General features: G+C 67.5%; 109 protein-coding genes and 1 pseudogene (1 of these 110 running past the window's edge). 55 read left to right on the top strand and 55 right to left on the bottom strand.

What is annotated here, in order from left to right; all coding sequences use genetic code 11:
- The 4 genes from AC1RSI_RS12610 to AC1RSI_RS12595 all read left to right on the top strand — a co-directional run.
- Positions 1–2038, top strand: the 3' portion of a protein-coding gene (locus AC1RSI_RS12610; RefSeq protein WP_008258795.1) for a 2-oxoglutarate dehydrogenase E1 component. 977 nt of this gene lie to the left of the window's left edge; only the last 2038 of its 3015 coding nucleotides appear in the window; its start codon lies beyond the left edge, outside the window; it ends in the stop codon at positions 2036–2038.
- A gap of 42 nt (positions 2039–2080) precedes the next feature.
- A complete protein-coding gene (gene odhB, locus AC1RSI_RS12605) occupies positions 2081–3604 on the top strand; it encodes a 2-oxoglutarate dehydrogenase complex dihydrolipoyllysine-residue succinyltransferase (RefSeq protein WP_447941233.1) in 1524 nt (507 codons plus the stop codon).
- Between the two features lie 56 nt (positions 3605–3660).
- A complete protein-coding gene (locus AC1RSI_RS12600) occupies positions 3661–4296 on the top strand; it encodes a glutathione S-transferase family protein (protein ID WP_154726052.1) in 636 nt (211 codons plus the stop codon).
- 154 nt (positions 4297–4450) lie between these two features.
- Positions 4451–4795: a hypothetical protein gene (locus AC1RSI_RS12595; RefSeq protein ID WP_197019800.1), complete on the top strand. Its 345-nt coding sequence runs from the start codon at positions 4451–4453 to the stop codon at positions 4793–4795.
- Here AC1RSI_RS12595 and prfA read toward each other — a convergent pair whose 3' ends face one another.
- Positions 4796–5863 carry a peptide chain release factor 1 gene (gene prfA / locus AC1RSI_RS12590; protein WP_154726053.1) on the bottom strand — a complete coding sequence of 356 codons (1068 nt, stop codon included), beginning with the start codon at positions 5861–5863 and terminating at the stop codon, positions 4796–4798. It lies immediately after the preceding gene.
- Positions 5864–6044: 181 nt separating this feature from the next.
- Between prfA and AC1RSI_RS12585 the strand changes: the two genes are divergently transcribed.
- Genes AC1RSI_RS12585 through AC1RSI_RS12575 form a run of 3 tightly spaced genes read left to right on the top strand, consistent with a single transcriptional unit; the run spans position 6045 to position 8021 of the window.
- Positions 6045–6710, top strand: a complete 666-nt coding sequence (locus tag AC1RSI_RS12585) for a response regulator (RefSeq protein WP_154726054.1) — start codon at positions 6045–6047, stop codon at positions 6708–6710.
- Positions 6711–6770: 60 nt separating this feature from the next.
- Complete coding sequence (locus AC1RSI_RS12580) at positions 6771–7211, top strand: RrF2 family transcriptional regulator (protein WP_154726055.1); 441 nt, start codon at positions 6771–6773, stop codon at positions 7209–7211.
- Positions 7212–7244: 33 nt separating this feature from the next.
- Complete coding sequence (locus tag AC1RSI_RS12575) at positions 7245–8021, top strand: sulfite exporter TauE/SafE family protein (protein ID WP_154726056.1); 777 nt, start codon at positions 7245–7247, stop codon at positions 8019–8021.
- Positions 8022–8078: 57 nt separating this feature from the next.
- Here the strand turns inward: AC1RSI_RS12575 and AC1RSI_RS12570 are convergent, their stop codons facing one another.
- The 6 genes from AC1RSI_RS12570 to AC1RSI_RS12545 all read right to left on the bottom strand — a co-directional run bounded on the left by AC1RSI_RS12570 (position 8079) and on the right by AC1RSI_RS12545 (position 15281).
- The gene (locus AC1RSI_RS12570; RefSeq protein ID WP_008263699.1) at positions 8079–8609 is read right to left on the bottom strand and encodes a hypothetical protein; all 531 of its coding nucleotides are present in this window, start codon (positions 8607–8609) and stop codon (positions 8079–8081) included.
- The gene (locus AC1RSI_RS12565; RefSeq protein WP_196066362.1) at positions 8609–9085 is read right to left on the bottom strand and encodes a PEGA domain-containing protein; all 477 of its coding nucleotides are present in this window, start codon (positions 9083–9085) and stop codon (positions 8609–8611) included. Before AC1RSI_RS12565 ends, AC1RSI_RS12570 begins: the two co-directional genes overlap by 1 nt.
- A gap of 129 nt (positions 9086–9214) precedes the next feature.
- Entirely contained in the window at positions 9215–10354 is a 1140-nt protein-coding gene (gene ispG, locus AC1RSI_RS12560) for a flavodoxin-dependent (E)-4-hydroxy-3-methylbut-2-enyl-diphosphate synthase (RefSeq protein WP_154726057.1), read from the bottom strand.
- A 46-nt stretch (positions 10355–10400) separates the two neighbouring features.
- A complete protein-coding gene (locus tag AC1RSI_RS12555; protein WP_008259738.1) occupies positions 10401–11486 on the bottom strand; it encodes a helix-turn-helix domain-containing protein in 1086 nt (361 codons plus the stop codon).
- Between the two features lie 184 nt (positions 11487–11670).
- Positions 11671–13929 (bottom strand): phosphoenolpyruvate--protein phosphotransferase, encoded by a 2259-nt coding sequence (gene ptsP, locus AC1RSI_RS12550; RefSeq protein ID WP_369732953.1) that lies wholly within the window; start codon positions 13927–13929, stop codon positions 11671–11673.
- A 62-nt stretch (positions 13930–13991) separates the two neighbouring features.
- Positions 13992–15281, bottom strand: a complete 1290-nt coding sequence (locus AC1RSI_RS12545) for an aspartate kinase (RefSeq protein WP_154726059.1) — start codon at positions 15279–15281, stop codon at positions 13992–13994.
- Between the two features lie 56 nt (positions 15282–15337).
- Between AC1RSI_RS12545 and ubiG the strand changes: the two genes are divergently transcribed.
- Positions 15338–16156: a bifunctional 2-polyprenyl-6-hydroxyphenol methylase/3-demethylubiquinol 3-O-methyltransferase UbiG gene (gene ubiG / locus AC1RSI_RS12540; RefSeq protein ID WP_008262621.1), complete on the top strand. Its 819-nt coding sequence runs from the start codon at positions 15338–15340 to the stop codon at positions 16154–16156.
- 177 nt (positions 16157–16333) lie between these two features.
- Here ubiG and AC1RSI_RS12535 read toward each other — a convergent pair whose 3' ends face one another.
- Positions 16334–18400, bottom strand: coding sequence for an OPT family oligopeptide transporter (locus AC1RSI_RS12535; RefSeq protein ID WP_154726060.1), 2067 nt, complete (start codon positions 18398–18400; stop codon positions 16334–16336).
- A gap of 77 nt (positions 18401–18477) precedes the next feature.
- On the bottom strand, positions 18478–19260 hold the full coding sequence (locus tag AC1RSI_RS12530) for a phosphatase PAP2 family protein (protein WP_154726061.1): 783 nt from the start codon (positions 19258–19260) through the stop codon (positions 18478–18480).
- 139 nt (positions 19261–19399) lie between these two features.
- On the opposite strand from AC1RSI_RS12530, the gene mutM reads away from it, so the two are divergent.
- The 5 genes from mutM (at position 19400) to AC1RSI_RS12505 (ending at position 23894) form a co-directional block, all read left to right on the top strand.
- Positions 19400–20263: a bifunctional DNA-formamidopyrimidine glycosylase/DNA-(apurinic or apyrimidinic site) lyase gene (gene mutM, locus AC1RSI_RS12525; RefSeq protein WP_154726062.1), complete on the top strand. Its 864-nt coding sequence runs from the start codon at positions 19400–19402 to the stop codon at positions 20261–20263.
- A gap of 19 nt (positions 20264–20282) precedes the next feature.
- Positions 20283–20726 carry a hypothetical protein gene (locus AC1RSI_RS12520; RefSeq protein WP_154726063.1) on the top strand — a complete coding sequence of 148 codons (444 nt, stop codon included), beginning with the start codon at positions 20283–20285 and terminating at the stop codon, positions 20724–20726.
- 47 nt (positions 20727–20773) lie between these two features.
- On the top strand, positions 20774–21559 hold the full coding sequence (locus AC1RSI_RS12515) for an enoyl-CoA hydratase (RefSeq protein WP_035308791.1): 786 nt from the start codon (positions 20774–20776) through the stop codon (positions 21557–21559).
- A 53-nt stretch (positions 21560–21612) separates the two neighbouring features.
- A complete protein-coding gene (locus AC1RSI_RS12510) occupies positions 21613–22515 on the top strand; it encodes an alpha/beta fold hydrolase (protein WP_040349184.1) in 903 nt (300 codons plus the stop codon).
- A gap of 71 nt (positions 22516–22586) precedes the next feature.
- The gene (locus tag AC1RSI_RS12505) at positions 22587–23894 is read left to right on the top strand and encodes a hypothetical protein (protein WP_291756921.1); all 1308 of its coding nucleotides are present in this window, start codon (positions 22587–22589) and stop codon (positions 23892–23894) included.
- On the opposite strand, the gene recQ is transcribed toward AC1RSI_RS12505, so the two are convergent.
- Together recQ and AC1RSI_RS12495 are read right to left on the bottom strand one after the other, a co-directional pair.
- On the bottom strand, positions 23852–25750 hold the full coding sequence (gene recQ / locus AC1RSI_RS12500; RefSeq protein WP_492322679.1) for a DNA helicase RecQ: 1899 nt from the start codon (positions 25748–25750) through the stop codon (positions 23852–23854). The two genes, AC1RSI_RS12505 and recQ, sit on opposite strands and share 43 nt — an antisense overlap.
- 118 nt (positions 25751–25868) lie before the next feature.
- Positions 25869–26846, bottom strand: coding sequence for a complex I NDUFA9 subunit family protein (locus AC1RSI_RS12495; protein WP_154726066.1), 978 nt, complete (start codon positions 26844–26846; stop codon positions 25869–25871).
- A gap of 115 nt (positions 26847–26961) precedes the next feature.
- Between AC1RSI_RS12495 and AC1RSI_RS12490 the strand changes: the two genes are divergently transcribed.
- On the top strand, positions 26962–27393 hold the full coding sequence (locus AC1RSI_RS12490; protein WP_035308780.1) for a DUF488 domain-containing protein: 432 nt from the start codon (positions 26962–26964) through the stop codon (positions 27391–27393).
- A gap of 272 nt (positions 27394–27665) precedes the next feature.
- Here AC1RSI_RS12490 and AC1RSI_RS12485 read toward each other — a convergent pair whose 3' ends face one another.
- Positions 27666–29621, bottom strand: coding sequence for a M1 family metallopeptidase (locus AC1RSI_RS12485; protein WP_154726067.1), 1956 nt, complete (start codon positions 29619–29621; stop codon positions 27666–27668).
- 84 nt (positions 29622–29705) lie between these two features.
- Positions 29706–30965 (bottom strand): multidrug effflux MFS transporter, encoded by a 1260-nt coding sequence (locus tag AC1RSI_RS12480; protein ID WP_035308777.1) that lies wholly within the window; start codon positions 30963–30965, stop codon positions 29706–29708.
- A 128-nt stretch (positions 30966–31093) separates the two neighbouring features.
- On the opposite strand from AC1RSI_RS12480, the gene AC1RSI_RS12475 reads away from it, so the two are divergent.
- From AC1RSI_RS12475 to AC1RSI_RS12460, 4 genes are all read left to right on the top strand, one after another.
- Positions 31094–32539, top strand: a complete 1446-nt coding sequence (locus AC1RSI_RS12475) for an AMP nucleosidase (protein WP_035308775.1) — start codon at positions 31094–31096, stop codon at positions 32537–32539.
- 99 nt (positions 32540–32638) lie between these two features.
- Entirely contained in the window at positions 32639–33103 is a 465-nt protein-coding gene (locus tag AC1RSI_RS12470; protein ID WP_154726068.1) for a hypothetical protein, read from the top strand.
- Positions 33104–33184: 81 nt separating this feature from the next.
- Positions 33185–33808 (top strand): hypothetical protein, encoded by a 624-nt coding sequence (locus AC1RSI_RS12465; protein WP_230307612.1) that lies wholly within the window; start codon positions 33185–33187, stop codon positions 33806–33808.
- The gene (locus AC1RSI_RS12460) at positions 33808–34110 is read left to right on the top strand and encodes a winged helix-turn-helix domain-containing protein (RefSeq protein WP_154726070.1); all 303 of its coding nucleotides are present in this window, start codon (positions 33808–33810) and stop codon (positions 34108–34110) included. The genes AC1RSI_RS12465 and AC1RSI_RS12460 overlap by 1 nt, the downstream gene beginning before the upstream one ends.
- Here the strand turns inward: AC1RSI_RS12460 and AC1RSI_RS12455 are convergent.
- Complete coding sequence (locus AC1RSI_RS12455) at positions 34107–34940, bottom strand: ABC transporter permease (protein ID WP_154726071.1); 834 nt, start codon at positions 34938–34940, stop codon at positions 34107–34109. The genes AC1RSI_RS12460 and AC1RSI_RS12455 overlap by 4 nt on opposite strands.
- A 265-nt stretch (positions 34941–35205) precedes the next feature.
- Here AC1RSI_RS12455 and gcrA point away from each other — a divergent pair, with 265 nt between their 5' ends.
- On the top strand, positions 35206–35748 hold the full coding sequence (gene gcrA, locus AC1RSI_RS12450; RefSeq protein WP_008264310.1) for a cell cycle sigma 70 cofactor GcrA: 543 nt from the start codon (positions 35206–35208) through the stop codon (positions 35746–35748).
- A 533-nt stretch (positions 35749–36281) separates the two neighbouring features.
- Here gcrA and apaG read toward each other — a convergent pair.
- Complete coding sequence (gene apaG / locus AC1RSI_RS12445) at positions 36282–36689, bottom strand: Co2+/Mg2+ efflux protein ApaG (RefSeq protein ID WP_154726072.1); 408 nt, start codon at positions 36687–36689, stop codon at positions 36282–36284.
- A gap of 81 nt (positions 36690–36770) precedes the next feature.
- On the opposite strand from apaG, the gene AC1RSI_RS12440 reads away from it, so the two are divergent.
- The gene (locus AC1RSI_RS12440; RefSeq protein ID WP_154726073.1) at positions 36771–37796 is read left to right on the top strand and encodes a 2'-deoxycytidine 5'-triphosphate deaminase; all 1026 of its coding nucleotides are present in this window, start codon (positions 36771–36773) and stop codon (positions 37794–37796) included.
- Between the two features lie 183 nt (positions 37797–37979).
- Here the strand turns inward: AC1RSI_RS12440 and AC1RSI_RS12435 are convergent, their stop codons facing one another.
- A complete protein-coding gene (locus AC1RSI_RS12435; protein WP_291757236.1) occupies positions 37980–39245 on the bottom strand; it encodes an MFS transporter in 1266 nt (421 codons plus the stop codon).
- Positions 39242–39718, bottom strand: a complete 477-nt coding sequence (locus tag AC1RSI_RS12430) for a cupin domain-containing protein (protein WP_447941231.1) — start codon at positions 39716–39718, stop codon at positions 39242–39244. Before AC1RSI_RS12430 ends, AC1RSI_RS12435 begins: the two co-directional genes overlap by 4 nt.
- 42 nt (positions 39719–39760) lie before the next feature.
- Between AC1RSI_RS12430 and dapE the strand changes: the two genes are divergently transcribed.
- Positions 39761–40948, top strand: a complete 1188-nt coding sequence (gene dapE / locus AC1RSI_RS12425; protein WP_291757232.1) for a succinyl-diaminopimelate desuccinylase — start codon at positions 39761–39763, stop codon at positions 40946–40948.
- Between the two features lie 74 nt (positions 40949–41022).
- Here dapE and AC1RSI_RS12420 read toward each other — a convergent pair whose 3' ends face one another.
- The 5 genes from AC1RSI_RS12420 to AC1RSI_RS12400 all read right to left on the bottom strand — a co-directional run bounded on the left by AC1RSI_RS12420 (position 41023) and on the right by AC1RSI_RS12400 (position 46142).
- Complete coding sequence (locus AC1RSI_RS12420) at positions 41023–42837, bottom strand: flotillin family protein (protein WP_008262613.1); 1815 nt, start codon at positions 42835–42837, stop codon at positions 41023–41025.
- 28 nt (positions 42838–42865) lie between these two features.
- A complete protein-coding gene (locus tag AC1RSI_RS12415) occupies positions 42866–43501 on the bottom strand; it encodes a YqiJ family protein (RefSeq protein ID WP_035309639.1) in 636 nt (211 codons plus the stop codon).
- Positions 43502–43509: 8 nt separating this feature from the next.
- Positions 43510–44202 (bottom strand): PspA/IM30 family protein, encoded by a 693-nt coding sequence (locus AC1RSI_RS12410; RefSeq protein ID WP_008260647.1) that lies wholly within the window; start codon positions 44200–44202, stop codon positions 43510–43512.
- A 16-nt stretch (positions 44203–44218) separates the two neighbouring features.
- Complete coding sequence (locus tag AC1RSI_RS12405) at positions 44219–44728, bottom strand: hypothetical protein (RefSeq protein WP_008261859.1); 510 nt, start codon at positions 44726–44728, stop codon at positions 44219–44221.
- A gap of 109 nt (positions 44729–44837) precedes the next feature.
- Positions 44838–46142, bottom strand: coding sequence for an amidohydrolase (locus AC1RSI_RS12400; RefSeq protein WP_291757227.1), 1305 nt, complete (start codon positions 46140–46142; stop codon positions 44838–44840).
- A gap of 87 nt (positions 46143–46229) precedes the next feature.
- On the opposite strand from AC1RSI_RS12400, the gene AC1RSI_RS12395 reads away from it, so the two are divergent.
- Complete coding sequence (locus AC1RSI_RS12395; RefSeq protein WP_035309635.1) at positions 46230–46580, top strand: hypothetical protein; 351 nt, start codon at positions 46230–46232, stop codon at positions 46578–46580.
- Positions 46581–46621: 41 nt separating this feature from the next.
- Entirely contained in the window at positions 46622–47053 is a 432-nt protein-coding gene (locus AC1RSI_RS12390; RefSeq protein ID WP_008261741.1) for an SRPBCC domain-containing protein, read from the top strand.
- A 12-nt stretch (positions 47054–47065) separates the two neighbouring features.
- Here AC1RSI_RS12390 and AC1RSI_RS12385 read toward each other — a convergent pair whose 3' ends face one another.
- From AC1RSI_RS12385 to AC1RSI_RS12345, 9 genes are all read right to left on the bottom strand, one after another.
- Positions 47066–48046, bottom strand: coding sequence for a type II secretion system F family protein (locus AC1RSI_RS12385; protein ID WP_008262351.1), 981 nt, complete (start codon positions 48044–48046; stop codon positions 47066–47068).
- A gap of 10 nt (positions 48047–48056) precedes the next feature.
- On the bottom strand, positions 48057–49037 hold the full coding sequence (locus AC1RSI_RS12380; RefSeq protein ID WP_008263819.1) for a type II secretion system F family protein: 981 nt from the start codon (positions 49035–49037) through the stop codon (positions 48057–48059).
- Positions 49038–49041: 4 nt separating this feature from the next.
- Positions 49042–50688, bottom strand: coding sequence for a TadA family conjugal transfer-associated ATPase (locus AC1RSI_RS12375; protein ID WP_008261233.1), 1647 nt, complete (start codon positions 50686–50688; stop codon positions 49042–49044).
- A gap of 3 nt (positions 50689–50691) precedes the next feature.
- Positions 50692–52254, bottom strand: a complete 1563-nt coding sequence (locus tag AC1RSI_RS12370) for a CpaE/TadZ family protein (protein ID WP_008263382.1) — start codon at positions 52252–52254, stop codon at positions 50692–50694.
- A gap of 10 nt (positions 52255–52264) precedes the next feature.
- Positions 52265–52954 carry a CpaD family pilus assembly protein gene (locus AC1RSI_RS12365; RefSeq protein WP_040349189.1) on the bottom strand — a complete coding sequence of 230 codons (690 nt, stop codon included), beginning with the start codon at positions 52952–52954 and terminating at the stop codon, positions 52265–52267.
- A gap of 4 nt (positions 52955–52958) precedes the next feature.
- Complete coding sequence (locus AC1RSI_RS12360; RefSeq protein WP_008259868.1) at positions 52959–54512, bottom strand: type II and III secretion system protein family protein; 1554 nt, start codon at positions 54510–54512, stop codon at positions 52959–52961.
- Positions 54509–55426, bottom strand: coding sequence for a Flp pilus assembly protein CpaB (gene cpaB, locus AC1RSI_RS12355; RefSeq protein WP_426025610.1), 918 nt, complete (start codon positions 55424–55426; stop codon positions 54509–54511). The genes AC1RSI_RS12360 and cpaB overlap by 4 nt, the downstream gene beginning before the upstream one ends.
- A 119-nt stretch (positions 55427–55545) precedes the next feature.
- Complete coding sequence (locus tag AC1RSI_RS12350) at positions 55546–56067, bottom strand: A24 family peptidase (protein WP_447941230.1); 522 nt, start codon at positions 56065–56067, stop codon at positions 55546–55548.
- A gap of 114 nt (positions 56068–56181) precedes the next feature.
- A complete protein-coding gene (locus AC1RSI_RS12345) occupies positions 56182–56352 on the bottom strand; it encodes a Flp family type IVb pilin (protein WP_008262563.1) in 171 nt (56 codons plus the stop codon).
- A gap of 238 nt (positions 56353–56590) precedes the next feature.
- Here AC1RSI_RS12345 and AC1RSI_RS12340 point away from each other — a divergent pair, with 238 nt between their 5' ends.
- From AC1RSI_RS12340 to AC1RSI_RS12330, 3 genes are read left to right on the top strand one after another with little or no spacing between them, the layout of a single operon-like run.
- Positions 56591–57007 (top strand): pilus assembly protein N-terminal domain-containing protein, encoded by a 417-nt coding sequence (locus AC1RSI_RS12340; RefSeq protein ID WP_008259318.1) that lies wholly within the window; start codon positions 56591–56593, stop codon positions 57005–57007.
- Between the two features lie 11 nt (positions 57008–57018).
- On the top strand, positions 57019–57549 hold the full coding sequence (locus AC1RSI_RS12335; protein ID WP_035310216.1) for a TadE/TadG family type IV pilus assembly protein: 531 nt from the start codon (positions 57019–57021) through the stop codon (positions 57547–57549).
- Entirely contained in the window at positions 57549–58109 is a 561-nt protein-coding gene (locus tag AC1RSI_RS12330; RefSeq protein WP_008260630.1) for a TadE/TadG family type IV pilus assembly protein, read from the top strand. The genes AC1RSI_RS12335 and AC1RSI_RS12330 overlap by 1 nt, the downstream gene beginning before the upstream one ends.
- Here the strand turns inward: AC1RSI_RS12330 and AC1RSI_RS12325 are convergent.
- Both AC1RSI_RS12325 and AC1RSI_RS12320 read right to left on the bottom strand, forming a co-directional pair.
- Positions 58061–59407: an anthranilate synthase component I family protein gene (locus AC1RSI_RS12325; protein ID WP_008262238.1), complete on the bottom strand. Its 1347-nt coding sequence runs from the start codon at positions 59405–59407 to the stop codon at positions 58061–58063. The genes AC1RSI_RS12330 and AC1RSI_RS12325 overlap by 49 nt on opposite strands.
- Complete coding sequence (locus AC1RSI_RS12320) at positions 59404–60183, bottom strand: tyrosine-protein phosphatase (protein ID WP_008261769.1); 780 nt, start codon at positions 60181–60183, stop codon at positions 59404–59406. The genes AC1RSI_RS12325 and AC1RSI_RS12320 overlap by 4 nt, the downstream gene beginning before the upstream one ends.
- Before the next feature lie 193 nt (positions 60184–60376).
- Between AC1RSI_RS12320 and AC1RSI_RS12315 the strand changes: the two genes are divergently transcribed.
- From AC1RSI_RS12315 to AC1RSI_RS12300, 4 genes are all read left to right on the top strand, one after another.
- Positions 60377–61387 carry a M28 family metallopeptidase gene (locus AC1RSI_RS12315; protein ID WP_035308737.1) on the top strand — a complete coding sequence of 337 codons (1011 nt, stop codon included), beginning with the start codon at positions 60377–60379 and terminating at the stop codon, positions 61385–61387.
- 119 nt (positions 61388–61506) lie between these two features.
- Entirely contained in the window at positions 61507–62700 is a 1194-nt protein-coding gene (locus tag AC1RSI_RS12310) for an aspartate aminotransferase family protein (protein ID WP_255347089.1), read from the top strand.
- Between the two features lie 145 nt (positions 62701–62845).
- On the top strand, positions 62846–63760 hold the full coding sequence (gene argF / locus AC1RSI_RS12305) for an ornithine carbamoyltransferase (protein ID WP_154726085.1): 915 nt from the start codon (positions 62846–62848) through the stop codon (positions 63758–63760).
- 92 nt (positions 63761–63852) lie between these two features.
- Positions 63853–64683, top strand: a complete 831-nt coding sequence (locus AC1RSI_RS12300; RefSeq protein WP_154726084.1) for an EF-hand domain-containing protein — start codon at positions 63853–63855, stop codon at positions 64681–64683.
- A 25-nt stretch (positions 64684–64708) separates the two neighbouring features.
- Here AC1RSI_RS12300 and AC1RSI_RS12295 read toward each other — a convergent pair whose 3' ends face one another.
- Positions 64709–65209: a pyridoxamine 5'-phosphate oxidase family protein gene (locus AC1RSI_RS12295; RefSeq protein ID WP_154726083.1), complete on the bottom strand. Its 501-nt coding sequence runs from the start codon at positions 65207–65209 to the stop codon at positions 64709–64711.
- A gap of 55 nt (positions 65210–65264) precedes the next feature.
- Positions 65265–65480, bottom strand: coding sequence for a hypothetical protein (locus tag AC1RSI_RS12290; protein ID WP_008261388.1), 216 nt, complete (start codon positions 65478–65480; stop codon positions 65265–65267).
- Positions 65481–65698: 218 nt separating this feature from the next.
- On the opposite strand from AC1RSI_RS12290, the gene AC1RSI_RS12285 reads away from it, so the two are divergent.
- The 3 genes from AC1RSI_RS12285 (at position 65699) to AC1RSI_RS12275 (ending at position 70493) form a co-directional block, all read left to right on the top strand.
- Positions 65699–68623, top strand: coding sequence for a hypothetical protein (locus AC1RSI_RS12285; protein WP_230307613.1), 2925 nt, complete (start codon positions 65699–65701; stop codon positions 68621–68623).
- A gap of 107 nt (positions 68624–68730) precedes the next feature.
- A complete protein-coding gene (locus AC1RSI_RS12280) occupies positions 68731–69654 on the top strand; it encodes a sulfite exporter TauE/SafE family protein (protein WP_008263337.1) in 924 nt (307 codons plus the stop codon).
- Positions 69654–70493, top strand: coding sequence for a TIGR02186 family protein (locus AC1RSI_RS12275; RefSeq protein ID WP_008258693.1), 840 nt, complete (start codon positions 69654–69656; stop codon positions 70491–70493). The genes AC1RSI_RS12280 and AC1RSI_RS12275 overlap by 1 nt, the downstream gene beginning before the upstream one ends.
- Here the strand turns inward: AC1RSI_RS12275 and gluQRS are convergent.
- From gluQRS to AC1RSI_RS12260, 3 genes are read right to left on the bottom strand one after another with little or no spacing between them, the layout of a single operon-like run.
- The gene (gluQRS, locus tag AC1RSI_RS12270) at positions 70477–71337 is read right to left on the bottom strand and encodes a tRNA glutamyl-Q(34) synthetase GluQRS (protein ID WP_291756231.1); all 861 of its coding nucleotides are present in this window, start codon (positions 71335–71337) and stop codon (positions 70477–70479) included. The two genes, AC1RSI_RS12275 and gluQRS, sit on opposite strands and share 17 nt — an antisense overlap.
- Position 71338: 1 nt before the next feature.
- Positions 71339–71629, bottom strand: a complete 291-nt coding sequence (locus tag AC1RSI_RS12265) for a type II toxin-antitoxin system RelE/ParE family toxin (protein ID WP_154726081.1) — start codon at positions 71627–71629, stop codon at positions 71339–71341.
- The gene (locus tag AC1RSI_RS12260; RefSeq protein ID WP_008263619.1) at positions 71626–71874 is read right to left on the bottom strand and encodes a type II toxin-antitoxin system ParD family antitoxin; all 249 of its coding nucleotides are present in this window, start codon (positions 71872–71874) and stop codon (positions 71626–71628) included. The genes AC1RSI_RS12265 and AC1RSI_RS12260 overlap by 4 nt, the downstream gene beginning before the upstream one ends.
- Positions 71875–71981: 107 nt before the next feature.
- On the opposite strand from AC1RSI_RS12260, the gene AC1RSI_RS12255 reads away from it, so the two are divergent.
- The 4 genes from AC1RSI_RS12255 to AC1RSI_RS12240 all read left to right on the top strand — a co-directional run bounded on the left by AC1RSI_RS12255 (position 71982) and on the right by AC1RSI_RS12240 (position 75386).
- Positions 71982–72638, top strand: a complete 657-nt coding sequence (locus AC1RSI_RS12255) for a DNA-3-methyladenine glycosylase family protein (protein WP_035308715.1) — start codon at positions 71982–71984, stop codon at positions 72636–72638.
- Positions 72635–73285, top strand: coding sequence for a trimeric intracellular cation channel family protein (locus AC1RSI_RS12250; protein ID WP_035308714.1), 651 nt, complete (start codon positions 72635–72637; stop codon positions 73283–73285). Before AC1RSI_RS12255 ends, AC1RSI_RS12250 begins: the two co-directional genes overlap by 4 nt.
- A gap of 129 nt (positions 73286–73414) precedes the next feature.
- On the top strand, positions 73415–73975 hold the full coding sequence (locus AC1RSI_RS12245; RefSeq protein WP_008264308.1) for an HNH endonuclease: 561 nt from the start codon (positions 73415–73417) through the stop codon (positions 73973–73975).
- Between the two features lie 175 nt (positions 73976–74150).
- A complete protein-coding gene (locus AC1RSI_RS12240; protein WP_291756224.1) occupies positions 74151–75386 on the top strand; it encodes a tyrosine-type recombinase/integrase in 1236 nt (411 codons plus the stop codon).
- A gap of 57 nt (positions 75387–75443) precedes the next feature.
- Here the strand turns inward: AC1RSI_RS12240 and AC1RSI_RS12235 are convergent, their stop codons facing one another.
- Positions 75444–75728, bottom strand: coding sequence for a hypothetical protein (locus tag AC1RSI_RS12235; RefSeq protein WP_291756221.1), 285 nt, complete (start codon positions 75726–75728; stop codon positions 75444–75446).
- Positions 75729–76135: 407 nt separating this feature from the next.
- Here AC1RSI_RS12235 and AC1RSI_RS12230 point away from each other — a divergent pair, with 407 nt between their 5' ends.
- The 13 genes from AC1RSI_RS12230 (at position 76136) to AC1RSI_RS12170 (ending at position 89697) form a co-directional block, all read left to right on the top strand.
- Positions 76136–76492: a hypothetical protein gene (locus AC1RSI_RS12230; protein WP_291756219.1), complete on the top strand. Its 357-nt coding sequence runs from the start codon at positions 76136–76138 to the stop codon at positions 76490–76492.
- Between the two features lie 56 nt (positions 76493–76548).
- Positions 76549–77802 carry a TolC family protein gene (locus AC1RSI_RS12225; RefSeq protein ID WP_291756218.1) on the top strand — a complete coding sequence of 418 codons (1254 nt, stop codon included), beginning with the start codon at positions 76549–76551 and terminating at the stop codon, positions 77800–77802.
- Positions 77802–79004, top strand: a complete 1203-nt coding sequence (locus AC1RSI_RS12220) for an efflux RND transporter periplasmic adaptor subunit (protein ID WP_293826832.1) — start codon at positions 77802–77804, stop codon at positions 79002–79004. Before AC1RSI_RS12225 ends, AC1RSI_RS12220 begins: the two co-directional genes overlap by 1 nt.
- A gap of 8 nt (positions 79005–79012) precedes the next feature.
- On the top strand, positions 79013–82237 hold the full coding sequence (locus AC1RSI_RS12215; protein ID WP_035307833.1) for an efflux RND transporter permease subunit: 3225 nt from the start codon (positions 79013–79015) through the stop codon (positions 82235–82237).
- On the top strand, positions 82234–82839 hold the full coding sequence (locus tag AC1RSI_RS12210) for a cation efflux transmembrane domain-containing protein (RefSeq protein WP_035307831.1): 606 nt from the start codon (positions 82234–82236) through the stop codon (positions 82837–82839). Before AC1RSI_RS12215 ends, AC1RSI_RS12210 begins: the two co-directional genes overlap by 4 nt.
- An 8-nt stretch (positions 82840–82847) precedes the next feature.
- On the top strand, positions 82848–83447 hold the full coding sequence (locus tag AC1RSI_RS12205; RefSeq protein WP_447941229.1) for a methyltransferase family protein: 600 nt from the start codon (positions 82848–82850) through the stop codon (positions 83445–83447).
- Positions 83448–83457: 10 nt separating this feature from the next.
- A complete protein-coding gene (locus tag AC1RSI_RS12200) occupies positions 83458–83589 on the top strand; it encodes a hypothetical protein (RefSeq protein ID WP_291753750.1) in 132 nt (43 codons plus the stop codon).
- A gap of 11 nt (positions 83590–83600) precedes the next feature.
- On the top strand, positions 83601–86162 hold the full coding sequence (locus AC1RSI_RS12195; RefSeq protein ID WP_447941228.1) for a heavy metal translocating P-type ATPase: 2562 nt from the start codon (positions 83601–83603) through the stop codon (positions 86160–86162).
- A 30-nt stretch (positions 86163–86192) separates the two neighbouring features.
- Entirely contained in the window at positions 86193–86630 is a 438-nt protein-coding gene (copM, locus tag AC1RSI_RS12190) for a CopM family metallochaperone (RefSeq protein ID WP_035307825.1), read from the top strand.
- A 115-nt stretch (positions 86631–86745) separates the two neighbouring features.
- Complete coding sequence (locus tag AC1RSI_RS12185; RefSeq protein ID WP_291753741.1) at positions 86746–87051, top strand: hypothetical protein; 306 nt, start codon at positions 86746–86748, stop codon at positions 87049–87051.
- Complete coding sequence (locus AC1RSI_RS12180; protein ID WP_291753755.1) at positions 87051–88175, top strand: acyltransferase family protein; 1125 nt, start codon at positions 87051–87053, stop codon at positions 88173–88175. The genes AC1RSI_RS12185 and AC1RSI_RS12180 overlap by 1 nt, the downstream gene beginning before the upstream one ends.
- 311 nt (positions 88176–88486) lie before the next feature.
- Complete coding sequence (locus tag AC1RSI_RS12175) at positions 88487–89113, top strand: manganese efflux pump MntP (protein WP_291753739.1); 627 nt, start codon at positions 88487–88489, stop codon at positions 89111–89113.
- A 14-nt stretch (positions 89114–89127) separates the two neighbouring features.
- On the top strand, positions 89128–89697 hold the full coding sequence (locus AC1RSI_RS12170) for a cytochrome b (protein ID WP_291753736.1): 570 nt from the start codon (positions 89128–89130) through the stop codon (positions 89695–89697).
- A gap of 207 nt (positions 89698–89904) precedes the next feature.
- On the opposite strand, the gene AC1RSI_RS12165 is transcribed toward AC1RSI_RS12170, so the two are convergent.
- Together AC1RSI_RS12165 and AC1RSI_RS12160 are read right to left on the bottom strand one after the other, a co-directional pair.
- Complete coding sequence (locus AC1RSI_RS12165; RefSeq protein WP_447941226.1) at positions 89905–91152, bottom strand: DUF3363 domain-containing protein; 1248 nt, start codon at positions 91150–91152, stop codon at positions 89905–89907.
- Positions 91086–91538: a hypothetical protein gene (locus tag AC1RSI_RS12160; protein WP_492322680.1), complete on the bottom strand. Its 453-nt coding sequence runs from the start codon at positions 91536–91538 to the stop codon at positions 91086–91088. Before AC1RSI_RS12160 ends, AC1RSI_RS12165 begins: the two co-directional genes overlap by 67 nt.
- A gap of 204 nt (positions 91539–91742) precedes the next feature.
- Here AC1RSI_RS12160 and AC1RSI_RS12155 point away from each other — a divergent pair, with 204 nt between their 5' ends.
- Together AC1RSI_RS12155 and AC1RSI_RS12150 are read left to right on the top strand one after the other, a co-directional pair.
- Complete coding sequence (locus tag AC1RSI_RS12155) at positions 91743–93866, top strand: hypothetical protein (protein WP_447941225.1); 2124 nt, start codon at positions 91743–91745, stop codon at positions 93864–93866.
- Positions 93867–94114: 248 nt separating this feature from the next.
- A complete protein-coding gene (locus AC1RSI_RS12150; protein ID WP_201463313.1) occupies positions 94115–94936 on the top strand; it encodes a hypothetical protein in 822 nt (273 codons plus the stop codon).
- A gap of 529 nt (positions 94937–95465) precedes the next feature.
- Here AC1RSI_RS12150 and AC1RSI_RS12145 read toward each other — a convergent pair.
- The 8 genes and pseudogenes from AC1RSI_RS12145 to AC1RSI_RS12110 all read right to left on the bottom strand — a co-directional run bounded on the left by AC1RSI_RS12145 (position 95466) and on the right by AC1RSI_RS12110 (position 101333).
- On the bottom strand, positions 95466–96485 hold the full coding sequence (locus AC1RSI_RS12145) for an HAD-IC family P-type ATPase (protein ID WP_447941224.1): 1020 nt from the start codon (positions 96483–96485) through the stop codon (positions 95466–95468).
- Between the two features lie 79 nt (positions 96486–96564).
- A pseudogene (locus AC1RSI_RS12140) lies at positions 96565–97815 on the bottom strand (transposase domain-containing protein); the annotation flags it as partial.
- Positions 97812–98360 (bottom strand): GcrA family cell cycle regulator, encoded by a 549-nt coding sequence (locus AC1RSI_RS12135; protein ID WP_447941223.1) that lies wholly within the window; start codon positions 98358–98360, stop codon positions 97812–97814. The pseudogene AC1RSI_RS12140 and the gene AC1RSI_RS12135, both read right to left, overlap by 4 nt.
- Positions 98357–98842 carry a hypothetical protein gene (locus tag AC1RSI_RS12130; RefSeq protein ID WP_447941222.1) on the bottom strand — a complete coding sequence of 162 codons (486 nt, stop codon included), beginning with the start codon at positions 98840–98842 and terminating at the stop codon, positions 98357–98359. The genes AC1RSI_RS12135 and AC1RSI_RS12130 overlap by 4 nt, the downstream gene beginning before the upstream one ends.
- On the bottom strand, positions 98835–99080 hold the full coding sequence (locus tag AC1RSI_RS12125; protein WP_447941221.1) for a hypothetical protein: 246 nt from the start codon (positions 99078–99080) through the stop codon (positions 98835–98837). Before AC1RSI_RS12125 ends, AC1RSI_RS12130 begins: the two co-directional genes overlap by 8 nt.
- On the bottom strand, positions 99077–100036 hold the full coding sequence (locus tag AC1RSI_RS12120; RefSeq protein ID WP_447941220.1) for a hypothetical protein: 960 nt from the start codon (positions 100034–100036) through the stop codon (positions 99077–99079). The genes AC1RSI_RS12125 and AC1RSI_RS12120 overlap by 4 nt, the downstream gene beginning before the upstream one ends.
- Positions 100036–101016 carry a ParB/RepB/Spo0J family partition protein gene (locus AC1RSI_RS12115; protein WP_447941219.1) on the bottom strand — a complete coding sequence of 327 codons (981 nt, stop codon included), beginning with the start codon at positions 101014–101016 and terminating at the stop codon, positions 100036–100038. The genes AC1RSI_RS12120 and AC1RSI_RS12115 overlap by 1 nt, the downstream gene beginning before the upstream one ends.
- Positions 101017–101018: 2 nt before the next feature.
- Positions 101019–101333, bottom strand: coding sequence for a helix-turn-helix domain-containing protein (locus AC1RSI_RS12110; protein WP_291753587.1), 315 nt, complete (start codon positions 101331–101333; stop codon positions 101019–101021).
- 82 nt (positions 101334–101415) lie between these two features.
- Between AC1RSI_RS12110 and AC1RSI_RS12105 the strand changes: the two genes are divergently transcribed.
- The 3 genes from AC1RSI_RS12105 (at position 101416) to AC1RSI_RS12095 (ending at position 103030) form a co-directional block, all read left to right on the top strand.
- Positions 101416–102087, top strand: a complete 672-nt coding sequence (locus AC1RSI_RS12105; protein ID WP_291753584.1) for a LexA family transcriptional regulator — start codon at positions 101416–101418, stop codon at positions 102085–102087.
- Positions 102084–102560: a hypothetical protein gene (locus AC1RSI_RS12100; RefSeq protein WP_291753582.1), complete on the top strand. Its 477-nt coding sequence runs from the start codon at positions 102084–102086 to the stop codon at positions 102558–102560. The genes AC1RSI_RS12105 and AC1RSI_RS12100 overlap by 4 nt, the downstream gene beginning before the upstream one ends.
- A 98-nt stretch (positions 102561–102658) precedes the next feature.
- Positions 102659–103030 (top strand): hypothetical protein, encoded by a 372-nt coding sequence (locus AC1RSI_RS12095; protein ID WP_447941218.1) that lies wholly within the window; start codon positions 102659–102661, stop codon positions 103028–103030.
- A 405-nt stretch (positions 103031–103435) separates the two neighbouring features.
- On the opposite strand, the gene AC1RSI_RS12090 is transcribed toward AC1RSI_RS12095, so the two are convergent.
- Genes AC1RSI_RS12090 through AC1RSI_RS12065 form a run of 6 tightly spaced genes read right to left on the bottom strand, consistent with a single transcriptional unit; the run spans position 103436 to position 109722 of the window.
- Positions 103436–104134 carry a cation transporter gene (locus tag AC1RSI_RS12090; protein WP_291753578.1) on the bottom strand — a complete coding sequence of 233 codons (699 nt, stop codon included), beginning with the start codon at positions 104132–104134 and terminating at the stop codon, positions 103436–103438.
- The gene (locus tag AC1RSI_RS12085; protein ID WP_052004688.1) at positions 104131–105156 is read right to left on the bottom strand and encodes a c-type cytochrome; all 1026 of its coding nucleotides are present in this window, start codon (positions 105154–105156) and stop codon (positions 104131–104133) included. Before AC1RSI_RS12085 ends, AC1RSI_RS12090 begins: the two co-directional genes overlap by 4 nt.
- A gap of 2 nt (positions 105157–105158) precedes the next feature.
- Positions 105159–106391, bottom strand: a complete 1233-nt coding sequence (locus tag AC1RSI_RS12080) for a c-type cytochrome (RefSeq protein WP_052004686.1) — start codon at positions 106389–106391, stop codon at positions 105159–105161.
- Positions 106388–107008 carry a cbb3-type cytochrome c oxidase subunit II gene (locus tag AC1RSI_RS12075; RefSeq protein ID WP_035305693.1) on the bottom strand — a complete coding sequence of 207 codons (621 nt, stop codon included), beginning with the start codon at positions 107006–107008 and terminating at the stop codon, positions 106388–106390. The genes AC1RSI_RS12080 and AC1RSI_RS12075 overlap by 4 nt, the downstream gene beginning before the upstream one ends.
- A complete protein-coding gene (locus tag AC1RSI_RS12070; protein WP_291753575.1) occupies positions 107005–108609 on the bottom strand; it encodes a cbb3-type cytochrome c oxidase subunit I in 1605 nt (534 codons plus the stop codon). The genes AC1RSI_RS12075 and AC1RSI_RS12070 overlap by 4 nt, the downstream gene beginning before the upstream one ends.
- 15 nt (positions 108610–108624) lie before the next feature.
- A complete protein-coding gene (locus tag AC1RSI_RS12065) occupies positions 108625–109722 on the bottom strand; it encodes an alginate export family protein (RefSeq protein WP_291753573.1) in 1098 nt (365 codons plus the stop codon).
- Between the last annotated feature and the right edge of the window lie 479 nt (positions 109723–110201).

Below are 110201 nucleotides of genomic sequence, written 5' to 3'. Positions count from 1 at the left end.
GCCCAGCGACATCGAGGGCTCGGGCGACGTCAAATATCACATGGGCGCCAGTTCGAACCGCGAGTTCGACGGCAACCACGTCCACCTGTCGCTGACCGCCAATCCGTCGCACCTCGAGATCGTCAATCCGGTGGTGCTGGGCAAGGCGCGCGCCAAACAGGCGTTCGACATCCGTGAGGCCAACGCCGGCAAGCCCGAGGCCGAATGGGCGCTGGACCGGTCCAAGGTCGTGCCCCTGCTGATCCACGGCGACGCCGCCTTCGCCGGCCAGGGCGTGGTGGCCGAGTGTTTCGCCCTGATGGGGCTGAAGGGCTACCGCACCGGCGGCACCCTGCATTTCGTCATCAACAACCAGATCGGCTTCACCACCAGCCCGCGCAACTCGCGCTCGTCGCCCTATCCGTCGGATGTGGCGCTGATGGTCCAGGCCCCGATCTTCCACGTGAACGGCGATGATCCCGAAGCGGTCGTCTTCGCCGCCAAGGTGGCCACCGAATATCGTCAGAAATTCCACAAGGACGCGGTGGTGGACATGTTCTGCTATCGCCGCTTCGGCCACAACGAAGGCGACGATCCCACCTTCACCCAGCCGCTGATGTATTCGAAGATCCGCGCCCAGCCCTCGACCCGCGAACTGTATTCGCAGCGTCTGGTCGCCGAGGGCGTGCTGACGCAGGCCGAGGTGGACGCCGAGATTGCGCGGTTCGACACCTTCCTTGACGACCAGTTCGAGGCCGGCAAGACCTGGTCCGCCGAGAAGGCCGACTGGCTGGACGGCCAGTGGCAGGGCTTCCAGTCGCCCAAGGACGAACTGCGCGGCGAGACCGCGGTGCCCCTGGCCAAGCTGACCGACCTGGGCCACCGCCTGACGACCATCCCCAACAGCGTCGACATGCACAAGACGCTGAAACGGGTCATCGACGGCCGGCGCGAGGCCATCACCTCGGGCGAGGGCCTGGACTGGGCCACGGCCGAGAGCCTGGCCTTCGCCTCGCTGGTGGACGAAGGCTTCCCGGTGCGTCTGTCGGGCCAGGACTCGGTGCGCGGCACCTTCTCGCAGCGCCATTCGGGCATCATCGATCAGACGACCGAAGAGCGTTACATCCCGCTGAACAACCTCCGCGAAGGCCAGGCCAACTACGAGGTCATCGACTCGGCCCTGTCGGAAGAGGCGGTGCTGGGCTTCGAGTACGGCTATTCGCTGGCCGACCCCAACACCATGGTGATGTGGGAAGCCCAGTTCGGCGACTTCGTGAACGGCGCCCAGGTGGTGATCGACCAGTTCATCAGCTCGGGCGAACGCAAGTGGCTGCGGATGAGCGGCCTGACCATGCTGTTGCCGCATGGCTATGAAGGCCAGGGACCGGAACACTCGTCGGCCCGTCTGGAGCGCTTCCTGCAACAGTGCGCCGAAGACAATATGCAGGTCGCCAACTGCACCACCCCGGCCAACTATTTCCACATCCTGCGTCGCCAGATGCACCGGCCGTTCCGCAAGCCGCTGATCCTGATGACGCCCAAGAGCCTGCTGCGTCACAAGAAGGCGGTCTCGTCGATGAAGGATCTGGCGGAGGGTTCGTCCTTCCACCGCGTCCTGCACGACGACGCCCAGACCCGCCCCGACGTCGCCGGGATCAAGATCAAGGCCGACAAGGCGATCCGCCGCGTCATCCTGTGTTCGGGCAAGGTCTATTACGACCTGCTGGACGCCCGCGAGAAGAAGGCCAAGGACGGCCAGGCGGTGGACGACGTCTATATCCTGCGCCTGGAGCAGTTCTATCCGTGGCCGATCCAGTCCTTGCGCAAGGAACTGGCCCGCTTCCCGAAGGCGGAAGTGGTCTGGTGCCAGGAAGAACCCAAGAACATGGGCGGCTGGACCTTCGTCGATCCGTGGCTGGAGCTGACGCTGGACAAGCTGGACGTCGCCTCCAAGCGCGCCCGCTACGTCGGCCGTCCCGGTTCCGCCTCGACGGCGGCCGGCCTGATGAGCCGCCACCTGAAGGAACTCGAGACCTTCACCAACGAAGCCTTCGCCTGATACACCTCACCGAATACTCCCAAAGAGACAGCTGGACCCGACATGGCCGACATCCTGACCCCCGCCCTCGGTGAATCCGTCACCGAGGCCACCATCGCGAAATGGACCAAGAAGGTCGGCGACGCGGTCAAGAAGGACGAACTGCTCGTCGAACTGGAGACCGACAAGGTCTCGCTGGAAGTCGCGGCGCCGGCCGACGGCGTCCTGGGCGCCATCAACGCCGCCGAGGGCGACACCGTCGTGCCGGGCACGGTCCTGGGTTCGGTGACCGAAGGCGGCGCGGCCGCCGCTGCGGCTCCGGCCTCGGCCCCAGCCAAGGCCGCCAAGGCCGAGGCCAAGGCGGCGCCCGCCGCCGCTGCGTCCAGCATCGACATCACCGTGCCGGTGATGGGCGAAAGCGTCGCCGAGGGCTCTATGGGCAAGTGGCTCAAGAAGAGCGGCGACGCCGTCAAGAAGGACGAACTGCTGGTCGAGATCGAGACCGACAAGGTCGCGGTCGAGGTTTCGGCGCCGGCTGACGGCGTGCTGACCATCGCCGCCGACGAGGGCGCGACCGTCACCCCCGGCCAGAAGATCGGTTCGGTTTCGGGTTCGGGCGCAGCCGCTTCGGCTCCGGCCGCCGCTGCCCCGGCGCCTGCCGCCGCTCCGGCCAACACCGGCTCGGCCCAGGTCTCGGGCGGCAAGAACGACACCCTGTCGCCGGCCGTCCAGCGCGTCGTCGCCGAAAACAATCTGGATCCGAAGGCCATCGCCGCCACGGGGCCCAAGGGCAATATCACCAAGGCTGACGCCATCGCCGCCATCGGTCAGGCCGCCCCGGCTCCGGCCGCCGCCGCCGCCGCGCCTTCGGCCCCGCGCGCCGTCGGCCCGCGCGAAGAGCGGGTGAAGATGACGCGCCTGCGTCAGACCATCGCCCGTCGCCTGAAGGAATCGCAGAACACGGCCGCCCAGCTGACCACCTTCAACGAGGTGGACATGACCAATGTCATGGCCCTGCGCGCCCAGTACAAAGAGGTGTTCGAGAAGCGCCACGGCGTGAAGCTGGGCTTCATGTCCTTCTTCACCAAGGCCGTGGTTGCGGCCCTGCACGAGATTCCGGCCGTCAACGCCGAGATCGACGGCACGGACATCATCTACAAGAACCACTATGACATCGGCGTCGCCGTCGGCACCGAAAAGGGTCTGGTGGTTCCGGTGCTGCGCGACGCCGACACCCTGAGCCTGGCGGGCATCGAAAAGGGCATCGGCGCCCTGGGCAAGGCCGCCCGCGACGGCGCCCTGACCATGGACCAGCTGCAGGGCGGCACCTTCACCATCACCAACGGCGGCACCTATGGGTCGCTGATGTCGACGCCGATCCTGAACGCCCCGCAGTCGGGCATCCTGGGCATGCACAACATCGTCCAGCGCCCGATGGCCATCAACGGCGAGGTCAAGATCCGTCCGATGATGTACCTGGCCCTCAGCTATGATCACCGCATTGTCGACGGCAAGGAAGCCGTGACCTTCCTGGTCCGCATCAAGGAACTGCTGGAAGACCCGCAGCGGGCCCTGCTGGACCTGTAAGAGACGGAAAGGCGGCGAGGTTCTCGTCGCCTTTTTCTTTCCCGACGAGGCCGATCATGCTGACCCTCTATACCGCCCCCGGATCCTGCAGCCGGGCCAGCCATATCGCGCTGGAAGAGTCCGGCCTGGCGTTCGAAGCCCGCCTGGTCGACTTCGCCCAGGGGGACCAGCGCCGGCCCGAGTTTCTGGCGATCAACCCCAAGGGGCGGGTTCCGGCTCTGGTGACCGATCAGGGCGTCCTGACCGAAAGCCCGGCCATTCTGGCCTATATCGCCGCCCTCGCTCCGCAGGGTCTGCTGGCGCCCGTCGAGCCCTTCGCTCTTGCGCGGATGCAGGCCTTCAACCTCTATCTGGCCTCGACTGTCCACGTCGCCCACGCCCATGGCCGCCGGGCCTCGCGCTGGAGCGACGACGCTGCGGCCCAGGCCTCGATGGCGGCCAAGGTGGCGCAGAACATGCGGGACTGTTTCACCCTGATCGAGGCGGATCTGGCCCGGAACGGAGACAGCGACTGGGTGATGGGCGACGCCTATTCCGTCGCAGACCCCTATCTGTTCACCTTCACCGGCTGGCTGGAAGGCGACGGCGTGGATGTGGCCGAGTTTCCGTATGTACGCGCCCATTACGACCGGATGGGCCGTCGTCCGGCGGTCGTCCGGGCGCTCCAGGCCGAGCAGACGCGCGCAGCCTGAGATATCATCGGTTGTGTCTCGTTTGCGCCGGTTGGACCTTTTCAGCCGACTAAGGGGTTTTCCGCACTTACGGCCCGGGCGGGAATGACGCCTTATTCCCGCCATGGAGTGGGCCGCGCGCGCGATAGGGGTGTTCTACGTCTTGGGCGGGCTGATGCTTCTGTATCAAGCCTGGCTCAACTGGCGTTTGCAGCGTGCATTGTCGGGGCTGATCCCGGTGTCCGTCACCGACCAGGTCGGGGACGGGGTGATTGCGCTGGGCGCCATGCTGGTCCTGGCCTCCGGCGCGGCCCTGGCGGCGCTCAGCGGCTGGGCGGTCGCGGCCTTCCTGGCCGGGTGGACGATCCAGGCCCTGTATCTGCTGTGGAATGATCGCGCCGTCCGCATCGCCGAGCCCACGGCCCTGAGCGGCCGTCGCCGGTCGGTCCACGCCTTCGCCGGCTATACAGCCGTCACGGCCCTGGTGCTGTGCCTGCCCATGCTGGGCGTGCTGGGCTGATCAGCCGAACTCGGCCTCGAGATCCGCCAGGCGTGCGGCCTGATCCTCGGCGATCAGGGCGTTCAGCATGGGGTCCAGGTCGCCTTCCAGGATCTGGGGCAGGCTGTGCAGGGTCAGGCCGATGCGGTGGTCGGTCACGCGTCCCTGCGGGAAGTTGTAGGTGCGAATCCGCTCGGACCGGTCGCCCGAGCCGACCTGGGACTTGCGCGAGTCGGCGCGGGCCAGATCCTTGGCCTGGCGCTGCATGTCGTACAGGCGGACCCGCAGGTTCTTCATCGCCTTGTCGCGGTTTACGTGCTGCGACTTTTCGGAGCTGGTGGCCACGATCCCGGTTGGAAGGTGGGTGATCCGCACGGCCGAATCCGTCTTGTTGACGTGCTGACCGCCCGAGCCGGAGGCGCGGAAGGTGTCGATGCGGATGTCCTTTTCCAGGATCTCGATCTCGACGTCCTCGACCTCGGGCAGGACGGCGACGGTGGCGGCCGAGGTGTGGATGCGGCCCCCGGCCTCGGTCGTCGGCACGCGCTGGACGCGGTGGACGCCGCTCTCGAACTTCAGTCGGCCGAAGACGCCGTCGCCGGTGACGGTGGCGATGATCTCCTTGTAGCCGCCGGCGTCGCCCTCGGTCGCCGAATCCAGCTCGATCCGCCAGCCGCGCGTCGAGGCGTAGCGCGAATACATTCGGAACAGGTCGCCGGCGAACAGGGCCGCCTCGTCGCCGCCGGTGCCGGCGCGGACTTCCAGCACGGCCGAGGCGTTCTCGTCGGCGTCGCGCGGGGCCAGCAGCAGGGCGACGTCGCGCTCCATCTGCGGCAGGCGTTCGGTCAGGTCGCGCAACTCGTCCTGGGCCATGGCGGCCATTTCGGGATCGGCGGCCATGACCTCCAGATCGGCCATCTCGGCGCGGAGTCGGGCCAGACCCTGGACCGCGTCGGCGACGGGCTTGAGCTCGGCGTGCTCCTTGGACAGGCGGACGATCTCGACGCCGTCCGTCGCCGCACCCATGCGGGCCTCCACCTCGTGGAAACGGTCGAGCACCTGATCGAGACGGGCCTGGGGCAGACGCAAGGGGGCAATCCTGGAGAAAGGGAGGGCCGTCCTTAGCGCGCCGAGGGGCGCGATGTCGATTGTCGGCGGGGACCACGGTCGGCGCCGGGATTGTGATTTTGGATAACGATGGCGTCAGAGGCGCTTACGCCGAGGGTTCCAAACGACTAGCTGACGGCCGATCAGCCGTGAGGAGGACGTCATGTTCGATCGCCCGCCGCCGTCGAAGCCTGTCGCCCAGGCCGTCGACGCGACTCCGGACGGCGCCGACAGCGTGGAACGGCTGTGCCGCCTGTATGACGCGCGTCTCACCGCGGCGGGCGGCCGTCTGTCGCCGGACGATGCGCGCGACCTGAAGACCATGGCGGGCCTCTATGGCCTGGATAGCGACCGACCGGCGGTCGAGGTCTGGCGCGATCTGCGTCGGGTCATCGTGGCCCAGACATCCGGTTCCGCTGAAGGGGGCGCGCCCCGGCCGGCCGAGATCGCCGTCGTGGGGGGCGATCTGGAGCCCCTGACCCTGCTGGTGGTCGAGGATGACGCCGAGGTGGCCGCCGACCTGACCGAGCTGTTGACTGAGGCCGGGCACAGGGTGGTGGGCCCGTTCCACAGCGCGGCGGCGGCCGAGGCTGCGGCCGCCCTGCACGCCATCGACGGCGCCCTGCTGGACATCAATCTGTCCGGCGCCACGACCGGGGGCGAACTGGCCGAGGTTCTGACGCGACGCTGGGACATTCGGGTGATCTTCATTTCCGGCGACGCTGAGGCCGCAACCCGTTACGCCCCCCTCGCCGAGGCCCTGGTGCTGAAACCCTATACCGGTCCGCAAATCCTGGCGGCGGCGGCCCGGCTGGCCCGACCGGGATGAGGTCGGGCCGGACGGCGAACGGCGTCTTGCGTCCGGCGCGCGGTCGCGCGATCACGGACCATGCTGTCGAACCGGTCCCGCTACGCCCTGCGCGCCATGATCCATCTGGCCGGCCTGCCGGGCGGCGGCCCCGCCACCATCGGCGAGATCGCCGAGGCCGCCACGGCGCCGCGCAAATTCCTAGAAGCCATACTTCTGGATCTGCGTCGTCAGAATCTGCTGGTGTCCAAGCGGGGGCGGACCGGAGGCTACGCCCTGGCGGCGCCGGCCGGGACCATCAGTTTCGCCGATGTGATCCGGGCGCTGGAAGGCCCCCTGGCCCTGGCGCCCTGCGCGTCGCGCACCGCCCACGGGCCTTGCGAGACCTGTCCGGACGTCGAGACCTGCCCGTTGCAGCCGGTCCTGCAGGATGGGCGCGACGCCGTCGCCGCGGTGTTCGAGGCGCGAAGCCTTCTGCAAGCCGCGTCGAATCCTTCTCCTATTGACCCAGTAGGAAAATAACACGCACCGTCGGGCGGATTTTCAGGGGCGGCCATGCAAGATTTCCTCGTCTTTCTCCTCGTCGGTTTTCTGGCCCAGTCCGTCGATGGGGCCCTGGGCATGGCTTACGGCGTCATCTCCTCGACGGTCCTGCTGTCGTTCGGCGTGCCCCCAGCGACAGCCTCGGCCAGCGTCCATGCCGCAGAGGTCTTCACCACGGCGGCGTCGGCCGGATCTCACACGGTCAACAAGAATGTGAACTGGAAACTGTTCGTGCCCCTGGCCATGGGCGGGGTGGTGGGCGGTTGCCTGGGCGCCTTCGTCCTGACCAGCATCGACGGCGACCTGGTCAAGCCCTGGATCACCGCCTACCTGGCGATCATGGGGGGCGTGATCATCTGGCGCGCGACCCGTCAGACTCGCGCGCGGATCTTCCCGGTCAGGTTCGCGGGACCGCTGGGCGTCGTCGGCGGGTTCTTCGACGCCATCGGCGGCGGCGGCTGGGGGCCAACGGTCACGACGACCCTGGTGGGGTCGGGGGGCGACCCGCGCGCCGCGATCGGCACCACCAATACGGCGGAGTTCTTCGTCACCTCGGCCATTTCGGCGACCTTCCTGGCCGCCCTGCTGACCGGTCACTGGGCGGACGCCAAAGGCGTCGCCACCCACGCCGCCTCCATCCTGGGCCTCATCCTGGGCGGTCTGATCGCCGCGCCCTTCGCCGGGGTGATCGCGCGGATCGCGCCCCGTCGGATCCTGACCTATGGCGTCGGGGCCGTTGTGTTGCTGTCCGCCGGCTATCAGGCCCTGCGGCTGTTCAGGGTGATCTGAGACGAAAGACGACGGCGGGTCGGGACCCGCCGTCGCCGTGGTCGTCCTTTGATCCGATCAGCGCGCGCGGGCGCGGAAGCGGGTCAGGAATTCCTTGATGTTTTCGCGGATCGAGGCTTCGTTGGCCATCCGCAGACGTTCCACGCCCATGAAGGCCTGACCCATGGTCGCTGTGCCGGTCGCCGCCACCGTTTCGTCGAAGACGGAACGGTCGGCTCGCATCACGGTATAGCGAACCTGGCTGGTCACAGACATGTCAAAGCCGGCCATAGGCTGTTTCAGGTCGATCAAGGATGCGGAGACCGTCATGGGCTGACCTTCGGTCCCCATATAGCCGGCGGCCGTCAACGAGCCTTCCAGTGCGGTCTTGAAGTCCGCATTCGAAACCTCGGAGGTCCACATCGGATTGGTGTTCTGGCCGCCGGAAACCGTCACCGTCGTCACCGACCGATAGCCGAGATCGCCGGGCGCCGCCGTGAGGCCCGATGTCGCCGGCAAGGTCATGAGCGCGGGGTTGGACGGGCTGGCGCAGGCCGCGACGCCCATCAGGGCGCCCAGAGCGGCGGCGGCGGCGAGACGACGGATCATTATTCGCCTCCGGCTGCGGCTGCGGCGGGCGGCGTCGCGACGGGGGCCTGGGCTGCGGCCGCTTCTTCGGCCGGGGTGCGAAGGGTCACGATCAGCGGATTGGGCTTCAGATCATTCATGGCGCCGGAGGTGGCGTCGATCGCCCCGCCGATGATGCCGCCGATCAGGATGTTGCCGGCCATGGCCGTACCGCCCGCGCCGGAGACGCTGCTGGTGATGTCATGGGTCTGGGCGACGTAGCCGTCCTTGGACACGGTGATGCGGAAGGCGTCCTTGCGCGGCATGCGGAAGGTGCAGGGCGTCGCCTGGCATTCAAAGCCGTTCGATGTGCTGACCTGCGCGCCAGGCGGCGTGCTCTGGACGGAAAACTGCTGGCTCGAACCACGCGTTACGGTGGCGCAGGCAGGCAGAGACAACGCCACGCCGGCAAGCGCGAGCGCACGCACGCCGAAGCGCGCGGGATTACGGAATATCATGAAGCCCCTCAATGGATTACCGTTCACCCTCCCCAGGTGAACTTACGGCATAGGTTGCATCTGGGGTGTGGGTCGTCAATCGATACGCGTGCAATTTATCAAAACTGACACAACTCGCGGACGCGGAGCCTATTCCGCCGCCTGAAGCTCCGCCGCCCGTGCGGCGTCTAGCTCAGCGGCCTTCTGTTCGACCAGGTCGACGATGTGGTCGATCATGCCGTCATTGGCCTGTTTGTGGGCGATCTTGCCGTTCAGATAGATCATGCCGGCGCCCTTGCCGCCGCCGGTGAAGCCGATGTCGGTATAGAGGGCCTCGCCCGGGCCGTTCACGACGCAGCCGATGACCGACAGGCTCATCGGCGTCGAGATGTGGGCCAGTTTCTCTTCCAGCAGGGTCACGGTCTCGATGACGTTGAAGCCCTGACGCGCGCACGACGGACAGGCGATGATGTTGACGCCCCGATGGCGCAGGCCCAGCGACTTCAGGATGTCGAAGCCGACCTTGATCTCCTCGACCGGATCGGCGGCCAGCGACACGCGGATGGTGTCGCCGATGCCGGCCCACAGCATCGAGCCCATGCCGATGGCCGATTTGATCGTGCCGGTGCGCAACGGCCCCGCCTCGGTCACGCCCAGGTGCAGGGGGCAGTCGATGGCCTCGGCCAGCTGCTGATAGGCGGCGACGGTCAGGAAGGGGTCGGACGCCTTCACCGAGATCTTGAACTCGTGGAAGTCGTGGTCCTGCAGGATGCGGGCGTGGTTCAGGGCGCTCTCGACCATGGCGTCGGGGCAGGGCTCGCCGTACTTCTCCAGCAGCTCCTTTTCCAGCGAGCCGGCGTTGACGCCGATCCGCATCGAACAGCCGTGGTCCTTGGCGGCCTGGATCACGTCGCGGACGCGGTCGGGACTGCCGATATTGCCCGGATTGATCCGCAGGCAGGCGGCGCCCGCCTGGGCCGCCTCGATGCCGCGCTTGTAGTGGAAATGAATGTCGGCGACCAAGGGGACCTTGGCCTCGCGGGCGATGACCTTGAACGCCTCTGTCGATTCCACGTCGGGGCAGGAGACGCGGACGATGTCGGCGCCGGCCTCTTCCAACTGGCGGATCTGGTCGATCGTCGCCGCCGCGTCGGACGTCGGCGTATTGGTCATCGACTGCACGCTGATCGGGGCGTCGCCGCCCACGAGGACGGAGCCCACGCGGATCTGGCGGCTCTTGCGGCGCTCGATATGGCGCCAGGGTCGGACGTGGGTATGGTCGCTCATCACGGGCTCATATAGGCCGAAGACGGCGTCAGGGCCACGGGGACGACGATCAGTTTGTCGCCGCGACGGGGGGAGGGGCGGGTTGGGCGGCTTGTTGGGCCGCCCGCACGGCCTGAGCCTGCGCCACGCGACGGGCCTGGTCCTCCGCCACCTGGCGGGCGGCCTGTTCTGCGCGGCTGTTCAACTGGGCCAGGGGCGTCAGGACAGCCGGCAGGATGCCGCCGTGTTCGCCGTTCAGATAGACGTCAAAGGCCGCCGGATCCGATACATCGATGGTGGCGCTGACGCCCATCGGCGCGCGCCAGGCCTCGCCGGCGGCCATCTGGCGGGCGAACAGGGCCTGACCGTCCCCCAGCCGAACGACCAGGGCGCCGGCCTTCTTGGCCTGGATCACCACCTGGGAGGCGGTGGCGGGGGCGCCATAGACGGCGCCGCGTGGGTTGAAGGCCTTTTGCACGGGGGCGTTGTTGGCCGCCGCCGTCGCCGCCAGCACCGCAGGATCATTGGGATCGATCCCGGTTAGTTGGGCCTCCAGGCCGGGCGTGATGTAGAGGGCCGGCGTGGTCTGGTCCAGCGGTGCGGCGCGGGGCGCGCTGAGGTCGATCAGACCGTTCTGACCGGGCACGTCCCCCAGGGTCCAGCTCTCGGGCACGGCGGCGATGTCGGAGGCGCGCGGCGCCTTCATCAGATTGATGCGCTGGAAGACATTCCATCCGACGATGGCCAGGGCGGCCACGGCGACGACCGCGATGATGCGCGGCGAATAGCGTTTCACATCCTCAAAGGCGATGCCGATGGGCGCCTTCAACGGGGCCGAGGTGTCGGGACTGTCGCGCTTGAACCGTTCGACGGCCAATTGCTCGTCGAGGCCCAGGGCGGCCGCATAGCCACGCACATAGCCGATGGCGAAAACCCGAGAGGGCAGGGAGGACCAGTCGTTCTGCTCCAGAGCGGTCAGGAACCGCGAATGGACCTTGGTTTCGGCGGACAGATCCGCCAGGGACTTGCCGGACGACTCGCGCGCCCGGCGCAGGCCGTCGCCCAGAGTCACGGACTCTGCGATGGAGGGCGCAATGTCCTTCCAATCAGGATGAGCCTTGAACTCGTCGGGGGCTTGCCCCGCATCCAGCGCCATGACGCCTGACCCCACACTCGGAACGGCTTGAAGCCGCTCCGTACTCGAAACGGACCCGTCCGGTAGCATGTCTTCGTGACTGGACTCGCCTCCCCCCGGAGGCAGTCCTGATGCGTCCTGTGGATAAACCATAATGCCCGCCCCATCAACGGCGATTCCCAAAACGGAACGCGCGCGAAGACTCTCAGACGGCGATGTTCAACTTCCGCGCCAGGGATTCGATCTCGTTGCGCACCGAGCCGGTCGAGAGATTCAGCAGATTGTTCAGGCCCCGGCGCGCCGCCGTCAGGTCCGCGGACAGGATCATCCGCTTGACGGGGCCGACGCCGCCGGCCGGGGCTGACAGGCGGGTGAAGCCCAGGGTAATCAGGGCGAAGGCCTCCAGCGGCCGGCCCGCCAGTTCGCCGCAGATCGAGACCGGGGTGCCGGTGTCGGCGCAGGCCTTCTGGATCGTCTGCAGGGCGCGCAGGGTGGGCGGCGACAGGGGATCGTAGCGGTCCGAGACCAGGGGATTGGTCCGGTCGGCGGCGTACATGTACTGGAACAGGTCGTTGGTCCCGATCGAGACGAAGTCGGTCAGGGGCAGAAGCGCGTCGAGGTGCCACAGCAGCGACGGGCATTCGACCATGGCCCCGACGCGCAACAGGGCGGGCAGGGCGCGGCCGCGCCGTTTGGCCCAGGCGCATTCGACGTCGACCAGTTCGCGCGCGGCGCGGAACTCGTCCACCGTGGCGATCATCGGGAACATGACGCGCAGCTCTCGACCCGCCGCCGCCGTCAGCAGGGCCCGAAGTTGCATCCGTAACAAAGACGGCCGGTCCAGGCCCAGGCGGATGGCGCGGCGGCCCAGGGCGGGGTTCTCCTCCCGCTCGGCCTCCAGATAGGGCAGGACCTTGTCGCCGCCGATGTCCAGGGTGCGGAAGGTGACGGGCCGGTCGCCGGCGGCGTCCAGCACCAGCTTGTACAGGGCCGTCTGGGCGTTCAGCCGGGGCAGCTCGTCCGAGACCATGAACTGGAATTCGGTGCGGAACAGGCCGATGCCCTCCGCCCCCGTCTCGTTCAGATTCTCCAGGTCCACCGCCAGGCCGGCGTTGGTCAGCAGGGTGATGCGCTGGCCGTCCAGGGTCACGGCGGGGGTGTCGCGCAATTGGGCGAACTGGGCCTGGCGCTGGTCGCGCACGGCCATACGCGACTGGACCGCCTCAATCATATCGGGGCGGGGCCGCAGATAGGCCTCGCCGGTCTCGCCATCGGCGATGACGACGTCGCCTTCCGACAGCCGGTCGCGCAGGCCCATCAGGCGGCCGACGCACGGGATCTGCAGCGCGCGGGCGACGATGGCGGCGTGGCTGGCGGCCGAGCCTTCTTCCAGCAACAGGCCCTTCAGCTTGTCGCGCGGATATTCCAGCAGGTCCGCCGGACCCAGGTTGCGCGCCACGAGAATGGCGTCGTCCGGCAGTTCGCGCTCACCCGGCTTGTCGCCCGCCAACACCCGCAGCAGCCGGTTGGCCAGGTCCTCGAAATCGTGCAGCCGTTCGCGGATATAGGGGTCGCGCGCCTGGGCGAAGCGGGCGCGGTGCTCGTTCCGGACCCGGTCCACCGCCGCCTCGGCGGTCAGGCCGTTGCGCACGGCCTCTTCCAGCGACCGGTTCCAGCCCCGGTCGTCGGCGAACATCCGATAGGTCTCCAGCACCTCGAACGAGGGTCCGGCCAGGCCCTGGCCCTTGTCCAGCATGGCGTCCAGGCCGGTTTTCAGCGAGGCCAGGGCCAGCTTCAGCCGGGCCTCCTCCATCGCCGGGTCTTCGGACAGCAGTTTCTCGGGCGGCAGGGGCGCTTCGTGCAGGACGACCCGGCCGACCGCCAGGCCGTCGCCGAACTTCTGGCCCTTCAGCCGTTCGGGCCGGTGGGGCGCCAGTTCGACGTCGCGCAGTTCGTCCTGTTCCAGCAGTTCGCCGGAGGACACCGTCTCGGACAGGACCATGGCGATGGTCTGGATGTCCTCGACCTCCTCCTCGTCATAGCGCCGCTCGGTGCGGTTCTGGACGACCAGGACGCCGATGGCCCGGCCGCCACGCAGCAGGGGGGCGCCGAGGAAGGCGTGATAGGGGTCTTCGCCCGTTTCCGGCCGGTAGGAGAAGGACGGATGCGACGGCGCGTCCGACAGGCTGATCGGCTGGGCCATCCGGGCCACCTCGCCGACCAGACCCTCGCCGGGACGCAGGCGGGTGTTGTGGACGGCGTCGGGGTTCAGGCCCTCGGTGGCGAACAGCTCCAGCTCGCCCGAGGCGCGGCGCAGATAGATGGAGCAGACCTCGGCGACCATGGACCGGGCGATGATCCGCACCACCATGTTCAGGCGGTCCTGCGCCGGGGTCGCGCCCGCGCCGGCCCCGCCCAGAGCCTCGCGGATCTGGCGCAGGAGGATCCGAGGTCCTCTGGTCATCGCGCCGCCTGCCGGCATCATGGCTCCCGCGCTCCGGCGCCGAGGCGCCTGTTCAAATCATCCTATATCGCGTCCAGCCCGTAAGCCGAATGCAATGCGCGCACGGCCAGTTCGGCGTACGCCGCGTCGATCAGGACGCTGATCTTGATTTCTGAGGTCGAGATGGCCTGGAACTTGACGCCCTTGTCGGCCAGGGCCTTGAACATGGTCTGGGCCACACCGGCGTGGCTGCGCATGCCGACCCCGACGACGGACACCTTGGCGACATCCTCGTCGACGCGGATTTCCTCGAAGCCCAGATGATCCTGGCCGGCCGTCATCAGCTCGGCGGCGCGCACGGCGTCGCGGCGGCCGGTCGTGAAGGTCAGGTTGACCGTATTGGCGGTGCGGGCCTGGCTCTGGACGATCATGTCCACATTGACGTTGGCCTCGGCCAGGCGGGTGAAGACGTCGGCGGGGGCGTCCACGCGGTCGGACAGGCCCAGCAGGGTGATGCGGGCCTCGTCACGGCTCATGGTCACACCGGACACGATGCGCTTTTCCAAGATCTCCTCCTCGTCGCAGATCAGGGTTCCGCCCTTGTCGGGCATTTGGCCGGACGCGTCCGGTTCGATAAAGCTGGACAGGACGCGCACTGGCACCTGTTTGGCCATGGCGAGTTCGACCGAGCGGGTCTGGAGCACCTTGGCCCCCAATGAGGCCATTTCCAGCATCTCCTCATAGGAGACCTTGGCCAGGCGCCGGGCGCGGCTCTCGATGCGCGGGTCGGTCGTATAGACCCCGTCCACGTCGGTATAGATGTCGCAGGGGCAGGACAGGGCCGCCGCAACGGCCACGGCCGAGGTGTCGGAACCGCCCCGGCCCAGGGTGGTGATCTTGCCGTCGGGGGTGACGCCCTGGAAGCCGGGGACAATAGCGATCTCGCCCGCGTCGAGGGCGGCGCCCAGTTTCTCGCCGGGGATGTCGATGATGCGGGCGCGGGCGTGGGCGTCGTCGGTGATGATCGGCACCTGCCAGCCCATCCACGACCGGGCGTTCAGCCCCATGTTGCGCAGGGTCAGAGCCAGAAGCCCGGCCGTCACCTGTTCGCCCGAGGCGACCACCACGTCATATTCGTCGTCGCTGAGCGGCAGGCCCGCCGCGGCCGGGCCGGCGCCGTCGGTCCAGGCGACCAGTTCATTGGTCTTGCCGGCCATGGCGGAGACGACGACGGCGACCTTCTTGCCCGAGGCGGCCTCGGCGGCGACGATTCGCGCCGCGCGCCGAATCCGTTCGAGGTCGCCCATCGAGGTGCCGCCGAACTTCATCACCAGTCGCGTGGTGTCGGATCGTGAAGAATCGGGCCGCGTCATCGTGGCGTTTCGCCCCCTGCTTGCGTGAAAGGGCGCGAAGGTTCATCCCTCGCGTCATGACCGCTTCTAGCGACGCCGCACCGTCTCGCCTACCCCGCGAAGGGCATGGTTTTCCGCAAAATTCGTCCGAGGGCGCATTTGGCGCATCGATCGACCCGGCCGACGTCGCCCGGTTTTCGGCCCAGGCGGCCGAGTGGTGGGATGCGCACGGGCCGTTCGCGCCGTTGCACCGGTTCAATCCGGCCCGGCTGGCCCTGATCCGCGAACAGCTGTGCGCCCGGCTGGGCCGCGATCCCAAGGCGCGTCGCCCCTTCGAGGGACTGACCCTGCTGGACGTCGGCTGCGGCGGCGGGCTGATCGCCGAGCCGATGCGGCGGATGGGTTTTTCCGTCACCGCCATCGACGCCTCGTCCGAGAATATCGGCACGGCCCGCGCCCACGCCGGGATGGTCGGCCTGGACATCGCCTATCGCGCCGCCACGGTCGAACAGATCGAGGCCGAGGGGGCGGGGCCGTTCGACGTGGTCCTGACCATGGAGGTGATCGAACATGTCGCCGATCCGGAAGCCTTCGTGCGCGCCTGTTCGCGCCTGGTGCGGCCGGGCGGGGTGATGATGGTCGCCACCCTGAACCGCACGCTGAAGTCGCTGGCCCTGGGCAAGGTGGCGGCGGAATATATTCTGCGCTGGGTGCCGGCGGGCACGCACGACTGGCGACAGTTCCTGAAGCCCGACGAGATCCGGACGATGCTGGCGCAGGAGGCTGTGACGGTCGAGGGGCCGTACGGCCTGAACTACGACCCGCTGACCGACCGCTGGAGCCAGAGCGACGATGCGGGCATCAACTATATGATGGTGGCGACGCGGACGGCCTAGCGGTTCTCCCTCCCCCTGCGGGGGAGGGGCGTCGCGCAGCGACGGGGTGGGGGCGGCCAGGCACGGACGCACCGATCTGAATCAGGTCAGGTCTGTGATGTGTCGCCCTGCCGCTCCCACCCGGCTCCGGCTACGCCTCCGCCCCCCTCCCCCGCAGGGGGAGGGAGAATGTCAGAGTCACACCGCCTGGGCGCGGCTGCGGGTCCAGGCGTAGAGGCCGAAGACCGCGACGGCGAAGCCGATGATCCCCGCCAGCATGGCCGGCCAGGTCGAACCCTCGGGCAGCATGGCGAACGGCGCGTCGTCGCGCGTGGCCACGATCACCCCGGCGGTGAAGACGCCGAACAGGCTCTCGCCGACGATCAGGCCCGAGGCCAGCAGCACCCCCATGCGGCGCGCCACGTCGGCGTAACGGGTGCTGGACACGGCCTTGTCGTAGATCCAGCCGCAGACGGCGCCAATGACCAGCATGGTGGTGACGGCGGCGGGCAGATAGAAGCCGATGCCGACGGCGAGCGGCGGCAGTTTGACCCTGCCCTTGGTGGCCCTGGACACGACGGCGTCCAGCACGATGATGATCACGCCGATCACCGCGCCCAGGCCGATCAGGTCCCAGCGCAGATCGCCGCCGATGACGCCGCGCGCCAGGGCCGAGATCAGGGTGGCCTGGGGCGCCGCCAGGGTCTTGGCGCCCTCGACGATGGCGGGCGGCCCGCCCTCGAAGCCGAAGGCCTGGTTCAACAGGTTCAGGATCAGGGGAATGACGATGGCGCCGGCGCCGACGCCGACGATCAGGGCGACCTGCTGGCGCCAGGGCGTGGCCTCGACCAGTTGGCCGGTCTTCAGGTCCTGAAGATTGTCATTGGCGATGACCGCGACGGCGAAGACCACGGCGGTGACGATCAGGGCGAAGGCGATGATCGACGGATCGGCCGGCACGCCCGCGATGGCCATGACGCCCAGCATCAGCAGCGAGGCGATCACGACCGCCAGGATGCCGACGCCCGAGACCGGGCTGTTCGACGAGCCGATCAGGCCGGCCATATAGCCGCAGATGGCGGCGACGGCGAAACCGATCAGGACGACATAGACCAGGCCGCCGATGACCAGCAGCGGGGTCGATCCCGCCAGGGCGGGGGCGCTCTGGGCGAACCAGGCCAGCAGGCCGGCGATGCCGATCAGGCAGACCACCGAAATCGCGCCGACCAGCTTGATGGGCAGGTCCTGTTCGGTCCGTTCCAGCACCTCGCCGTGGGCGCGTTTGGCGTTGGCGGCCAGGGCCGAGGTCAGGCCGCCGATCAGCGGGCCGGCCAGTTTGACCAGGGTCCAGATGGCGGCGACGCCGATGACGCCGGCGCCCATGAAGCGGACTTCACGGCTCCAGACGGTCGCCGCCAGTTCCTCGGCCGGCGCGCCGGCGGGCAGGGTGGAGGCGATGGAGGGGATCCCGTGCGCCGTCAGCCAGGCCACGGTGTCGGGGCTGGTCAGGATCGGCACGGCGATGGCCCAGGCCAAAATCAGACCAAACAGCTGGGCCAGACCCACCGTCAGGCCGATCAGATGGCCGGCGCCCAGAAGCGCGAACTGCATGCCGAAACCCATGCCGGTGGCCCCGCCGCCCAGGGCGGCCGGCAGCTTGAAGAATTTCGCCGCCTCGCCGGCGAAGACGCGACCCGCGACCAGCAGGGCGTAGCCGGCCGAGACGACAGCGCCGGCGACGACGATCCACAGACCGGATTTGTTCTCGCGCACCGCGCTCTCGGTCTGTTCGGCCCCGCGCGAGCCGACCTTCAGCACCTCGGCGGCGGCGACGCCTTCGGGGTAGGGCAGGCCGCCGTTGGTCACCAGGGCGCGGCGCAGCGGGATGGAGAAGGTCACCCCCAGCACGCCGCCCAGGATACAGATGGCCACCGACTGCCAGAAGGGAAACTCCAGCCACCAGCCGATCATCACCAGGCCGGGCAGGACGAAGATGATCGAACTCATGGCCCCGCCGACCGAGGCCACGGTCTGGACGGTCATGTTCTCCCAGATGGTCGAGGTGCGGAAGGCGCGCAGCACCGCCATCGATATGACCGCCGCCGGAATGGCAGAGGCGAAGGTCAGGCCGACCAGCAGGCCCAGATAGGTGTTGGCGGCGGTGAAGATCACCGCCAGCAGGCAGCCCAGCACAAGGGCGCGAAGGGTCAGTTCAAGCCGGCCCTTTTGGGCAGGGCTTTGGGGCGCAGCGGCGGCGTCAGTCATCGAGATCGGTTCCCACGTTCGACGCGGACGTAAGCCCATAACGCCGCCTGCGGCAACCGGTCACGCCCAGACAACGCTCAGGCGGGGAGGGGCTGAAGCCCTCGGAACCGCCGCCGCGCCCGACGAACCAGGCCGGGCGAGGCCACCGTCACCCGATAGACCCCCGTCATGACCAGGGCGGTCAGGGCCCAGGACAGCAGGATGTCCGACAGGAAATGCCCCCCGAAGGCCAGCCGGTTCATCGACAGGGCGAAGGCGTAGACGACGGCGAGGGGCAGGACGACCGGCCGCCATTTCGCCGGCGTCACTACCAGCAGGACCCCGACCATCCAGGCCGCGCTGGAGCCCTCGCCCGAGACGAAGGAGCAGTTGGACTGGCAGGCGTCGCTGACCATCCAGACGGGGGTAAAGGCCGCGTCGCCGCCGAACTGGTCGATCTGAACCGGACGGGCGCGGCCCCACAGCCCCTTCAGCACCAGATTGACCACCAGGCCCGGCCCGACCGCGAGGGCGGCCAGGACGAAGACCGCGCGGCGCGCGGCGGCGCCGAGGGGCCGGCGACGCAGGGCGCGCCACGCCAGTCGGCCGATCACGCCCAGAAGCATAAGGGCCAGAACGAGGGAGGAGCTTTTGCGCAACGCCTTCAGCAGGGGATTGTCGGCCAGGAAGAAGCCGGCTTCGGGCCGGTAGAACAGACGGCTGACCGCAATATCGACGCCGGGAAAGGCCAGGAAATAGACGCTGACCGCCAAAACGGCCGCCGCCGCCAGGATCGCGGCGTCGTCGCGCGTCAGACCGACCGAACGAATCAGGTTCGAGACGCGGACGCCGGGCCGGCGGATGATGATCGATTGAGACACGTTCCCCCCGGAGTGCGCCTAAAACGGATGACAGACCAGGGTGTCGGCTGAACGTCGGTTCGAACAAGGTTTTCTGAAGATCGCAGCGGGGGCGGACGATCCGCTTGGCCCGCGATCACCGAGGGGCTAGGACCGACCCATGCCAGAACTCCCCGAGGTCGAAACCGTCCGACGCGGCCTGACGCCCGTACTGGCGGGCGCGCGCCTGTCCCGGGTCAGGATCAACCGGCCCGATCTGCGTTTTCCCTTTCCCGACCGGTTCGTCGAGCGGCTGGAGGGGGCGACGGTCCAACGGATCGACCGACGGGCCAAATATCTGTTGATGCCTTTGTCTAGCGGCGAGACCTGGATCACCCATCTGGGCATGACCGGCCGGTTCACCCTGGACGGAACCCAACTGGGCGAGTTCGAGGAGGCTGCGCCCACCGCCGGCAAGCACGAGCATTTCAGCGGCTGCGCCGTCCGTGACGGCGCCTCGACCCGGATCGGCTACGCCGACGCCCGCCGGTTCGGCTTCATGGGTCTGATCCCGACCGACCAGGTCGAGGTCCACCCGTGGTTCGCCGGCCTGGGGCCCGAACCCCTGGGCAATGGTTTTTCCGGCGCGCACCTGGTCGAGGCCTTCGTCGGCAAGACACAGAACATCAAGGTCTCGCTGCTGGACCAGCGGATCGTCGCCGGACTGGGCAACATCTATGTCTGCGAGGCGCTTTATCGCGCCCGCATCTCGCCCCTGGTCGCGGCCGGATCGGTCTCGAAGGCGCGGCTGGAGCGGCTGGCCGCCGTCGTCCGCGACGTGCTGAACGACGCCATCGCCGCCGGTGGATCGACCCTGAAGGATTTCGCCAACGCCGAGGGCGGCCAGGGCTATTTCCAGCACCGGTTCGACGTCTACGGCCGCGAGGGCGAAGCCTGTCGGGGCGAGAGCTGCACGGGAACGGTCGCGCGCATCGTCCAGGGCGGACGTTCGACCTTCTACTGCCCGTCCTGCCAGAAGACGTAATCCCGAGGAGGTCCGCCCCATGCGCAAAATCCATCTGTGGATCAGTCTGGTGGTCGGCGTCCTGGTCTGGGGCGCCTATTTCCTTCATTTCGCTCAAGGTCTGCGCACCGGCGATCTCGGGGGACTGATCTGGTGGTTTCTCGCCGCCCTGATCGTCGCCGTCGTCGCAGAAGGGGCCGCCACCGGGCTGATCGCCCGTCTGCTTCGACGGCGCACCCGTGCGCTGGACGACGGGCCGACGCTTCAGGCGGCGCTGAAGGCGGGGCATGTCGCCCTGATGCTGCTGGTCGGCTTGATCCTGCTCTCGGCCCTGGTCCTGGCGCTTTCATCCGTCTTCGGCTGGACGCTGGATCTGTCGGGCGCGCGCGGCCAGGTGATCGCCGCCAATCTGCTGCTCGGCATGGCGGTCGTCGCCGAACTGGTGCGCGCCGGCCTGACGCTGGCCTTGACGCCGCGCCGGTAGCAAGCCCGCCTGCGTCACTGTATGACCGCGCTCAAAGGAGACCGCCCATGGCCGACGCCTATTCCACCCTGCTGATCGAACGCTGCGCCGACGGCTATGCCGTCGTGACCCTGAACCGGCCGGAGGCGCTGAACGCCCTGAACTCGACCCTGTTCGGCGAGCTGGCGGCCTTCCTCGATGCGGTCGAGACCGACGACAGCGTGCGCTGCCTGATCCTGACCGGCTCGGCCAAGGCCTTCGCCGCCGGGGCCGACATCAAGGAGATGGCGGACCAGTCCTACGCCGACATGTTCAAGGGCAATTTCTTCGCCCTGGGCCATGACCGGATCATGCGCTTCCGCAAGCCGATCATCGCGGCCGTGTCGGGCTACGCCCTGGGCGGCGGCTGCGAACTGGCGATGTTGTGCGATTTCATCATCGCGTCCGAGACGGCGAAGTTCGGCCAGCCCGAGATCAATCTGGGCGTGGCGCCCGGCATCGGCGGCTCGCAGCGGCTGACCCGCCTGGTCGGCAAGTCCAAGGCCATGGACATGATCCTGACTGCCCGGATGATGGATGCGGCCGAGGCCGAGCGCGCCGGCCTTGTCAGCCGCGTCGTCGCCCCCGACGCCCTGCTGGACGAAGCCCGTGCCGCCGCCGCCAAGATCGCGGCCCAGAGCCCGCTGGCGGTGATGATGAACAAGGAACTGGTCAATGTCGCCCTTGAGACGACCCTGACCGAGGGCGTGCGGTTCGAGCGCCGCCTGTTCCACTCTCTCTTCGCCTTCGAGGACCAGAAGGAGGGCATGTCCGCCTTCGTCGACAAGCGCAAGCCGGACTTCAAGGGGCGATGACTAACGGTCGCGGCCGTCAACCGATCGCCGTGATCGTGCGTTAGGTGCGGGTCATGCGCCGTCTTCTTGCTCCGCTTTTCGCGATCCTGCTTTTCGTCCTGCCCGGCGTCTCCGCCGCCCGGACAACAGTATCGGCGTCTCTGGCCCCCGCCTTCCGTTCCGACAGGATCATCGTCGAGACGCGGGGCGCGGGGCCGGATATCGTCTTCATTCCGGGCCTGGGCTCGACCGGGGCGGCGTGGCGGTCGACGGCGGACAAGCTGGAGGGCCGGTATCGGGTCCATCTGGTCACCATCCGGGGCTTCGGCCAGACGGACATCGGCGCCAACGCCGGCGGCGCCTTGGCCGCGCCCGCCGCCCTGGAGATCGAACGCTACATCCGCGAACAGCGGCTTTCGCGCCCTGCCTTGATCGGACATTCGCTGGGCGGCCAGATCGCGCTGCGGGTCGCGGCGGACATGCGGGACCGGATCGGCCGGGTGATGGTGGTCGATTCCGCCCCCTTCTTTCCGGCCCTGGTCGATTCCCGCGTCACCGCCCGCGAGGTCGAGCCCCTGGCGCGGCTGGGCTATCAGGCCCTGATGCTGTTCGGGGACCAGGCGCTGAAGGGCCAGGTTTCGGCCCTGGGCGGCGACCTCGGCCTGGCGGGCGACATGGTGTTCGACGGCCTGGGTCTGCAGGGCGGGGACCGGCGGGTGCTGGCCCAGGGCCTGTACGAAGCCCTGACGGTCGATCTGCGCCAACGGCTGCGCGACGTCACCGCTCCGGTCACGGTGGTCTATGGCTGGACGCGGGACACGAACAACCCGCGCAACCGGCTGGAGGGCCTGTACCGCTACGGCTTCTCCACCCTGCGCCGGCCCGCACAATTCGTCCGCATCGAGGGCGCCGACCACCAGGTCATGATCGACCAGCCCGCACGCTTTCAGGCGGCGGTGGAACGGTTCATGGGCTGACGTCTCTCTGACAATCTGGACGGGTCGTGGCGATCTTGGCATGATGACGCATCATTCGGGGGAATGTCGTCATGATCCGCAAATTCTTCGGCCTGGCCATGGTTGCGGCCGCCTTGTCCGCCTGCGCCACGACGGTCGATCCGCTGGTCGCCAACGCCCCGTTGAAGCTGGCCTTCACCGAACCCGTGCCCTCGCTGGAGACGCGGGCCGCGACAGGTGATCGCCAGGCGCAATACGCCCTGTCCTTCCTCAAGAAGCACGGCCTGCGCGGCGTGGCCAAGGATCCGGTCGCAGTCGAAACCCTCAGAGCGACGGCCGGCGCGCCCCACACCCGCACCATGCCCATCTATCAACCGGGCGTAAACGGCAATCCCGGCACGCTGATCAATGTGCAGATCACGGATCCAGGCGTCAGCGACGCGGACGCGGCCCGCATGGACCTGTGCGGCTTGACCCTGCTGACCGCCATGCCTGGCCTGGGCGGTCAGTTGTGCGGCTCCCCCGCCGCCTATGCCGATCTCGTGCCGTCGGCGATTCTGGCGCGACAGGACCTGATGCTGAACCTGACGGCGGTCGATCCGGCCAGCGTCTCCGACTGCGGCGCGACAGGACCCTTGTGGACATCGGCGGGTATGCGGTTCGAGGCTGGCGCCCTGGATGAGGCGGCTGCGGCGGCGGATCGGATCATCGCCCTGTGTGGCGAGGGCGAGCCGTCGTGGCATGCGCGGGTCATGCGGGCGGTTCTGGCGACCCATGCGGGCGAGGCCGACAAGGCGACGGTCCTTCTGGCCCCGGTCCCCCGACCCGCGCCCGCGCCCATCGGCGCCTACGCCAGTTTCGCGATGATGGACGCGCAGGCCCGTCTGGAGGATTGGACGGCCTATGCCGCCGAGCGTGACCGGTTGATCTCCGCGTCTGTTCAGGCGCTGTCGGCAGAGCCGGGGACGAAGGCCCTGGATCGGTTCGAGGCGGCGGGGGCGAGCGTCGATCTGTTCGAGCGAGAAAGCGTGATCCGTCCCGGCCTGACGGGGCTGATCGTCGGCGTCGTGCATGCGTCGGATCCCAAGGCCTCGCCTCGCGCCTTCTGGCTGACGACCTCGCCCGATATGATGGGCGGGACGGTCCCCAGCTATTTCCTGGACGAGTATCGGTGCGACGGCCGCTCGGCCTTCAAATATTTCGACCCCGGTTCGAAACAGCCGTCCGTCGAGGAGATCAAGGCCCTGATCGGCGAGGTGCTGCGGGGCGAGCTGACGGCGACCTCAGGTCTGTCGTTCAACGGACCGCCGTCTGCCTGCGCCTTCCCGGTGCAGGTCGCGCCGGGACTGGGCGATGATCAGTCGAGACCGCCCAGCGTCTCCAGCACCCCCTTGCCGTAGCGGTCCAGCTTCGACTGGCCGACGCCGGGCAGGGCGGCGAGGGCGGCGAGGTCGCCGGGCTCGGCGTGGGCGATTTCCAGCAGGGTCTTGTCCTGGAAGATGACATAGGGCGGGACGTGCTGTTCCGAGGCGCGGTCGCGGCGCCAGGCCCGCAGGGCCTCGAAACGGGCGCGGACGTCGGCGTCCATCGTCTCTAGCGCCGCATTGCGGCCCTCGCCGGTGCGGTCGCGGCGATTGCGCGGATTGCCCGAGCGCGTGCCGGCGTCGTAGCCGGCGGGCACGCGGCGCACCTCGATCTTGCGTTCGGCCTTGTAGACGGCGCGCACCGCCTCGCCGTCGCCCAGACCGACTAGGGGCTTGCCGTCGTTCGGATCCTCGACCAGCAGGCCCTCGAACAGCAGGTGGTCGACGATGTCGCGCCAGCCGTTGGGCGAGATGTCGGCGCCTATGCCCCAGGTGGACAACTGCTGCTCCCACGGCTGGGCCGCCTTGGTCCGGCCGGTCAGGTGGTCGACGATCCGGCCCCGGCCGAACCGGCCGCCCAGCCGCTGGACCGCCGCCAGGGCCTTTTGTGCGGGGACGGTCGCGTCATAGAGAAGCGGCGGGTCGCCGCAGATGTCGCAGACGCCGCAAGGCTCCGCGTCGGTCTCGCCGAAATAGCGGCGCACGGCCTGGGCGCGGCAGACGGCGCCGTCCAGCATGGCGAACAGCTGACGGGCCTTGCGCACCTGAACCTGTTTGACCTCCTCGGCCATCGGGCGGCTGTCCAGCCGGCGCAGGGTCCAGGCGATGTCGGAGGGGCCGTACAGGGTGATGCCCTCGGCCTGTTCGCCGTCGCGGCCGCCCCGGCCGATCTCCTGCCAATAGGCCTCTAGCGACCCCGGCGGATCGGCGTGGATGACGAAGCGGACGTCGGCCTTGTCCACCCCCATGCCGAAGGCGATGGTGGCGACCATGACGGCGCCGTCCTCGGCCAGGAACCGCTCCAGCCGGCGGTCCCGCTCCTTCGTGTCCATGCCGGCGTGATAGGCGATGGCGTTGGTTCCGGCGTCGCGCAGCGCCTGGGCCACGCGGTCGCAGCCGTCGCGGCTGCCGCAATAGACCACGCCCGACTTGCCGCGCCGCTCGCGCACCAGTTCGATGACCCGGGCGTCGGTCTTGGCGCGCGAGGCGCTTTCCTTGCGCTCGGCCGACAGTTGCAGGTTCGGGCGGGCGAAACTGTCGACGAAGACCTTGGCTTCTTCGAGCCGCAGCGAGCGCAGGATGTCGTCGCGGGTGCGGGCGTCGGCGGTGGCTGTGACGGCGATGCGCGGGACGTTCGGGAACCGCTCGGCCAGCAGACCCAGGTTGCGATAGTCGGGACGGAAATCGTGCCCCCACTGGCTGACGCAGTGGGCCTCGTCGATGGCGATCAGGCTCAGGGGCAGTTCGGCCAGCCGGTCCATCATGGCCCCCGCCGCCAGGCCTTCGGGCGAGACATACAGCAGGTCCAGATCGCCGGACCGGGCCGCGGCCCAGATCGCCGACCGCTCGTCCAGCGAGACGCCGGAATCCAGGCGGGCGGCGGCGACGCCCTGCTGCTTCAGGGCCTCGACCTGGTCGGTCATCAGGGCGATCAGGGGCGAGACCACGAGGCCCAGGCCGGGGCGCAGGATGGCCGGGATCTGATAGCAGACGCTCTTGCCGCCGCCGGTCGGCAGGACGGCCAGGGCGTCGCGCCCGGCCAGGATCTCGGTCACGACCTGGCTTTGCAGCCCGCGAAAATCCCCGTGGCCCCAGACGCGCGACAGCAGGGACCGGGCGTCGTCCAGCGTCGGGTCCTGGTCGGGGCGGAACTGGGTTTGCGTGGCGGGCATCCGAGAGTTGTGCACTATTTGTTCCGCCGTGCGAAGATCGCCCGGCCGTTTTCACGGCCGGGTCTTAAGTTAGAATGGGCCGTTTTCACGGCCGGGCGTCAGGCCGGCGAAGGGGGCGTCAGTGGGCGGGCGAGACGGCGAACTGGCCGCCGTCGCGATAGCGCCACAGATAGGAGGGGGCGATGGAGCCCATGCTGGTCGGATGAACCATGCCCAGGTCGGTCAGGCCGGCGGCGTCCGGCGAGACGATGTTGTCGGACTGAAGCATGACGACCTGATCGCGGGTCAGGGGCGGGGTCAGGCCCAGAAGGGCGACGGTCTGGAACACCGAACCCATCAGACGGGCGACGGGGAAGGGGATGGGCAGAAGCGGCCGATTGCGACCGGTCTCGCGGCACACTAGTTCCAGCACCTCGCGGAAGGTGTAGACGTCCGGTCCGCCCAGTTCGAAGGTGCGGCCGGCCGCGTCGCCGCGGATCACGGCGCGGGCGACGGCCTCGGCCACGTCGCCGACATAGACCGGCTGGAACTGCGTCTTGCCGCCGCCGATCAGCGGCAGGGCGGGGGCCATGGTCGCCATGGCGGCGAACCGGTTCAGGAAGCCGTCGCTGGCGCCGAACACCAGCGACGGACGCAGGATGACGGCGTCGGGATAGACGGCGCGGATCTCGTTTTCGGCCTCGCCCTTGGTGTGGGCATAGGCGGAGCGGCTGTTGGCGTCGGCGCCGATGGCCGAGATCTGGACGACGCGCTCCACCCCGGCGGCCTTGGCCGCCTGGGCGATGTTCTTGGCGGCCTCGACATGGGCGCTCTTGAAGCCGCGCTTGCCGCCGCCGTCGTGCAGGACGCCGACCAGATTGACCACGGCGTGCGAGCCGCGCACCGCCGCCGCCACATCCTCGGCATTGGTCACGTCGCAGCGCATGAACTGGATCTGGCCCGGATCGCCCAGGGGCTGGACCTCGATGGCCAGAACCGGGTTGCGCACCGCCACGCGGATGCGCCAGCCGCGACGGGCCAGGGCGCGCACCGCCTGCGATCCGATGAAGCCGGATCCTCCGAAGAGGGTCACGACGCCGGGGGCGAGGTCAGCCATGGGGAAAGCTCCAGTCGAAATCCGTGTCGGCGGGATAAACGATAGGGCGCCGCACCGCAACGCGGCGTTGGACTGTCAAGCTGGCGATCGTGGCCGCCGCCCCTATCTGCGACCCATGAAAGTCTTCACAATCGGCTACGAGGGCGCGACCCAGGCCCAGGTGATCGACCGGCTGAAGGCGGCCGGGGTCGATCTTCTGGTCGATGTCCGCGCCGTCGCCGCCTCGCGCCGCGCCGGGTTTTCCAAGACGATTCTGGGCGAGAGCCTGAAAGCCGAGGGGATCGACTATCTGCATCTGCGCGGCCTCGGCACGCCCAAGGCGGGGCGGGATGCGGCCCGCAAGGGTCATGTCGCCGAAATGCGCGCCATCTTCGCCGACCATCTGGCCGAGCCCCAGGCCCAGATGGAATATGAGCGGCTGAAGGCGCTGGCGGGCGAGAAGCGCGTGGCCCTGCTGTGCTTCGAGGCCGACCACGCCGGGTGCCACCGCGCCGTCCTGGCGGAGCGGCTGTCGGATGAGGCCGGCGCGAGCGTGATCAACCTTTAGGGGCGCCCGTATCTTCTTTCGTCATTCTCCGGCGAGCGTAGCGAGACCGGGGAACCCAGCGGCGCGCGAGAGCGCGAACCTGTCGCCGACCCGATTTTCAAAAATCCCGAGGCGGACACATCGCCTTCGGCGCCGCTGGGTTCCCCGGACTGCGCCGCGAAGGCGCGGCTTGCCGGAGAATGACGAAAGAACAAGGGAGGGCTGTGCGCCTTCGATCCCGCCATCGCTTCGCGTTCCTCCTCCCCGCAACGCGGGGAGGAGGCGCGGACAGGTTACGGTCGGCCGACCAGTTGATCGACCGAACCGCTGGTAACGGGATGATACAACGGCCGGGCCTCGGCGTAGATACGGCGAGCGATGGGGCGGCCCCAGTCGCCCTCGTTCCACAGGGTCTGGAACAGGGGCAGGACGAACTTGCGCCGGCCCTGGCTGGTCAGGAATTTCTCCGCCGTGGCGACCGCAGGCTGATAGCGGTGGGCCAGGGCGATCTGCAGCCAGGCGAAGGTCAGTTCGCTGTTGCCTTCGTTCGCCAGGTTCAGGGTGCGCTCCAGATCCGCCAGTTGGGCGGCGGTCAGCCAGTCGGCGTTGGCGGCCAGGCCTTCGGGACGCCAGCCGAGGAAACGCTGGCGCTGCTGGGTGTTCCACTCCGCCCACGGAATGGCGGAGGCCGGCCCCTTGTCCTTGAAGAAGGCCACGGCGGCCGCATCGACCGGGGTGAAGGCGTTCGAGACCGGGGCCACGGCGTTGGACGGCAGGCCGGGCTGATAGACCCAGGCGTCCAGCTGCAGTTCGGATTCCAGAGCTGCGTCGCCCTTCACCAGATGGGTGCGGATGTCCTCCAGGAACATGGCCGTGGTCATGGGCCGATAGGCGTTGCGGTCGAAATAGCCGCGCAGCCAGGCGTCGAACTTCTCGCGCCCGGCGATCCGCTCGATGGTGCGCAGGAAGGCCGAACCCTTGTCATAGGCGATGGTGTTCATGCCGTCGTCGGGATCGCGGTCGGTCAGGTCCAGATGCAGGCGGGTGTCGGCGGCGGGCAGGGATTTCAGCTCGTCCTGCAGCCCGTCCCAGCTCAGCACCTGTTCCTGCACCGCGCGGTCATGGCCGTAGATCGACTCCATGATCCGGTTCTCGAAATAGGTGGTGAAACCCTCGTTCAGCCAGAAGTCGTTCCAGGTGGCGTTGGTGACCAGATTGCCCGACCAGGAGTGGGCCAGTTCGTGCGCCACCAGGGAGACCAGCGACTGGTCGCCGGCGATGATGGTCGGGGTGGCGAAGGTCAGTTTTGGGTTCTCCATCCCGCCGAACGGGAAGGAAGGCGGCAGGACCAGCAGGTCATACCGGCCCCAGCGATAGGGGCCGTACAGTTTCTCGGCCGCGTCCACCATTTCGGCGGTCGGCTCCAGTTCTGCGGCGGCGGCGCGCAGGCGGCTGGGCTCGGTCCAGACGCCGGTCCGCTCGTCGAACGGGGCGAAGGCGATGTCGCCGACGCCGATGGCGATCAGATAGGGCGGGATCGGATTGTCCATCCGGAAGCGCCAGGTCTTCATGCCATTCGCCGCCGCTTCGCCCTTGGGCGTCAGCTGGTCGGCGCTCATGACCACGGTCAGGTCGGCCGGGGCGGTGATGCGGGCCGAATAGGTCTGGCGGATGCCGGGGCTGTCCTGGGTCGGAACCCAGGTGCGGGTCAGGATGGCCTGGCCCTGGCTGAACAGATAGGGCTTCTGGCCGCCCGCCGTCTGGGTCGGGCTCAGCCATTGCAGGGCCGCCGCGTCGGGACGGGTCGAATAGCGGACGGTGATTTTGCGCCGTTCATTGGGCGCGAAGGCCGGGAAATAGACGGTCAGGGGCTGGCCCTTGATGGCGTCATTGTCGCCGACGACATAGCGCAGCGATTGCCCTGAGGCGTCGCGCACGTCCTGGATGTCCAGGTTGCGGATGTCCAGGATCACCTCATTGGCGCCGGGGACGGCCAGGATGTCCAGGGTCGCCGTCCCCGACAGGGTCTTGGCGTTGAAGTCGGCGGTCAGGTCCAGGGCGACGTCGACGACGCGGGCGATCTCGGGCCGGGCGTAGGTGTGGCTGTCGACCGCGTCGGGGCCGGGCGCGGGGGCGATGGCGGGCGGCGTCATCGACGCGGTTCCTCCGGTCGGGGTGGAACAGGCGCCGAGGCCGAGAACCGAAGCAAGGGCGAGGGCGGAGACGAGACCGAAGGCTTTGCGCTTCATCGAGGCTTTCCGGGGCTGACTAGAGGGGTTGGCCGGAGAACGCGCGGAAACGTCGAAAAGATCAAGCCTGCGGTCGGTAAAGCCTCAGTGCGCCGTCGCGCCGGGCGCGTGATGCGACCGGAACAGCCGGCCGCGCTCGGCGAACAGGACCCAGGCCAGGGCGATCAGGCCGAAGACGGTGAAGCCCAGGACCATGGGCACGGTGGTGCCGTTGAACTGTTGACCCACCGCAAAACCCAGCAGCGAGCCGAAGATGGTGGAGACGAAGCCCTGGATCGAGGCGGCGGTGCCGGCGATATGGCCCATGGTCTCCATGGCCATGGCGCCGAAGTTGCCGGCGATCAGGCCGAAGCAGAACATGGTCAGTGTCTGCAGCACGGCGAAGGTCCAGATCGATTCATGCCCGCTGATCGCCACGGCGGCGTGGATGGCCGAAATGGCGGTGAAGCCGATCAGGGCCGTGTGCGAGATCTTGCGCGATCCCAGCCGGACCACCAGCCGCGCATTGACGATCGAGGCCACGGCGATGCCGCCGGCGATCAGGGCGAAGACGGCCGGGAAGGCCGCCTCGGCGTCGAAGACGTCGGAGAAGATCTGCTGCGACGAGTTGATGAAGCCGAACAGCGCCCCGGTGATGGCCGTCATGGCCAGGGTGTAGCCGACGGCGGTGCGGTCGGTCAGGGCGGTCCTGTAGGCCGAGGTCAGGCGTTTCACCCGGATCGGCAGCCGATCCTCGGGCTTCAGCGTCTCGGGCAGACGAAGCGACGCCCAGACGATCAGGCCCACGCCGATCAGGCCCAGGCCCGCGAAGATCCAGCGCCACGGTCCGACCAGCATGATCAACTGCCCCAGCGACGGCGCCAGGATGGGCACGCCTAGGAAGACCAGGAAGCTGAAGGACATGACCCGGGCCATGGTGCGGCCTTCGTAGCGGTCGCGCACGATGGAGACGGCCAGCACGCGGGTGCAGGCGCTGCCCAGGCCCTGGCCGATCCGCGCCAGGATCAGCATGTCGAAGGTGGGCGCCAGGGTCGCCAGCAGGCTGAACACCACATAGACGCCGACGCCGAACAGCAGGACAGGCTTGCGCCCGAACCGGTCCGCCAGCGGGCCGTAGAACAGCTGGGCCCCGCCGAAACCGAGCAGATAGGCCGTCACCACCCACTGGCGGTCGTTGTCGGTCGCCACGTTCAGGTCGGCGCCGATGTGCGGCAGGGCCGGCAGCATCGAGTCGATCGCCAGGGCGTTCAGCGCCATCATCAGGGCGATCAGGCAGACGAACTCGACGAAGCCGGGCTCCTTCCTGGCGGGCTGGGCGGGCGGCGAGGCAGGTGCGGCGGACATGCCCGGCAGATGCCCGGCAATCGCCCGAACCGCAACCGCGCAGGCGTCATAAATTGCTGCAATGCAGCGAAATCGAGATTGAAGCCGCAACGCCTCGCCATTGTCACGAAGCTTCGCTAGAGGAAGTCATGACAGAACAGATGACAGCACAGGCGGCGCTGGACCGCCTCGAAACCCTCTACACCCAATCCGTGACCAACCTGCGCGACGCCGTGCGGGATTTCGTCGAGACCGGCGCGCGGCCCGATCCGCTGAAACGCGCCGAAGGGGTGTTCGCCTATCCCGAACTTCGCATCCGCTGGGACGGGGATCGTCCCCAGGACCTGGAGCCGCGCGCCTACGCCCGGCTGTCGAAACAGGGAACCTACGCCACCACGATCACGCGGCCGGACCTGTTCCGCCCCTATCTGACCGAACAGCTGGGCCTGCTGGAGCAGGAGTACGCCGCGACCTTCGAGGTCGGGATCTCGAAGCAGGAAATCCCCTTCCCCTATGTGACCGACGGTCTCGAGGTGGCGCTGGACCGGTCGATGACGGCGGCCCTGGCGCGCTGGTTCCCGACCACGGACCTGGCCCATATCGGCGACGAGATCGCCGACGGCCTGTTCGACATGGGCGGCGACTTCCCCCTGTCTCATTTCGACGGGTTGAGGACCGACTTCTCGCTGGCGCGGCTGCGGCACTACACCGGCACGGCGGTGGACGATGTCCAGTCCTATGTCCTGTTCACCAACTATAATCGCTACGTCGACGAGTTCGTGCGCTGGGCCATCGAGCAGCTTCAGACGCCGGGCACGCCGTATGAGACCCTGTCCTGCGCCGGCGGGGTGGTGATCACGCGCGACACGCCCAATCCCGAGGCCTCGATCAGCGACACGGCCTGGAAGAAGCACCAGATGCCGGCCTATCACCTGACCGCGCCGGGCCATAAGGGCGTGACCCTGGTCAATATCGGCGTCGGCCCGTCCAACGCCAAGACCATCACCGACCACCTCGCCGTCACCCGCCCGCATGTCTGGCTGATGATCGGGCATTGCGGCGGCCTGCGCGCCAGCCAGACCATCGGCGACTATGTGCTGGCCCACGCCTATCTGCGCGACGACCATGTGCTGGACGCGGTCCTTCCGCCGGACATTCCGATCCCCTCGATCGCCGAGGTCCAGCGCGCCCTGTACGATGCGACCAAGTCGGTCAGCGGCATGCCCGGCGACGAGGTCAAGCTGCGCCTGCGCACCGGCACGGTAGTCACCACCGACGACCGGAACTGGGAGCTGCGCTATTCCAAGTCGGCCCTGCGCTTCAACCAGAGCCGCGCCGTCGCCATCGATATGGAAAGCGCCACCATCGCCGCCCAGGGCTACCGGTTCCGCGTCCCCTACGGCACCCTGCTGTGCGTCTCGGACAAGCCGCTGCACGGAGAGATCAAACTGCCGGGCCAGGCCAACCGCTTCTACGAAGGCTCGATCTCGGAACACCTCCAGATCGGCATTCAGGCGGTGGACCTGATGCGCAACGAGGGTTCGCGCCTGCATTCGCGCAAACTCCGTGCCTTCGACGAGCCGCCGTTCCGGTGATCGCCGCCTGCCTCCTCCCCGCCTTTGCGGGGAGGAGGCAGGCTATGACGGCCGTTCAGCGCGGGTCACGGCACGCCTTGGAGATCGGGAGGAAAGTTCATGATCTTCGACTTTCTCTGGCGACTCCGGGGGACCGTGTCGGTGGCTCCAACGACGGCTAATGAGGCCGTGCTTGCGGAGGTCGAGCGTCTGTTGATCCGTCAAGGCATGTTCATTGCGCGGCGCGGCCCTGAAAATCTGTCGTTCACGGCGCCGGGCGCCGGCTTAATCGGCAGGAACTGGCGAGCGATGATCATGCTGGATCGGGGGCGCTTCTGGATCAGCCAGAGCGCGAAGGGGCGGCGCCTCCATTATAACCTGCGCAGCTTCAATGCGATGATGTTCTGCCTGTTGGGCGCTCTGATGTTCTTGGCGGTCGGCGCGGCGGCTGAAGGGATTGCGCGCGGTTTGGCGTTTGCCGCACTGGCGTTCTGCTGGCTCTACGGAATGAACATGCTTCTTGCGGTTATTCGCGTTTCGATCGCGATCCGCCTGGCGGTGCGAAAGGCTCGTCGCCGATCCTGAAAACGCTAGACCGAAAAAGAACTTTACAAGTCAAAGTGCATTGTGCATCCTGTGATCATCGGATTTCAGGAGGAGGGCTCCATGACGCGAGACACACAAGCTATCCAGGACGACATCGCCTATATGCGGGCCCTGGCCCAGGAGGGGCGGCACGCGCCGTTGCTGGCGGGGCCGGTGCTGGTGACGGCCGCGGTTATTTTCGGGGCGGCCAATCTGGCTCAGTGGGCTCTGCTCACCGACGTGATCGACGTCTCGCCCTGGGCGCCGGTCTGGCTCTGGATCGGATCCGGCCTCGTGTTCGGCGCGGCCCTGGCGGTTCTGATCGGTCGGATGAAGGGCAAGCCGGGCTTCAACTCGTCGGGCAATCGCGCGGTCGGCTCTGCCTGGTCGGCGGTTGGATATGGGATCTTCGCCACCTGGATGGGGTTTATGGCCATGGGGCTTAAGTCTGGCGATTGGTCGGTGATGATGGCCATGCCGACCATCGTCTTCGTGGCCTATGGCTCGGCCTGGATAATCGCGGGCGCCATGACGTGCGTGCGCTGGATGACGATGACGGGGATCCTGTCCTACATCGGCGCTGTGGTGATGGGGTGGTTCGCCGGCGACATGGCCATGTACCTGGTCTTCACCGTGGTGATCTTCGCCGTCGCCTTTGTTCCCGGCCTGATCCTGATGCGGCAGGAACCGTCGGAGATCGTCTGATGGCGGATGATTTCGATATCAGCCGGATCGACGAGGTGATCCACGGGCGGATCCGGCTGGGGATCATGGCCTATCTGTCCGGGGCCGAGGCGGCGGATTTCAACACGCTGAAGGCCCGGTTGCAGACGACCGACGGCAATCTGTCGGTCCATCTGCGAAAGCTGGAGGAGGCGGGCTTCGTCGCCGTGACCAAGAGCTTTGTCGGCCGCAAGCCCCTGACCGAGGCCCGGCTGACCGAAGAGGGCCGGACCGCCTTCGTCGCCTATCTGGACGCCATGGCGGGGCTGCTTCCGGCGCGCTAGCTCTTCAGACGCCAGCCCGAGCGGAACACCAGCCAGCAGACGACTCCCATGACGACCATCAGCACGGCCGAACCGATCACGCCGACCGTCAGGTTGCTCTCGGCATGGCCGATGAAGCCGTAGCGGAAGCCGTCGATCAGATAGAAGAAGGGATTGTAGCGGCTGAACGAGCGGAACGGCTCGGGCAGGTTGTCGACCAGATAGAAGGTGCCCGACAGGAAGGTCATGGGCATGACGATGAAGTTCTGGACCGCCGACAGATGGTCGAACTTCTCGCTCCAAAGGCCCGCCAGAATCCCGGTCATGCCCATGATGAAACTGGCGGCCAGGGCGAACCAGACGATGGCGAAGATATTGGCCACGCCGAGCGGCGCGAATGGCAGGACGCACAGGGCCGTGACCAGACCGACCACCGCCCCGCGCGTCGCGGCGCCCAGGGTGAAGCCCATCGTCAGTTCCAGCGGGCTGAGCGGCGGGGTCAGGAAGTCGGTGGCCGTGCCCATGATCTTGGCCTGGATCAGGCTGGACGAGGCGTTGGCGAAGGCGTTGTTCAGCACCGCCATCATGATCAGGCCGGGCGCCACGAACAGGGCGAAGGGCGTGCCGTGCAGCGGCGGCCGGGCGCCCTGAAGCGCGACCACGAAGACCAGCATATAGAGCAGGGTCGTCACCACCGGCGCCGCCACCGTCTGGGCCCCCACCTTCCAGAACCGCCGCACCTCGCGCAGATACAGGGTCTGCACCCCGATCCAGTTGACCCCCGGATAACGCCGCGGCTGCGGCAGGCCGGCGGGGCGGGTGGAGATCAGGTTCGGCGCGGTCTCGGTCATGGCCGCCAGATGCGCTCTGAGGCCTGGCTTCGCAAGGTCGGGGTGACTCGTGACTGGTGAATCGTGACCTTCGCTGACTCACGATTCACGCGTCACGCCTGACGAACCCGTCTTAACCTTAACGAAGATTCAATATCTGGTTTCTGTGGACGGTTGATTCGCACATCTTGCGTCTCTTAATGGCTGGTTTACGATTAGTGGTAGGTCAAGACCCCGGAGGGGGAGCCTGGACCTAGATATTGAATCCAAACTCGCTGAGGGTGGCATGACCGCAGGCTGGACCGACGACCGCGTAGGCGCGCTGAAGAAGCTCTGGCTCGAGGGCCAGTCCGCGAGCCAGATCGCCAAACAATTGGGCGGCGGGGTCACCCGCAACGCCGTGATCGGCAAGGTGCACCGTCTGGGCCTGTCGGGCCGGGCCGCCCCGTCGCAGCCGGCGCGCACCGCGACCAGCTTCCGCACCACCCGCCCGCGTCCGGCCGCTCCGGCCGCGACCCCGGCCCAGGCGCCCCAGGCTTCGGCTCCGCGCCGCCTGGAAGCCGTCTCGTCCAAGCCGGTCCCGCCGACGCCCCCGGCCGCCCCGATCCCGGACCTGCCGGGCACGGCCACGGTCATGACCCTGGGCGCGCATATGTGCAAATGGCCGATCGGCGACCCGTCCTCGCGCGAGTTCAGCTTCTGCGGCCGCCGCGCCTCGGAAGGCGTCTATTGCGTCGAACACGCCCGCGTCGCCTACCAGCCGCAAGTCCGTCGCGGCGCCAAGGAAAGCGGTTCGGACCTGGCCCGCAGCCTGCGGCGCTACATCTAAGGGCGCTATCGCGCTTCGCGCTACTTGAGCGCGGCGCTTCGCGCGGGAGCACACGAATGCGCTCAAGCCGTGGGCGACCGCGTCGCGAACATAGCGCCACAAAGAGATGCTCTTTAGGGAGCCGACTTCCCCCTCGCCGGCCTGCGCAAGCGGCCGGCGAGACTTCAGGGGGCGGGGCTGCGGTTCATCCGGGTTGACGCAGCCCCATCCGCCTTGGTTGCGGTGCTTCCATCAGAAACGTCCCAACTGGTTGTAGAGAGCCACAGGCGGACGTTAGCGAGTTCTTCAGCGGACGACGGCAGGTTGGCGTCATGAGCATACCGGACCGCGTCATCGTCGTTGCAGCCGCCCTTCCGGCCGCGCTTGGATTTCCCGCCGCGCTTGGCTTGACGCACGACCTTATGGTCTCAGGATTTGTCGGGCTGGCCGCCAGTCTCGTCGGCGTCGCCATCTCCCTGGCGCCGCCCGTTCGCAGAGCGAGAGTGCGCCTGCTGCGGCGGAAATATCCCGCTGAATCGTAAACTATATAGACCTCAGTTCAACACCCGTCGCGCATCCGGCGTATCCAGCGAAAAGGCCGGGATCTCGGCCTCGAAGCTGCGGCCGTCCGCGTCCGTCATATAATAGGCGCCGACCATCGACCCGCTGTCAGTCGGCAGCGGGCAGCCCGAGGCGTAGGCGTAGCTGGCGCCCGGCTCGATCACCGGCTGTTCGCCCACCACGCCGGGGCCGCGCACCTCTTCGACATGGCCGTGACCGTCGGTGATGGTCCAGCGGCGCGCCATCAGCTGCACCGTCGATCCGCTCAGATTCACGATCTCGACCTGATAGGCCCAGACCCAGCGGCCCTCGTCGGGGTCCGACTGGCCCGCCAGATAGCTGGGCCGGACCCGGATCAGGATGCCGTTCGTTTCGGCGGTATAGGCAGGACCATCGTGCATGGGCTATATGCTCGCCCCGCCGCGCGCGGGCTGCAAGCGCGACTTGGAGACAAGCCGCGAAAACCGTGTGAGACAGACGCCATGAGCTCCTTCCAAGCGCCCCGTCCCGGCATCCTGCCCGCCCAGTCCATCGAGACGCTGATCGCCACGGGCGCCATCACGTCGGACACCCCGTTCGATCCCGATCAGGTCCAGCCGGCCAGCCTGGACCTGCGGCTGTCGGACCAAGCCTGGCGCGTGCGCGCCTCCTTCCTGCCCGGCCGGCGCAAGGTCGAGGAACGGATCGCCGATGTGGCCATGCACGCCATCGAGATCACCGACGCCGGCGTCGTGCTGGAGAAGGGCTGCGTCTATATCGTGCGCCTTCAAGAGCGGCTCAAACTGCCCAAGGGTCTGATCGCGCGCGCCAATCCCAAGTCCTCAACCGGCCGCGTCGATGTCTTCGTGCGCCTGCTGACCGATCAGGGCGCCAGTTTCGACGATGTGGCCGAGGGCTATGACGGCCCCCTCTATATGGAGGTCGCGCCCCAGACCTTCTCCATCCTGGTGCGGCCCGGCACCCGGCTGAACCAGCTGCGGCTCAAGGCCGGCGATCCGCCCAAGCTGGAGACCCGCAGCGTCGGCGTCGATCTGCAAGGCGGCGACATCGTCGGCTTCCGCGGCCGTCGCCATGCGGGGGTGGTCGATCTGGACCATATCGACGGCCACGACCCGCGCGATTTCTGGGAGCCGCTGACGCTGCGGCGTGGCGAACTGCTGCTCGATCCCGGCGAGTTCTACATCCTGGCCTCGTCCGACGACGTCGAGATCCCGGTCGACCAGGCCGCCGAAATGACCCCCATCGACCCGTCGGTCGGCGAGTTCCGCGTCCACTACGCCGGCTTCTTCGACCCCGGCTTCGGCACGGACGAGGCGCACGGCGCGGGGTCCAAGGGGGTGCTGGAGGTCCGCACCCACGATACGCCCTTCCTGCTGGAACACGGCCAGATCGTCGCCCGCCTGGTCTACGAACCCCTGACCGAACGTCCCAGCCGCCTGTATGGCGAGAGCGGCAGCCACTATCAGAACCAGGGCCTGAAACTGTCGAAGCATTTCAGGGCGTGGTGAGCCACAGGCCTCTCCCTCCCCCTGCGGGGGAGGGGGGCTGAGCCGCAGGCGAAGCCGGGCGGGGCGGGCCGGGCGACGCGTCGCAGACCTCGCCCGATCAAGTCCGTGCGTCGTCGCCTGGCCGCCCCCACCCCGTCACTACGCGACGCCCCTCCCCCGCAGGGGGAGGGAGAGACGGAGACCTCACGTCAGCTTGTTCGCCTTCCTCAGCCCCGGGAACATCGCCGACCACGCCCCCGTCGCCGCCAGCGCTCCGACGCCGCCGAACACCGCCGCCCCGACCGCGCCCAGGATGCGGACCATGACGCCGGAATAGGCCTCGCCCAGTTCGTTCGAGGCGCCGATGAACAGCATCGACACGGACGAGACCCGACCGCGCATATGATCGGGCGTGGCCAGCTGGATCAGGGTCTGGCGGACGTTGACGCTGATCATGTCCGCCGCCCCGCCGATCAGCAGGGCCAGGCCGGACAGCCAGACGATCCTGGACAGGCCGAAGGTCAGGGTGCAGATGCCGAACACCGCCACGGCCGAGAACATCCAGCGCCCGCCGTTCCGCCGGATCGGGAAGCGGCTCAGATAGATGGCCATGCCCATGGCCCCCACCCCGAAGGCCGCGCGTAGCAGGCCGAAGCCTTGCGGACCGACATGAAGGATGTCGCGGGCGAAGATCGGCGTCAGAAGCGCGACGCCCGCCAGCAGGACCACGACCAGGTCCAGGGAGATGGCGCCCAGGACGATCTTGGTCTTCCACACATAGGCCAGCCCCTCCTTGACCGAGTCGATCGGCGACAGGGGATTGGCCTGGGGCGCGGGCTTGCCGCTGGTGCGGATCAGGATGAAGGCCGCCACCGCCAGCAGGAACATGCCCAGGGACACGGCATAGGCCAGGGGCACATTGACGCCCACGATCACCCCGCCCAGGGCCGGACCGGCGATGGCCCCGGTCTGGAAGGCGATGGACTGGGCCGCGATGGCGGGCGGCAGGGCCTTACGCCCCACCACCATCGGCAGGAAGGCCTGGCTGGCCGGCGCCAGGAAGGCCCGCGCCGCGCCGAACAGGGCCGCCACCGCCAGCAGACCCCACAGGGGCGGGTTTCCGTGAAGCGCCATGGCCAGGAACGACCCGGCGCAGGCCGCCTCGACCAGGATGGAGATCCAGACGGTGCGCTTCCTGTCGCGGCGGTCGGCCATGGCTCCCGCCGGCAGGGTGAAGGCCAGCAGCGGCAGGAACTGACACAGGCCGACCAGGCCCAGATACAGGCTGGCCTCCTCGATCGGATGGTCGCGCCGGGCGATCTCATAGACCTGCCACAACAGGGCCGAGGACTGGATCTGGATCGCCAGCACGGCGACCACGCGGCCGAACCACAACAGGCGGAAATCGCGGATGCCCCACGGACTGTCGGGGCCTTCGGCAGGGGCGGTGTCGGTAGAGTCTGTGGTCACGTGCGTCTGGGCTGTTTCGGATAGGGCGAACCGTCGCGGTGGAAGTATCGGTCCGCGCCCGCAGGCAGGACCATGTCGATATCGGGGTAGTCGCAAGGGGTGACGGTCGGGCTGCGCGTGCCGACCTCCAGCAGAACCGCCTCATGGCCGGATCGGTTCTCGATCCTGTGGCCGTTCGGAACGCCGGCCTTGAAGCCGGCGCAGTCGCCGGCGCGAAGCACCGTCTCGCCGTCGTCCTCGATCAGGACGACCTCGCCCTCCACCACCATGACGAACTCGTCCTCGGCTTCGTGCCAGTGGCGCTGGCTGGACCAGGCGCCGTCGGGCAGGCGCAACAGGTTGACGCCGAACTGGCTGAGGCCCGCCGCATCGCCCAGCTTCCAGCGGCGGCGCGACAGACAGGGGCCGGCGAATTCATCCGGATAGGTCGTGCCGTCGCCCCGGGGCGCGGCGTCGATGTCGATCTTGGGCATGGGCCTTCTCGCCGTGACGCGATGTCCGTAAAGCATAGGCGCATGAGCCGCGCATCAACTCCTGTGATCGATCCTGTCGAACTGACCCGCGACCTGATCCGTATTCCCTCGGTCACCCCCGCCGACGAGGGGGCCATGGATGTGCTGGAACGCCATCTGACGGCCCTCGGCTTCCACTGCCGCCGCCTGGCCTTCGAGGGGCCGGGGGGCGAAGGGGTCCATGCGCGGATCGAGAACCTGTACGCCCGGCGCGGAACCGCCTCGCCCAACCTGTGCTTCGCCGGCCATACGGACGTGGTGCCGACCGGGCCGTCGGAACAGTGGTCGTCGCAACCCTTCACCGCCGAGGTCAGGGACGGCGTCCTGTACGGCCGGGGCGCGGTGGACATGAAGGGCGGGATCGCCGCCTGGGTCGCCGCCGTGTCCCAGGTGCTGGCCGAGGGGGAGGTCGAAGGCTCCCTCTCCTTCCTGATCACCGGGGACGAGGAAGGCCCGGCGCTGCACGGCACCAAACGGGTGGTCGAGACCCTGGCGGCCGAGGGCGAGGTGATCGACGCCTGTATCGTGGGCGAACCCTCGTCGTCGCAGCACCTGGGCGACATGATCAAGGTCGGGCGGCGCGGCTCGCTGAACACCTGGATCACGGTCACGGGCAAACAGGGCCACGTCGCCTATCCGGAACGGGCGGCCAATCCGGCCCCGGTCATCGCCCGGCTGATGAGCCGGCTGAACGACCATGTGCTGGACGACGGATACGAAGGTTTCCCCCCGTCGAACCTGGAGATCACTACGATCGACATCGGCAATCCGGCCACCAACATCATCCCGGCCGAGGCGAAGGCGCGGCTGAACATCCGCTTCAACCCCAGCCATACCGGCGACGGCCTGATCGACTGGCTGAACCGCGAGGCCGGGGCCATGCAGGCCGAGACCGGGCTGCAGATCAGCCTGGACCACCTGTGTTCGGGCGAGGCCTTCCTGACCGAACCCGGCGTCTTCGTCGCGGCGGTGCAGGACGCGGTCGAGGCCGTGCTGGGGCACCGCCCCGAAGCCTCGACCACCGGCGGCACCTCCGACGCCCGCTTCATCCGCGCCCTGTGCCCGGTGCTGGAGCTGGGCCTGGTCGGCCAGACCATGCACCAGATCGACGAACGGGTGCCGACGGCGGAGCTGGAGACCCTGACGGCGGTCTATCGGCGGGTGATCGAGACGGTGTTCGAACGGCTGTGAGGCTGGGGAAATAGACTCAATCCCCTGCTACAGCCAAGGGACGAACAGGCCAAGCCTGCTCGTCCCGCCGAGACCTAGTCCGCCTGGGCGGCGTCCGGTCGCTTCTTCTTCGCCGGCGCGGGGGCGCCTTCGTCTGCGTGGGTGTCGCTTTGCGGCGCCGGAGCCTCCGGCGTCCGTAGTGCGCCTGTCAATCCCTTCAGATCAGCTCCAGACAGGCCCACCTCGGCCATTAGCTGATCGACCAGCGGGGCCTGGGCGCGATAGCGCAGGGCGCTGCTGACGACCTGCTCCGACAGGTTGCCGTCGTGCGAGCCGCCGGCGCCCGCGCCGGCCGAAGCGCCGCCGCCGTTCAGGCCTTCGACCTGGACGATCTTGATGGAGTCGATGCTCTCCATCGGCTTGACGGACTCGGCGATGATACGGTCCAGGTTCTCGATCAGCTTGATGCGTATCTGCATCGCGACCTGTTCGGCAGACAGCAGATTCGCCGCCGTATTCAAGGCTTGCTGGCCGGCGGCCTCGACCTCGTAGTGGACCCGCGCCGCCTCGGCGGCCGCGCGCACGGCCTTGGCCTGGGCCTCTGCCTCGATCGTGGTCTTGTCGGCCTGACCGCGCGCCTGTTCACGCAGGGCTTCGGCCTGGTCGGCGGCGGCGATCTTCTCGGCCTCGGCGGCGACGCGGACGGTGATGGCTTCGCGCTCGGCCTCCTTGGTCGCCTCGATCAGTTCGATGATCTTCTGACGATCGGCGGCCTCACGGTCTCGCATCGTCTTGACCTGCTCTTCGGCCTGGACGGCGAGCGCCAGCGCCTTGTCGGCCTCGGCCTTGGCTTCGGACTGGGCGCGGGACTTCTCGGCGACGGCGATGTCGCGATCCTGCTCGGACAGTTCGATCGCCTTGGCCTTCTCGATGTCCTGGGTCTCGACGGCGCGGGCCTTGGAGATTTCGCGCTCGGCCACTTCCTGTTCCATGGCGATGCGTTGCTGGGCGACGAGACGCTCGGCCTCGATCCTCGCCTGCTCGATCTGCTGCTGGGAAGTGATCTTGGCGGCCTCGGCCTCGCGCGCCTTCTCGGCCTCCTGGCGGGCCACGTCCGCGCCCTGCTCGGCCCGACGGTTGGCGAGCTCGCGCTCCTGTTCCAGCTGAGCGTATTCTTCGTCGCGCTGGATCTCCAGCGTACGGCGCTGGGCCTCAAGGTTCTTGGTGCGGATCTGGACCTGGGTGTCCTGTTCGATATCGTTGCGCAGCTTCTTGCGCAGTTCGATCTCTTCGGTCAGCCGCGTCAGGCCCTCGGCGTCGAAGGCGTTGGATGGATTGAAATGCTCCATCGCGGTCTGGTCGAGGCCGGTCAGCGAGACAGTCTCAAGCTCGAGACCGTTCTTCAGCAGGTCCTCGGACGAGACCTGCTGCACCTTCTGGACGAAGTGGGTGCGCTGCTCGTGCAGCTCCGTCATCGTCAGCTCGGCCGCGACCGAGCGTAGGGCGTCGACGAACTTGCCCTCGACCAGGTCCTTCAATTGTTCGGGGTGCATCGTCCGCAGGCCCAGGGTCTGGGCGGCCGAGGCGATGGCGTCGGCGCTGGGTTGAACCCGGACATAGAACTCGGCCAGCACATCGACACGCATGCGGTCCTTGGTGATCAGCGCCTGTTCATTGCTGCGCTGAACCGCCAGACGCAGGGTGTTCATATTGACCTGAATGGTCTCGTGCAGGACCGGCAAAACCAGAGCGCCGCCGTTCATGACGACCTTCTCGCCGCCGAAGCCGGTGCGAACGAAGGCTGTCTCCTTGGACGCACGCTTGTACAGGCGAGCGAAGATCAGGCCCAGGATCAACAGGGCGACAAGCCCTGCACCGGACAGAATGGCGATCTCTATGAGCGAGTTCATTTGAAGGGCCCCTAAACTTGAAAAGTCGTCAGACAGACGCGTCGAGCAGCGACGCGCTGGTGTTGTGAATGGCGAAGTATTTGGCCCCCGCATGCCGGACCAACAGCACGCTGCTACCCTGGGCGAAGACGTCTGTAGCGTTGTCGGGCTCGACCATGACGTAGTGGACCTGGCCGTGCTCGTCGCGGACCCGGGCCTGGGCCGCACTGGCGTGGCGCGACTCGCCGGTGACAATGACCGCCACCCGCCCGACGAGACTGTCGCGCGAAACCGCCGAGGTCTCGTCACGCGGCATGATCTTGGCGACGCCGCGACCGAAGACTCGCGTCACCGGCAGGCCGACCGCGAAGGCCAGCGGGGCCGCGAGAAACCAAGGGGCGGGTTGGCCGACGATTGCGGCGACGATCCTCTGGCCGATCAGCCCCGTCATGCCAAAGGCGAACAGGAAGACGACGATCAACATCAGCAGCGGCAGCCGCCCGACATTCAGCCAGGACAGAAGCGAGGGGGTCTCGACATTGACGTCCGCGTCCACCCCGTCGAGCCCATCGCCGGCCGCCAGGCCGCCGCCGAAACCGAGGGCCTCGACCACGCCGATGAGCATCATCAGAACGAGGGCCGCGACAAAGGGCACATTGTCCGGCGAAAAAAGAAACCCCCACATCGGCGGCGTCAGCCCTTGTCGCCGGTGCGCGCCTTGATGGCGGCCAGACGTTCCTCGACGCGGTTCCGGCGCGCCAGACCGTCCAGTTCCGCCAGCTTGGCGCCCTGCTCGCGGTCAACGCCCCCCAGGGGCGGCGCCCCTTCGCGAGCCATCAGCCGGTCGAAGGCGCCGGTCGCGTTCTCGACGCGGCGGATCACGCTGGGCTTGCCGTCGGAGCCCACCCCGCCCGTGGCCGCACCTGCGTCCTCGGCGCCGCGCGCCCTGGCCAGAAGCATGGACTGGAAGGCTTCCTCCATCTCTCGGCGCTTGGCGAGAAGGGCGGCGACATAGCCTTCCAGCTCGATCTCGCGCTTGCCGGCGTCAGCCACCGTGGCCTCCAGGACGGGGACCTGGGCTTCGACGTCGAGTTGATGCTCGACCGCCGCGCGGGCCAGGTCCTCGCGGCTTTCACGCAGCGCCAGTTCGATCTGGCCCGCCAACTCCTCGTGACGGCTGCTCTGTTCAGTCAGCCGTTTGTTGGCCAGATGTTTGCCGGCGATGGTGCGGCCTAGTTCGGCGCGAACATCGTCCACCGCCTTGTCGATTTCACGCAGGGTCTGCTGGACGATAGCGTCCGGCATGGCGCCCTCGATCGTATCGATCAGCGCGTGCGCACTGCCCGAGACGATTCGGCCGACGCGAGCGCTAAGTGTATCCGCCATGCTCTTGATCCTTCCGTTAGCGCGCGGCCAGGGCCGCAGAAACAAGCCGCATCAGTTCGGCCGACTCGGCGAGTCGGCGAGAGATGACGGCAGGGTCATAGGCCGGAGCAGTGGGCGTCAGGGCCCAGCGCAACAGCTGATCGGTCATCCGGGTCGCGCAGTCCACCAGACGCGCCTCGTGCCGGACAAGCTCGTCCGAAACGCCCGTTGAGCCGGGGCGCGGGGCGGTCAGGGCCAGGGCGAGGAATTCCTCGGCGATGTTCACCAACCCCGCCGCGACGTCTGAGTGACGGTCCAAATCCTGCTCGATGATGCGGACCGCACGGACCGTCGCGGCCATGTGATCGTGACTGACCGCCAGGGCCGCGGGAAAGGAATCGAGCGGCTCGGCTCTTTGTCGCGCCTGCCGGATCAGACCGCGAATCTTGTCGCTGGCCGTCACCGCGCCGTCGATCTCCAGCTTCGAAAGAAAGCTGGTGTCGTCCTCAGAAAGCCGGACGCTGAGAGGGGTGGTCAGGGAAGCCATGCGAAGTTTGTATTACATCGTATTTCGTTTGTAAACATTCTCACTCAACAGTCACGCTTGGGCCGCCAGATTTGGTCTCTGCAAGGGCATCTCGGCCAGCACCCAGTCTTTACCTGCGCTCCAAAAACCGCAGCGCCGTCAGTACGTGCGTCTTCACCCCCAGCGGCAGGACCTTCTCGTTCGGTGAGAACTCCGGCGAATGGTTCGGCGCGGACTGGGCGGGGTCCACGCCGTCGGGACTGGCTCCCAGGTGGTAGAAGACGCCGGGGATGGCCTGCTGGAAATAGCTGAAGTCCTCGGCCACCGTGGTCGGGGGCGTGGCGGGGTTGACGTTGCCAGCGCCGGCCGCCTCGGTCAGGACCGGGGCCAGCCAGGCGGACAGGCCGGGGTCGTTGAAGACCAGGGCGGCGTTCTGTCTGACGCCGAACTCGGCGGTGGCGCCATAGGCGGCGGCGACGTGGTCGATGGCGGTCTCGGCGCGGGCGACCAGGGCGTCGCGCTGGGCGACGTCGAAGGTGCGCAGGGTGCCCGACAGGGTCGCGCTGTCGGGGATGATATTATAGCGGACGCCGGCGTCCACGGTGGCGATGGTGAAGACCGTCGGGGTGGTGGTCGGATCGACCGTGCGGGCGGTCAGGATGTTGACCGTCTCGATCACCTGACCGGCCACCGCGATCACGTCCACGCCGCGCCAGGGCCAGGCGCCGTGGGTCTGTTTGCCCCTCAGCACGATATCGACCCGGTCGGAGGCGGCCATGAAGCCCTCGGGGCGGTAGAAGACGCTGCCCGGACGGCCGGGCACGACGTGCAGGCCGAAGATGGCCTCGGGCTTGGGATCGTTCAGCGCGCCCTCGGCGATCATCAGGGCGGCGCCGCCCTTGGGCTCGCCGGGAGGGGCGCCTTCTTCCGCCGGCTGGAAGACGAAGACCACCGTGCCGGCGATCTGGTCCTTCATTCCGGCCAGGACTTCGGCCGCGCCCATCAACATCGCCATGTGCATGTCGTGGCCGCAGGCGTGGGCCACGGGAACCGTATTGCCCATGTATGTGCCGGTGGCGGTGGAGGCGAAGGCCAGGCCCGTCGCCTCCTGCACCGGCAGGGCGTCCATGTCGGCGCGCAGGGCCACGACCCGGCCGGGACGGGCGCCGTGCAGGACGCCGACCACCCCGGTCTTGCCGACCCCGGTGCGGACCTCCAGCCCCAGGGACCGGAGATGATCGGCGATGACGGCGGCCGAGCGGGTCTCGGCGAAGCCCAGTTCGGGATGCTGGTGGAAGTCGCGGCGCCAGTCGACCACCCGGGGCGTCACGCGCTGGACGGCGTCGTCCACGCTGGCCGCATCGACGGCCTGGGCCTGGGTGGAACCGGCCGCGAGCAGCAGCGCCAGGGTGGAGACGGCGAACAGGCGACGCATGTGGATATCCCGTAAAATCGGAGAAGCCGCAGGATGAGGGCGCCGGGGCCGCTTGTGCAACGACCATCGCTCGGCGAAACTCGAATCATGGCCAAGCCGATCAAGAGCACGACGACCGAGTGGCGCGACGTCGTGCTGGTGTGCCGCAAATGCTCCAAGAAGCTGGACGGCGGCTTCGGGCCGGACGGCGATCTGACGCTGAAGAAGGCCCTGCGGAAATATCTGCACCTGAAGAAGGGCAAGAAGGGGCGCAAGGGCGAACTGACCGTGGCGGGGACCGACTGTTTCGACATCTGCCCCAAGGACGGGGTGGTGGCGGTCAACGCCGCCCATCCCAAGAAACTGCTGATCATCCCGGCCGGCGCCGACCTGTTCGAGGTCAAGACGCGGCTGGGGCTGGACGACGGGCGGCGGCTGAAGGTGGTCACGCCCGACTGAGACGTCTTTCTTCCGCCGCCCAGTCGTGCCAGATCGGCGGCATGGACGACACCAAGATCGAGAAACGCGCCGGCGTGCGGGCGACCTCCGACCGGATCTGGGAGCTGGTCTCCGACCTGTCGCGCTGGAACGAATGGAATCCGCACGAGACCGAGGTCTCGGGCGCCATCGCCTTCGGCGGCCAGTTGACCCTGACCGAGGCCTTTCCCGGTCAGCCGGAGCGCGCGGTCGTGGCCCGCATCGCCGACTGGCGGCCCTATGTGCGGCTGGTCTGGACCGAGAACCGGGGCTTCCTGTTCCGCACCCTGCGCTACATCGACATCGAGGAGCTGGAAAAGGGCAGCTGCATCGTCTCGTCGGCGCACAAGTTCGCGGGCCTGAGGGGCGAGCTGTTCCACGACAAGCACCGGATCGCCCTGCGCGACGCGCATCAGGCCATCGTCGACAATCTCAAGGCCGCAGCCGAGGCCTGAAACGCCGCCGGATCAGCCCTTGGCCATCGTGTCCATGATGTTCAGGATCGCCGGACCCAGGATGACGATGAACAGGACCGGCAGGAAGAACAGGATCATCGGCACGGTCAGCTGAGCCGGCAGGGCGGCCGCCTTCTTCTCCGCCGCCGACAGCCGCAGGTCACGGTTTTCCTTGGCCATCACCCGCAGGGCCGAGGACAGGGGCGTGCCGTAGGTCTCGGCCTGGGTCATGGCGACGGCGACGGATTTGACGCCGGGATGGTTGGTCCGCTTGCCGAGGTTCTCGTAAGCCATGCGCCGGTCCGGCAGATAGCTGAGTTCGGCGGACAGCAGGGACAGCTCCTCGGCCAGTTCGATGGACGATGTGCCGATCTCCTGGCTGACCTTGGCGATCGCCGCCTCGATCGACATCCCTGCCTCGACGCAGATCAGCAACAGGTCGAGGGCGTCGGGGAAGGCCTGCATGATCGAGGTGCGGCGCTTGGTGATCCGATTGGTCAGAAACAGGTTGGGCGCATAGAAGCCCGCGACGGCGGCGGCCACGCAGGCGGTGATCTTCTGCATCGTGGGCCAGTCCACGACCTTGATCACGAACATGTAGAAGGCGACCACCATCAGGAAGATGAAGGGCGAGGCGAAGCGGAAGAAGTAGAAGGTGGTCAGGGGGCGCGGGCCGCGATAGCCGGCCTGGGCCATCTGGTCGGCGACCTTGGGATCCTCCAGCAGCTTGGTCAGGTTCAGCCGGTCCACGACCCGCTTCTTGAACCCCTCATCGTCCGTGTGGCGCAATCCGCCCGGCCCCGTGTGGATGGCGGCCCGGGAGCGGCGCTTGAGTTCGTCGCGGCGTTCCGACACCGCCTTCATCCGCTGGTCCAGCTTCACCCCGCCCGTCATCGACGACAGCAGGGTCAGGACGGTGGCGAAGACGAGCACGCCCACGCCGAGGCTGAGCAGGTTCTGCGGGTCGGTGATGAAGCGAATGAAGGCGTCCACGGTCCCGACCTCAGATCTTGAACGAGATCATGCGCTTCATGACGAAGATCCCCGTCCCCATCAGTGCGCCCGCCAGGAGCAGCAGCGCGTTGCCGCGGATGTCGGTGAACAGGGCCATCATGTAGCCGGGGCTGGTGAACATCACCATCGTCATGACGGCCGGCGGCAGGGAGGCGATGATGCCTGCGGACGCCAGGGCTTCCGAAGACAGGGCCTTGACCTTCTCGCGCATCATCCGGCGCGCGCGCAACACGGTCGACAGATTGCTGAGCGCCTCGGCCAGATTGCCGCCCGTCTTCTGCTGGATGGCGATGACGATGGTGAAGAACCTCAGTTCCGGGGTCGGCATCTGTTCGAACATCTTGTCCAGCGCCTGTTCCAGGGTCATGCCGACGCCCAGGGCCTCCACGAGCTTCTTGAACGCCGGGCCGAGGGGAGCGGGGCTTTCGCGGGCGATGATCTTGAAACATTCGTGGACCGGCAGGCCCGACTTGATGCCGCGAACGATGACGTCCACCGCATTGGGAAACTCCAGCGAGAATTTCTTCATCCGCGCCTTGGCCAGGAAGCCGACGATCCAGCGCGGCAGGCCCAGGCCGACGACGATCGCGAGGCCGAGAACGATCAGGACATGCAGGCCGAAGGCCAGGGCGGCGACGGCGGCGATCAGGCCCACCCCGCCGCTGACGATGTAGAAGGTGCGGACGCTGATCGTCAGTCCGGCCTGTTTCAGCTTGGCCGCCATATTGGCGCGCGCCTTGCGCTCGCGGCGCTCGGCTTCCTGGAGCTGGACCATGATCTGCTTGCGGCGCGCCTCGGGCGTATTGGCGGCGGCCGCAGCCTTGCGCGCCTTGGCGGCGTTGCGCTTTCCCTCGCCCAGGTTCTGCGCCCGTTTGACCGCCTGGCCGGACGAATCGTCGCCGCCGACGAAGACCCAGCCCAGGCCGCCGATGGTGATGAAGGCCAGAACGGCGGCGAGGATCGGCAACATGTCCCTACTCCGCCGCGTCCAGGGCGTCCGCCAGTTCGCGCTCCAGGCCGTAATAGCGGGCGCGGTCCCAGAAGCGGGGACGGGCGATGCCGGTCGACCGGTGACGGCCGATGATCTTGCCGTTCTCGTCCTCGCCGGTGATGTCGTAGACGAACAGGTCCTGGGTGACGATCACATCGCCTTCCAGGCCGACGACCTCGGTGATGTGGGTGATGCGGCGCGAGCCGTCGCGCAGACGCGCCGCCTGGATGATGACGTCGACCGAGCCGACGATCATCTCGCGGATGGTCCTGGACGGCAGGCCGTAGCCGCCCATGGTGATCATCGATTCCATCCGGCTGATGGCCTCGCGCGGGGAGTTGGCGTGCAGCGTGCCCATGGAGCCGTCGTGGCCGGTGTTCATGGCCTGGAGCAGGTCGAAGGCCTCGGGTCCGCGCACCTCGCCGACGATGATCCGTTCGGGACGCATCCGCAGGCAGTTCTTCACCAGGTCGCGCATGGTGATCATGCCCTGGCCTTCGAGGTTCGGCGGGCGCGTCTCCAGACGCACCACATGCGGCTGCTGCAGCTGCAGTTCGGCCGCGTCCTCGCAGGTGATGACCCGTTCGGTGGGGTCGATGAAGGCCGTCAGGGTGTTCAGCAAGGTCGTCTTGCCCGAGCCCGTGCCGCCCGAAATGACCAGATTGCATCGCGAGGCCCCGATGACGCCCAGGACGCGTGCGCCCTCGGGGCTGATGGAGGCGTACTCCACCAGATTCTTCATCGTCAGCTTGTCCTTCTTGAACTTCCGGATCGTCAGCGTCGGCCCGTCCAGCGCCAGGGGCGGGGCGATGACGTTGACGCGCGAACCGTCCGGCAGGCGGGCGTCGCAGATCGGGCTCGACTCGTCCACGCGGCGGCCGACCTGGGACACGATCCGCTGGCAGATGTTCATCAGCTGGGCGTTGTCGCGGAAGCGCACATTGGTCAGCTGGACCTTGCCCCCGACCTCGATGAAGACCCGGCCGGCGCCGTTGACCATGATGTCGGCGATGTCGTCGCGGGCCAGCAGCGGCTCCAGCGGGCCGTAGCCCAGGACGTCGTTGACGATGTCCTGGACCAGATGCTCCTGCTCGGCGACCGACATGGAGACGTTCTTGATCGCCACCAGTTCGGCGACGATGTCGCGGATCTCTTCCGACGCCGCCTTGGTGTCCAGCTGGGCCAGCTGGGCCAGGTCGATGGTGTTCATCAACGCATTGAAGATGGTGGTCTTCGTGGCGTGATAATAGTCGCTCTGTTCCCGGACGATCTCGGCGACCGCCTGGGCCTTCTTCAGTTGTTCGAACCCGGCCGTGGCCTTGGGACCGGGCGCGGGCTTGCCGCCCGGCGCGGCGGGGGCCGCGGCCTCGGGGGTCGGGCGGGACGCGAGGGCGTCAAGGCGGTCAGCCTTGGCGGCCGGCTGGGCCTGGGCCTGCCCCGAAGCGGCCGGGGCGAGGGCCTCGACAGCGGGCTCGAGGTCGGCCGCGCCGCCGAAGGCGAAGGCCTCGGTCTGGACGCCCGGCGCGGGCTGTCGCGGGGCGAACTCGGGCGCGGCGCCGGCGACGCCCGCAGGGGCGGGACGCATCGGAGCCGGAACGACGCCGGGCTGACCTGTGCGCTTGCCGAACACCCGTCAGCGCTTCTTGAACATGGAGGCGAACAGGGATTTCGACTCGGTCGAAGCCGCCTTTCCGGGCTTGGCCTTGGGTCCGGCGATGACGGGGATTTCCCGACGCGACACGATCTGGGCCAGGGTCTGGAAGGCCTCGGCCGCCTTGGTCTTGGCGCCGGCGTCCAGGATCATCTGGCCGTTGTTGGCGGCGGCGCCGAAGGTCTTGGCGTCGAAGGGGATGATCAGGCTGGGATGAACGCCCAGGGCGGCGCCGAAATCCTTGGCCGGGATCTCGGGACGACCGGGCACCCCGACCTGATTCAGCACCAGGCGCGGCGGGGCGTCGTTCGGGCGGCCCGAACGGATCAGGTCCATCATGTTCTTGGCGTTGCGCAGGGCCGCCAGGTCCGGCGTCGCCACGATCACCACCTCGTCGGCGCTGATCAGGGTGCGGCGCATCCACGGCGACCAAAGGTGCGGCAGGTCCAGGACCACGAAGGGCGCGGTCGAGCGGATGCGCGTCGTCACCTCCTCGAAGGCCTCGGTCGAGATGTCCCAGTCGGTGTCCAGGGTGGCGGGCGCCGCGAACAGGCTGAGCTTGTCGGTGCAGCGGACCATCATCCGGTCCAGCAGGGTCGAATCCAGCCGGTCCGGCTGGCCCAGGGCGTCGGCGACGCCGCTCAGCGGATCCTGGTTGAAGTCCAGGCCGGCGGTGCCGAACGGCAGGTCATAGTCGACGATGACCGTATTGGCCCCGATCCGCTCCGAGATCGCATAGGCGGTGTTGTGCGCCACGGCCGAGGCTCCGGCCCCGCCCCGCGCGCCGACAAAGGCGATGGACCGGCCGACAAACGGTTGCGCCGGATCGTTGAACAGGCCGCCGATGGCCGCGATCAGTTGCAGGGGCTGGAGCGGGCCCACCAGATATTCGCTGACCCCGCGACGCATCAGTTCGCGGAACAGCAGGATGTCGTTGGTCGGCCCCACGACGACGACCTTGGTGCCGGCGTCGCAGACCTCGGCCAGCTGATCCACTTCCCACAGCAGGGTCTGAGGGTCCTTCAGACATTCGACGATGATCAGCGGCGGGGTCGGTTCGTGCTGATAGGTCTCGACGGCGGCCATGATCCCGCCGATGCGGATCTGGGTGGTGGCGCGCGACAGGCGTCGGTCCTGGGCGGCGCGCTCGGCCGCCGCCAGGGTGTCCTGGCGTTCGGCGAAGACATGGATGGCGATCCGCGGCACCGACACTTCGCCGATGGATCCGACGGCGGCGAGACCGGCGGGAGCCAGGCCAGAAGGCGCCAGGGCGGACGGGACCGCACTGGACGGGGCAGGACCCGCGTCCGTCGTCGGCGCCAGAGTCGATTGCGCCTGTGCCAGCAGGTCGCCGACAGGATTGAAGCCGGGGGCGCTCGTGTTCTGGGTCGGCGCCTGCATCACGGGCTGAGCCGCAGAGGCCGGCGGGGTGAACTGCAAGGGGGAGCGCCCGGAGTCGCCCGGAAAAGCGGCGGCTGCCTCGGAGAAGTCCATATCGACGTCGAAGCCGTCGTCGAAAGGTTCGAGAGGGTGAGGGGCGGACATGGTCAACGGCCTATTCCACAGCCGTCGAGACACGTGAACGCTGCACCATTTGTTCCTGCGGGGCGGCGGTCGGCAGACCTTGGCGATAGCGATCGAAGACCACCGAACGCCGGCCCGCCTCGGGGGGCGTCAGGGCGCGGGGCGCCGCGATGTCGCGCGGATCGGCGATCTGGGCGGCCAGATTGGCAGTGACGGCGCAGCCGAAGTTCGAACCGGACATATTGTCTCCGGTCCGGCTCAGATTACCCCACGCCGCGCCGCAGCGCGGCACGGCGGCCTGGACCGTTTCGAACCCGACCAGAACCGGCGCGCGGGGGTCAGGCCCCGCATAGCTGACGACGCGAAGACGGTTCGGATCCAGGCCGATCTGCGCCAGGGCGGCGCGCGTGTCGAAGGCTGTCTTGGCGGCCACCGAGTCTTCTCCGGCCGGGGCCTCGATCACGATGACGCCCGCCCCGGCGGCGGCGAACCGCTGGGCCAGGTCGCGCAGAGCCGCGTGCTGATTGGCCGACAGTCCCTGTTCGTGGACGGCCAGGGCGATACGGTCCAGACCGGTCTCGACCTGAAGCGAATAGCGCGAGGTCGGGGTCAGAGGCGGCGGGCCGCCCAGACTGGCCGGGCCGCCCACACAGCTAGCCAGCCCCAGGACCGATCCGGAAAGGATTAGGGACAGAACGCGCGTTCTTGAGGTTCGGATCATGCGCCTACTCGATCACATAGCCGGCCGCCCCTTGCCACACGGCGCCCGATTGGGCGGTTGGGCTGGGCGATCCATAGATCTGGTTCAACTGACCAAACAGGATGGTCTGCGAGTCGCTGGCGATACGCAGGCCGTCGGCCGGCGTCTGCATCCGGTCGGGCGAGGTCGGGCTGACGATATAGGGCTCGACGATCACGACCAACTCAGTCTCGCCATTAAGGTAATCGCGTGAGCGGAACAACTGTCCCAGCACCGGCAGATTGGTCATGCCGGGCAAGGCGTCGATGGCTTGACGGGTGTTTTCCTGGAGCAGGCCGGCGATCATCATGGAACCGCCCGACGAGAGTTCGACCGTGTTCTCGCTGCGGCGAACCGACAGCCCCGGCAGGCTGACGGACGAGGTGGTGCCTGCCCCGATTGTCAGGCCGCCTTGAGACGTCAACTCCGACACCTCGACCTTGACCTGAAGACTGATACGCCCCGCGTCCAAGACTACCGGCCGGAAGCTGAGCGCCACCCCGTAAGGTTTGTAGACGACCGTGATGTTGCCGTCGCGGTCTCGACCGGACGGAATCGGGAACTCGCCCCCGGCCAGGAAACTGGCGGCTTCGCCGTTAACCGAGGTCAGGTTCGGCTCGGCCAGCGTCCTAAGCAGACCGACACGCTCGAACGCCTTAACCGTGGCGCTGCCCTTGTTAAGATCATTCGAACCTGGCCCCGTGCCGGGTTGGGCCGTATCCCAGTTTGATGCGTCGTCTGGCCCTCTGACCGTGACGGGGCAAAGCGCGCCTGGGGTCCAGCCGGGGCCGACGCAAGGCCTTTGCATCTGATAATTCTTGGTCGTATCGCGCGACAAGCCCGCGCTGATGCCGCCGATCAGCCCGCCGTTGACTCCCCAGGTGGCGGAGTTTCCAAGCAGCCACTGAGTGCTGCCCAGTTGGCCGACCACAGCCGAGGTGTCGAACCCCAACTGTTTGATGGCGCTGCGCTGGACCTCGACCACCCGGACCTTCAGGGTCACCTGATCGGATCCGGCGATGCTGATCATGTTCAGCACCTTTTCCGGCGCGGACACGAAGGCGCGGGCCACCTGAGCGGCCTGGACGGCCTGGGCCGGAGAATCGGCGACCCCGCTCAGGATCACGCTGTCGTTGACCGCCTCGGCGCGGATCTGGCTGCCCGGAACCAGCCGGCTGAGCGTGTCCTGCAGCGCGCTGGTTCCCGCATCGACCCGTACCCGCAGGCTCAGGATGGTGCGGCCGGCGGCGTCCAGAAAGACGGCGTCGGTCTCGCCGGGCGCAATCCCGATCACGGTGATGCGGCGCGGCGAATGCAGCATGGCCTCGGCCACCTGCGGATTGGCGACGATCACGTCGCGGGCGTCGGCCGGCAGATCGACCGCGAAGGACGTCCCGCGCGGCAGATTGATCAGTTGCGGCGCGGCGCCCATGGACACGGCGGCGCGCGTCTGGGCCAGGCCGGCGACCGGGGCGGCCCCCAGGCCGGCCAGCAGGACGCAGGCCAGGGCGACGGTCTTGCGCACGGGCGTCTTCCTCATGGGGTGGTCACCACTTCCGGTTCGCCGCCGCGATAGACGCGGACGCTGCGGGACGCGCTGGCGACGGCCCGGGGCGCACGGGTCGCGCCCGAGGGCCCGGCGGTGTCCGCATAGGAGCGCAGCGACAGCGACAGTTCGCCCTCGGACTTGGCCTGGGCCAGGAGCACGGCGTCCTGGGGGCGGACCTCCAGGGTGGCGGTCGCGCCGACCACGGCCTGGGCGTCGTCGCCGGCCCGCGTGGACTGGTCGATGGCCAGAACCTTGACGTTCTGCATCACCGTGGCTGAGGAATATTTGGCCGTTGCGCCGCCGCCCTCGACGGCCGAGCCGCCGCGTTCGTTCTGCACCGTCAGGACCACATCGACCCGGTCGCCGGGCAGGATGAAGCCGCCGGCGGCGGATTCCACCGTCACGGCGATGGCCATGGCCCGCATACCGGGCTCCAGATAGGCGGCCAGATAGCCGCTGTCGCCGGCGCGCACGATCTTGCGGCCGACAATGGGCTCGCCGGCCAGGATGGGTTCGCGCACCACCGAGCCGATATAGTCGGACTTGGCGCCGGGACCGGCCATCTGGCCGGCGGCCTCGGCCACGCGCTCGACGGCGGCGCCGGCCTTTTCGCCGGCGCCTTCGGGGGCGGGCTTGGCGGGAATGGGCGTGGAGCCGTCGGTGATGAAGGCGGGATTGACCTCGTCGACCGGCCAGTCCTTCCAGGCCAGGTCCGCCTCGGCCAGGCGTTTGCCCGGCTCCAGATTCTTGGCCGCGACCAGGATCTTGGCCATCGGCCGGGTCTCGACGGGCGCGGCGGCGGCGGGGGCGGCGGGTTCGCCGTTCCCCATGGCGCGGACAACCAGCGCCAGGCCCAGGGCCGACACGGCGGCGATACAGATGACGGCGATGCGGGCGGGCTTCATCCAGAGGTCTCCAGCAGGCGTGACGACCCGGAGTCGATCCTCGACGCCCTACCGTTAACGATCATGAGGCCGGCGGGTTAATGCTTCCTAAGCGCCGACGAGGCCGCGCGCCGGCGCGTCTATCGCGCCGTCAGAAAGCGAACCGCCAGATCCCCCTCGGGAAAGGCGATCAGGGCGCCGATGGCGATGGCGACGCCATAGGGAATGTCGCCCTTCGGCTCCATCAGCCGGGCGAGCCACCCGATGCGGAACGCGGCAGGCGCGACCATCGGATAATATTGGCGGACGAGCAGCAGCAGCAGACAGAAACCGCCGCCCACGATCGCGGTCCATAGCAACAGGGGGGCCAGACCCGTAAGGCCCATCCACAGACAGGCGGCCGCCAGGGCCTTCGCGTCGCCGCCGCCGATCCAGCGCAGGGCGAACATGATCATGCCCACGATCAGGGCGGCGAAGCCGACGCCGACATGGATCGCGACCTCGACCGGCGACAGACCGACCAGCAGCACCGCCGGAAAGAAGGTCGCCAGCAGGACCAGGGAGATCCAGTTCGGAATCCGCATCGTCGTCAGATCGTGCAGGCCGGTCGCGATCATCAGGATCGGAAAGACGGCGAGGCAGAGAAGGCTCAGAAGGTCCATGCGGGAATCTGTGGCACGTCGCCTGTTAAGGCCGCGTTGCCGTCAGACAAACAAAAGGGCCGGAGCGTGCGCTCCGGCCCTTCCAGGTTTCAAGATGCCCTTGCAGGCGTCTTATTACGCAGCGCCGAGACCCTTGGCGACTTCCTTCAACTTGATATCAAGTTGCGTACCGATAGTGCCCAGCACGGTGATGATCACGACGGCGATCAGGGCGGCGATCAGGCCGTATTCGATGGCGGTGGCGCCCGATTCGTCTTTGGCGAAACGCGAGATGAACTTGGTCATGGAGTGTTCCCTTTGATAAAATGTCTAGCGAGCAACTTGGCGGGGGGAGCCGGTAGCCCGCTTGACCCCCAAACGCAGGATGAAGATGCCTGACGCTCGTTAAGGCTGAGTCACGAGTTTTGGTTACCCTCGGATTTACCAAAGAAAATTCGGATCGAACCGCTTCAGCCTTTGTTGAGACTCCGTGGGACATCATGCGCGTGTCCGCGTTCATGCGCGTTATTGTTCAGAGCCGCCGATGTCCCGCCTTTCCATCGCCGTATTGGCCGCCGCCCTGATGGCCGCGCCGCTCGCCGCCGCTCCGGCCCTGGCCCAGAGCGGCGCCCTTAATGTCGAGATCGATCGCTCGGCCCGCGTTCAGCTCAACGGCGCGGCCTCGTCCGTCATCGTCGGCAATCCGCAGATCGCCGACGTCACCGTGGTCGACGCCAACACCCTGTTCATCGTCGGCAAGGGCTACGGCGTCACCGAAGTGGTGGCGGTGGACGGCGTGGGCCGCACCCTGTTCCAGCGCGAGATCGTCGTCACGGGCGGCTCGACCGGTTCGGTTCGCGTCTGGCGCGGCGGTCAGGCGACGGAAATGGCCTGCAGCGCCTCCTGCGCCCCCAGCGTCCGCGCCACCGCCTCGACGGCCGGCGCCACGCCCACGCCCTGACCTTCGTGGACATGCCTCATCGTCGTCGGTTCAAGGCGGGCCAGGCCCGCGGGTCGCGCGAAGGCGCGGCGGCGGTCGAGTTCGCCCTGGTGGCCACGCCCTTCTTTCTGCTCCTGTTCTCGATCTTCCAGCTGGGCCTGGTCTTCATGATCGACGCGGTGGCGGAAAACGCCGTGCTGGAAGCCAGCCGCCTGGTGCGGACGGGCGAGGCCCAGACGAAGAAATTCGACAAGATCGCCTTCAAACAGGCCGTTTGCGATCAGATGAGCGTTTTCAAGAGCGACTGCGCGGATCGGGCGACGATCGACGTGCGCGTCGTCACCAGCTTTTCCGACGACATTGATCCGCCCAGGGACAAAGACGGCGTGCTGGACCTGTCCCAGATGGACTTCAAGGGCGGGGTCGGCCAGGACCTGATCATCGTTCGGCTCTGGTACAAGCAGCCCATGATCGTTCCAGCCCTGACCCAGGCGGTCAGCAGCGCGGGACCCGGACAGATCATGATCTCCTCGACTACGGCCTTCCGCAACGAGCCCTTCTGATGTCCCGATCCTTGATCCGGCGCTTGGCCGGCGATGAAAGCGGCGTATCGGCGGTGGAGTTCGCCCTGATCGCACCCGTCATGCTCCTGTTCTACGCCGGCATGGTGGACCTGTGCCAAGGCTATATGGCCCTGAAGCGCACCAGCCACGCCGCCTCGGCCGTGGCGGACCTGGTCTCCCAGTCGCGAACCATCACCAAGGCTGACATAAACAGCATCTTCGAGGTCGGGCCGGCGATCATGGCGCCGTTCGCCTCAACCTCCATGGAACAGCGCATCAGCAGCGTGACCCGTGTTTCCGCCAACAAATATACGTTGAACTGGAGCCGAAGCTGGACTCCCGACGGCGGCGCCGGCACGAAGATGAACAAGCCTCTGGTCATCGCCGACGCCGGTATTCCGGCCGACATGTTCCCGGCCGACGGGGACTCGATCATCGTCGCCGAGGCCTATTACAAATATTCTTCGCCCTTCCAGCAGTTCCTGCCGGCGGCGGAGTTCACCCGTCGAGCCTATCTGAACCCGCGCGAGGCGACCGTCATCACCTGTTCGGATTGCTGACCGACCAGGGCGCGCTTCAGCGCTGAAATCTTCACCTCGGTTTCGGCCAGTTCCGCCTGCGGGTCGCTGTCGGCCACGATCCCCGCCCCCGCAAGGGTGCGGAAGCTCCAGCGCCCGCCCCGGCGTTCGAAGGCGGCCGTGCGGATCAGGACCGAGGCGGTCAGGCCCCTGTCTTCTTCCAGAATAAACAGGGACCCGCACCAGGCGCCGCGCGGGGGCTCCAGGTCGGCGATCACCTTCATGGCCTGATGCTTGGGCGCGCCGGTGATCGAACCGGGCGGGAAGGTCGCCGCCAGCAGATCGGCCGGCGTCACCCCCGGCTCGGCCCGGCCGACCACGGTCGAGACCAGATGATGGACGGTCGGATGGCTCTCGATCGCGAACAGCCGCTCGACCGCCACCGAGCCGACGCGCGACGCGCGGGCCAGGTCGTTGCGCATCAGGTCGACGATCATCAGGTTCTCGGCCCGGTCCTTGGCGCTGGCCTGAAGCTCGGCGGCCAGGGCCGCGTCTTCGACAGGGTCGGCCGACCGGGCGCGGGTGCCCTTGATCGGCCGCGCCTCGATGCGCCGGTCCTCGCCGTCGAAGGCCAGGAAGAGTTCGGGCGAGTTGGACACCAGGGCCCGGTCGCCGATCCGCCAGAAGGCGCCATAGGGCGAGGCCCGCCCTTGTTGCAGCCGCAGGAAGACGTCGAACGGATCGGCCTGGGGCTTGAGTTCCCCGCCCCAGGCGCGGGCGATATTGGCCTGGAACAGCTCGCCGGCGGCGATGCGGGCCACGACCGCGGCGACGGCGTCGCGATAGGCCTGGTCATCCGCCTCGGCCACGAAGGCTTCGGCCGGGGCGGCGGGGGTTTCTGGCGTGATCGCCGCCGCCAGCCACCCGGCGGCGCGGACGGCGGCGGCCTCGGCTTGTGACGCCGTCGCCCCCCGGCCGATGGCGCAAACCCGGCGCTGAAGATGGTCGAAGCTGAGCATCGCCGGATAGCGGGCCAGGATCAGGTCGGGCCAGACCTGAGGCCGGTCGCCCGTCGCCGCCCGCGCCCCGGCGTCATAGGCGGCCAGCCCCACCGTCCCCGCGCCCCAGGCCGGATCGCGCAAGGGGGCGAACAGATCGGCCTCGACCGCGCCCACGTGAATACGGTCCGGCGCCGTCGCCACATGGGACCAGCGTCCACCCGGCCCGCCGTCGGACAGCAGGGCCAGGCCGCCGTCGGCCGCGCCGATCCCGGCCGCCACATCCAGAGGATCCGTCCACGGATGATCTCGGACGACGACATGGGTCAGACCATCGCTCACGCCGACAGCCGCGCCTCGATCCGCGCCCGCAGGGCGGCGTCGACGCCCAGGGCCTGGGCCAGATAGGCGTCCAGCGATCCGTGCCGCGCCTCGACCTCGGCGAAGGCGGCCTCCAGATAGGCGGGCTCGACACCCAGGAAGGCCACGACGGCGTCATCGGAGGCGACGCGGCCGGTCATCTTGTGCAGTTGCCGCGCGATGGACGGGGCGCGGCCGACCAGATCGACGGCGGTGTTGGTCAGCAGATAGTCCTCGACCATGTCGTCGCGATGCACGCCCAGCAGATGATGGGTCAGGGCGGCCAGGAACCCCGTCCGGTCCTTGCCCGCCGCGCAATGGACCAGGACCGGCCGGTCCTGGTCGCCCAGGCTATGGAAGTATCGACTGAAGACGTCGATGTGCGAGGCGTCGAAGGGCAGGGACCGATAGGTCCGCTCCATGAAGCGGCGGCCGGAGGCGGGCGTCAGATCCTCGGTCTTAAGGAAGGCGATGTGCGGCGCGTCGGCCCCGTCGTCGATCCCGCCCTCGATCACCAGGGCGTCGAAGCCGTCGGGCCGCCGCGACGGCTGGTCCCGCCGCTCGCCCGGCCGTCGCAGATCGATCACCGCCCCCAGGTCGAACCCCTTCAGCCGCTCCAGATCCGCGTCGCTGGCGCGGGCGTGATGGCCCGAACGCAGCAGACGGCCCGCGCGCACGCGTCGCCCGGCCGCCGTGGCGTAGTCGCCATAGTCCCGGAAGTTGTCGATGGCCTCGAAGGCGTGGAGACGGTCGTTCATGCCCGTTTCCTAGGACGAATCGACATTCAGCGCATCCAGATCATGGCGGTGACGGTGCGGGTCCGTCACAGGGCGGGCGCCGATCATCGATCCGCTGTCGTCGCCCAGGGGCCGGTCTGGCGGCGCAGGCGTCGCTGGCGCCCGGCCCGATCAGCGGCTAACTCTGGAGGATCGCTCCCCTGAGAGGTCCGCCATGCTGTTCCGTTCGCTCGTCGCCGCTGCGGCGCTGTTCGCCGCCGTTCCAGGCCTTGCGCCGGCCTGGGCCCAGGAAGCCACGCCCCAGGCCGGCGACCGCCCCGACATCGCCGCCGGCGCCGCCCAGTTCATCAAGCCCACCAACGCCGAACGGACCCAGGTCCTGGTCGGCATGCTGACCCGCCTGGGCTTCACGCCCGAGATCCAGGTCTTCGCCGGCGGCAATCGGGCCACCGGTCCGATGGAGGGCGCGAACCTCGTCGTGACGGTGGGCGAGGGCGCGAAGGACATCGTCCTGACCGCCCACTATGATGCGGTGAAGCTGCGCGACGGAACCCTGTCTCAGGGCGTCGTCGACAATATCGGCTCGGTCATGGCCATGATGGAGGCGGCCAAGACCTTGGAGATGGGGCTGGAGGGGCAGCCGGTCGCCCACCGCTTCGTCTTCGTCTTCACCGATCAGGAGGAACTGGGCCTGCTGGGGGCCAAGGCCTTCCTGGAAAAGCACGGCAAGGACCGGATCGCCGCCGTCATCAACGCCGACGTCGCCGCCTATGGCGAGACGGTCATGTACGGCGAGAACAACGGCGACCAGTCCGGCTTCGTGCTGGAGACCCTGCGCAGCCTGTGCGCCGAGCGCGGCTTCGACTGCATGCCCTATCCGATCTATCCGCCCAGCGACGACCGCGTCTTCTCGGCGGCCGGCGTGCCGGTGGTCTCGCTGGGGACGCAGGACGCGGTGGGCGCCCATCAGATGTGGCTGGCCTTCAACGGCGGCAAGGATAACGGCCTGAAGGAGGGTTTCGTCCCGCCGGTCTTCCAGCGCATCCATTCGACCGAAGACAGGCTGTCCTACATCAACGGCGTCGATGTGGCCCGCTTCGGCCTGTTCCTCGCGGACCTGGGGCTCGCGTTGGACAAGCGACTGGTCGAAATCCAGGCCAAGCAAGACGCCGTGGCCGCAGAAAACGCCCCCGCCGCCGCCATGCCGGACGCCAGCAACCCGTAGCCTCGCCTCGGCGCCGGTGTTGACTAACACCGTCGCCCGTCCGACAACGCCTGTCCCTATGAAACCGGCTCCGTCGCGCCTCGCGTCGGGGCCGTATCGCTTTTGGAGGTCTTAGTCCCGTGTCCACGAACCATCTGATGGGTGTCTACAATCGCGCGCCGCTGGAAGTGGAACGCGGCCGAGGCGCTCGCCTGTGGTCGACCGACGGGACCGAGTATCTGGACTGCGTCGCCGGCATCTCGACCAACGGCCTGGGCCACGCCCATCCCGAACTGGTCCAGGCGGTCAAGGACCAGGCCGAGAAGCTGTGGCACGTCTCCAACATCTTCCGCATTCCGGGCCAGGAAGCCCTGGCCGACGCCCTGTGCGAGTCGAGCTTCGCCGACGTGGTCTTCTTCACCAACTCGGGCACGGAAGCCGTCGAGTGCGCGTTGAAGACGGCGCGTAAATATCATTCGGCCAATGGCGCGCCCGAGCGGATCGACATCTACGGCTTCGACGGCTCGTTCCACGGCCGCACCTATGGCGCGATCAACGCCGCCGCCAACCCCAGCTATACCGAGGGTTTCGGCCCGGCGATGCAGGGCTTCCACCAGTTGAAGTGGGGCGACCACGACGCCATCAAGGCCGCCATCGCCAACCCCACGACCGCCGCCATCATCGTCGAGCCTGTCCAGGGCGAGGGCGGCTGCCGCGCCATGCCGGAGCAGTGCCTGCGCGGCCTGCGTGAGCTGTGCGACGAACACGGCGTCCTGATCATCTTCGACGAGGTCCAGTGCGGCATGGGCCGGACCGGCAAGCTGTGGGCCCACGAATGGGCCGGCATGTCGCCCGACATCATGGCGGTGGCCAAGGCCCTGGGCGGCGGCTTCCCGATCGGCGCCTGCCTGGCCACGGCCCGCGCGGCCTCGGGCATGACGGTCGGCGTCCATGGCTCGACCTTCGGCGGCAATCCCCTGGCCATGGCCGTGGGTCTGAAGGCGCTGTCCCTGATCAACACGCCCGAGACCCTGAACAACGTCAACGAGATCGCCGGCTATCTGAAGCAGCAGCTGGCGGGGCTTCAGTCCCGCTTCCCGGACGTCATCGTCGATGTGCGCGGCAAGGGGCTGCTGATCGGGGTCAAGCTGGTCCCGAACAATCGCGAGTTCATGGCCCTGGCGCGCGATACGCAACAGCTGCTGATCGCCGGGGGGGGCGACAACTGCGTGCGTCTGCTGCCGCCGCTGAACCTGACCCTGGACGAGGCTCGCGAACTGATCGTCCGGTTCGAAGCCGCTTGCGAGGTCGCCCGCGAGAAGTGGGCGGCCTGATCCTCAAAACCGCTCATCCCCGCGAAAGCGGGGGACCCAGGCCTTTCACGCGAAAGGCCCGGGACCGGCGGACGTGACAGACATCGGGCGCCCGTCGCCCAAAGCATCAGGTCCCCGCCTTCGCGGGGATGAGCGGAGTTAGGCAATGGTCCGGCACTTCCTCGACATCCACCAGCTGGACGCCGCCGATCTGCGGTCCATTCTCGACGACGCCCACGCCCGAAAGGCCGCCCGCAAGGGCTGGCCCCAGGGCCGTCCCGACGCCGATGCGCCGGGCAAGGATCGCGTCCTGGCCATGATCTTCGAGAAGAACTCGACCCGCACCCGCTTCAGCTTCGACGCCGCCATCCGCCAGCTGGGCGGCGCCGCCATCATCGCCACGGCTTCCGATATGCAGTTGGGCCGGGGCGAGCCGGTCGAGGACACGGCCCGTGTCCTGTCGCGCATGGTCGACGCCGTCATGATCCGCGCCAACAGCCACGAGGACGTCGAACGCTTCGCCCGCGTCTCGACCGTGCCGGTGATCAACGGCCTGACCGACCGGTCGCATCCGTGCCAGATCCTGGCCGACCTGCAGACGATCGAGGAACATTCCGGCCCGGTCTCGGGCAAGACCATCGCCTGGATCGGCGACGGCAACAATGTCTGCCACAGCTTCATGCACGCGGCGCCCAGGTTCGGCTTCCACCTGAACGTCGCCTGTCCGGCGGCGTATCACCCCGACCTGCGCGACCTGGCCAAGGGCGGCGGCGCCGTCACCCTGACCAGCGACCCGCGCGAGGCGGTCAAGGGCGCCGACGTCGTCGTCACCGACACCTGGGTGTCGATGGGCGACCAGGACTATGAGGCGCGTCTGGCCGCGTTTGAGGATTACACCGTCGATGAGGCCCTGATGGGCCTAGCCGATCCGGATGCGGTCTTCCTGCACTGCCTGCCGGCCCACCGGGGCGAGGAAGTCACCGACGCCGTCATCGACGGCCCCCGCTCCCTGGTCTGGGACGAGGCCGAAAACCGCATCCACGCCCAGAAGGCGGTTCTGGCCTGGTGTTTCGCGGGCTGACGCCGATCTGACGATCGCCAGGCCGCGCGTCGCGCGGTCTGGCCTTTGCTTCCTTAAGGTCACGCTTGTCGCGCCCTGGGGAGGCTGAGGCCATGACCACCATATCCGCTGCGGGTTCCACCCTCACGCAACAGCTCTATCAGAAGCTGTTCGACCGTCTGAACACCGACGGCGACGACGCCCTCACCCTCGACGAAATCAGCGCTGTAGACGCTGGAAACACCAAGGTTTCAAAGGCTTTCGAAACCTTCGACGCCGATGCGGACGGTCGCGTCACCCGCGCCGAAATGACCCCCGCCGACACCTTCGGCGCCGACACCCTAAACGCCCTGATCCAGGCCCAGTCCGGGTCGGAATCCCTTTCCGACGCGGAATATCTTGCCGACTGGTTCGCCCAGACCGACACGGACGGCGACGGTTTGGTGTCGAAGTCGGAACGCGAGGCTTCGGCGGATCTACGCCGCGCGGCCGCCTATGACGCCGGCTATATGAGCGACCGCGTCGTCATGGCCCGGTTGGGTTCGGATCGCGATCAGCCGCTGTCCATCGACGATTTTGTCGCTGGCCGAATGCGAACGCTTCAGCGGACCCAGGTCTCCAGCCTGTCCCCCGAGCGCCAGGCCGAGATCCGACAGTTGATGGAAAGCCTCCGCTCTGACCCCGTCCAGGCGCCCCCCGCAGACGATGAACCCCTGGTCTCCCCGGAACAGGCCGCGGCCGACTGGGCCGAGCGCGCCTCCGGACCCGCTGGAACCGCTCGCTTCCTCAGCCGCGAGATCGAAGGCATGAGAGCGGCCGAAGCGGCCCGCATCGCCGCCGCCCCGATGAGCGACGCCCTGGCCGCCCGGCTGTTCCAGCAGGCGCTGAACAGCTGGACGCCGTCGAGGGACGGACAACAGGCTGTCGCCGAAACGCGCGCATAAATGCGCGCGCCGGCGGGGCGCCCGCCTAATTCAGGTTCACGTCCGAAACGCCGCCGACGTCGGGCGTCGTTTTGGTCAGATTGGCCTTCATCACCTGATAGCCGAAGCCCAGCGCGCCCTTGTCCGAAACCCAGACCCGGCCGTCCTCGGCGTTGAAGCGGATCAGGGTCAGGTGCGGGTCGTCCTTGCCGTCCGGGTACCAGGCGGCGACGACGGGGTTCCAGTATTTTTCAATCCGGGCGCGGTCCTGGTCGATCGACAGGTCGCCGTGGATACAGGCCTGAACCTTCTGGTCCTTGGCCTGATAGCAGAACATGCCCTGCTGACCGCCGACCGCCACGTTGCGGGCGAAGTCGGTGTCATTGCGGCTGAAGAACCAGATGGTCCCGGTCTCCGGCTCGCCGAAACCGGTCATGGGCTGATGGTGATAGCCGGCCTGGTCCAGGCCCAGCATGCCGGTGTTGGACTCCTTCAGGCTGTTCCAGAATTCCTTTTCCGCCTCGGCGGGGGTCAGTTTGTCGGCCATGATGCGTCTCCTGTCTGGGGTTCGCAGGATCAACCGTCGGGCCTCGTTCGGGTTCCTAAACTGAAACCCAGGGCGGCCGTTCGGCGCCGAACAGGGTGGCCAGGTGGATCAGCAGCAGCATGGCCAGGGCCGCGGCGCCCAGCATGATGAAGCGCCAGGGGACCATGCGCGGCCCCTTGAACGGGTCGGGCGGCCGCGCGCCGCGCCAGCCGGCGAAGACCATGACGGCCAGGGCCGCGCCCAGCAGGATCAGAGTGGTTGTCAGGCTCATGGGCCGCAGTTGGCGCAGCCGGAGCAGGGACGCAAGCCGAACCGGTTACCAGGTCCTTAATCTTAATCGGTCATTAACCACGTCGCGCCCAAAAGCCTCCCCATCCGACGAGATGTCCACAGGCTGACGAGTCGGCGCAACATCTTGCGGTTAACCACACGTTTACACCCTCGATATTGGCGTTATAGCCTCCATCCCATGGGTCGGGAGCCGAATCAGTGAGCGCAGCGGCGCCTTGGAGCGTGAAGGGTATTGATCCGAAGGCCCGCGAGGTCGCCAAGGATCTTGCGCGGCGCTCGGGCATGACCCTGGGCGAATGGCTGAACTCCATGATCATGGAAGACGAGGACGAGGGTTACGCCACCCTGCCGCGTCGCTCCGCCGGCCCCGAGATGTTCGAACGTCGCGGTCGCAGCCGCCGTCTCGACGACGCCTATGACGCTTCCGACGAAGGCTGGCAGCGGATCAGCGCCTCCATCGACGCCATCGCCGCCCGGCTGGAGGCCGCCGAGCGGCGCTCGACCGTCGCCATCCAGGGCGTGGACCAGGCCGTGTCCGGCCTGGTGCGCCGGCTGGACGGTCAGGACGCCCAGACCAAGGGGCAGGCTCGCCGCATCGACGACATCGCCGAGGAACTGCGCGAGGGGCATCGTCGCCTGCGCGCCTTCGAACGCGACACCGGCCCTCAGACCCAGGAGACCTTCGGCAAGGTCGAGCAGTCGCTGGGCGCCCTGGCCGGCCGCCTGTACGACATCGAGGAACGCCAGAGGTCGGGCGTCTCGGAACTGCGTCAGCGCATGGAGGCGGTCGAGAAGGCCGCAGGTCCCGGCGTCGGCACGGACCTGCTGGCCCAGGTCGGCGCGCGTCTGGACCAGGCCCAGAGCCGCACCACCGAGGCGCTGAAGACCCTCGAGCGCTCTTTCGCCGAGTTGGACCAGCGCATGCGCGCGGCCGAGGGGCGGGTCGAGCCCGAGGGGGCGCGTGACGCCGCCCGGTTCGAGAAGCTGGCCGAGACCCTGTCGCGTCAGATCGAGTTCAACCGCGCCGAGATGATGCAGCGGCTCGACGCCGCCGAGACCGGCGCGCGCATCGACCGGATCGAACAGGCGGTCCGCAGCGTCGGCGACCAGCTGAACGCCTCCGAGCGCAAGGGCGCCCAGGGGCTGGAGGCCATGGGCCGCGAGGTCCTGAAGATCGCCCAGAACCTGAACGCCCGGGTCCAGACGGTCGAACGCGAGGCCATCGGCCGCGCCGAGGCCGTCACCCGCAGCGTCACCGACCTGGTCGGCCGCAAGGTCGAGGCCGATCTGTCGCGTCACGCGGCCAGAATGGACCAGGAGTTCGCGCGCCACGTCGATCGCGTCGATCAACGCCTGACCGCCAGCGACGACCGTCACGCCCTGGCGCTCGAGAAGCTGGGCGGCGAGATCACCCGGATTTCGGATCAGCTGAGCGACCGCATCGCCCAGTCCGAACGCCGCTCGCAGCAGGCGCTGGACGACATCGCGCGGCGCCTGTCGGAAAGCTCGGACAAGATCGAACAGCGCTACGACCGCGCCTCGGGCGAACTGGCCGAGCGGATGCGGATGAGCGAGGAGCGCACCGCCCGCCTGCTGGCCGAGGCCCGCGAGAGCATGGATACGCGCAAGCCGGCCGCGACCCGCGATCTGCAGCTGGACATCCCCGAGGCCGAGCCTTCGCCCGCGCCCCGCGCCGTCGCCGAGCGCGCAGCGGTCGCCGCCGTCTCGGCGCCGGTCGAGCCGGACTGGCGCGCGGCCGTCTTCCCCGAAGAATCCTTCGACGTCGAGGATGACTGGTCGATCGACCCCGTGTCGCCGGACGCGGCCATGGCGACGCCCTTCCCGTCGATGCCGACGGCGTCGACGCCCGCTGCACTGGCGTCGGAGCCGCTCCGGCCCGAGCCTGATCCGGCTCCGGTTTCTGCGGCGTCGGTCGAAAGCGAACCCCGAATCCAGCCCTTCGGCGGTTTCGGCGGCGCCGATGTCGACGACGCGCTGGAGGCCACCGCATCCGGTTTCTCGACCCGGTCGGAGCCGCGTCCGAACGGACAGGCCCCGGATCAGGACGCCGTTCAAGGCCCAGTTCAAGGCCGGAGCGACGCCTTGCTGGACGGCGACGACGACTTCGCCGACGACACCGAATTCGTCGATCCCCGCCGTCTGCGCGCCAGCATGGGCGCAGCCGCCGCGGCCGGTCGCGCGGCATCGACCCGCAGCACCATCGACGCCGCCCGTGCGGCCATGACGACGCCGGCGGCGCCCGAGGAAGCGCCCCGCCAGGGCTTCGGCCTGATGCCCAAGCGCGGCGGCAAGTCCAAGCTGCAGGAGCGGCTGGACAAGCAGGCGGCCAAGGACGGATCGACGGTCAAGAAGGCCTTCCTGGCCTCGGTCACGGCTGTGGCCCTGACCGGCGGGGCCTATGCGTCTCTGACCCTGGCCGACGGGTCGGGATTGCCCGATCTCGAACTGCCGGGGCTGCCGGGTTCGACCCGGACGCCCGCCTCCGCCGCCAGCGAAACCCCGATCGCCATGGCGATCACGCCGACGGACGCCGTACCCACGGTCGACGCCGGCGCGGCCGAGTTCGAACGGGCCGTGAACCGGATCGAGAGCGGCGACCTGGAAGGCGTGGACGAACTGAAGCGCGCCGCCGACCTGGGGTACGGCCCGGCCCAGACCTATCTGGGTCAGCTCTATCTCATGGGTGGAAACGGCGTGTCCGCCAATCCGGCCGAGAGCCGTCGGTGGGGCCGCCGTGCGGCCGAGTCCGGGGATCCCGGCGGCATGCATCTGTACGGCATGCAGTTGTACGAAGGCGACGGCGGCGCGGCCAATCAGGCCGAGGGTCTGATCTGGCTGCTCAGGGCGGCCGAGCGGGGCCTGACCGACAGCCAGTACAATGTCGCCCGCATCTATGAGACCGGCGCCGAGGGCGTGGCGAAGAACCCGACCGAAGCCCTGAAATGGTACATGATCGCCGCGCGCGGCGGCGACAGCGAGGCCCAGGCGGCCGTCACCCGACTTCGTCCCGCCGCCACCGCCACCGCCCAGCGCGCCGCCCGCACCGCCGCCGACGCATTTGTGCAGCAGCAGGTCCAAAGCCCGGCTCAGGGCCGAGGCTAGGCCGCCAAACCTTTCGCGCACGGGTGGCGGCGCGCCGTCCCCGTCGCTAAAGAACACCCTGTCGCCGTTCGGCGTCTCCCGTTCCGCTCCAGCCGAAGGCGCGTCCTTTGGACATCTATCTGCCGATCGCCGAGGTTTCGGTGAACTGGCCGACCCTGGTGATTCTGGGGGCGGTGGTCGGGTTCGTCTCGGGCCTGTTCGGCATCGGCGGCGGCTTCCTGATGGCGCCGATCCTGGTCTTCATGGGAATTCCGCCGACCGTGGCCGTCGCCAGCCAGGCCAGCCACGTCGTCGCCTCCTCCACATCCGGCGTGATCCGCTATGCGGGCCAGGGCGCGGTGGATTTCAAGATGGGCGGCGTCATGGCCGCGGGCGGGGCCGCCGGGGCGATCGCGGGCGTCGAACTGTTCCGCTATCTGCGCCTGCTGGGCCAGGCCGATCTGGTGGTGGCCCTGTCCTATCTGGTCTTCCTGGGCGCCATCGGCCTGTTGATGCTGCACGAGAGCCTGACCGAGATCCTGCGTCGGCGTCGTGGCCTGCCCCCGCCGCGCAAGGACCGCCGCCGTCCCCTGTGGCTGTATGGTCTGCCGCTCAAGATGAAGTTCCCCAAGTCGGGCCTCTATATCAGCGCCCTGCCGCCGTTCGGCCTGGGCGTCTTCGCCGGGATCCTGTCGGCCATCATGGGGGTCGGCGGCGGCTTCATCCTGGTGCCGGCCATGCTCTATGTGCTGCGGATGCGAGCCGGGGCGGTGGTGGGCACCAGCCTGTTCCAGATCATCATCACCACGGCCATCACCACCATTCTCCAGGCCGGCCGCAACCAGACGGTCGACATCCTGCTGTCCACCATCCTGCTGCTGGGCGGGGTGGTCGGCGCCCAGATCGGCGCCCGGTTCGCGGGTCGGTTCCGGGCCGAGGAGCTGCGCGCGGCCCTGGGCCTGATCGTGCTGCTGGTCGGCATCCAGATGGGGCTGGAGCTGTTCGTGCGGCCCAGCGACATCTTCCTGCTCGCGCCGGGGGTGTCGGACTGATGCAGGCGCTTCCTCCACCCCCTCCGGCCATTGAGGCGCCCCCCATCGAGGCGGCCCCCGTCGCGGCGCCGGCCCCCGACCGGTCCGAGGCCACGACGGGCGAACTGCGCGTCGCCGCCGCCCTGACCGACGCCCAGGTCCACGTCGATTCCGGTTTCACCGGCGCCTCCATCGTCCTGTATGGCGCGGTGTTCAACCCGACCCCCGACCCGGTCGATGTGGTCGTGGTGGTGCGCGGCCCCGACGCCCCGGTCCGCCTGGTCAAGAAGACTCGCAACATGGGGGTCTGGCTGAACAGCCGCCCGGTCCTGTTCGAAGGGGCCCCCGGCTTCTACATGACCGCCTCGACCCGGCCCCTGTCGGACATCGCCGACTTCGGCCAGCTGCGTCGACTGGGCGTCGGGGTGGACCATCTGCGCATCGACGCGCCGGAGGAGGCCGGCACCGTGACCCGCTACGGGGTGCGCGACGTGGTCGTCAGCCGTCTGGGCGACGACTATCTGGATTGGAGGCGCGCCGTGATCCGGCTGAAGGAGGCGGCGGCCCTCTATGACACCGATCCGGACGGGGTGGAGTTCGTGGATCGCGGCCTGTTCCGGGCCGAGGTCAAGCTGCCGACCGTCGCCCCGACCGGCAAATACTATGCCGAGGTCTGGCTGTTCCAGGGCGGCGAGCCCCGGTCGGTCTCCAATCTGACCCTGACCGTCGAAAAGGTCGGCATCGAGCGCGACATCTACGAGTTCGCCCATCGCCGGCCGTGGCTGTACGGCGTCCTCTGCGTGATTCTGGCCGCCCTGACCGGCTATGGCGCCTCGCGCATCTTCAGCCGTCGGGACTGAAGCCCAGTTCGGCGCGCAGGGCCTGGGCCGTCATGCCGCCCGCCCTCAGTTCCGCCAGGGTCACCGACTGGTCCCGCTTGGCGTAGCGGCGCCCGTCCGGCCCGGCCAGCAGGCGGTGGTGGCGATAGACAGGGGCGGGCCAGCCCATCAGGGCCTGGATCAGGCGCTGCACATGGGCGGCCTCGAACAGGTCCTGCCCCCGGATGACATGGTCGATCCCCTGCAGGGCGTCGTCGTGGATCACGGCCAGATGATAGGCGACGCCCGCATCCTTGCGCGCCAGCACCACATCCCCGGCCGTCTCGGGCCGAACGGGCACAACGCCGGTTTCTCCGTCGGGGCCGGCGCCCTGCTCGATGAAGACCAGCCCGGTCCACGTCGCCTCGCCCAGGGTTTCACGCGCCCGGTCCAGCGACAGCCGCCAGGCGAAAGGCCGCCCCTGGGCCAGGAAACGGGCCTCCTCCTCGGCCGGATGCGGCCCCGGCCGCACCGTTTCGCTCGCCCCGTGCGGCGCATCGCCGATCCGGTCCAGGATCTCTTTCCGTGTACGGAAACACCGGTACAACAGATCCCGCGCCTTCAGGGCCTCGATCGCCGCGGCATAGTCGGACAGATGATCCGACTGGCGTCGGACCGGCGTCTCCCAGTCCAGTCCCAGCCAGGCCAGGTCTTCCAGAATGGCGGCCTCATGTTCCGGTCGGCAGCGCGTGGGATCGATGTCCTCGATCCGCAGCAGAAACCGCCCGCCCGCCGCCTTCGCCGCCGACCAGGCGGTCAGGGCCGAAAAGGCGTGGCCCTTGTGCAGGCGGCCGGTGGGAGAGGGGGCGAAACGGGTGGTGAACATCTCAGTCCGTCGCGGGATCCAGCAGGCGGACCCAGTCACGCGCGGCGTGGAGAATACGCACGATCTCCACCGTTTCGGACAGGCGGTAGAAGATCAGATAGTCGTCGAATGGGCGTTTTCGAAGGTTCTGCACGCCGACTTCCGCATAGGCGCGCGGTTGATCAACCAAGCCCTCGCACGCGTCGAGCAGCTTCAGCACGAACCGCCGGGCCGCGCTCGCGCTGTCTCGGGCGATGAAGGCCTCGATCTCTGCGAGGTCGCGGGTCGCAGCGCGCGTGATGACCAGTCTCATTCGCCGTCAACAGCCCAGCGCGCCCGCATTTGAGCCCGCACCTCGTCGATCGAGTGAACCCGCCCGGCGTCAGCGTCGTCGATGCCTTCCTGGAGCTTCCCCAACAAGGCCGCCAAACGGGCCTCATGCTCCTGCACCAGCCGCACGCCGGTGCGCAGCACTTCGCTCTTGGAGCCGTAGCGGCCTTCCTTGACCAGGCGATCGACCACCTGCTCCAGGGCGCCCAGTTCGACGGTCATGGTCATGCGGCTTCTCCGTGCTTGTTGAATAATAGTTATTGGTGCGCCGCTTTGACAGCCGTTTTACGCGAGGCCCGCATTCCCCAGGCGGCGAACCCGCGTCATACAGGGCCATGCCCGTCGCGCCCACATCCCAGGATATCGCCGCCGCGCGCGAGGCCCTGGCCGTCGCCGATCCCGCCCTGGCGCGCGCCCACGCCCAGACGCCGGCCTTCGAATGGCGGCTGCGGCCCGGCGGTTACGAGGGCCTGTTCCGCATGATCGTGGAGCAGCAGGTGTCCGTGGCCGCCGCCGCCTCCATCTGGGCGCGCACGGTCGAGGGGCTGGGCGGAGCGGTGACGCCCGACGCGGTGTTGGCCCACGACATCGACGCCCTGCGCGCCTTCGGCCTGTCGGGACAGAAGGCCAAATACGGTCGCGAGATCGCCCTGGCCCAGGTCGAGGGGCGCGTCGATCTGGACCATATGCAGACCCTGTCGGACGACGACGCCATCGCCGCCCTGACCGCGATCAAGGGCGTCGGCAAATGGACGGCCGAGACCTATCTGATGTTCTGCGAGGGGCGGCTGAACGTCTTTCCCGGCGGGGACGTGGCCCTGCAGGAGGCGATGCGCTGGGCCGACCGGGCCGAACTGCGCCCGAACGAGAAACAGGCCTATGCCCGCGCCGAGCTGTGGCGGCCCCATCGCGGGGTGGCGGCGCATCTGCTGTGGGGGTGGTATGGCGGCGTTCGGCGCGGCGACATCGTGCTGGAGGATATGAGCGCGTGACCCCCATCGATCCCGCCCTGACCGAGCCGCTGCGCAATCCGCAGACGGTGCTTGCGGCGCTCGATTTCGCCGGGGTGGCCGTGTTTGCGGCCACCGGCGCCCTGGCCGCCGCGCGCGAGAAGCATGACGTGGTCACCTTCGCCTTCTTCGCGGCCATAACCGGCGTGGGCGGGGGGACGTTGCGCGACCTGCTGCTGGGCCTGCCGGTCTTCTGGGTTCAGGACTGGCGCTATATGGCGGTCTGCCTGCTGACGGCGGTGGTCGTCTGGTTGATCGGACAGCGCGACTGGCGGTTCCGGGCCCTGCTGTGGCTCGACGCCATCGGCCTGGGCGCCTATGGCGTCATGGGGGCGGCCAAGGCGGAGGCGGCGGGCGCCCCCCCGTTGATCTGCATCGTCATGGGCACCCTGACCGCCTGTTTCGGCGGGGTGGTGCGCGACACCCTGGCGGGGCAGCCGTCGATCCTGCTGCGGCGCGAGATCAATGTGACGGCGGCCATACTGGCGGCGACCCTCTATATCGCCCTGCGCATCCCCGAGGCGCCGATCTGGCCCGCCGCCATCGTCGCCGCCGTGGCCGGTTTCATGCTGCGGGCGGGGGCGCTGCGCTGGGGCTGGACCCTGCCGGGCTTCCCTGAGCGAAATTGAACGGTTCGTCGCCTGTTCGTCATGGCGGCGTCTTCGAATCGGGACTAGGCTGAACGCCTCGGACTAGGGAAGGAGACGCGTCTTCAATCCTGTAGCTTCCATACCCCCCGCGTCGACCGGGAGGGCCTGATGCAGGTCCTCCACCGACCGCCGTCGGGCTTTCCCGCCCTCGTTCTGAACGCGGACTTCCGGCCGCTGTCCTATTACCCGCTGTCGCTCTGGCCGTGGGAAGAGGCGGTCAAGGCGGTCTATCAGGACCGGGTGGACGTGGTGTCGCTGTACGACAAGGTGGTCCGCTCTCCGTCGATGGAGATGCAACTGCCCAGCGTCATCGCGCTGAAGAACTATGTCGATCAGGATCGCAGCCCCGCCTTCACCCGGTTCAACGTCTTCCTGCGCGACGGCTTCGCCTGTCAGTACTGCGGGGAATCGACCGAGCTGACCTTCGACCACGTCATTCCACGTTCGCACGGCGGGCGCACGACCTGGGAGAACATCGTGGCCGCCTGCGGCCCCTGCAACCTGACCAAGGGCGGCCGCACCCCGCGCCAGGCCATGATGCCGATCCGCCGCGAGCCCTATCGCCCGAACGCCTGGCAGCTGCAGGAGGCGGGCCGGCGTTTCCCGCCGCATTATCTGCACCAGAGCTGGCTGGATTATCTCTATTGGGACATAGAGCTCGAACCTTAGGGTTCTTTTCAGTTGCTCGAAATGGCTCAAACACCCTTGTGGTGGGCAGGTTCAGGGTTCGTTCTTTTACCGCTGATTTCTCGATTATCCTCCGAAATCCTCCCGGCTGGTGACCATGTGGTGACCAAAACCGGGACCAGAAACGGGCCTCTTGGTGGGTCCGAGGAGAGATCGAATGACGCAGAACCCCAGGTCCGGAAAGATCACCAAACGCCTCGTCGACGCCCTGACGTCCGAAGGGGTGCGATTCACCCTCTGGGACACGCAGCTCAAGGGTTTCGGGGTGCGCGTCGCCGTCAGCGACACCAAAACCTACGTCGTCCGGTACAGGACGATCGGTGGCGCTGACCGCCTCCTTCACATCGCTCGCCATGGTGTTGTGACCGCCGAGGAAGCCCGCGAACGAGCGGCCGCTGTGCTGGCCGAAGTCGCGTTAGGTGGTGACCCTCAGGGGACCAAGGTCGAACGACGTGAAGAACTGACGATGTCGGAGCTCTGCGACCTCTACATGAAGGAGGGCGTGACGATGAAGAAGGCGACGACGCTGCGGATCGACCGCATCCGCATCGCCCGCCACATCAAACCCCGTCTGGGCAGGATGAAGGTCACCGATATCGGCCGAGCGGACATCGAGCGACTGATGGTCGACGTCGGGTCGGGACGCATTCGTGGGGAGGCGACGCCGCACACCCGCGGCGGCATTCACGCGGCTTCGCGCACGGTCGGCCTGCTCGGCGGGATCTTCACGTTCGCCGTCGAGCGGGAATTTGTGAAGACCAATCCCACGCGCGGCGTGAAACGCTACAAGGACAACCGCCGGGATCGCTTCCTCTCCCCAGCCGAACTGGCCCGGCTCGGTGACGTCCTGGCGGAACTCGAGAAGCACGGCGGAGACCCGCGCCACATCAACATCATCCGCCTCCTAGCGCTGACCGGCGCCCGCAAGAACGAGATCGCCAAACTCAAATGGTCGGAGATCGACCGCGCCATGGGGATGCTGCGGCTGGAGGATTCCAAGACGGGGGCTAAGGTCATCCGACTGGGGAGCGCGGCCCTGAAGCTGATCGAAGGCCTGCTCTCGAACGGTAGCATCTATGTCTTCCCGGATCGCAGGGATCCCAAACGTCCGATCGCCAATCTGGACTGGGCCTGGGTCGGCATACGCAAACGCGCCGGGATGGAAGATCTCCGCATCCATGACCTTCGACATAGCTTCGCGAGCGCAGGCCTGGCCGGCGGCGAAGGACTTCAGCTCATCGGCAAGCTGCTCGGCCACAGCCACGTCAGCACCACCAGCCGGTACGCTCACCTGGCGGACGACCCGGTCCGTGCGGCGGCCGACAGGATCAGCGAGAGCGTCGCCGCCTCCCTCGCGGGCTGGCCGGTGGAAAAAGGACAGACGGCCCATTGAAAGACGACCGCCCGGCGCGTCGCCGGGCGGCCGAAGCTGTCGGGATGGACTAGGGAGCTAGGTGCCCTCGTGGGCGGCCTCGCCCCAATGTCCGGCCTGGCGCGGCTGGCTCGACGAAGACCGGAGGCCCGAGAGCTGGCTGCGCGCCCACTCGTGCAGCAGGCTCTTGGGGTAGTAGGGCGTGCGCCCGAGGTGGGTGCAAGGCGGTCCGTCAGACCGGGTGCAGAAGACCTTAGCCAGTGTCGATGGCGACCGGCGGATGCCCATCCGCAAAAGCTCGGTAGATGCTTCCTTACGGGTCAGCAGCATTTCCTCAGTTCCGTGAAGATGTAGACCGGCCATGTGGCGCTCCTTTCCGTCTGAACCAGAACTGTAATCAGGCAAGCACTGGCGGGAATGAACTGCAACCGGCGAACATTTGGAGATTATTGAGGAAAATATCGGCGCCTTGTCCGATCTGTTCCGCTCGGTTTCTATTGGGTCGACCCCCCTCGCTTTTCTCACGCGCTTGTGATGATAAGCGCCCAGCGTCAAGGCACTGCTTCGCTTCTACGAACCGGGAGAGGGCTGTTGGCGTCGATGTGGAGGCGTGCTGCTCGTTCAGCGTGGGTCTGCAGTTGGAATGACCTCATTGATAGCCTCGGCGTTGCCGCAGTCAGCGGATCAGTGTGGGTGACCGGCATCGTTGGCCACATCGGCAGCCTCGGAGCGGACTCTGTAACGCATTGCCTGACTTCAAGAACGAAAGTATGCAGCGCGCGATGACCTGGTCGATGACGACATGGGCGAAGCTGATCGTGGCGATGACTCTTGTCTTCGCCGCCTTCTTCCTTGCGCCCGCTGTCGACGCGGCGACCTGCCTGCCGGAACCGCCCGCCGCTCACGCGATCGTCGATCATGACCAGAGCGACGGCGACCACAGCGGCAAGAGCGGCGGGCACGGGATCTGCTCTCATGGCCATTGCCATCACACCTCAACGGCGCGCGGTCCTGCCGTGGACGCCTTTGCTCCGTCGTTCGGCGAGCCTCCTCTGCAAAGCGGCCGACAGGATGACTTCCGGGCGTCCATCACGCCTGACGGCCTGAAGCGTCCTCCCAGAGTCTGACCGAAGACCTGCGCCTTCGCGCGCCTCTTCGTCCTCAGAAACTCTGGAAATGAATCATGTCTCCCACATCTCGCAGGCGGCCGCGTTACGCGGTCGGCTGCGCCCTCGCTGCGATCGCGGCGACCCTGGCCAGCCCCGTATGGGCTGACCCAGCTCCGACCTATGCCCAACTCCTCGCTCAACTCGGGAATGCGCCTGCGACCCTTGAGGCGGGCGCCAACTACGACGCAGCGGAAGCCCGTGTCCGTCAGGCACGGGTGCGTCCCAACCCTGTCCTCGGCTTCGATGTCGAGAACGCCTATGGCTCAGGCCCCTATTCGGGTCTGAACAACGCGGACATGACCCTGGCGATCAGTCAGGATCTCGAGCTGTGGGGACGTCGTTCGACGCGCATCGCAGCCGCTCGCGCCGAGGCCGGCGCAGTGGGCCTTCAGCGAGACCTTGCGGTCATCGACGCCGCAGGCCGCCTGGCCCTGGTCTATGCCGAGGCGGAGGCCGCGCAGAGGCGAGCCACGCTCGCGGAAGAAACCCTCACGCTGACCGTCGCGGATGCCCGCGCGGCCCTGACCCTCGTGGAGGAAGGTCGCGAACCTCTCCTCCGCGGCATTCAGGGGGAGGCCGAGGCTGCCTCGGCGCGCGCGACGCGGGATGAAGCTGTCGCGGAACGCGACGCGGCCTATGCCCGTCTCACGGCTGTCGCCATGATCCCGGTTCCGGTCACGCAGATCGAAGACAGCCTTCTCGACGAGGCGCCGACGACGATCGGATCCGTGATCGAGGATGCGCCGACGGTCCGCGTCGCCGAAGCCCAACGGTCCGCCGCCGAACGACGCATCGATGTTCAACGGGTTCAGGCCCGCCCCGACATCAACGCCAGTATCGGCATCCGCCGCTTCGAGGCGGAAGATGCGACGGCGCTGACTTTCGGCGTCAGCATGCCGCTGCCGTTGTTCGACCGGAACCGGGGAAACATCGAAGCGGCGCAAGCCGAGTTTCGCGCTGCCGACGCCCGGCTGATGAGTGCGCGGCAGGAAGCCCAGGCGGACCGCGCTGCCGCGGTCGCTCGCCTTTCGGCCTCGGTCAGTCGCGTCAACGCTGCTGACGGCGGCGTCACCGCCGCAGAGGAAGCCTATCGCCTGTCCCGCATCGGCTTTGAGTCCGGCCGCATTTCCCAGGTCGAACTGCGGGTGACCCGCACCGCCCTCGTCAACGCCCGGTCTGCAGCGGTCGACGCGCGTCTCGCGCGCGTCCGAGCCGAGATCGATCTCGCGCGCCTTGATGGCCGCGCCCCCTTCGAAGGAGCCCAGTGATGCGCAAGCGCACATCGAACAAGACCCTGCTGATCGGCGGCGTCGCCGCCCTGGTCATTCTCGGAGGCGGCGGCCTCTGGTTGGCCACCCGGTCCTCCGAACCAGCCGCGCCGGCTGCCGCCGAAGGCGAAGCCGGCCATGCCGAGGAAGAGGGGGGACACGCCGAGGGGGAGGCCGCCGGGGCAGAGACCGAAGGTCGGATTGAACTCACCGCAGCAGAGATCCAGGCAGCGGGCATCACGGTCGTCGGCGTCGGCGGCGGAGGAGGAGGGGAGACCCGGCTCGCCGGCCGCGTAGAGCCGATGGTCGATTCTCGCGCTGCCGTGGGCGCTGCCGTCGGAGGTCGCGTCGAGCGCGTTCTCGTCGCGCCGGGTCAGTCGGTCCGCGCCGGTCAGCCGCTTGTGAGCCTTGTCAGCGGCGAGGCGGCGACCTTCCGCGCGGACGCCGACGCGGCCGGGGCATCCGCTGAAGCGGCGCGCCAGGCCTATGAGCGAAATCGCAGTCTGGCGGATCAGGGCATCGTCGCGCGGCAGGAGGTCGAAGCGTCACGCGCCCAGTTCCTGAGCGCCGAGGCGGCGACCCGCGCCGCTCGCGCCCGCTCGGCGGCCGCTGGCTCTCCGAACGCTTCGGGCAGGCTCAGCGTGACCAGTCCGATCTCGGGCGTGGTCAGCAGCGTCCAGGTCGGTCCGGGCGGGTTCGTCGCCCAGGGCGGCGTGGTGGCGGAAGTCAGCAATCCTGCTCGTGTCGAGATGGTCTTCAACGCACCGCCTGCCCTTGCGGCCAATGTGCGTGCCGGTGCGCCGATGCGCGTGACCGGGCCGAACGGCGAGTTCGACGCCGTCGTCACCGGCGTCGCCGCCGACGCCGGTCTCAGCGAAAGCGGCGCGACCGTGATCCGGGCCCGACCCTCTGGCGCGTCTCTGCCGCCAGCCGGTTCGGCCGTCACTGGCGCCATCGTGACCGGCGAGGCGACTGGCGGGATGACCGTGCCCACCGAGGCGGTCCAGACCGTCGATGGAAACACCGTGGTCTTCGTGCAGGTCGAGGGCGGCTTCCAAGCCGTGCAAGTGCTCGCAGGCCGCCAGGCCGCGGGCCGCACCGAGATCCTGCGCGGGCTCACCGGATCTGAACGCGTGGCGTCCGCCAACGCCTTCCTGCTCAAGGCCGAAATGGCCAAGGGCGAAGCCGAGCACGGGCACTAGGGGGCGTCATGTTCAAAGCACTTATCGAAGCCTCGGTCCGCTTCCGATGGTTCGTGGTCCTGGCGACGGCGATCGTCGCCGCCTTCGGCCTCTACAACCTGACGCAGCTACCCATCGACGCCGTGCCGGACATCACCAACCGGCAGGTTCAGATCAACACCATCGCGCCAGCGCTCGCGCCCGAGCAGATGGAACGTCAGGTCACCTATCCGCTCGAAACCGCGATGGCGGGTATTCCTGGCATCCAGACCACGCGGTCGCTGAGCCGAAACGGCTTCAGCCAGGTCACGGTCATCTTCTCCGACAACACGGACATCTACTTCGCCCGCCAGCAGGTGGCCGAACGGATGGCCCAGGCGCGCGAACGGTTGCCCGAAGGCGTGGAGCCGGCGCTTGCGCCCATCACCACGGGACTGGGCGAGGTGCTGATGTGGACGGTCGACTTCAAGCCGTTCAACAGCGCCAACCTCGCCAAACCGGGTGAGCCCGGCTGGCAGGCGGGCGGCGCCTATCTGACGCCCGAAGGCGAACTCCTGACCACGCCCCAGGCCCGCGCAACCTATCTCCGCACGGTTCAGGACTGGATCATCGCCCCGCGCATGCGGACCGCGAAGGGACTGGCCGGCGTTGATGTGAACGGCGGCTATGTGAAGGAGTATGCGGTCCGACCCGACGCCGCGCGTCTGGCGGGTTACGGTCTGAGCCTGAACGATCTCGTCGTCGCGCTGGAACGGGCTAACACCCAGGCTGGCGCTGGCTATGTCCAGCGGTCCGGCGAAGCCTTGACCGTGCGGACCGACGCCTTGGCGCAGACCATCCCGGATCTCGCCCAGGCCCCCGTCGTCAACCGCAACGGACTGGTCGTCCGGGTCGCCGACGTCGCCACCGTCGAGATTGGCCAGGCGCCGCGTCTCGGCGGCGCCAGCCGCGACGGCCACGAGGCCGTGGTTGGTACGGCGCTGATGCTGGCCGGCGGCAACAGCCGGACGGTGGCCCAAGCCGCAGCCGAACGTCTCGAGGAGGTTTCCGCGAGCCTGCCGCCGAGCGTTGTCGCCGAACCGGTCCTGAACCGCAGCTCGCTGGTCAACAAGACCATCTCAACCGTCGCCAAGAACCTGATCGAAGGCGCTCTGCTGGTGATCGTGGTGCTGTTCCTGCTGCTCGGCAACATCCGTGCGGCCTCGATCACCGCCCTGATGATCCCGATCAGCTTCCTGTTCGCGGTCATCGGCATGAACCGCTTTGGCATCAGCGGAAACCTGATGAGCCTCGGCGCGCTGGACTTCGGCCTTTTGGTCGACGGCGCGGTCGTGGTGGTCGAGAATACCCTGCTGATGCTCAGCCAGCGGCGGGCCGAAGCCGGTCGAATGCTGACACGTCGGGAGCGGCTCGAGGTTGCTGGAGCCGCGGCGCGTCAGATGGTCAAACCGGCTGCTTTTGGCCAGCTGATCATCCTCCTGGTCTTCACGCCGCTGCTGATGCTTGAGGGCGTGGAGGGCAAGACCTTCATCCCCATGGGCGCAACGGTGATGCTGGCCCTCGTCGGCGCCTTCATCTTCTCCTTCACCTTCGTGCCGGCGATGACGGCCCTGCTGGTCCGGGATCCGAAGAAGGTCGAGGTCGATGAGCACGGCCACGCCCACGAGCACGAGACCTTCATCCTCCGATACGCGCGGCGCTGGATCGAACCGGCGATCCGCGCCGCCGTCGACCGGCCCAAAGTCGTCCTGGCGTCCGCGCTCGGCGCCCTCGTCATTGGCGGCATCGCCTTCAGTTCTTTGGGGCGGGAGTTCATTCCGACCCTGGATGAAGGCGATATCGCCATGCAGGCGTTGCGCGTGCCGTCCGCCTCGCTGGAACAATCGCTGGCGATGCAGATGGCCCTCGAACGCGTCATCAAGGCCCAGCCCGAGGTGAAGACTGTCTTCGCCCGGACCGGGACGGCGGAGGCGGCGGTGGACCCGATGCCGCCGAACATTTCGGACGCGGTCATCGTCCTGAAAGACCGCAAGGAGTGGCCCGATCCGAACCTTCCGAAAGAGGAGCTGATCGAACGGTTCGAAGAGCTCGCCGCCGGACAACTCGGCAACAGCTTCGAGTTCAGCCAGCCCATCGAGCTGCGCTTCAACGAGCTGATCTCGGGGGTTCGGACCGACCTCGCCGTGATGGTCTATGGCGACGACTTCACCCAGCTGCAGGCCACTGCGGACCGGGTCGCCGCCGCCCTTCGTGCAACGCCCGGATCGGCCGACGTTCGCGTCGAGCAGGCGTCGGGTCTGCCCACCCTGACCGTCAGCGTGGATCGTTTCGCGGCCGCCAACTACGGCTTGTCGGCCGCCGATGTCTCCGAGGCGGTTTCGGCCGCGGTCGGCGGCGCCGAGGCCGGGCAAATCTTCGAAGGCGATCGTCGCTTCAGCGTCGTCGTCCGTCTCGCGGATGATGCACGGAATGATCCGGCGGCCCTTGCGGCTCTGCCGGTAACGACCGCCACAGGCGTGACCGTGCCGCTCTCCTCCGTCGCCCGGATTCAGGTCGCGGAAGGACAGAACCAGATCAGCCGCAATGACGGCAGCCGGCGGATGGTGGTGCAGGCCAACGTTCGCGGGCGCGACCTGGGCGGCTTCGTCACCGAGGCCCAGGCCAAGGTGGAGGCCGACGTCGATCTTCCGACCGGCTACTCCCTGACCTGGGGTGGCCAGTTCGAGAACCTGAAGCGGGCCGAACAGCGTCTGGGGCTGGTCATTCCGATCGTCTTCATCCTGATCGGGGTCTTGCTTTTCATGGCTCTGGGATCCTTCGCCGAGGCGGGCCTGGTGTTCGCGTGCGTTCCGTTGGCTCTGGTCGGCGGCGCCCTGGCGCTTGTCCTCAGGGGGATGCCGTTCTCGGTTTCCGCAGCGGTCGGCTTCATCGCCGTGTCCGGCGTCGCGACCTTGAACGGTCTCGTGCTGATGCAGGCCATTCGGGAGCGTCTCACGGGCGGAGCGGCGCCGCGTCTTGCCGCCATCGAAGGCGCGACAAGCCGGCTTCGCGCCGTCCTGACGACGGCTCTCGTCGCCATCGTCGGGTTCATCCCGATGGCATTCGCTCACGGCGCCGGCGCCGAAGTGCAGAAGCCGCTGGCCACCGTGGTCATCGGAGGCCTGCTCACGGCCACCGCGCTGACGCTCCTTGTCCTTCCGACCTTCGCGGCCAAGGCCGTGAAACACCGGAAGGCGGAAGGGATCGAGGAATGAGCGGGGCCCACGAAACAGAGCAGGTCCAGCGCCGCACCCTCCTGGTGGTGCTGTTCCTGAACGCTCTGCTGTTCGTGGGCCTGGGAGTCGGCGGCCTCGCCGCCGACTCCAGCGCTCTGCTCGCGAACGCCGTCGACAACGGCTCCGACGCGGCCGTCTATCTGATCAGCTTCCTCGCCGTCGGGCGCGCGCTGATCTGGAAGACGCGGGCGGCTCAGGTCTCCGGCGTGATGCTGCTGATCTTCTCGGTCCTCGTCCTGCTCGACGCCCTGCGCCGGACGCTGACGGGAACCGAGCCGGTCGGACCGACCATGATGGTGCTCGCTGTCGTAGCGGCGGTTATCAATCTGATCTGCCTGCTGCTGATCCGTCGGCAGCAGAGCAGCGACGTCAACATGAAGGCGGCCGAGACATTCAGCCTGAACGATTTCGCCTCGAACGGCGGCATCCTCGTCGCAGGCGGCCTGGTGATGTGGTTGGACCAGTCGTGGCCCGACCTGCTGGTGGGGGTGCTGGTCGCCGCCATAGCCGCCAAGGGCGGCTTCGACATTCTACGCGATGCGCGCCTTGCGCGACGCGACGCGGAGAGCTCGGTGACATGAGCCCGCCGTTGATCGACATCGCCTCCGTCCAGCGCTGGCGCAAACTCTTCATCGCCGCCGGGTTGTTCGCCCTGCTGGCCTGGACCGCTCTCGTGAAGGCCCAGCCACAGCTCGAGCATCCCGTCGAACATCTCGGGCTGATCGCCATCATGGTTTGCGTCCTGGGGCGCGCCTGGTGCTCGCTCTACATCGGCGGCCGAAAGAAGCAGGAGATCGTCACCAGCGGGCCCTATTCGCTGTGTCGAAACCCGCTTTATGTTTTCAGCTTCATCGGCGCATTCGGGATCGGCGCACAGACGGGCAGCCTGACCGTCGGCGCCACCTTCGCCGTCGCCTGCTGGATCGTGTTCCACATCGTCGCGAGCCGAGAGGAAAGCTTCCTGACGTCGGCCTTCGGCGACACCTACCGCAGCTACGTCGTGCGCACCCCCCGCTTCGTTCCGAAACTGCGCCTCTGGCGTGACGAGGCGGAACTGTCCGTCCGGCCGGCGTTCTTCCTCCGGACTGTCCGCGACGGCCTTGCCTTCCTTCTGGCGTTGCCCGTCTTCGAGGGACTGGAGCACCTCCAGAACCTTGGCTGGCTGGACGCCCTCATCGCCTTGCCGTGAGGAGGTCGAGATGAACCGCAAGCGACTGGTCATCCTCCTGAGTGCGGCTCTGGCGATCGCCGCCTTCATCGCTGGAGCCGCCGCTCAGCGCGCCGGGATGTTCGTGCCCGACCGCTCGCCCCTTACCCGTGATGTCTCCTGAGGAGCCCGATCATGCCCAAGACCCTCCGCCTGAACATTCCCGTCCTCCTGCCTCATGCGCCAGATGTGGAGGACGGCTGCGTTGGACGGCTGATCGCGCTGTTGCGTGCCGAACCCGGCGTCTCTGAGGCGCATGTCGCCGAAGGCGAGGGAGGCCCAGAGCTCTGCATCCACTACGACCCCGACCAGCTGTCGCTGGCTCAGGTCCGTCGCCGTGCGCGTCAGGCAGGAGCCGAGGTCAGTGAGCGTTTCGGGCATCTCGTCGGGCGAGTGGAGGGTGTCCGCCACGCTCGCCACGCCCGCACGCTCGCGGCCGCGCTCGGCGAAGAAGCTGGCGTGATCGAGGCGGTGCTGGATCCGGCTGGCGCTCTGCGCCTGGAGTTCGACCGGCAGATCACGAACCGTGAGAAGCTTGAAGAGCGCCTTGCGAGCCACGGCCTCGCACTGCTCGGAGCGACCGGGGGCGCCGCTTCAGCCACTGCGAAGACCCCTGATGCGCAGCCGGCAGCGCCATCCGAAGAGGAGGCCAGTCATACGCCCGATGACGGTCACAACCATGGTCACTCCGATGGCGATGGCCATGACCACGGACATTCCGATGGCGACGGGCACGACCATGGTCATGCTGGCTTCCTCGGACCCAACACGGAGCTCATCTTCGCGGTCGGCAGCGGTGCCGCGCTCACGATCGGTTGGCTGATCGAGAAATTCATTCCGGGCGTGCCGGGATGGCTGCCCTTCGGTCTTTTCCTGATCGCCTATGCCTTGGGCGGCTGGTTCACGGTCGGCGAGGCTGTCGGAAACCTGCGGCGCAAGCGTTTCGAGATCGACACCTTGATGCTGGTGGCCGCAGCCGGCGCCGCGGCGCTCGGAGCCTGGGCGGAAGGGGCGCTGCTACTGTTCCTGTTCAGCCTCGGGCACGCCCTCGAGCACTTCGCGATGGGTCGCGCCAAGAAGGCGATCGAGGCTCTGGCCGCCTTGGCCCCGCGCACCGCTCATGTGCGGCGTGGAGAGGCCGTCGTCGAACTTCCGGTCGAAGAGCTGGAAGTCGGTGACCTCGTCGTCGTTCGGCCGAACGAGCGTCTCCCGGCCGACGGCTTCGTCGTGAAGGGAACATCCAGCGTGAACCAGGCTCCCGTGACGGGGGAGAGCATTCCCGTCGACAAGCAGCCTGTCCCAAACCCCGAGGAGGCCCGCGCCAAGCCGGCAAATGTCTCGGCGGCGTCGGTGGTCTTCGCCGGCACCATTAACGGCGGCGGCGCCATCGAGATCGAAACGACGCGTCGATCCAACGACACCACCTTGGCCAAGGTCGTCCGGATGGTGAGCGAGGCCGAGACCCAAAAGTCGCCGACCCAGCGCTTCACCGATCGCTTCGAGCGCGTCTTCGTGCCCCTCGTGCTCGGTCTGGCCTTCGTCCTCCTGTTCGCTTGGGTGGTCGTCGAAGAGCCGTTCCGCGACAGCTTCTATCGGGCGATGGCCGTGCTGGTGGCCGCCAGTCCGTGCGCTCTTGCGATCGCCACGCCGAGCGCGGTGTTGTCCGGGGTCGCCCGGGCGGCCCGCGCCGGGGTTCTCGTCAAGGGTGGTGCCCCGCTCGAAAATCTGGGAGCGCTCGACGCCATCGCGTTTGACAAGACCGGGACGCTGACTGAGGGGCGGCCGCGGATAACCGACGTCGTTCCGTTCGGCCAGACGACCGAGAGCGAGCTCCTGGAGATTGCTGTTGCGGTCGAACGGCTCAGCGATCACCCCTTGGCGGAAGCGATCGTCCGCGACGGAAGCCAGCGGCTGGTCGCCGCCCCCGTTCGAACCGCAACGGATTTGCGCAGTCTGACCGGCAAGGGCGTCATTGCACGCCTGGACGACCAGGATGTCTGGATCGGCAAGCCGGAGATGTTCGGTTCGGACGCCATCGCCCCGCTCGCACCGGACACCGAGATCGCAGTCGCGGCCCTGCGCAACCAGGGTCGGACGCTGATGGTGGTTCGCCGCGGGACAAGAGATCTCGGGGTCATCGGCCTTCTCGACACGCCTCGGGCCAAGGCGCGCGAGACCCTTACCGCGCTCCGCGCGCTCGGCATTCGCCGCATGATCATGATCTCAGGCGACCACCAGAAGGCGGCCCAGGCGGTGGCCGGTCAGGTCGGGCTGACCGAGGCGTGGGGCGACCTGATGCCGGAGGACAAGGTCGACGCCATCAAGAAACTGCGGTCCGAAGCCAAGGTCGCCATGGTCGGCGACGGCGTCAACGATGCTCCGGCGATGGCCACCGCGACGGTCGGCGTCGCCATGGGCGCGGCGGGATCGGACGTCGCCCTGGAGACCGCCGACGTAGCCTTGATGGCGGATGATCTGTCCAAGCTGCCGTTCACCGTGGGTCTTAGCCGTCAGACCCGCCGCATCATCCGCCAGAACCTGTTCGTCAGCCTCGGGGTCGTAGCGTTCCTCGTCCCGGCGACGATCCTCGGTCTCGGCATCGGACCTGCCGTCGCTCTCCACGAGGGTTCCACCCTGCTGGTCGTCTTCAACGCGCTTCGCCTTCTGGCATGGCGCGGTCCGCGCGGCGTCGAATGACCCGCCTCTAGGAAAGCAAAGGATAGTCCTATGAAACGTCTCGGTTGGGTTGGCGTCATCGCCGCCTTTCTCCTGATCTCGGTCTTCGGCTTCGGGATGCTCTCGCGGCAGGGTCGCCCGGCGCCGGAGCCGACGGCAGTCGATGCGCGCCCCATCGACCAGCATGCCGGGCACGGCGATGCCGCCTCGGATAATCCCGCCACCCGGTCCTACAAGGAGGCGAACGAGCGGATGCACGCCGCTATGAACATCGACTACAGCGGCGACGCCGATGTCGACTTCATGCGCGGGATGATCGCCCACCACGAGGGGGCGGTCGCTATGGCGAGGATTGCGCTCGACCAAGGTTCGGACCCCGAGGTGAAGGGCCTCGCGGAGGAGATCATTCGCACGCAGGAAGCTGAAATCGTCCGCATGCGGGTGTGGCTGGCCAACCGAGCGGCTCGCCCGGCGGACGCGCAGGGCTGAAGCCATGGGGGGCAAGCGATCCCCGATCCGGAGCAAGGCTCCCCGATGGCGTCCGGGCCGCTACAAGGGGCGCGGCCGGTCCAAGCTATACGGGAGGCCAGAACCGTTCCGGCCGGTGCAGGACACACTGATCGCGGTTGGCGCGAGCCTCGTCGCCGGCGCGATCGTCTTCTGTCTCGCCGTGCCGCTGGCGGCGACCTACCGGATCCCGGTGTTCGCGTCCTTCGGCGGTCTCATGTCGCTTCTGGCGATCATGACCTATCGTCTCGGGCGGAAGGGGCAGGCCGGTCGGGTCATGACCGCCGCCATGACGGCTGTATGTCTCTTGGGATTCGGCCTTCTTCTCCTGACGCGAGATCAAATGCAGTTCGCTCCGCGTCATCATGATCACCCCGCAGCGGCTGGAGCGGCACAACCTTGATGACCGCCCAAGAGAACGCACGACCTCAGCCGGTCAGGATTTCTCGGGGCGGTTGGCTCGATATCCTGCGCTTCGTCGCCGGCGCGCTGATCATTCTTTACCACTTCCGCGAAGCGGCCCCGACGCCTCTGGGTCAGTTCCACCCCGTGTTCGACCGGGGCTATCTCCTGACGAACTTCTTCATCATCGACTCCGGCTATGTCCTCGCCCGGATCTACGGCGACGGCTTCGCGGCCCGCGCAATCCCGCTGCGCGCCTATGTCCGCCAGCGCTTTCTTCGCGTCGCGCCCTCTCATCTGGTGGTCGTCGGCGGGCTGGCGCTTTTGATCGCCGTCGCCGGACTTTTCGGGATAGTCCCGAGCAATCCTCAGTGGTTCGATTGGGGTCAGCTCCCGGCGCAGGTCTTTCTGGTTCAGGCCTACGGCGTTTCAGGCGGGCAGGGATGGAACGCGCCGACGTGGACGCTATCCGCCCTTCTCGGCTGCTACCTTCTACTTCCCTGGATATGCCGCCTGCTCTGGCGGCTCGATCCTTGGACCGTGGTGATCGGCGCCGGCTTGTTGATGATTGCCACAGACTGGGCGTGCCGGACATGGCTCGGCGAGCCCCTCTACCGCCTGCCTCTGAGGTTCGGATTCATTCGAGCGCTTCCGCTGTTCCTCCTTGGGGTAGCCGCCGCTCTTTTTGGATCACGCATCTATTCGACGCCGGTATGGGCCGGCCGCATCGGTCTGCTCGCTTTGGTAGGTCTCGTCGCGGCGCAAGTCATCGGCCACTTCGCTCTGGTCTCGGTGGTTCTGCTGACCGTTCTGATCTGGGCGACCGGAGCCTTGCCAACCGCGCGGCCGTCGAGGCTGATCGAACACCTCGGACTTATGTCGTTCGCCATGTTCCTCACCAATGAGGTGAGCCGGATCGTCTGGTTTGGAGCGTTCGACGCCTTCGGTCAGTCCGGCTGGTCGGATGCCGTCCGGTGGGGCGTGTGGACGGCGGGGCTCGTCGCGGCTTTCCTTGGCGCTGCGGCTTTCCGCTACGGCTTCGACGGCCCGGCGCAGGCTTGGTTCAATCCGCCTCGCCCCAAGAGCACATTGCCCGGGGCAAGCGCCGATCGCCCGATCGCCTGACGGTGCAAGACGTGTTCATCAAGCACTGAGAGAGGTGCGTCTGAACCATCATGCGCAAGCGATCCGGCTCTCGGACTGAACCTTGGGGGGCAAGCCAGTCACGAACCTGATGTCGGTGCTGTGTGAGCCCCGCTGCGACAAATAATCGCCACCAGTTCGGTTGCATTCGAGGCTGTTGTGCCGTACTGCAAGCCTCCCGTTGGGGAGTAGCTGCCGGCGCCTGAAGCCGGGATCGCATCAACACATTCGCGCAGGCCGAAAGCTTGGGCGTGGTGCGGTCAGCGGATATTCATCCGCCTGGCGAGACCAGCGTGTCCACCGCCGTGCCGGCCGGTGAGGACACGCGTCTCGTTTGTCCGGCGGACACTATCATGACCCCAGGCGCCATCGCGGTTCTTTCCCTCAGCATGTCGACGGACGCTTTCGCGGCCGCAGTTGGCCGAGGGGCATCCCATCGGCCCGCAGTTTCGACGGCGTTGAAGGCTGGCGTCGTGTTCGGCGTGATCGAGGCGATCACGCCACTCATCGGTTGGGGCCTCGGAATCGTCGCCGCCGGTCTTGTGGAGAGAGTCGATCACTGGATCGCATTCGCGCTGCTCGCGGCGGTGGGCGGCAAGATGATCTGGGAAGCCTGCCAGCCGATCGATGACGAAGACGCCGGCCCGAAACGCAGCGGACCCTGGGCGCTCATCGCGACTGCTGTCGGAACCAGCATCGACGCCGCCGCCGTCGGCGTCGGTTTGGCGTTCATCGGTGTGAATATCTGGGTGATCGCATTGAGCATCGGATTCACCACCTTCGCTCTTACCACGGTCGGCATGCTGATCGGCAAGGCAGTCGGCAAGCGCTTCGGCAAGAAGGCTGAATTCCTCGGCGGTTTGGCTCTGGTCGGGATCGGCTCCATGATCTTGTTCGAACATCTTGGTGTCATCGGCTGACTAGGGGGAATGACATGACGACCAACACCCGGAGACCTCAACGCTATTCGAATGTCGCCGCCGCGTTCCACTGGACCATAGCGATCCTCTTGCTCGTTCAGATCTATGTTGGCTGGACATTTGGCGACATGGAGCGCGGCGCCATGCGAACCGACTGGTTCAACTGGCACAAGACGCTTGGCTTGCTCATCCTTTTCCTCAGTCTCGGACGCCTCGGTTGGCGTCTACTAAACCCGCCGCCTTCCTTCCCGATCGATACGCCGATCTGGGAAATCTGGCTCGCGAGGCTGAACCACGCCGCCTTCTATGTGATCCTGATCGGGCTTCCGCTCACCGGCTGGGCCTATATTTCGACGGGCTCGGGCGCGTTGACGAGCAGCACGACGCCTCTGATCGGCGGGTTGAGCTTCCCGTTTATTCCAGGAATCCCTCGGGAAGGACACGACGCCTTCGAGGGTGCGCATGGCGCTCTGGTGAAAGTCACCTACGCCCTGCTGGTCCTACACGTCGGCGCCGTGCTCAAGCACCTGCTGATCGACCGCAAAAAGCTGGCACAGCGGATGCCGCCTTTCGCCAAGCCTTGATCCACGATCGACGGCGAGAAACACCAGTCGGGGAGGCTGGAAGCCCATGCCCCCGGAGTGGCCATCGGTGTCGAGGGGCATGAGCGCGAAGCCGGTCAGTTGGTCCTTGACGTCGTCGTGCCGCCAGAGTTCGATGCGGCGAACATTGGCGGGATCCTGTCGGCGTTCAACTGTTCGATGATCGTCCGCGGGACTGACTGACAGCGCTTATCGACCTAGGTCCTGCCCGAGCTGCTTGCCGGTGAAAACCTGTGCGAAACCGCGCGCGTCGAGAGAAAGGGTGACGACTTTTCCCATCGCCGGCGCTGCCTTGTCGACACCAAGCCGCCCGTAGTGTTCCGAGCCGTCGGCGGCGCGCACGACCACATAGGCGGAGCTGCCCAGCTCATCGTGAAAGCCGGTCTTGACAACCTTGCCCTGGACCGGCGTCTTGCCGAGCTGTTCGGTCGACCGAGCGCCGTCCAGACGCCTCTGGTTCAGGGTGCGGATGACATCCTTCGAAAGCTGGAGACGACGAAGCCTCGCCTCGAGGTCGGTGGAGAGCTGAAACCGTCTGCCCGACCGGACGGCCAGCCCGAGACGTTCAAGGTGGCGCAGCCGCCCCCTGGTAAGCGCGGTCCACGCATCCGTTCCGCCGATCCCGTCATCGACACATCCGTTCGTGTCTGCGGCCGCCAAGAGGCGCCGATCAAAGGCGGTGAAGCGGTCCGCCTCGGTCTCACGCCAGACCCGCCGTTCGGCATCCTGACGGCTGAGGTCGCCGAGCCGCTCCTGGGCGACCTCCTGCGCGCGGGCGCGGAAGCCGTAGCCGATGTAATCGCGTGGGATAACGAGGTCCCGGCCATCGCTTCTTAGCCCTCGAACCAGCACATGGGCGTGCGGCTGGTCGGTGTCGAAATGGCAGACGGCGATCCAGTTCAGGCCCGGCTCTCCAAGGTCGTCGGCGACCCTCGACATGACATCCCTGGTGAAGCACTGGAGGTCCGAAATCCGATCGCCGTGCTCGGGTGAAATGATGAAGCGGAAATGGTGCCTGGCCTTCGCCCAGCCCTCCGTGGCGCCGGCCGCATCGACCCCTTCACGCACCGGTCCGAAGAAGGCCGCGCGCTCGCCGTCCTCGCCGGCGCCCATGCGGCCGAGATAGGTGATATGGGCGGCAAGCGCCGCGCCTCGGGCGAACCCCTTGCCCATGTGTCGGGACACGAGCGCCTTGACCGTGACGCGCTGCCGGACGTCGAGACGGAAGGGACGACCCGAGCGGTTCTGGGCCGCGCGCAGACAGCCAGCGCGGTCCCCGTAGGCGAACAGACGCGAGGCCGCGAGCCTCTGGAACATGGCGATCCGGACGCTGGTCTTGTCTGACTTCAACCTCTGCGGAAGACGCACTCTCAAGGGCGAGACGTCGTCCTTCGACGCTTGGGCGAGGCGTACCTCGATGGCGGTTCGGACCTGCATGATCGGCGCTCCGGCCTGTCGTCCCAGATCGTGCGGTGCCGCATCGGCGGGCGGGTATCGAGATAGGCCTGTGCGCCGGGAGCCAGACCGTGACGGGAGATGACCAGAAGCTTGGCCGGCCGCACTTCATCCAGAACCGTCTCATAGTCCGACCAGATTGCTTTGAGGTCGTCCCGATGGAGGGGGCGCGCGTAGTCCTTCGCCTCAAGGATGATCGTCTCGCGGCTTCCGAAGTCGTCTCGCTCGAAAACGCCGTCGACCTTCTTTCCAGCGATCAGGATCTCGGTGCGGCCGTTTCCGTAGAGACCGCTGAGGTAGTTCGCCGCCTCGTTCCGAAGAGCGGAGCCCGGGTTCCGGTTCTCATTCTGGATTTCGAACGCCGTCAAGACTTCCCCCGATCCGCCGGAGTGATTCCAGCGGCTTGAACGAGGGGCGATGATACCCGCATTGCGCGAGTGTTCCAGAGTCGTTCGCCTGCGCCAGGTGCGGTCGCGGACGTCTCGTGGAGCGAAGAAAGTCGTCTTGACTTGCCCTCTGGGCGCTGGTCTGGAGAGGGAAGGGCGACACCTCGAAGACGGGCCGACACGACTATGACGCTCGATATCCGGGGCAGCATCAAGAATACGAAGCTCAGTACGAACCCCTATGTTGTGTTCGAGGAACTGATCTCGAATGCCATCGACTCCTACCTGATCCGGAAGGATGCCGAGCCTTCGGCGCCGGCGCTCGATGTCCGTGTGGACGTGGTGTTCAGGACGAGCGATCTGTTCGGCGAGCTCGAGGTGATGTCGGTGCGCTGTCGCGACAACGGTTGCGGGCTCGGTGACGATCAGCTGAAGGCGTTCCTCACCAAGGACACGTCATACAAGGACGACCTGCACATCGCCGGGATCGGCAAGTGTAAGGGCGCGGGGCGCATTCAGTATTTCCACTACTTCGGTTCGCTATCGATCGAGAGCACGTTCAGGCGGGGCGGGGAGGCGATCCATCGTCGCATGGATTATGCCGAGCCGACCAAGCAGATCGATTTCGAGGACTTCTCGGAAACGCCCGGCGCTGAGACGGTTATCGGCACGGCGCTGTCGCTCGGCGCCTTCAAGGAGACGGCGCGGCCGCGCTTCGCGGGGGCGGCCCCCAGCACGCTCTTCTCCGCTGCAGCGCTGAAGCGTCAGATGCTCATGGCCTTCCTCCAGCGTCTCGTCGGGCTGGATGAACGCCTGGGGGATTTCGGCATCGCCTTTGTGACCCGCCATGGCGACGGCGACGCCAACACAGAAGTGCTGAAGCGGGCCGATCTTCCGAAAGTGACCGCGACACGGTCGGTAGAGGTCGAGGAGCGGAATCCGTCGACGGGCGAGGGGACCGGGGTCCATCAGACCTTCCGGCTCTCGCATTATCAGCTGGACGCCGCCGAGTTCGGCCTGCCCAGGAATGCGATCGCCTTCTGCGCCAAATCCTCTCCGGTGCAGGACATCACAGGCTATTACCTCCGTACGAAGACCGAGCAGAACAACCCTGTCGGCGGCTTTCACCACATCGTCCTCGTGGAGAGCGACTTCCTCGACCAACGGGTGAACGAACAGCGCGACGGCTTCGACGACATTCCCGCCGAGATCCCGACCACGGACCTCTTCGCCTCGGACCCCCTCTCCTACGCCGACATCCATGCCGCCATCGATCCCGTGATCGAGGAGATGGTCGTTCCGGCGGATTGGACGAAGGAGGTCGTGATCAAGGAGCTCACCGACCAGTTCGGTGTGAGCGAAGCCATGTTGGCCGACACCTCGACGCGCATCGTCTATGGCGAGCCGGCGCAGTCCGTGGTCGAGCGCGTGCTCAAGAAGTACCAGGAGCGGGTCATCGAGGAGACGGCGGAAATCTTCGACTTGAAGGAGGAGATCATCCGCGCCGAACCGGATTCCGAGGAGTTCCGTGCGAAGATCAACCAGCTGGCCTGGAAGTACATCTCGTCGCTCAAGAATTTCGACATGGCGAACCTGTCCCAGCTCGTCGTTCGCCGCGCCGCCATCGTGGAAATTCTCGCCCTGGCCTGCGGCAAGAACCTCGCCATGCAGTCGTTGGCGGATGGTGTCCGCCGCAAGGACGAACGGATCATTCACAGCATTTTCTTCCCGATGCGGCGGGACAGCACCGACGTCACCGATCACGACATCTGGCTGCTGAGCGAGGATTACCAGTACTACGACTACATCGCGTCGGATGTTCCGCTGGCCAGTATCGTCTGGGAGGGGGACGAGACCGTCTTCGAGGACGATATCGATCGCGAGTTCGCCAAGCTGTTGGTCGAGCGTTCCAATGACCATGCCGCGAAACGCCCCGATATCGCGCTCTTCAGCAAGGAGGGGTCGGCGATCATTGTCGAGTTCAAGGCGCCTGGCGTGTCGATGGACGATCACACCGGCGACCTGCGGGAGTACGCCCATCTCCTTGCGGCCAAGTCCGGCGGCAAGCTCAACCGTTTCTACTGCTATCTGATCGGCGACACGCTCAACCCGCTGCGGCTCGGCGAGACCTGGACCCAGTTTCCGACCGGCACGGGCTGGTTTTCCTCAGGTGAGCTCCGCGACCCGGTGGCCAGGCGACAACTGGGCGAGACCTATTCCGAAATCCTCTTCTACGACGACGTCGTCGCCAGGGCGAAAAAGCGCATCAGGGTCTATCAGGACAAGCTGCAGCTCTCGCTCAAGACTTGAACCCTTGGTGGAGCCGTGACCGATCCGGTCTCGACGCACGAGGTGGAAGGCGACGGCCTGACCGCTCGGATCGAGGCCCAAAGTAGAAGGGCCGCCTCGCGGCGGCCCTTGGAAGTCTGTTTAGACTCATTCCACGCCAGCCTTGCGGCTGGTAACGAACCCACGGAACGACGTGGCTGGAGTGCCGTGAATATGAGGTTTGTTTCCCGGTTCGTCAATGCGCCGGGCTGGAGCGGGGGCGTCGGCGCGTGACCAAGTCTATCACAGAATCCCTGAACGCCCTCATCGACGCCCTGCCGCAGCGACCCGACCAAGCCGTAATCGACCGTCTCCGAACGGACCTGTCGGTCGTCAGCTCGCAGCTTTTGAGCGGCGCCATCCAGGAGATCGCGGCGACCGCGAAAAAGAAGCTGCCGGAAGAACCGGCTGAGGGCGATATCCGCGACGCGATCTACCGAATCTACAATCGCAAGGTCGCTGAGCACGCTCAGATGTTCCCGATGTTCCACACGGTCGAGACCGCCCTGCGCGCGAGCCTCGCCGTCGAGCTGGAGACCCACTACGGCATCCAAGGTTGGTGGAACCCTGTACTCAAAGGGCTGATGTCGAGCGCGTGGGATCCCCGGTCGGTGACGCGCATCGGCAACGTCGACGTCAACCGCGAGATTCCCTACCGAATGGGGCGAATCCTGCAGTCCCTGATCGACAAGAAGGTCGCGGTCACCAGCTTTCGCACCGGGAACGAGCTCCTGACAGCCTGCGACTTCGGACACCTCGTCTTCCTGATTGAGGACCACTGGTCGCTCTTCGCGCCCAAGTTCGTCTTCAAGGGGCAAATGGTTCCGAAGCAACTCGCGGTGACTTGGCTCGACCGCATCCGGGATGCGCGAAACGCCGTCTATCACCACCAGTCATTTGAAGGCGCGCCAGGGGCCTATGACGCGGGCGATTTCGTAACGCAATGCCTCGGTGTGAAACTCGCCAAGGTGCATCCGCTGATCGCCGGCGCGCCCTGCAAGCCGCCGCCCTACTTCCCTAAGCTGGTCGCGCCTCGACAGGCGGCGCCCTAACCGGCGCAGATCGAGACAACCACGGGTGACGCCCAATGAATATATGTCTTTTCGGCGGAGCGAATCTGACCGCTGCGCCGAAGAAGCCGGGGCACATCCTCCTGACTGCGCTCGGCGGGAGGATGACGGCATGCGCGATCAGCATATCTTGACGTCGAGTAGGGGGTCATCATGCGCGGATGGGATCGTGCGGATCAGACTTAGGGCGCCCAATTCGCAGAACGGACTTTTGGCGCAGGCTGCTGAGCGGAACTCCATGGCAATCGCCATCAGATCGTTCGTAGCGGCGGGCTAGAAACAAGCGTGCTCCGCTCAACATCTTCCCCGCGATCGCTGCCGAGCCATTGGCGTCTCTTGGCTCCAGATCTGAGGATCGCCGGACGTTCCCCGTCGTCCGAGCGCCCGCGCGAAAGGCCCTCTATCGAAATCCCACAGCCGTGCTGGGTCGAAACCGGCGCTCAACGCAAGACATGAGGTGTCGGTGTTCGTCCGGCGCCGAGGGCGGATGGCCCCCGGACTGCCCCGTCGGTCAATCTCGCAACGCATTCAGCAGCACCAGCAGGGAACTCGCGGTCATGGCGATTGCGGCCCCCAAGGGAGAAAGCAGGCCCAAAGCCGCCAGGGGCAGGACGATGATGTTGTAGGCGAGGGCGAGGACGACATTCTGGCGGATTTTGCGGCGTGTCTCGGCGGCCAGGCTTAGCGCCACGTCGACCTGTTCAAGACCCCCTTCGAGGATGACGATCGCCGCCGTGGCCGCGGCGGCCGGATGCGCCCGGGCCACCGAGACCCCGCAGGCGGCGGCGGTCAGGGCGGGGGCGTCGTTCACGCCGTCGCCGACGAAGAGCACAGGTCCTCTCGTGTTCCTGATCCTGTCGGCCTTGTCGGCGGGGGTGCAGCCCCAGTGGACCGCAGCGGCGTCCAGGCCGATCCGCTGCGCGACCGCCAGGGCCGGCCCGTCGGCGTCGCCGGTGGCCATGGCGACCCGCAATCCTCGCCGTTTGAGCTGCGCCACACCGTCGGCGGCGCTGGGGTCCAGCGCATCGGCGAGCAGAAGGTCGCCGACCGCGAGACCATCCACGGTGACCCGAAGACGGGTTTCTCCCTGCAAACTAGCGACGCCGCCGACATGGACGTGGGTTCCGTCCGCCAGCGTCGTCTCGGCGCCGCGATCCAGGCGTTGACCGCCGACGACGACCGCGTCGCCGATCGACGCGGCGGCGACGACGGCCTGCGCAAGGGGATGGGCGATGCCGGTCTCCGCACGCGCCGCCAGGTCCAGCACCTGCGCCACAGACCAGCCGGGGCAGGGGTCGACGGCGACCACCTCGAGGCGGCCCAGGGTCAGGGTCCCGGTCTTGTCCAGAAAGGCGGTGCGCAGCCCGGCCATGCGATCGACGACGCCGGGATCGGAAAACCGCAGACCGTGCCCGGCGGCCTTGGCCGAGAGCCGCGCCTGCGCCAGGGGCGCGGCCAGGGCCAGGGCGCAGGGGCAGGCCGCCAGGAGCACGACCAGGCCGCGCATCACCGCCTCGCCCCCGTCGGCCATAACCGCCAGCGTCGCTGCCGTCACCAGGACGGCCGCCAGGATCAGGCCCTGGGTCGGCGAAGTCGCGGAACCCCCGCTCGATGGGCTTCGAACGCCCCGAGAAGGGATTGGTGAAATGCACCTCGCAACCCAGCTGACCCAGCAGGCCGATCGGGTCTTCGGGGCGGATCGTGAACCGGTATCGGGTGGGATTGCCGCCCGTCAGCCATTTGGACGCAAAGGCCCGGCCGTTGTCGAAGGTGACGACCTGGGGAATGCCGTGGACCGAAAACAGCTTGGCGAAGGCGCGCCGGATCAGGTCGGTTGATTCCGACCTGCCGATCTGGGTCACCAGCATGCGGCGGCTGAACACGTCCTGGATGGCGATCATCATCGGCCGGCTGACCGTGCCGTCGGCCCACTCGACCATGATGTCCAGTTCGTGCCCGTCCACATTGACGGCATGCAGAATGTCGAGATCCGCCACCGAACGACGGGGCGTCGGGAAGCGCCGCTCCAGACCGGGCTCGCCCTCGCGCAGATAGACCAGGGTGACCGGATCGATCTCCCGCCGGGTCCGCGCCAGCAGGGTCTTGCACGACGGCACGGTCCAGCCGCGTTCCTCGCCCAGGACGGCGACCTTGGCGTGGGCCGCCTCGGCCGACTGGCGGCTGTTGGTCAGATATTCCGAGCGGAACATCAGCCAGGCCTCATCCGAACAGTCCGCGAGCGACGTCCGTCCGACGTAGTGCGGGGCCAGATAGGCCAGCCGGTCGGATGAATCCACGCCGGCGATCCGACTGAACCAGTCGTTCAGCGCGGTCAGGCCGAACGGCCGCTTGCTCTCGCCGCGCGCCCGCGCCTCCCTCAGCGCCTGGGCCGTTACGGTCTCGCACGCCCTGGTCTTGGACAGGCCTGCCCGCATCAGTTGCTCGACCCTCTGGATGATTTCCAGCCGATCCTTCGCCGCCGACTTCATCGACGCCGGCAGTCGGTCGTAGCGCGCCCAGGCGCTCTCGCGGCTGTCGGCGGACGGCGCGGCCGTCTTCGGGCGAGGCCCTGATCCTGCCCGCGCCATCAGCTTGACCTTGGCCGCCTCGGGCAGAACCGACAGGTGGTACTCCGTACCGCCGCCCCGCGCCCGACGCCGCCGCGCCAGCGGCGCGCCCTCCTCGTCCTGGCGATGGTCCCAGCCGTCGCGCTGGGCGACGTTCAGCAGGCCGCGCTTGGTGCGCGGCAGACCAGGCAGGTCCAGGGCGGCCAGCTCGGCCAGGGTGAACCATTCCGAAGGCGCCGTGGTCCCGATCCCGAGAGATGAAGGCGTATCAGTGATGACGAAGGCGCAACTCATGCCAGCAGCTCCGTCAGCTCGGCGTCGCATTCCAGGCGCTCACGACGTGGGCGCTGGACGCGCGGGTCGGAACGAAGCCGGATCGACTTCAGCGCCTTGCCGTTCGACGTCCCATGGTCCTCGCAATAGCTCTGACGGAAGCCTGTCGGAGCGCAGCAGAACAGCTGCCCGCGTACCGGGTCCGGCGCGCCGACGGGCCAGCAGCATTCGCGCGGACCGCGTTCCAGCAGGGGCTTGGCCCTGGTCGGGTCGAACCGCTCGGGCTCGATCACCGGCGCTGCACAGGCGGCGGCCTGCAGGGCCGCGACGGCCTCCGGCCGAGGCGGGGCGAAAGCCATCGGTGCGGCCTTCAACCGAACGGGCTTGGAAACGATCGCCGGCCCGCGCTTGACGCCGGGTCTCCGGTCCAGGCCCAGACGGTGAATCTTGCCCAGGACGGCGGAACGGCTCACGTCCTTGCCCAACTGGCGGGCGATATAGGCGGCGGATTCACCGGCCAGCCACAGTGTCTTCAGCGTCGCAATTGCGGCGTCCGACCAGGTCATCGCGTCCCCCGACGTCGGTTGATGATGAGCGGAGCGTCGCGCTCCAGACGTTTGGCTTCGTCCAGCAGGGCCTGGGCGCGCTTGCGCGCCAAGCTGGCTTGGGCGTGGCGGGCTTCCTCGCCCTGCATCAGGGTCACCCCTTCACCGTCCAGGACGACGTTCCACAGCCACAAACAGCCCGAGGCGCGGACGAAGGCCTTGAACCGGGCCAGGCTGATCGTGTGGGTCTCGCGCGCCTGGCTGCAGTAGGCGTCGATCATCCCCTTGGTGACCTCGGTGCCCAGGATGGCCGACATGCGCGCCGCGATGGCGAACCGGTCGTGACCGGCCTCTGCGGCCTCGCGACAGGCCCGGCTCATGGCCTGGGCGATACGGGCGTTGAAATCGAGCGCGTTCTCCAGCTCTCGCGGCGTCTCGACCGGGAACAGGCGTTCGTGGTCGAACAGATCGTGGGTGTTGCGGTCGCGACGATCCTTAGCCATGCGCGGCCTCGAGGCTTCGCAAGGTGGCCAGCCCGGCCGGCGTCAGCAGACCTTCGGCGTCCAGCAGCCCGGCCTCGCGACAGGCGCGGATGGCCGCCGCCCGCGCCGCATAGGCGTCGATTCCTTCGGCGGTCCGGGCGCCGTGTGCGCCCTCCCACCCTGCCCAGGCGCTGCGCCCGGCCTGGACGTTGAAAAGCACCACATCCGCGCCGATCGGCATGAAGCTCGGCGCGCTCATGCCGAAACCTCGGGACGGAACCGCCAGGGCCTGTCGGCGTGATCGGCCCAGACCGTGACGCCGGGCTTGATCTGCACCGCGCGCGGAAAACCACCCTGGGCCACGCAGGCCGCGACCAGTCGGCCGTCGGCGGCGCCGAGATCCAGCGGTTTGGGATCGAGCGCGCCGTATCGGACATCCGGCATACGCACGGGTTCGGGCTCAAGCACGGGTCGATAGACCCGGCGCGCCGCAGCCGCCCGCATCGCCTCGACCCGTTCGGCCAGCTCGCCCAGGCCGTCGGGCGTGGGCAGCGTCTCGACCTGGGCGGTCTCGACCGCGCGGACGGTGATCGGCGGCTTTTGGTCTGCCGCCTTCTGTCTCAGCACTTTCGCGGCGCGTTGCAGGGCCGGGAACAAGGGACACAGGGCCTCGTCCAGCCCTGCTACCGTCATCGCCGCCATCAGCCGCAGCTTGACGAGGTTCAGCGTCATTTCCCCGACGTTGAACGCCTTCAGCCACCGCTCCAGCTTCAGGCGAACGGGCTCGGGCAGGGTCTCGACCTCAAAGCGGCGCGGCGCCGGCTCAGGCCAATGAGGCGCGGCGGCCGGCGCGGGCCGGCGCCGAGCCGTCCTCGGCTTTGGCTCGCACCCGACATTGACCGCGTCGGGGTTGAAACCGGCCTCGAACATGGCCAGGGCCGCATCCTGGGACGCCGCCAACATCTTCTCCGCCTTAAGAGAGCTGGGGGCCAGCCTGATCAGCCGGATCGCCAGGATGCGGGCGACGGCGTTGGTCAGCCCCGGCGAGCGCGCCGCGCCGCCGATCACCACCACCCCGACCGCCTGGCGCACCATCGTAGCGCAGCGGACCTGCCGTCCGCCGAAGACCTCCAGCGGATCCACGCTTAGGCGCCGCGCGGCCGCAACCAACCCCACTGCGCACTGGTCGGCCGTCAGGCCCGAAAGACGGCGCATCACCCTTCTCCCTGTTTGAGGATCGTCCAGCCCTGGGGCAGCCGTTGACCGGCCAGCCAATGCAGCAGGGCGTCTCTCTGGCTGGGCGTCGCCGCCTTCCAGGCCTTCTCGAAGTCGCGTTGAACTGTGTTCGAAGGCGCAGTTTTCGCCGCCGGAACCACGCCGGCCGCCAGGGCGCGCGCCTCGGCCACATTCTTGGTCTTTCCGGCCAGCATCAGGTCGATGACCCTCGCCTGTTCCTCGGCCTCGCCGATCCCCGCCAACTGGCGCAGCGCCGCGTCGCTTCCTGCGATCCAAGTGCCGTGGAGGCGGTCCCGAACAGCCACAGGAAGGCCCGCGAGCGACGCAGTCGCACGGTACACGCTGATGGCGGACATCCGAGTTTCGCGAGCCGTTTCAGCCGCGAACCCCATCGTCGCCGGGACGAAGCCCGGGATTTCTTTCAACTTGATATAATTGCGCGGCGGGCGGCCCCGCTGCTTGATCGGCTGACTTGCGTCCATGACGACTTTGTCGGGATTGCGCGCCGCCCAGGTTTCGATCCGCTCGGCCATGAACGTCAGCCGTTCCAATGCCGTCAGGCCCGCGCGGACCAGGTTCTCGTCGATTTCCAGCTGACGCGCCTCCAACGCGCTCAACGAACGAACGATGGCCGGAATCTTCAGCCGCCCCATCTGGCGATAGGCTTCCAGACGGTGCGCGCCGATCACCAGCTCAAACCGTCCCTCGACGGGACGGACCGTGATGGGGTGCCCCAGCACCCCCTCGGTCAAAGCCACGATCAGATCGTCCACCGCCGACTGTCGGACCGGACGCAACCGATCACGGACGTCGATCAGCGACAGCCTCAGTTCGACCGTCACGGCCTCGACCTCAAAATGCGGGGTCATCCCGGCCAGGGCGTGGTCGGCCTTCTTGGTTTCCGAAGATGGTGAATCGGCTTGGGCGAGCGCGGGCCGCACGATGTCCTGGGCGCTCATGTCTAAGCGGCCCCGACGATTAGACGATGCGTTACGTCACGTTCGCGAGTAGTATTGTCACGTTCGTGACGAATGGCATTGCCAGCGTCGTCGTAGCGAGACGGCCATAACTCAGAAAGGGGAACCTTCAGGAAAGAAGCGATCACCCTGTCGCCCTCTACGTGCGGGCGGTTCAGGGAAATGCGGCAAGTACCTTCAGGCAGGCCCGCGTCTATAGCGAGTTTGGTGAGCGTCATGCCCTTCAAGCGCACAGCGGTTTTTATGATTTCGGGGTGCCAACCTCCATCGGAGGTCTTGGCGGCGTCGAAATTCACCATCTTGAACCCATTTCTCACGTTCGTGACAGCAATGCACGAACGTTCGTGAGCTTGCAAGTCGTTTCCGCACTGTCGTGAAAAGATGACCGATCAAGATCTTGACCCAGGCTTCGACTTCGACGGGTTCGCCAGACGACTGGCGGATGCAATTTTCCCTGAAAAGCCAAGCGTCTTCGCGCGGCGAGCAGGCGTGTCCAGCGGACTGATTTCGAAATATCTGAGCGCCAAGGGCGCCTCGGGCCACCGGCTCGACATCGTCGCGCGGATCGCTGAAACGGCGGGCGTTACGCTCGACTGGCTTGTATTCGGACGAGGCGACGGCGAATCAATCGGCGACGACATGGTCAAAATTCCGCGCTACAATGCGACGCTTGCCGCCGGCGCTGGCAGCTGGAACGACGGACGCCGAAAGCAGGACGAAATCCCGTTCACCCGATCATTTCTGCTCAAGCGGCTGGGCCGCAGCTCGGCAACAGGCCTCTCCGTGCTGGAAGCAGCGGGCGATTCGATGGAGCCGCTCATCCATGACGGCGACCTAGTTTTGATTGATGAGAACGACACGCGCATCCGAGACGGCGTGTTCGCCTTCCTTCTGGACGACGAAGCCAGGGTGAAACGCTTTCGACGGACGATGACCGGCGTTACGATCTCTTCCGACAACGCGACCTATCCTGAAGAGCGACTGGAGGGTGAAGACATGGCTCGTTTGAATGTGATCGGTCGCCTTCGCTGGTTCGGAAGGGTCATTTCTTGAAACCTGTAGTCCTGAACGCCATCATCGCCGCCGCTGCAGGGCTTCTCGCCTCGTGTTCTGACTGGACCTCTAGCAGCGACGTGAAGAACGCCGACCTAGCGCTCACGCTCGCACAGGGAGAGGCGAGATACGGCAAACCGATCGACCGATCTGAGTTGCTGGCGCTTCCCGGTCTAGAATCCGCCCTCGATCAGCGCGGACGCCAGGTGAAGGCCAGCGCCGGTCAGCAGCTGCGCGACCCAACCGACCCTATATGGGGAGAAGTCTGGACGCCCGACCTCGTGACGATTTGTGGAACCGTCAATGGCCGGAACGCCTATGGCGCCTACGCTGGCAGCGAAGTTTTCTATTCCACCGATGGCGAGACGGCTCATCTCGCTGGAAGCCCGCAGTTCAAGGCCTCGGAAGCCCAGGCTTGCCAAAACCGAACGGACCCCCGGCTGATCTTGCGCGGCGACAATCCCCAGCGCTGATGACCGACTGCCGATAGTCGATCAGCGAAGCTTGCCGGAAGATATTCCTATGGGCTAGCGTCCTGTTGGGTCTGGCGACCAACTGACGAGTTCCCGCTTTGGGCCAGCGCAATCCAAACAACGTCGCCGTCGGGCCGCATCCGCTGCTGGCTCTGTCGGTGGGCCATTTCGCCCAACACGGCTGGACGGTGGTCGCCAACTGCCGCCGGTGCGGCGTCCGCCAGCACGCCGACCTGACCGCCATCGCCAAGGCCAGGGGGCCAAACTTCATCCTCTGGGGCGCTCATCCGCGCTGCAAGACCTACGTCGAGAACCACGAACAACGCTGCAGCGGCCGGATCGTCTTTCAGTCCCGCGCCGTCTACGGCGCCCACTGGATCGACCTGGTCCTAACCCAGGACGTGCTCGACGCCTGCGCCCTTCACGGTCTCGAACCGTCGGCCGACAAGCCTCGCGCGGCGCCCTGGTGACTTCCCACTTAAAACGGCGATCTCGCGACGCCTTGGACGGACGAAAGCCAGGCAGAGCGGGCATTTGAGCTAAGTGGGAAGTCGAATCCTAAGTGGGAAGCAGACTTCCCACTTAACTTCCCACTTTCCTTCCCGTTCGAACCGTCATCGACAGCGCCTCGACGCCCCTTCAAACGGCCCATTCAAGCCCGTTCGACGCCCGCCGCAGCTGGGTTTCAGCGCCTTGTCCCTTATCGACCCTGGAAGGCCCCTCCAACGTCTAATCCGCACTTCGGATTGTACTGTCTAACAAGCCCGAAACGGCCAAATCGCCCATTTCGACGCGCCCTCGACCCGCCCCCGATTTTTTTGCCTTCATCAGGCCAAACACACGTCGTCACTGGGTTTCGTCCCACCTCATCCCGTTCAGTCCAGCCTTATCCCGGACTCCGGTATCAAGTGTCTCCCCACAGCCACCACGCCCTGGGCGGCCCTGCGGCGGATATGGGTCTCGATCAGACGTCCGGTCAGCAGCAGGGTGATCAGCATGACCGCCGTGTCGAAGTAGACGTGGCGATCGCCGGCCCCCAGATGAACGAGCGAGGCCGCCACGGCGCCCAGAACGCCGAGCGTGACCAGGAGGTCGAGCCCGGGCGCGCGGAGACGCAGGGATCGGATCGCCATGCGGCCGATGTCCCAACCGCCATAGAGAAGCACCGGCGAGGCCAGCAGACCGCTGGCGATAGCCAGCCTCCAGCCGAGGTTCGCGCCGAGGCTCGGAGTCACATAGATCACGATCGCTGCGACCATCGCCCACATGCCGAAGGCCACCGACACGGCGAGCCTGAGCGTCAACTGGCGGATTTGACCGTCGAACCGGTCCACCGCATCCTGAGGGTCGGCGCGCTCGATCAGGCGATAGCCGGCCTGACGGACGACGGCGCGAAGATGAGCGGTATCGCAGCGCTGTGTGTCCCATCGCACCAGGGCCGAGGCGGAAAGGTGGTGGACCCGGGCCAGGAGGACGCCGTCGGTTTCGCCAAGCCGACGCTCTAGACCGCGCGCGCACCCGCCGCAGAAGAGGCCGTCCACGGCGAACAGCTGCTGGCGGGGGTCTGCGCTCAAGGCCGGGCGCGAGCGGCCGGTTCAGGCGTGCCCACCCCGATCAGACGGCCCTGGTAGGTGCGCCCGTAAAACGTCTCCTCGCCGCTGTGGTTCTTTTGGGCCGTCTCCTGCACTGTCCCGGTCTGGCGGGGATCCTTGGGGCGCTCGTGGCTGTTGATGAAGGCGGCGACGTCCCAGGCCTGCTGGTCTGTGAGACGATCGCTCTGGCCGAGCGGCATATTGGCCTTGATGAAGCCGGCGGCGGTGTTCACCCGCGCCATGCCGGCGCCCCAGTTATAGGACCGCGGGCCCCAGAGCGCCGGGAAGACCGGCCGTCCATTCAGGTCGTACTGCCCCTGGCCGTCCGCACCATGGCAGGTCGCGCAGTTGGCGGCGTAGACCCGGCTCCCGCGCGCCGGGTCGTAACCCGCCGCGGTCTTTTCAAGCTCCGGATAGCCGGCGCCCTCCAAGTCTTGGCCCGTCGGGGCTCCGGTGGCGAGCCAGTGCATATAGATTTGCAGGTCCTTGTAGACGTCGTGACCGGCCGGCGGCGGGCCGCCGGTCGGCGAATGCTGGGCGTTCATCGAATAGGTGAAACAGCCCTTCACCCGATCTTCCATGGTGTTGATCTGCTTATTCTTGGAACGGTATTTGGGATAGACGGTCCAGGCGGCCCACATGGGCGCCGAGTTGGCCCGTCGACCGCCGTCGAGGTGGCAGTTCGAGCACGAAAGATTGTTGCCGACAAAATCCGAGGCATTGGCCGAGGTGTTCATGAAGATCGCCTGGCCGCGCCGGATCGCATCGCCTTCCGGCCCGTCGGGGATGGCGCTGTCCGGCGGCGGCTGGAACAGGGCTGCGTGGACGTTCCTGTCGCCGTCGGCCTCGCCAGCCTTGCGATCCCGCAGCCAGCCCGCGTCAAAGGCGTAGGCGGCGATGGCGAACAGGGCGAAGCCGCCGCCGACGGCATAGATCACGTCACGGGCGAACCGGCCCTTGGCGGGCCGATCCTGCGGTGCGGGAGGCGGAGCGTCGTCATCCATGGTCATCGCCTTTCATCATCGGAAGCGGCCGGCACCGGCGGAAGGGTCGCCAGATAGTCGGCGATCGCGCGTCGGTCCGCGTCGGACAGATTGCGTGCGACCTCGTTCATCAGCTGGACGTCAGAGTTGTCGCGCTGCCCCCCGACCCAAGCGGCCAGCTGCGAGGCCGTATAGGCGGGATGCTGGGCCGCCAGGGAGGGGAAGTTCGGCGCCACGCCGAAGCCCGAGGGGCCATGGCAACTGAAACAGGCGGGAAGGTTCTTGGACCAGTCGCCATACAGCGCCAGCTGCTCGCCACGCTTCAGTCCGCCGCCAAGCTCCGGCCGCGCTGTGGAGGGCGTGCGCAGGGCCGAATAGTATCGCGCGAGGCCGCGTCGGTCGGCGTCGCTCAGGGCGCCGGCGACGGTCTGCATGGTCTCATTGCGACGGCGGCCCGAGACATAGTCCTGCAGCTGTTTGACGATGTAACCCTCGGGCAGACCTGCCAGTCGGGGCACGTTGGCGCCGCCCTCGCCGGCGGCGCCGTGACAGGAGGCGCAGGCCCAGGCTTCGCCTCGGCCCTCTGTGACCAGACGCATCACGCCAGGATCGTCGAAACTGAAGATCCGGACAGGTCCGACCGGAGGTTGAGGCGCCAATCCGGGATCGACGACCCGAGCCAGCTCCTCGCCTCCGCGCCAGGCCCCGCGGCCGGGGAAGCGGTCGCGCTGCGCCGTCACGAAGGCGGGCGTGATCTCTTGGTCATCGCCGCCCCAGGTCTGGCGGACATGGGTGGCGACCCGCGCCAATTGGGCGTCGGACAGCACGCTTGCGAAGCTCGGCATATGGCCGTCGAAGACCTTGCCGCCGACATCGATCGGGCCGTCGATCCCATGCAGCAGGATCTGCACGATGACGGCCGGATCGGCGGCGACGAACCGGGATCCCGCCAGCGGCGGGATGGCGCTGCGCACGCCCACGGCGTTGGGCTGATGGCAGGTCGAACACCGCGCCTCGAAGACCTGAGCGCCGCTGTTCAAGGCGAGGGCGGGGATGTCCTCGATCTGCTCGGCGCGTTCTTCTCGCCCGACGCTGACCGCCTGGGCGTTGTCCCACAAGGTGACCGCGCCCCAGATCGCCAGGGCGATGGCGATCCAGTAGACCGGCAGCGGAATGCGCCGGAATTCCTCGTAGGGTTCGAAGGCCTCGTCCGGTTCGCGGGGCCGAGGGGCGTCAGGCGGCCTTTTGCGGATCATTTCGGCTCGCCCTTTTCGCTGTATCCGTCGTCGCGGACGGCCGTGGGCGGGGCAGGGAAGGTCCGGTCCAGGCTGCGCAGATAGGCCACGAGGTCGCGCGCCTGCGGTCTGGCCACGACGACCTTGCCCTTGGGCGCATAGCGTTCCGGCAGCGCAACGACAACGTCGCCCGGCGCCGCCTTGTCCTTGACCTCGAACAGATAAGGATAGGCCGGCATGATGCTCCAGTCGTAGATCGCGCGCGGCTGATAGAGGTGGGTCATGTGCCAGGCTTCGCTCGGCAGTCGCGCGCCCACATTCTGGAGATCCGGCCCGGTGCGCATGGTGCCCAGTTGATGGGGCTGGTCGTAGAAATAGTCGGAGGCCACCGCGGCCCGGCCCCAGCCGCGTTCGCTGTCCGGCGCCTGGTCCAGGGCGCGGGGCTGCTGGCTGTGACAATAGACGCAGCCTTCGGAGACATAGGCCGCCCGTCCCCGAAGCTCCGCCTCCGTGTAGGGCAGCAGACCCGGCGTGGGCGCTTGCTCGCGGATCTGGATGCCGGGAAGGATGACCAGCATCAGGGTGGCGAAGGCCAGGATGGCGAGGGCGAGGACGCCCAGAGGAATGACGCGGTTCATGCTGTGGTCGCCGGAACGGTGTCGGTGGGGACGGCCCCGGCCTGGGGCGCGCGGCCCTTGGCCAGCAGGGCTATGAAATGGCCCGCGAAGATGAGGTGACCCAGGGTCATCAGCCCGCCGCCGACAGACCGGGCCTCAAGATAGGGCGCCAGGACGGTGACGCTGTCGGCGAAGGGGCGCGTCGCGTCCAGCATGGCCAGACCCTGCAGCACGCCGCCGATGGTCAGGGCGAAGAAGTAGATGGCGAAGCCGATGACCACGAGCCAGAAATGGGCCTTGATCAGGGCCGGTTCGGGCCACTGCCGTCCCGTCAGTCGCGGGCCCATGTGGTAGACCGCGCCGAACAGTATGAAGGACACAAAACCATAGGCGCCGAGATGGGCGTGCCCGACCGTGTATTGGGTGAAGTGGGTCACGGTATTGATCGTGCGCAAGGCTTCGATCGACCCCTGGAAGGACGCCAGGGTATACATGACCGCCCCCAGCGAGATGAACCGCAGAGGGACCGAGGCCTTGAAGGCCCACAGGTTGCGGGCGACCGTGACGTGCTGGTTGATGGCCACGGCGATCACCGGAACGAACATCATCACACTGTGGACGATCGACAGGGTCACCACCCAGGTCGGCACCGGACCGCCGATCAGATGGTGGATGCCGACCTGACTGTAGAACAAGGCGAGCGCCCAGAAGCCGAGCAGCGACAGGCTGTAGGAGTAGATGGGTTTGCCGATGATCTTGGGAATGAAATAATAGGCCGCGCCAACGCCCAGCGGGGTCAGCCAGAGCCCCAGGACATTGTGGGCGAACCACCAGTTGACCGTCGCCTCCTGCACGCCCGAATGGATGCCCGGCAGATTGGCGATGAAGAACAGAAAGGGGAACCAGCACAGCGCCCCGAGATAGTACCAACCGGTCACATAGATGTGGTCCACGTTGCGCCGTAGTGCTGTGTGGAGAAGCGGCCAGACGAAGAAGGCCCCGGCCAGGGCCAACAGCCCATCGATCTGCCAGGGGATCTCCAGCCATTCCTCGCCATCCGTCCAGCCCGAGGCGATCGCCAGAGCGCCGCAGGCCACGGCGATGTTCCAGAGCACGGCCCCGATCACAGGCAGTCGGGGATGTCGCAGCTCCGTATGAAAGATGCGCGGGGCGATCCAGAGCGCCACGCCGATGCCGGTCATCGACAGCCAGCCATAGATCACGAGATTCAGATGAAGCGTGCGGACCCGGCCAAAGGTCAGCGGCGCGACGTTCGTCAGCCAGTCCGGCCAGTGCAGCTTCAGCGAGGCCATCAGGCCGAAAATGGAGCCGATGACCAGCCAGGTGATGCCGCTGCCGATCAGGATCATCACGGGGCGGCGCGAGACCGCATCGATGCCCTCGCGCTCGGTGTCATAGTGATGCGGCCCGACGGACTGGGTGTCCTCGCCGGCCATCGTCGCATCGTCGGGCGTGCCCGCCTCGCCGGGCGTGAAGACGGTGTAGGCCTGGCCCTGGTGTAGTTGGAGCTGCCGGTTCGTCACCGCCCAGATCAGAAAGGCGAGGGCCAGCAAGGACACGAGGAAGCTGAGCGCCAGCAGGAGGCCGATGGTCAGCGACATGGGGCGAGGACTCTGTCAGAAGGCATAGGTCACGTCCACATAGCCGTAGGTGGTGTCGGCGGTCGCCGGCGCGTTCGGGGCATCGGTCAGGGCGCCGCCCTTGAAGAGCCGGGCGCCGCCGGTCTCCAGAGTGACGTCGGGGGTCAGCTTGTAGCGGACCCGCGCCTCGATCTGAGTTCCGCCAAAGCGGCCGCTGTCGCTCGACGGGTCGATGACCCCCGTCGCGCCCAGACTGTCGCGCGCGTCTTCCAACCACAGGCCCCGCACCGCGACGAAGCCGTCCAGCTTGCGGTCGGGCTTTACCTCGAGGCGAACGCCGGGCGACACGAGGTTGGCGCGCGAGACCGGGCCGTAGAGACCGGCGGGGCCGAACTCGAAGCGGCGTGCGCCGTACAGGGTGTCGAACCGGCCATAGTCGCCCCGTCCCCCATCGCCCGTGACATTGTCGAACTGGGCGGCGAGTCTCGGCGACCAGTCGTGGGCGAAGGTACGTCCCGCCTCCAGATGAATGAAGCCCGCCCTGACATCCACATCCTGGGTGTCTGCGGGCGAGGCCGAGCGCCGGACCTGACCGACCTGGGCCGCCGCCTCGACCTCGACATCCCACGCCCCGGCCGCCGGCGAATGGCGCCAACGGACGCCGGGCGTCGCCAGCCGGCGGTTTCGGGCCTGCTGGTCCGCGTCATCGCTTTCGGTCAGGCCGTAGACATAGAGGTCGAGCGACCGCCGCTGGCCGAGGTCGCGAGTCCAAAACAGGCCGGCGAACTGCAGGTTGGAACTCTCTCGATCCCACGCGATCCGATTGTCCTCGATGGCGGCCCTGTCGTCCGGCAACCGCACCTGCGGCATGACCCAGAAGGCCGTCAGCGCGCCGTCGGCCAGGGGCGTGTCGAAACGGGCGCCGGTATAGGCGTTGGTGGTGTTGCGAAAATTCTGGCGAGAAACGAAACGCTTGGAACCCAGATCCATGGTGAAGCGGCCGAGTTTCAGTGTCCGCTCACGTCGCGCGCCGAGACGGATCTTGGCGTAGGCCTGAACCAACTCCAGCGCATTGACCTCGCCAACGCCGACCGACGACAGCGGACCTTGCCCGAACGCCCGCGAATCGAACACCTCGCCCGAACGTCACGTGACCCACATCCCGCTCGACGGCCAGCGTCAGCCGCGTCGTCAGGACGGCGTCGCTTGGCTCCGCCATCGGACAAAACTGGCCTGACAGCGTCTCTCCCCGCGCGCGCGCCGATCCGGAGACGCGCCAGCTATCCTGGGCGTCCGTGGGTTGCCCGGCGGCGGCGATCGCACCGCTCATGAGGAGGCCCATCAGCACCGGACAAGCGTTCCCGTGGTTGGCGCGGGCCTCTTGATGTCTCCCATCGTCGTTTCCTGCTGCGTTTTGTCGCAACAGGCCGGGCCAAGCTTAAGCCAGCCTTAAGGTGATTGCGACGGCATCCGCCGCCCAAACCAGCGGTCCACGCGATCGGCGTAGGCGGACCAGGCTGGCCCGAAGAGGGCCGTCAGGTGTCGTTCCTCGCGCCGGATGGCGAGGCGGTCGGTGGCGAAGGCGGCGACGGGGGCGGCCACGAAGAACCAGG

This window comes from Brevundimonas sp. GW821-FHT10E09, from assembly GCF_058809375.1.
The sequence above is the reverse complement of the archived record's forward strand: the minus strand, read 5'-3'. Positions and strand labels throughout refer to the sequence as shown.

What these genes read in the sequence shown, in the direction of transcription:
- AC1RSI_RS12215 (WP_035307833.1), top strand. Translation starts at nt 79,013, where the DNA reads ATGTTCAAAGCACTTATCGAAGCCTCGGTCCGCTTCCGATGGTTCGTG.
- AC1RSI_RS12210 (WP_035307831.1), top strand. Translation starts at nt 82,234, where the DNA reads ATGAGCGGGGCCCACGAAACAGAGCAGGTCCAGCGCCGCACCCTCCTG.
- AC1RSI_RS12115 (WP_447941219.1), bottom strand. Translation starts at nt 101,016, where the DNA reads ATGAGCGCCCAGGACATCGTGCGGCCCGCGCTCGCCCAAGCCGATTCA.
- AC1RSI_RS12120 (WP_447941220.1), bottom strand. Translation starts at nt 100,036, where the DNA reads ATGCGCCGTCTTTCGGGCCTGACGGCCGACCAGTGCGCAGTGGGGTTG.
- AC1RSI_RS12380 (WP_008263819.1), bottom strand. Translation starts at nt 49,037, where the DNA reads ATGTTGCCGATCCTCGCCGCCGTTCTGGCCTTCATCACCATCGGCGGC.
- cpaB (WP_426025610.1), bottom strand. Translation starts at nt 55,426, where the DNA reads ATGAAGCCCGCCCGCATCGCCGTCATCTGTATCGCCGCCGTGTCGGCC.
- AC1RSI_RS12510 (WP_040349184.1), top strand. Translation starts at nt 21,613, where the DNA reads ATGCGCCGTCTTCTTGCTCCGCTTTTCGCGATCCTGCTTTTCGTCCTG.
- AC1RSI_RS12475 (WP_035308775.1), top strand. Translation starts at nt 31,094, where the DNA reads ATGACAGAACAGATGACAGCACAGGCGGCGCTGGACCGCCTCGAAACC.
- AC1RSI_RS12320 (WP_008261769.1), bottom strand. Translation starts at nt 60,183, where the DNA reads ATGAACGACCGTCTCCACGCCTTCGAGGCCATCGACAACTTCCGGGAC.
- AC1RSI_RS12390 (WP_008261741.1), top strand. Translation starts at nt 46,622, where the DNA reads ATGGACGACACCAAGATCGAGAAACGCGCCGGCGTGCGGGCGACCTCC.
- gluQRS (WP_291756231.1), bottom strand. Translation starts at nt 71,337, where the DNA reads ATGTTCACCACCCGTTTCGCCCCCTCTCCCACCGGCCGCCTGCACAAG.
- AC1RSI_RS12410 (WP_008260647.1), bottom strand. Translation starts at nt 44,202, where the DNA reads ATGGCGGATACACTTAGCGCTCGCGTCGGCCGAATCGTCTCGGGCAGT.
- AC1RSI_RS12575 (WP_154726056.1), top strand. Translation starts at nt 7,245, where the DNA reads ATGCAAGATTTCCTCGTCTTTCTCCTCGTCGGTTTTCTGGCCCAGTCC.
- AC1RSI_RS12470 (WP_154726068.1), top strand. Translation starts at nt 32,639, where the DNA reads ATGATCTTCGACTTTCTCTGGCGACTCCGGGGGACCGTGTCGGTGGCT.
- AC1RSI_RS12155 (WP_447941225.1), top strand. Translation starts at nt 91,743, where the DNA reads ATGACGCTCGATATCCGGGGCAGCATCAAGAATACGAAGCTCAGTACG.
- AC1RSI_RS12340 (WP_008259318.1), top strand. Translation starts at nt 56,591, where the DNA reads ATGTCCCGCCTTTCCATCGCCGTATTGGCCGCCGCCCTGATGGCCGCG.
- AC1RSI_RS12295 (WP_154726083.1), bottom strand. Translation starts at nt 65,209, where the DNA reads ATGGCCGACAAACTGACCCCCGCCGAGGCGGAAAAGGAATTCTGGAAC.
- odhB (WP_447941233.1), top strand. Translation starts at nt 2,081, where the DNA reads ATGGCCGACATCCTGACCCCCGCCCTCGGTGAATCCGTCACCGAGGCC.
- AC1RSI_RS12420 (WP_008262613.1), bottom strand. Translation starts at nt 42,837, where the DNA reads ATGAACTCGCTCATAGAGATCGCCATTCTGTCCGGTGCAGGGCTTGTC.
- AC1RSI_RS12315 (WP_035308737.1), top strand. Translation starts at nt 60,377, where the DNA reads ATGCTGTTCCGTTCGCTCGTCGCCGCTGCGGCGCTGTTCGCCGCCGTT.
- AC1RSI_RS12415 (WP_035309639.1), bottom strand. Translation starts at nt 43,501, where the DNA reads ATGTGGGGGTTTCTTTTTTCGCCGGACAATGTGCCCTTTGTCGCGGCC.
- AC1RSI_RS12290 (WP_008261388.1), bottom strand. Translation starts at nt 65,480, where the DNA reads ATGAGCCTGACAACCACTCTGATCCTGCTGGGCGCGGCCCTGGCCGTC.
- AC1RSI_RS12070 (WP_291753575.1), bottom strand. Translation starts at nt 108,609, where the DNA reads ATGTCGCTGACCATCGGCCTCCTGCTGGCGCTCAGCTTCCTCGTGTCC.
- AC1RSI_RS12200 (WP_291753750.1), top strand. Translation starts at nt 83,458, where the DNA reads ATGAACCGCAAGCGACTGGTCATCCTCCTGAGTGCGGCTCTGGCGATC.
- AC1RSI_RS12485 (WP_154726067.1), bottom strand. Translation starts at nt 29,621, where the DNA reads ATGAAGCGCAAAGCCTTCGGTCTCGTCTCCGCCCTCGCCCTTGCTTCG.
- AC1RSI_RS12105 (WP_291753584.1), top strand. Translation starts at nt 101,416, where the DNA reads ATGACCGATCAAGATCTTGACCCAGGCTTCGACTTCGACGGGTTCGCC.
- AC1RSI_RS12535 (WP_154726060.1), bottom strand. Translation starts at nt 18,400, where the DNA reads ATGACTGACGCCGCCGCTGCGCCCCAAAGCCCTGCCCAAAAGGGCCGG.
- copM (WP_035307825.1), top strand. Translation starts at nt 86,193, where the DNA reads ATGAAACGTCTCGGTTGGGTTGGCGTCATCGCCGCCTTTCTCCTGATC.
- ubiG (WP_008262621.1), top strand. Translation starts at nt 15,338, where the DNA reads ATGACCGCTTCTAGCGACGCCGCACCGTCTCGCCTACCCCGCGAAGGG.
- AC1RSI_RS12465 (WP_230307612.1), top strand. Translation starts at nt 33,185, where the DNA reads ATGACGCGAGACACACAAGCTATCCAGGACGACATCGCCTATATGCGG.
- AC1RSI_RS12195 (WP_447941228.1), top strand. Translation starts at nt 83,601, where the DNA reads ATGCCCAAGACCCTCCGCCTGAACATTCCCGTCCTCCTGCCTCATGCG.
- AC1RSI_RS12400 (WP_291757227.1), bottom strand. Translation starts at nt 46,142, where the DNA reads ATGCGTCGCCTGTTCGCCGTCTCCACCCTGGCGCTGCTGCTCGCGGCC.
- AC1RSI_RS12265 (WP_154726081.1), bottom strand. Translation starts at nt 71,629, where the DNA reads ATGAGACTGGTCATCACGCGCGCTGCGACCCGCGACCTCGCAGAGATC.
- AC1RSI_RS12260 (WP_008263619.1), bottom strand. Translation starts at nt 71,874, where the DNA reads ATGACCATGACCGTCGAACTGGGCGCCCTGGAGCAGGTGGTCGATCGC.
- AC1RSI_RS12145 (WP_447941224.1), bottom strand. Translation starts at nt 96,485, where the DNA reads ATGGCCGACGGGGGCGAGGCGGTGATGCGCGGCCTGGTCGTGCTCCTG.
- AC1RSI_RS12255 (WP_035308715.1), top strand. Translation starts at nt 71,982, where the DNA reads ATGCCCGTCGCGCCCACATCCCAGGATATCGCCGCCGCGCGCGAGGCC.
- AC1RSI_RS12370 (WP_008263382.1), bottom strand. Translation starts at nt 52,254, where the DNA reads ATGTCCGCCCCTCACCCTCTCGAACCTTTCGACGACGGCTTCGACGTC.
- AC1RSI_RS12585 (WP_154726054.1), top strand. Translation starts at nt 6,045, where the DNA reads ATGTTCGATCGCCCGCCGCCGTCGAAGCCTGTCGCCCAGGCCGTCGAC.
- AC1RSI_RS12135 (WP_447941223.1), bottom strand. Translation starts at nt 98,360, where the DNA reads ATGACCTGGTCGGACGCCGCAATTGCGACGCTGAAGACACTGTGGCTG.
- AC1RSI_RS12170 (WP_291753736.1), top strand. Translation starts at nt 89,128, where the DNA reads ATGACGACCAACACCCGGAGACCTCAACGCTATTCGAATGTCGCCGCC.
- AC1RSI_RS12440 (WP_154726073.1), top strand. Translation starts at nt 36,771, where the DNA reads ATGAGCTCCTTCCAAGCGCCCCGTCCCGGCATCCTGCCCGCCCAGTCC.
- AC1RSI_RS12240 (WP_291756224.1), top strand. Translation starts at nt 74,151, where the DNA reads ATGACGCAGAACCCCAGGTCCGGAAAGATCACCAAACGCCTCGTCGAC.
- argF (WP_154726085.1), top strand. Translation starts at nt 62,846, where the DNA reads ATGGTCCGGCACTTCCTCGACATCCACCAGCTGGACGCCGCCGATCTG.
- AC1RSI_RS12110 (WP_291753587.1), bottom strand. Translation starts at nt 101,333, where the DNA reads ATGGTGAATTTCGACGCCGCCAAGACCTCCGATGGAGGTTGGCACCCC.
- AC1RSI_RS12430 (WP_447941231.1), bottom strand. Translation starts at nt 39,718, where the DNA reads ATGCCCAAGATCGACATCGACGCCGCGCCCCGGGGCGACGGCACGACC.
- AC1RSI_RS12555 (WP_008259738.1), bottom strand. Translation starts at nt 11,486, where the DNA reads ATGGCGCTGGATGCGGGGCAAGCCCCCGACGAGTTCAAGGCTCATCCT.
- AC1RSI_RS12350 (WP_447941230.1), bottom strand. Translation starts at nt 56,067, where the DNA reads ATGGACCTTCTGAGCCTTCTCTGCCTCGCCGTCTTTCCGATCCTGATG.
- AC1RSI_RS12365 (WP_040349189.1), bottom strand. Translation starts at nt 52,954, where the DNA reads ATGATCCGAACCTCAAGAACGCGCGTTCTGTCCCTAATCCTTTCCGGA.
- AC1RSI_RS12480 (WP_035308777.1), bottom strand. Translation starts at nt 30,965, where the DNA reads ATGTCCGCCGCACCTGCCTCGCCGCCCGCCCAGCCCGCCAGGAAGGAG.
- AC1RSI_RS12075 (WP_035305693.1), bottom strand. Translation starts at nt 107,008, where the DNA reads ATGAACCGCGTCATTCCTCTGGGCGTCCTCGCCCTCGCCATCCTGGCC.
- AC1RSI_RS12545 (WP_154726059.1), bottom strand. Translation starts at nt 15,281, where the DNA reads ATGACGCGGCCCGATTCTTCACGATCCGACACCACGCGACTGGTGATG.
- AC1RSI_RS12080 (WP_052004686.1), bottom strand. Translation starts at nt 106,391, where the DNA reads ATGATCCGCAAAAGGCCGCCTGACGCCCCTCGGCCCCGCGAACCGGAC.
- AC1RSI_RS12595 (WP_197019800.1), top strand. Translation starts at nt 4,451, where the DNA reads ATGCTTCTGTATCAAGCCTGGCTCAACTGGCGTTTGCAGCGTGCATTG.
- gcrA (WP_008264310.1), top strand. Translation starts at nt 35,206, where the DNA reads ATGACCGCAGGCTGGACCGACGACCGCGTAGGCGCGCTGAAGAAGCTC.
- AC1RSI_RS12165 (WP_447941226.1), bottom strand. Translation starts at nt 91,152, where the DNA reads ATGCAGGTCCGAACCGCCATCGAGGTACGCCTCGCCCAAGCGTCGAAG.
- AC1RSI_RS12330 (WP_008260630.1), top strand. Translation starts at nt 57,549, where the DNA reads ATGTCCCGATCCTTGATCCGGCGCTTGGCCGGCGATGAAAGCGGCGTA.
- ptsP (WP_369732953.1), bottom strand. Translation starts at nt 13,929, where the DNA reads ATGACCAGAGGACCTCGGATCCTCCTGCGCCAGATCCGCGAGGCTCTG.
- AC1RSI_RS12565 (WP_196066362.1), bottom strand. Translation starts at nt 9,085, where the DNA reads ATGATATTCCGTAATCCCGCGCGCTTCGGCGTGCGTGCGCTCGCGCTT.
- AC1RSI_RS12580 (WP_154726055.1), top strand. Translation starts at nt 6,771, where the DNA reads ATGCTGTCGAACCGGTCCCGCTACGCCCTGCGCGCCATGATCCATCTG.
- AC1RSI_RS12345 (WP_008262563.1), bottom strand. Translation starts at nt 56,352, where the DNA reads ATGACCAAGTTCATCTCGCGTTTCGCCAAAGACGAATCGGGCGCCACC.
- AC1RSI_RS12460 (WP_154726070.1), top strand. Translation starts at nt 33,808, where the DNA reads ATGGCGGATGATTTCGATATCAGCCGGATCGACGAGGTGATCCACGGG.
- AC1RSI_RS12180 (WP_291753755.1), top strand. Translation starts at nt 87,051, where the DNA reads ATGACCGCCCAAGAGAACGCACGACCTCAGCCGGTCAGGATTTCTCGG.
- apaG (WP_154726072.1), bottom strand. Translation starts at nt 36,689, where the DNA reads ATGCACGATGGTCCTGCCTATACCGCCGAAACGAACGGCATCCTGATC.
- AC1RSI_RS12395 (WP_035309635.1), top strand. Translation starts at nt 46,230, where the DNA reads ATGGCCAAGCCGATCAAGAGCACGACGACCGAGTGGCGCGACGTCGTG.
- AC1RSI_RS12275 (WP_008258693.1), top strand. Translation starts at nt 69,654, where the DNA reads ATGCAGGCGCTTCCTCCACCCCCTCCGGCCATTGAGGCGCCCCCCATC.
- AC1RSI_RS12230 (WP_291756219.1), top strand. Translation starts at nt 76,136, where the DNA reads ATGCAGCGCGCGATGACCTGGTCGATGACGACATGGGCGAAGCTGATC.
- AC1RSI_RS12515 (WP_035308791.1), top strand. Translation starts at nt 20,774, where the DNA reads ATGGCCGACGCCTATTCCACCCTGCTGATCGAACGCTGCGCCGACGGC.
- AC1RSI_RS12335 (WP_035310216.1), top strand. Translation starts at nt 57,019, where the DNA reads ATGCCTCATCGTCGTCGGTTCAAGGCGGGCCAGGCCCGCGGGTCGCGC.
- dapE (WP_291757232.1), top strand. Translation starts at nt 39,761, where the DNA reads ATGAGCCGCGCATCAACTCCTGTGATCGATCCTGTCGAACTGACCCGC.
- mutM (WP_154726062.1), top strand. Translation starts at nt 19,400, where the DNA reads ATGCCAGAACTCCCCGAGGTCGAAACCGTCCGACGCGGCCTGACGCCC.
- AC1RSI_RS12225 (WP_291756218.1), top strand. Translation starts at nt 76,549, where the DNA reads ATGTCTCCCACATCTCGCAGGCGGCCGCGTTACGCGGTCGGCTGCGCC.
- AC1RSI_RS12495 (WP_154726066.1), bottom strand. Translation starts at nt 26,846, where the DNA reads ATGGCTGACCTCGCCCCCGGCGTCGTGACCCTCTTCGGAGGATCCGGC.
- AC1RSI_RS12490 (WP_035308780.1), top strand. Translation starts at nt 26,962, where the DNA reads ATGAAAGTCTTCACAATCGGCTACGAGGGCGCGACCCAGGCCCAGGTG.
- AC1RSI_RS12220 (WP_293826832.1), top strand. Translation starts at nt 77,802, where the DNA reads ATGCGCAAGCGCACATCGAACAAGACCCTGCTGATCGGCGGCGTCGCC.
- AC1RSI_RS12570 (WP_008263699.1), bottom strand. Translation starts at nt 8,609, where the DNA reads ATGATCCGTCGTCTCGCCGCCGCCGCCGCTCTGGGCGCCCTGATGGGC.
- AC1RSI_RS12455 (WP_154726071.1), bottom strand. Translation starts at nt 34,940, where the DNA reads ATGACCGAGACCGCGCCGAACCTGATCTCCACCCGCCCCGCCGGCCTG.
- AC1RSI_RS12300 (WP_154726084.1), top strand. Translation starts at nt 63,853, where the DNA reads ATGACCACCATATCCGCTGCGGGTTCCACCCTCACGCAACAGCTCTAT.
- AC1RSI_RS12125 (WP_447941221.1), bottom strand. Translation starts at nt 99,080, where the DNA reads ATGAGCGCGCCGAGCTTCATGCCGATCGGCGCGGATGTGGTGCTTTTC.
- AC1RSI_RS12235 (WP_291756221.1), bottom strand. Translation starts at nt 75,728, where the DNA reads ATGGCCGGTCTACATCTTCACGGAACTGAGGAAATGCTGCTGACCCGT.
- AC1RSI_RS12405 (WP_008261859.1), bottom strand. Translation starts at nt 44,728, where the DNA reads ATGGCTTCCCTGACCACCCCTCTCAGCGTCCGGCTTTCTGAGGACGAC.
- AC1RSI_RS12600 (WP_154726052.1), top strand. Translation starts at nt 3,661, where the DNA reads ATGCTGACCCTCTATACCGCCCCCGGATCCTGCAGCCGGGCCAGCCAT.
- recQ (WP_492322679.1), bottom strand. Translation starts at nt 25,750, where the DNA reads ATGCCCGCCACGCAAACCCAGTTCCGCCCCGACCAGGACCCGACGCTG.
- AC1RSI_RS12360 (WP_008259868.1), bottom strand. Translation starts at nt 54,512, where the DNA reads ATGAGGAAGACGCCCGTGCGCAAGACCGTCGCCCTGGCCTGCGTCCTG.
- AC1RSI_RS12505 (WP_291756921.1), top strand. Translation starts at nt 22,587, where the DNA reads ATGATCCGCAAATTCTTCGGCCTGGCCATGGTTGCGGCCGCCTTGTCC.
- AC1RSI_RS12085 (WP_052004688.1), bottom strand. Translation starts at nt 105,156, where the DNA reads ATGGATGACGACGCTCCGCCTCCCGCACCGCAGGATCGGCCCGCCAAG.
- AC1RSI_RS12130 (WP_447941222.1), bottom strand. Translation starts at nt 98,842, where the DNA reads ATGGCTAAGGATCGTCGCGACCGCAACACCCACGATCTGTTCGACCAC.
- AC1RSI_RS12245 (WP_008264308.1), top strand. Translation starts at nt 73,415, where the DNA reads ATGCAGGTCCTCCACCGACCGCCGTCGGGCTTTCCCGCCCTCGTTCTG.
- AC1RSI_RS12520 (WP_154726063.1), top strand. Translation starts at nt 20,283, where the DNA reads ATGCGCAAAATCCATCTGTGGATCAGTCTGGTGGTCGGCGTCCTGGTC.